Raw genomic sequence first — 115,343 nt, 5'->3', positions numbered from 1 at the left:
TGCAGGAGCTTGACCGGCAGGCCGATGGCCGAGGCGTGCTGCCGGTCGAAGGCGTGCACCAGGAGGTCCTTGCGGAAGAGGAGGATGAAGCCGGTCGAGGCGAAGGCGATTGCCGCCGTTTCCACGAGATCGGATAGGGCGATGCCGAGCATGTCGCCAAAGAGAATATGGTCGAGGTGGATGTCCGGCTGGATTTTCACATAGAGCACGATGCCGAGGGCGAACATGCCCGAAAACACGATGCCGAGGATCGTGTCTTCCTTCACCCGGCTGTTGTCCTTGAGGAAGCCGGCTGCAAGCGCGCAGAACAGACCAGCGACGAAAGCGCCGGCCGCGAACGGCAGGCCGACGACATAGGCGATGACGACGCCGGGTAGCACGGCATGCGAGACCGCGTCGCCCATCAGCGACCAGCCCTTCAGCACGAGGTAGCAGGAGAGCAGCGCCATCGGCACCGCGATCATCAGCGTCACCATGAAGGCGTTCTGCATGAAGGCGAGCTGGAAGGGCAAAAAGACGAATTCGAGTGTCTCGTTCATGGCCGGGTGCCTTCCATGCTCTGGAGCGCCAGCCGGCTCCGGCGGCGGGCGGCGATAAGGCCGTGCTTGGGTGCGAAGAGGAAGGCGAGAAGGAAGATCGCCGTTTGCAGCACGACGATGATGCCGCCCGTCGCGCCGTCGAGGAAGTAGGAGAGGTAAGCGCCGACAAGGCTGGTTCCCGCGCCGAGTGCGGCGGCGATGACGATCAGGCGCTGGAAGCGGTCGGTGAGAAGATAGGCGGTTGCGCCGGGCGTCACCACCATGGCGATGACGAGGAAGGCGCCGACCGTCTGCATGGCAGCGACCGTCGAGGCGCTGAGCAGGGTGAAGAACAGGATTTTCAGACCCGTCGGATTGAGGCCGATGGAGCGGGCATGGTTCTCGTCGAAGAAGGTGACCATCAGGTCCTTCCATTTGAACAGCAGGACGAGGAGCGTCACGGCGCCGATTATGGCGAGCTGGATCGTATCCTCCGGGGTGACGGCGAGGATGTTGCCGAGCACGATGGTCTGGATGTTCACCGGTGTCGGCGACAGCGAGACCATGAAGAGACCGAGACCGAAGAAGGAGGAGAAGATCATGCCGATGATGGCGTCTTCCTTCAGTTTGGTCTTGCGGTTGAGGAAGAGCATGGCGGCGGCGGCAAGCCCGCCGGAAAGAAATGCGCCGGCCGCAAAGGGCAGGCCCAGCATGTAGGCGCCGGCAACGCCCGGGACGATGGAGTGGGACAGCGCGTCGCCGATCAGAGACCAGCCCTTCAGCATGAGATAGGCGGAAAGAAAGCCGCAGATGCAGCCGACCAGCGCGCTTACCCACATGGCGTTGACCATGTAGCCATAGGTGAAGGGTTCGAGGAGCGTTTCGATCACGAGGTCTTCTCCGGATCGCTCTCGCTATAGATGACGAAGGGACGCTCGTCGTCGGTGATGACCTTGATGGAGCGCTTGTCCTCATCGTCGTGCAGGTCGTGGCCGCCAAGGATGAAATGGCGCAGCACGCCGCCGAAGGCGCGCTCCAGATTGGCCTCGGTGAAGGTTTCCCTGGTCGGGCCGGAGGCAATCACCGTGCCCTTCACGAAAACCGTGCGATCACAGAAATCCGGCACGCTGCCGAGATTGTGGGTGGAGACCAGCATGACGCGGCCTTCGTCGCGCAGCTTGCCGAGCAGTTCTATGATCTGTTCCTCGGTGTTGACGTCGACGCCGGTGAAGGGTTCGTCGAGCAGGATCACCTGGCCTTCCTGCGCCAGCGCCCGGGCGAGGAAGACGCGCTTCCTCTGGCCGCCGGACAACTCGCCGATCTGGCGTTTGCGGTAGGCGCTCATATTGACCCGCGACAGCGCCTTGTCGACCATTTCATGGTCGTGCCTTGTGGGAATGCGCAGCCAGTTCATGTGGCCGTAGCGGCCCATCATCACCACGTCCTCGACGAGCACCGGGAAGGTCCAGTCGACCTCTTCGGCCTGCGGCACATAGGCGACGAGGTTCTTCTTCAGCGCCTCGCGCACGGACAGGCCGAGGATCGTCACCTTGCCGGCTGCGACGGGCACGAAGCCCATGATCGCCTTGAAGAGCGTGGATTTGCCCGCGCCGTTGACGCCGACCAGCGCGGTGATCGTGCCTTTCGGCACGGAGAAGCTGGCATGGCGCAGCGCCGTCTGTCCGTTGCGATAGGTGACGGTCACGTCTTCGGCGACAATGCCGTCCACCTTTTTCGGCTTGCCGCCCATCATCATTGCGAAAGACCCTTCACGATGGTCTCGGAGGTCACGCGCAGGAGGTCGAGATAGGTGGGCACGGGGCCGTCCGCCTCGCTCAGCGAGTCGACGTAGAGTACGCCGCCATAGGCGGCGCCGGTCTCTGCGGCGACCTGCTCTGCCGGGGCGGCCGAGACGGTGCTCTCGCTGAAGACGACATGGATATTGTGCTCGCGCACCGCGTCGATCACTGCCTTGACCTGCTTGGGCGTGCCCTGCTGGTCGGCATTGATCGGCCAGAGGAACAATTCCTTCAGGCCGAAATCGCGGGTGAGGTAGCTGAAGGCGCCCTCGCTGGTGACGAGCCAGCGCTTTTCTTCCGGCAGCGCGCCGATCTTCGCCTTCATCTCTTCCCCGAGCGCCTTGATCTTCTCGCCATAGGCCTTGGCGTTGGCGTCGTAGGTCGCGGCGTTGGCCGGGTCGAGCGCGCCCAGCGCCTTGCGGATGTTCTCGACATAGATCAGCGCATTGTTCGGCGACATCCAGGCATGCGGGTTCGGCTTGCCCTCATAGGGGCCTTCCACGATGCCCATAGGCTCGATGCCTTCGCTGACCGTGACATTCGGCACGTCGCCGAGATTGACGAGGAATTTCTGGAACCAGAGTTCGAGATTGAGGCCGTTCCACAGCACGAGCTTCGCGTCCTGCGCCTTCAGGATGTCGCGCGGCGTCGGCTGGTAGTTGTGGATCTCCGCTCCCGGCTTGGTGATGGATTCGACGATGGCCGCATCGCCCGCCACGTTGGACGCGATGTCCGCGATGATCGTGAAGGTCGTTACGACTTTCGGCTTTTCCTGAGCGAGGGCCGGTGCGGCCATGAGAAGCGGAAGGCTTGCGAGAAGGGCATTGAGCGAACGACGGAGCATCTGGTTCCTGATCTGCTTTTGCGAATGAGTTGCAGTAGACTATAGGGCCCTTTTGCAACCTGTCAATGCTATTGCAAATCATTCGCAAGAACGTGCCGAAATCGGACGCCCGGGTTTAAAACTTCCGAAACGCCCGGCAGGTAGAGTGCGCCAAGTTCGCGCGCTCTCGGCGCGTCCGTGTTCTGCGTTCAAAGAGAAGTTCGTCGCCCGTGAAGTTTTTTCCGACCTCGTTCCGCTTGTCCCGGAAACTTCTGATCATCGTTGCCGGTATTTCCGTCCTGACGGGGACGTCGGGTGCGGCGGCGATTTTCGTCGGCCGCGACGTGCTGCTCGGACCCTCGGCGGAAAAGGTCTCGGGCGCCGCCTGCACCACGGTCACGACCGTCCGCCTCGACCGCAACGGTCAGCAATGGCTGCGCAAATATGTGCGCTCGGACGCCAAGGACGGCGAGGTGCGCGTGAAGACGGCGCTGCGCGTTGCCGGTGCGCTCTCCAACGCCGAAGAGGCGGATCTCTACCAGGTCATCCTGCTCGATGCCGCCGGTCCCGTGAACCGTGCGGACATGCGCGGGCGCGCCATCGGCGCCGAAGTGCTCTTCGCACGCGACCCCGCCGCCATTCCCGGCATGAGCATGCCCTTCGTTGCCCGCTACACGGCCGGCACGCCTGCCCAAAACGGCGAGTTCTACGGCCAGCGCAAGGAACTCTCGTTCGACGAGATCAAGACCATCGTGACGGCGATGAAGGTGCGGGAGGATTGCTTCGATCCGAACGCTACCGAGGCAACCGAGACGGCAAAGGCCGGCCCTGCCGCCGAAGGTGAGCATGCGGGCGCCGAAGCGGAAGAAGGCACCCGCGAGGTTGCTGCCAGCGCGCATTGACGGTTTTTCCGTGAGCCGGGCGGCATATTTGCCGTTGTACAGCACCGCCCAACTTTGCTAGCAGAGGCACACGATTTTTACCCCATACCGGCACGGTGTGCCGACCTTCTCCCATGCGGGGAGGGTGAGGAAAGTTGACATGCCCGATCTCCTGCTTGAACTCCGCTCCGAGGAAATTCCCGCCCGCATGCAGCGCAAGGCGGCGGGCGACCTCAAGAAACTCGTCACCGATGCGCTGGTGGAGGCGGGCCTGACCTATGAGGGCGCGCGCGAATACTGGACGCCGCGCCGCCTGACGCTCGACATCCGCGGCCTCAACGCCCGCTCGAGCGACGTGCGCGAGGATATCAAGGGACCGGCAACCTCGGCTCCCGAGCAGGCGATCCAGGGCTTTCTGCGCAAGGCCGGTCTGGCCTCTGTCGCCGAAGCCCACGTCCATTCAGATCCGAAGAAGGGCGATTTCTACGTCGCGCATCTCGTCAAGCCGGGCCGCCCGGCCGACGAGATCATCGCCGACGTGATGCCGGGCATCATTCGCAATTTCCCCTGGCCGAAGTCGATGCGCTCCGGCGCCGCCTCGGCAAAGCCCGGTGCGATGCGCTGGGTGCGCCCGCTGCAATCGATCGTCTGCACCTTCGGCTCGGAAACGGACGAGACGCGTGTCGTTCCCTTCGAGATCGACGGGCTGGTCGCCGGTAACATTACCTACGGCCACCGCTTCCATGCGCCGGAAGCCATCACCGTGCGCCGCTTCGAGGACTATGTCGCCAATCTGGAAAAGGCGAAGGTCGTGCTCGATGCAGAGCGCCGCAAGCAGATCATCGCGACGGATGCCAACAATATCGCCTTCGCCAACGGCCTGGAACTGGTCGAGGACGAGGGGCTTCTGGAAGAGGTCTGCGGCCTCGTCGAATGGCCGCAGGTGCTGATGGGCACGTTCGACGAGGAGTTCCTCTCGATTCCCTCGGAAATCATCCGCCTGACCATCAAGACGAACCAGAAGTGTTTCGTCACCCGCAAGCCGGGTGCCGATACGCTCTCCAACCACTTCATCCTGATCGCCAATATCGAGGCGAAGGATGGCGGCAAGGAGATCGTGCATGGCAACGGCAAGGTCGTGCGCGCCCGTCTCTCGGACGCCAAGCACTTCTGGCTGCGCGATCAGGGCGACCTGCCCGACCTGGAGACGCTGGCGGTGTCTGCCGAAAAGTTCGGCCTCGACCTCGCCAAACCGCTCGACCAGCGCATGGCCAAGCTCGACGCGCTGAACGTCACCTTCCATGCCAAGCTGGGCACGCAGGGCGAACGCGTTTCGCGCATCCGCACGCTTGCGGCGGAACTGGCGAAGGTGACGGGTGCCGATGCTGCGCTTGTCGACCGTGCCGTGGTGCTTGCGAAAGCGGACCTGCGCACCGAAGCCGTCGGCGAATTCCCTGAACTGCAGGGCATCATGGGCCGTAAATATGCGGCGCTGCAGGGCGAGGATGCCGCCGTCGCCGAGGCGATCGAGGATCATTACAAGCCGCAGGGGCCGTCAGACCGAGTGCCCGCCGACAAGGTCGGCCTCACCGTGGCGCTTGCCGACAAGCTCGACACGCTGATCGGCTTTTGGGCGATCGACGAGAAGCCGACCGGCTCGAAGGACCCCTATGCGCTGCGCCGTGCGGCGCTCGGCGTCATCCGCACGCTGCTTGAAAAGAACATCCGCCTGCCGCTCCTTTCGGTCGCGCCGGATCCGGACCTTCTCGCCTTCTTCCACGACCGCCTGAAGGTTTATCTTCGCGACATGGGCGCGCGCCACGACCTCATTGACGCCGTGCTGACGCCGGATGCCGACGATCTGCTGATGGTTGCCCGCCGCGTCGAGGCGCTGACGGCCTTCATCACGTCCGAAGAGGGCCAGAACCTGCTTGCCGGCACCAAGCGCGCCACGCAGCTTCTTGCGGCGGAAGAGAAGAAGGGCACGGTCGTCGAAGGCGCGGTCTCGGCCGATCTTCTGAAGCTCGACGCCGAAAAGGCGCTCCACGTTGCGGTGGAAGCTGCCGCCAAGGGGGCTGCCGCGGCCGTCGCGACGGAAGACTTCCGCTCGGCGATGGAAGCGCTCTCCGCACTTCGCGCACCGGTCGACCAGTTCTTCACCGACGTGCTCGTCAACGACGAAGACCCGGCCATCCGCGCCAACCGTCTCGCGCTGCTGTCCGCCATCCGTTCGGCAACGGGCACGGTCGCGGATTTCTCCAAGATCACGGGGTAGGGGACGGGCGCTGATGGCCGGCAAGATCCTCATCAGCGCCTGCCTTGCCGGCCTGCCGGTCCGCTACAACGGATCGGCCAAGCCGTTGCTGCATGCAGCGGTCGACCGCTGGAAGGCGGAGGGACGGCTTGTGACGCTCTGCCCGGAACTGGCGGGCGGATTCCAGGTGCCGCGTCCGCCGGCGGAGATCGAAAACGGGCTGAACGGCGATGACGTGCTCGACGGGCGCGCGCGGGTGATCGAAATTTCCGGCGGGGATGTCTCTGCAGCCTATATCGACGGTGCCCGCATTGCCCTCGAAGTGGCGCGCGAAAACGGCTGTCGGCACGCGCTGCTGATCGATGGCAGTCCGTCCTGCGGTTCCGGTTTCGTCTATGATGGCACGTTTTCCGGCGCCCGGCATGCCGGGCAGGGCGTGACGGCGGCGCTTTTGCGCCGGAGCGGGGTCACCGTCTATTCCGACCGCGAGGTCGACCGGCTCGTCAGCGATTTGGGGGAAGATGGCTGATACGCGTACGCCCCTGCTTGAGGTCAGGGGCGCAAACGTCCGCTTTCGCGGATTCCTGTCAGCCTGGAGGGACTGAGAGGCAGGGCCTCATCAATATGGGCTCAGTTGAGCCGAAGTTCAAACATTTCCGGATCAAACTCGCGTGAGGCTGCCATCGTGGCCGCCTCCGCCTGCTGTCCGGCGTCCGCGTTGACGGCGCTGGTCTGAGAAGCAGCATCGACCCCAACGGCATCGACCGGCTTGTCCGCGTCGGCCGCCACAACCCTCTCGGCGGGCGCCTTGCTGACGAAGAGCACGGGCGAACCGCCCATCCAGGCTTCCGTGCGGAAGATCCTGCGTTCGCCATCCTGTTCGCGGATCTCGATCTTCTGCGTGCCGGGGGCGATGGCATCGACATGGTAGGTCGCGGCCTTGATCTTCTGCTTGAGCGTCGGGCAGTCGGTGCAGCGGATCGTCGAGATGCTGTCTCCCGAGCTTGAGCCCGCGACCGGCTGGATCGAACCTGCCAGGGCAGGCGCGGCAAGAAGCATGACGGCAATGGTTGGCAGCAGGATACGCATCACGGTTCTCCTCATCGTTGAAGGGAGAATAGCGCCCGCCGGTTACGGTCCCGTCAGGAGAAATGGTAAACTTTGATCTACCAGCCGGTTTTTGCCGGAAGTGTCAGGCCTGTTCGCGGGCTACCGCGCGCCAGCCGATGTCGCGACGGCAGAAGCCGTTTTCCCATTCGACCCGGTCGAGTGCCTGATAGGCCGCCCTTTGCGCGTCGGCAACGGTCGGCGCGACGGCCGTGACGTTGAGCACGCGCCCGCCGGTCGCAACCAGCGTGCCGTCCTTCAGGGCTGTCCCGGCATGGAACACCTTCCTTCCGGCATCGTCGGCCGGCAAGGAACGGATCGGCGTGTTCTTCTCGTAGGCGGACGGATAGCCCTTGGCGGCCATGACGACGGTCAGCGCCGGCGCATCGCGCCATTCGGCGGAAACCTTGTCGAGCCGGCCGATTGCCGCCGCGTGCAGGATCGGCAACAGGTCGCTTTCAAGCCGCATCATCAGCACCTGGCATTCCGGATCGCCGAAACGCACATTGTATTCGATGAGTTCGGGACCCTTGGCGGTGATCATCAGGCCGGCGAAGAGCACGCCCTGGAAGGGATGGCCATCGGCCGCCATGCCGCGGATCGTCGGCTCGATGATTTCCTTCATCGTGCGCTCGACCATGTCCGGCGTCATCACCGGGGCGGGCGAATAGGCACCCATGCCGCCGGTATTCGGGCCGGTATCGCCATCGCCGACGCGCTTGTGGTCCTGTGCGGAGGCGAGCGCCAATGCGTTCACGCCGTCGCAAAGGCAGAAGAAGCTTGCCTCCTCGCCATCGAGGAAGGCTTCCACCACGACTTCCGCACCGGCTGCGCCGAAGGCACCGTCGAAGCAGTCGTCCACGGCAGCCAGCGCCTCGTCGAGCGTCATCGCGACGGTCACGCCCTTGCCCGCGGCAAGCCCGTCCGCCTTGATGACGATCGGCGCACCCTGAGCCTTCACATAGGCCCTGGCGGCTGCGGCATCGGTGAAGCGCTGGTAGGCGCCGGTCGGGATATCGTATTTGGCGCAGAGGTCCTTGGTGAAGCCCTTGGATCCCTCGAGCTGGGCGGCGGCGGCCGAGGGGCCGAAGACGTCGATACCGTCAGCCCGCAGCACATCGGCCAGACCCGCGACGAGGGGGGCTTCCGGGCCGACGACGACGAAGGTCACGCCATTTTCCGCGCAGAAGGCGGAGACGGCGGCGTGGTCGTCTGTATCGAGGGCAACGAGTGTCGCGCATTCGGCGATACCGGGATTGCCGGGAGCCGCATAGAGCGTGGTCAGGAGCGGCGACTGCGCCAGCTTCCAGGCAAGGGCGTGCTCGCGTCCGCCCGATCCGATCAACAGAACCTTCATGCCCGCACCCTCGATCCGTCCTAGAGCAATTGCGCCTTTGCGTTTGCAATCGCGTCAAAATGAAAGGCAGAGCGTCTGGCTGTTTCGGAAAAAAGCGCAAATGCCCTGCTGGCTGGCGGGTTAAGGCTGCCGGACTGAAAGGTCAAGAGTTACGGGGCGTCAGAGCGTCGCTGCGCCCTTTTCCTCGATGGTGCGGCCGAGCTTTTCCAGTGCCGTGTCGATCAGGTGAACGTCCTCGTACCAGCCGTCGTCTTCCACCATCGCGCTTTCGGTGGCGGCGCGCTGGAGGGCGCGCGCTTCGGTGCGTAGTTTCTCCAGCCTGGCGATCTTCTCTTTGCGGGAGAGGCCGGCATCGTCGTGAATTGCCTGAAGCTTCAGTTCCATCGTGCTGACTGTCATCGGGAAACTCCTTGTTTTGTCAGCCGGAAAACGCAAACTGGTCCGAATCGTTCCACGGCAACGGGCCGGCGATGGTTAGCGAAACGGTAATGAAACGGGGCTAATGTTCATGCAATCAAAGGTTTCGGCGGCCCGCGGCGGGTCGGCCGGCAAAGCGAGGATTGTGTATTGAGTATCCGTGCATCGACCGCAATGACTGCGGCCGCTCTCCTTCTTGCGCCTGTTTCCGCCCTTGCGGGCGAGGGCGGTCATTTCTGGTCCGGCGACTGGTATTTGAAAGTCGGCGCTGCCGGCTTTGCTGCGCCGCGCTATGAGGGCAGCAAGTCCTACCTGTTCCAGGTCACGCCGATGATTTCGCTCGGCAAGGCCGGCAGCACGGTCCGCTTCTCCTCGCGCAATGACAATCCGGCCTTCGCGCTCATCGACAACGGCGCCTTCCGCGCCGGCGCGACCGGCAAGCTGATCATGCCGCGTGACGAGGACGATTCGGACGACCTCAAGGGCCTGACGGAGATAAAGCTCGGCGGTGAACTCGGCGCCTTTGCGGAAGTCTATCCGACGGACTGGCTGCGCGTGCGCGGCGAAGTGCGCCACGGCATCCGCAGCCATCACGGCGTCGTGGCGGATATCGCGGCGGATGCCTTCGTCGATGTGCGGCCGGACGTGCGCATTTCGGCCGGTCCGCGCCTGACCCTTGCCTCGAAGGACTATATGAAGGCCTATTACGGGGTGAAGCCGAGCCAGGCTGCGGCCTCCGGTCTTGCCGCCTACGATCCGGATGGCGGCATTCATTCGGTGGGTGCGGGCGCGGCGATCACCTGGCAGGTCAACGAGAAGATCGAGACCAGCGCCTTCGCCGAATACAAACGTCTCGTCGGTTCGGCGGCGGATTCGAGCCTCGTCAAGACGCGCGGCGACCGCGACCAGTTCCTGATCGGCGTTTCGGCCACCTACCGCTTCGATTTCACGCTGCCCTGACGCACGCCGCGACGTCGTGCCGGCTTGACCGGCGACAAGCGGCTTGCGATCTAGGTGCATGATCAGTTCACCCTCCGATTCCGGTCGCGTCGCCGACGCGCCCTCCGACAACTGGGTCTACCGCGCCCTGCCGCGCGGTGCCTGGCCCTATGCGCAGCTTGCCCGCTGGGACCGACCGATCGGCTGGCAGCTGCTGATGTGGCCCTGCTTCTGGTCGGCGGCGTTGTCGGCCAATGTCGCGGCGGCGGCCGGCACGTTCGAATGGACGCGCTTCCTCGTCCATCTCTTCCTGTTTTTCCTTGGTTCCGTCGCCATGCGCGGCGCCGGCTGTACCTACAACGACCTCGTGGATCACGATATCGACCAGGCGGTGGCGCGCACCCGCTCGCGTCCGCTGCCGTCGGGCCGCGTCACGCGCCGGCAGGCGAAGATCTTCATGGCACTGCAGGCGCTTGTCGGCCTCGTCGTCCTCCTGCAGTTCAATATCTTCACCATCGGGCTTGGCGTCGCCTCGCTGCTGATCGTCGCGATCTATCCCTTCGCCAAGCGCTTTACCGACTGGCCGCAGTTCTTCCTCGGCATGGCCTTTTCCTGGGGCGCACTGATGGGCTGGGCGGCGGAATTCGGCAATCTCTCCATTGCTGCCGTCGCGCTCTACATTGCCGCGATTGCCTGGACGATCGGCTACGACACGATCTATGCCCATCAGGACAAGGAAGACGATGCGCTGATCGGCGTGCGCTCCACCGCGCGTCTCTTCGGCGAAAAGACACGTCAATGGCTCATCGGTCTTTACGGGCTCGCGGTGCTTCTCATCGCACTTGCCTTCTTCATGGCGGGTGTCGGCATTGTCGCCTGGCTCGGCCTTGCCGCCGCCGCCGCGATGCTCGCCTGGCAGATCAGGACGCTCGATATCGACGATCCGGTGCAGTGCCTGGCGCTGTTCAAGTTCAACCACATCGTCGGTTTTTCCATCTTCCTTGCGCTGGCCGTCGCCATCCCCTTCGCCTGAGCATTTCAGACGCAACACGAAAAAGCCGGCCGCAGGGAACGGCCGGCTTTCTGGAGGTCATGTCTTCATCGCAGGCTCAACGGCGGGCGATGATTTCCCGGCCGTCGATCTTCATCTGGACGCCGAGCTTGCCGGTCGTGCGGCGCACGAGGAAGCGGGGACGGCGGTCGGCAAAATAGGAATGGCGGCGACGCGGCTTGGCGGGGCTGCTGCCGACGCTCAGATGGTCGTCGAGCGGGCGGGCGATGCCGTCGGCTTCCACCATGAGCATGGGGATGCGGTAGGCGTCCGCCCAGCTGCGCCAGTCGGCGGCGATGTCGCAGAGATCGTGCGCCACCAGCAGCGGGATGCAGAGGTCCGGATCGTCGTGGTGCAGTTCCAGCGTCACGGTCACGTTGCCGTTGCCATGGTCGATGGCGCGTGCCGCGACGCCCTTGAAGGCGCGGGCGGGCAGGGCGATGGACAGCGGCAGGCCGCTCGACGGCAGGACCTTGCGCAGGACAGCGCCGCGCTCGTCGAGGGTAATGGTGGCGTCGGTTCCTTCCGCCTTGAGCTCGAATGTCATCTGCTGCGGGAAGCGCTTGGGATCGAGCCGGAGCGTGGTGCCGGCCCATGCCGGCTTGGAAACGGTATTCAGCATGTCTTTCGCCCTTGTTTTCCTTGAGAGCCGGTGTCCGGTCTTCTCATCGGGACTTTTCGTCCTCTGAGGGCGAGAATAGGCGCGCTCCCTTCCCTGCCGCTTAAAAATCGCGGTTAAGAAAACTTTGCAGTTCCTGATGGTTAGCAAAACCGCACGGGCTAGGGTTTAGGAGAGGTGAACGCCACCGGCGACATTCGAACCGTCGCGCCGACAGGCCGGGACAAGCCTCGCGCGCGAAAATGCCGCCGATCGGCCTGCCGATGACTGGAAGGAATGGTTCCCCGATGCTGTCGACCTATACGAGCTACAACCTCATCGCGAAGGACATGTTGACGTCGCTGAACCGGACAGCGACGGAAACGATCAACGCGCGCGAAGCGGCGTATTACAAGGAGACCATCGGCAAGGTCGCCTCGGTCGATGAATTCCTCGACGACTACCAGCTCTATTCCTTCGCCATGAAGGCGCATGGCCTCGAGGAAATGACCTATGCCAAGGCCTTCATGCGCAAGGTGCTGGAAAGCGATCTTGCGGACGCCAACAGCTTCGCCAACAAACTGACGGACCCGCGCTACCGCGATTTCGCCAGCGCCTTCAGCTTTACCGCCTCGACCGCCGTGGCCCAGACCGAGGCGCAGCTCGACGAGGTCATCGGTCTCTATTCCGCCACCGCCACCAATGCCGGCGCGGCGATCAAGGAGGAGACGCGCTATTACAATGCGGTCATCGACACGGTGACGAGCGCCGATCAACTCCTCAACAACGACCGCCTGCGCAGCTACATGTTCACGGCCTACGGGATCAACCCGGCCACCTATTCGCGGCAGGTCGTCCGCGAGGTGCTGAGCAGCGATCTCAGCGATCCGAGCAGCTATTTCAATACGCATTTCGGCGCCAGCGCGGTCGATGCCGCAGCGGCGATCGAGGCGGCGCAGGATGAACTTGCCGGCCTGGAATCCAACGCCGCCAACAAGCCGCGCATTGCGGAGCTCAAGGCGCTGATCACGCAGCAGACCGCCATTATCAACAATGCCGGGAAGTACCATGCGCTTGCGGCGGACTTCAATTTCGCCAGCGACGGAACGGCGACCGCCGGCACGGTGCAGGATGCGGCGCAGAAGGCGAAAACGAACGAGCGCTATACGCTTTCCAATCCGCGTGTGACCTCGGCCGCGGCTTTGCTCAACAAAGAGTATTTCGAAAGCCGCATGGGGAGCATCACCACCGCGCAGGAAATCGTCAACGATCCGCGTCTCGTCTCCTATCTCAAGGTCGCCTTCGGTCTCGACAAGCTTGCCGTCGGCAGCCTGACGATACGCAACATCATCACGAGCGATCCGAACCCGGACAATCCCACCAGCTACGTCAACCTGTTCGGTGGCGCCGACAAGGAGAAGTACGTCGCGCTGCGCGCCGCCTTCAATTTCCAGGAGGACGGCACGCTTTCCGGCGGCGAGCCGGCGCAGACGAGCGCGCAGACCGCCGCCGCCACCCGTGGATACATGATCCACTACAACGACAAGGACGACGAGGCGGACGAACTCGCCATCAAGCGCTTCAAGAGCCAGATCGGTTCGGTGAAGACCGTGCAGGAATTCCTGGGCGAGGCGACCGTCTACAGCTTCGCGTTGAAGGCCTTCGGCATCGATCCGGCAAAGGTCTCTGCCTTCACCATCAAGAATGTGCTGAAGAGTGATCTCAACGATCCCAAGAGCTATGTGTACGGGCTGAAGGACGAGCGCTTCCTCGAATTGGCCAAGGCGTTCAATTTCGGGTCGGACGGCAACATCACGGCGCCGAAGCTGGCGCAGTCGGAAGCCGAAATCCTCGTCATGTCGCGCGCCTATATGACGGAGAAATCCCGCTTCGGAACGGCTGACGAGAAGAAACTCGCCGAGGAGGAGGCGAAATATTACTCTTCCGCGATGCAGAAGATCGACTCCGTCAAGGAATTCCTGACGGATGCGCGTCTTGTCGCCTTCGTGCTGGAGGCAAACGGCATCGACCCGACAAGTGTCGACGCAGCGTTCATGGCGAAGATCTTCACCTCGGATCTCGACGATCCCAAGAGCTTCGTGAACCAGCAGGCGGATCGCTCGTATCGCAAGATCGTCGCCTCCTTCAATTTCAATGGCCAGGGCATGGTCGAGCGGCCGGACGAAGCGAAGATCCAGTCGCGCCGCGGCATCTACGAGACGATCGACAGCCATGTTCGCCAGAAGCTGGAGGAGGAGGCGGGCAACGACAATGCCGGCGTGCGCCTTGCCCTCTATTTTGAGCGCAAGGCCGGAACGATTTCCAACCCCTACGATATCCTCTCCGACGATGCGCTCTTCGAGGTCTTCAAGGTGCTCTACCAGCTGCCGGACGAGATCGGCAGCGCCGACATCGACGCGCAGGCGAAAATGATCGAGCGTCACCTGGAGCTGAAGGACCTGCAGGATCCGGAAAAGGTTTCGAAGATGATCGTGAAGTTCTCGGTACTCTACGATCTCGACAATCAGACGATGACCGATCCCGCCCTTTCGGTTCTGACCGGTGCCGGCTCGGGCGGCGTCAGCGCCGACCTGATGATGTCGCTGGCGCAGCTTCGCACCGGCGGCCGATAGTTTCAGGCGATGACCACCTTGCCGGGATTCATGATGCCGGCGGGGTCGAAGGATCGTTTTACCCGCCGCATCAGGTCCATCTCGATCGGCTCGCGCACGCTGGCCAGTTCGTCGCGCTTCAGCTGGCCGATGCCGTGCTCGGCGGAAATCGAGCCGTGGTATTTCAGCACGATACCGTGCACCAGGTGGTTCATCTCGCGCCAGCGGTCGAGGAATGCCTGCTTGTCCGCGCCGACGGGCTGCGAGATGTTGTAGTGGATGTTGCCGTCGCCCATATGGCCGAAGGAGCAGATGCGCGCGCCGGGAATTGCCGTCATCACCGCGGCGTCCGCCTCTGCCATGAAGTCCGGGACGGCAGAGACCGGCACGGAGACGTCGTGTTTGATCGAGCCACCCTCCGGCTTCTGCGCCGGCGACATGCTTTCGCGCATGTGCCAGAGCGCCTTGCGTTGTTCTTCGCTGGCAGCGATGACCGCGTCTTCGACCAGCCCCGTTTCGATGCCCTCGGCAAGCAGCGCTTCCATCATGCGCGCCGCCGTGTCGGCCGTGTCCGAGGTGGAGATGTCGATCAGCACGTACCAGTCGTGCCGGCTGGCTAGCGGGTCGCGCACGCCCGGTATGTGTCGCGTGGTGAAGTCGACGCCGAGGCGCGGCATCAGCTCGAAACCCGTCAGCGCCGTGCCGCAGCGGCTGGAGGCGCGCTCGAAGAGGGCCAGCGCATCCTTCACGGATTTGAGGCCGGCAAAGGCGACCTCGTGGCCGAGCGGTCGGGGGAAGAGCTTCAGGACCGCGCCGGTGATGACGCCGAGCGTGCCTTCCGCGCCGATGAAGAGATCGCGCAGGTCATAGCCGGTATTGTCCTTCTTCAGGCGGCGCAGACCGTTCCAGATCTCTCCCGTCGGCAGCACGACTTCTAGGCCGAGGCAGAGCTGGCGCATGTTGCCATAGGCGAGCACGGCGGTGCCGCCCGCATTGGTGGAAAGGTTGCCGCCGATCTGGCAGGAGCCCTCCGAGCCGAGTGACAGCGGAAACAGCCGGTCGACGTTCTCGGCGGCCTTCTGGATATCTGCCAGCACGCAGCCGCCATCCGCCACGATCACATTGCCCACCGGGTCGACATCGCGGATGCGGTTGAGGCGGGAAAGAGACAGGACGACGTCCGCTTCCCCCTCGCGCGGCACGCTGCCGCCGACATGGCCGGTATTGCCGCCCTGCGGCACGATGGCGGTGCGGGTCTCGGTGGCAAGCGCCAGAATGTCCGATACTTCCTGCACGGAGCCTGGCCGCAGCACCAGCGGCGAGGTGCCGTGGTAGAGCCCGCGGCTTTCGACGAGATAGGGCGCGATGTCCTTCCCGTCGGCCAGCGCATGGGCCGGTCCGGTGACCGCTGCGAAGCGGTCGATGAGATCGGGCGAAAGCTTTGGCTGGATCACGGTGTCTTCTTCCTCTTCAGCCGCGCGGCGCGGCGGCGCGCTGCAGGCGGTCGTTGATCGCCTCGCCGAGGCCGGTCGCAGGGATCGGCGAGAAGGCGATGGAGCGTGCCCCCGTGGCGTCGGCCTGTTTCATATAGCCGAAGAGATTGGTGGCGGCTTCCGCCAGATCGCCGCTCGGGCTGAGGTCCAGCACGAGCGCCGCGCTGTCCTCGCCGGCAAGCGCCTTGCCGCCGAAGCGGATCAGGACCTCGCCCGGCCGGACGTCGCTGGCGTCGAGCCGCACCGGCGCATCGGGCGCATAGTGCGAGGCCATCATGCCGGGCGCCTCGATCGTCGCGCCGGCCTTGTCGTTGCGCAGGACCGGGCGGCCGATGACCCGCTCGACATCGGCGGCATCGAGCCCGCCGGGCCGGAGCAGCCGGATCGTCTCGCCCTCGACCTTGAGGATGGTGGATTCGAGACCGACGGTCGCCGGTCCGCCGTCTAGCACCAGTTCCAGCTTGTCGCCGAAATCCTCGGCGACGTGGTGCGCGCTGGTGGGGCTGATGCGGCCCGACGTGTTGGCGCTCGGGGCGGCCAGAGGGTGGCCGAAAGTGGAAATCAGCCGGCTGGCGATGCCGCTCGGAACGCGGATGCCGACGGTGTCGAGCCCGGCGCGCACCAGCGGGTGGATCGCGCTTTCCGGGCGGATCGGCAGGATGAGCGTCAGCGGTCCCGGCCAGAAGGCTTCGGCGATCCGGCGCGACAGCGGGTCGAAGACGGCGTGCTTTTCCGCCATGGCAAGATCGGCCATGTGGCAGATCAGCGGATTGAAGCGCGGCCGGCCCTTCATTTCATAGATGCGGGTGATCGCCTGCGGATTGGTGGCGTCGGCAGCAAGGCCGTAGACTGTCTCGGTGGGAATGGCGACCGGTACGCCGCGGCCGAGGGTTTCTGCAGCGCGCGCCAGCGCGGCCTGCGCATCCGTCCGCGTATCCACGATATCAGCCATGTCGTCCTTCCGTCGCTTTCGGCTTCCTTTACAGCGCTTTTCCGGCAAATGCCAAGGGCTGCGCCGGGCAAGCGAACATTGCCTAAAATTTGAACGGCCGGGTTAGAGCAGCCGAAAGCGCCCACTGCTATGAGAGGTTGAACATCCCGCACACAGGTCCGTATTTTGATGGCTCACAAGAAATCCTCTTCGACCGATATTGCCCTGCGCATCGCAACGGCCATGAAGCAGATGGGCATCGATGGCCTGCCGCGCAATTACGAGCTGGTCTACGAGGCCTATGCCGGCGGCAACCCGGACCTCGTGCGCGACTTCATCGCGCTCGGCAAATACAAGACGCAGGCCGCCCTCGACGAGCTTGGCCGCAGATATCTGCCGCACCAGCACGAAGCGAGCGTCCTGCAGCGCTCTGTTGGCGCTGTCAGCAACGAGATGAGCAATTTCATGGACCTGCTCAGTCAGGAACGCTCTTCGCTCAATGACTATGGCCGCCTGATCGGCGAGGCTTCGCAGGTCATCCGCGACGCGGGCGGTGCGCTCGGCAGCTCGCTCGAAGCCCTGCAACGGGCGACGGAGCAGCGGGTCAGCCACACGGCGGAAATGGTGGAGAAGGTTGCCGCGCAATCGGCCACGATGGAGGGCATCCAGAAGGAGATGGCCGAATTCGAGGCGATGAAATTCGTGGATCCGCCGACGAAACTCGGCAACCGCCGCGCCTTCAACAAGGCGCTTGCGCGGGTGTATGCCAATCCCGGCCTGCCGATGTCGTGCGGTGTGGCCGTTGCCGAGATCGATGCGGAGCGCCGCTTCTCGCCCGGTCAGATCGAGGTGCTGTCGGATCACCTCGTGACCTTCTACGGCGGCCTCATCCGTCAGGCATTCCCTTCGAGCGAGCTTGCAGTGCGTTTCGATGGCTTGCGTTTCGGCTTCCTGTTCCGCACGTCGGACGAGAGCGAGGTGACACGGCTCATCGACCTCTTGCGCGCCGCCTTCCAGACGGTGGCCTTGCGCGATCCGCGCACCGGCCGCAATCTTGGCAATCTGACGCTATCGGCCGGTGTGTGTATGTCGGATCGCGCCGATAGTCCGCTCGACCTTGCAGCCGCCTGTGAACGGGCGCTTGCGGAGGCGAAAGGCAGCGGCGGGGACCAGATCGTCGTCTATGGCCGCGGCGACGAAGTGCCGGCCGGAAAGGAATGGATGCTCTACAGGGCGTAAGCGAAGCTCAGAGCGCCCGGATGGCCTTGCGCAGCGCCTCGTTGCGGGCGCCGAGCATCAGCACGTTTTTCATGGCGCGCTTCGGATCGTTCGTGCGGAAGATGACGCCGTTGTCGCGCACCGTGCGATCGATCTTCAGGCGGCCTTCCACTTCCGTCGGCGCGATGGCGACGGCGAAATACATGCGGCCCGGCTTTTTGGAAACATCGGCGAAAAACTGCTCCTCCTCGCCGATATCGGCGAGAAAATTCGCCATGTAGAAGGCCCATTGCACGTTCTCGAATTCCGCAAAGCGCGAATTGGCCACCGTGATGTGGCAGTAGCCAAGATGGGGCGCCCCGGCCAGCGTGCGATGGAAGATCAGCTTGGGGAACTGGATGGACCGGTGGAACCCGTTGATGCGGCCGTGGGTGATGCTGCCCGCCCGCTCCAGCTTGCGGCCGGTGCGTTCGGCGATTTCCTCATAGGCGAGATAGCGTTTTTCCGACGGGCTCCAGCTGCGCTGGCGGTCGATCCGGCCGGTGCGCAGGAATTCCGTATGGGTGGCGTATTTCGGCGGGTTCGCGCGCTTGTAGGCGACGGCGTCGTAATATCGGAAATTCATCTGCTGCACGCCTCGGCACTCCATCCTCGCGCCCGGATCGGAGCAAAGATTATGGAGACGTGGTTAAGCATTCGTTTCTGCGCCATGCCTCATTCCTGCAGGCGGTCTTTTTCGTCGCAATATGACAACAGCCTTCCTGTCGGGCCCGTCGTGGTGAAAGGGGAGGTAGGTGGCCGTCGAAGATGAATTATCTCGTTGATATATAATGTGTTTCTTAATGCTGAGACTGTTATCTCACTGTGGCCGACTGTCGTCAAATCATGACGGCGTGTCGTTTTCCGGCATGCTTCTGGCAAAGTCCTGAGCTTAGATATAGACACTCAAGGTGCCGCTCTCGAAGGTGAGTGGAGAATTGGGAAGCCGGTTTAAATCCGGCGCTGCCCCCGCAACGGTGTTGGAGCAAGGTGCAGCAGAAGCCACTGGGCGAAAAGCCTGGGAAGGCGCTGCACCGGTCCGAAAGGACACTCCTCAGCCCGGAAACCAGCCTTGAGGAACGATCGTGACTGGCTGCGGCGGGCGGCCCGGAAGCGTGCAGTCCGTGCGGTTTGTCGCCCGAGTGCCGTCTCCTTCCGTGCGCCTCATCCAAAAAAAAGCAATTCCGGGAATGTGTGAAGCGGTTTTCCGTCCGGAATTGCGTGGCAAACATGGATATCGAGGATCCGGCATGGACATTCGCAGCGACGTGCTCCGCAAGCTCAAGAACCGGCGCGATGGCTACAGCCTCGAGCAGGCCTTCTACATCGACCCCGATCACTACAAGCTCGACCTTGAGACGATCTGGTATCGCGACTGGCTGTTCATCGGCCATGACTGTGAAATCCCGAAGGCCGGCAACTATTTTACCGTGCAGGTCGGCGACTACCCGGTCGTCATCACCCGCGATCGTTCGGGCACCGTGCGGGCCCTGCACAATTCCTGCCGCCATCGCGGCTCGCGCGTCTGCACGCAGCACAAGGGCTCTTCGGCCAAGCTGGTTTGTCCCTACCACCAGTGGACCTACGAGCTTGACGGCTCTCTGCTCTTTGCCCGCCACATGGCGGAGGATTTCGACAAGAGCCAGCACGGCCTGAAACAGATCAACTGCGAAACCGTCGGCGGCTACATCTTCATCTGCCTGGCGGACGAGGCACCGGATTTCTCCGCGTTTCGCGCCCTGGTCGAACCCTATCTTGCCCGTCATCGGCTCGGCGAAACGAAGGTCGCCTTCGAAAGCACGATCGTAGAGAAGGGCAACTGGAAGCTTGTCTGGGAAAACAACCGCGAGTGCTACCACTGCGCCGCCAATCATCCAGAACTCTGCCGCACCTATCCGGAAGCGCCGAGCGCCACCGGCGTGCAGGGCGCCAAGGACGATCCCGTCATCGCCGCCCACTGGGAAAAGTGCGAGGCTTCGGGCCTGCTGAGCGAGTTCCTGATGTCGCCGACCGGCCAGTTCCGCGCCGCGCGCATGCCGCTCATTCAGGACGCCGAGAGCTACACCATGTCCGGCGCGCGCGCCGTCCAGCGCCCGCTGTCGAATGACGTGCTGGAAAACCATATTGGCACGCTGCTGCTCTTCCACTATCCGACGACGTGGAACCATGTGCTTGCCGACCATGCCGTGACCTTCCGCGTGCTGCCGCTCGGGCCGGAACTGACGCAGGTCACCACAAAATGGCTGGTCAACAAGGATGCGGTCGAGGGCATCGACTACCGCCTCGACGAACTCACCCATGTCTGGACCGAAACCAACGATCAGGATCGCCGGATCGTCGAGGAAAACGCCTTCGGCATCCGCTCGCCCGCCTACCAGCCCGGCCCCTATTCGCCGCAGGACGAGGGCGGCGTCATGCAGTTCGTCGAATGGTACGTGAACTTCATGATGAAGCGGCTCGACGGCGCCAAGCAGCCGCTTTCACGGGTGGCCTAGCATGACAGCCGCCAGCCATTTCCGCCATTTCGACGAACTCCAGCCGTGGAATGATCGCCAGCACCTGCTGGAATGCACAGCCGTCACCGTGGAAACGGCGGATGTGATGACCTTTGCGTTCCGTTCGGATCGCGACAACTGGTTCCGCTACCTGCCGGGCCAGTTCGTCACGCTGGAATTGCCGGTGTCGGACGACGAGCCGGTCATGCGCACCTATACGCTCTCCTCGACGCCGTCGCGGCCCTTCTCCGTCGCCGTGACGGTGAAGGCGCAGGCGACGAGCATCGGCACGCGCTGGATGTTCGATCATTTGCGACCCGGCATGAAGCTGAAGGCTTTTGGCCCGCTCGGCGACTTTTCCTTCGTGCGCCATCCGGGCGAGAAATACCTCTTCATTTCGGCGGGCTCCGGCATCACGCCGATGATGTCGATGACGCGCTGGATGGCGGACTGCGCCCCGCAATCGGACGTCGCCTTCGTTTCCTGCGCCCGCAAGCCGGAGGACCTGCTGTTCAAGGCGGAACTCGAATGTCTCGCTGCTCAGATGCCGAACCTGGCGCTCGGCTTCGTCGTCGAGAGCCACAATCCGCGGGACGGCTGGCATGGGCTGCGCGGCCGGATCGATGCCGCCCGGCTCTCGCTGCTCGCATCGGATTTCCGGGATCGAACCGTCTTCTGTTGCGGTCCGGAGCCCTTCATGCGCGGCGTGCGCGACATGCTGAAGGTCTGCGGCTTCAACATGGAGCGGTATCACGAGGAGAGCTTCCAGCCGGCCGCAGCGCCTGCACCGGAAGAGATTGCCGTTCGTGCCGGCCCGGGCGAGCCGGATGCCGATGCCGTCTCCACCATTACCTTTACCATGGCCGGCAAGGACGCCAAATGCCCGCCCGGCCAGACGATCCTGCAGACGGCGCGAGCGGCGGGCGTGCGCATCGGCGCGGCCTGCGAGGGCGGCCTTTGCGGCACCTGCCGGGTCATGAAGGTATCGGGGGAGGTCGACATGCAGCACAATGGCGGCATTCTCGATGACGAGATCCAGGAAGGCTATATCCTCGCCTGTTGCTCGCGGCCGGTCGGCGATGTCTCGATCGAGGCGTGAGGCAAAAGGAAAGCCCCCGCTACCCGAAAGGGGCGGGGGCTTTCGGTATCAGTCGTTCTTCGCGCGGCGGGCCGGGAAGAGGATGACGTCGCGGATCGACGGGGCGTTGGTCAGCAGCATGATCAGGCGGTCGACGCCGATGCCGAGACCGCCGGCGGGCGGCATGCCCTGGTCGATGGCGTCGAGGAACTCGTCGTCGAGCTGCTTGTCCTTCTCGCCGCGGGCCTGCGCCTGCTCAAGCTGCTCGACCATGCGGGCGCGCTGCTCTTCCGGGTCGTTCAGCTCGGAGAAGGCGTTGCCCAGTTCCCAGGTGTTGCAATAGGTCTCGAAACGCTCCACGAGGCGCGGCTCGCCCGGCACTTCCTTGGCGAAGGGCGAAATGTCCTTCGGGAAATGCGTGACGTGGCTCGGCTGGATCAGCGTGCCCTCGACTTTTTCCTCGAAGATGAAGGCAAGGCATTCGCCCCAGGTCCAGTCCTTCTCGACTGCAAAGCCGGCGGCCTTGGCGGCGGCGCGGGCTTCCTCGTCGGACTTGATGGCGAGGAAGTCGATGCCGGTCGCGTCCTTGACGGCCTCGGGCATCGGTACGCGCTTGAATGGGCCCTTGAAGGAGATTTCCTTGTCGCCATAGGCAAACTCGGTCGAGCCGTGGATCTTTACCGCCAGCTCGCTGAAGAGGCGCTCCACGAGGTCCATGATGTCCTCGTAGTCGGCATAGGCCCAGTAGCACTCCATCATCGTGAATTCGGGATTGTGCCGGGTCGACACGCCCTCATTGCGGAAGTTGCGGTTGATCTCGAACACCTTGTCGGTCAAGCCCGAGACCAGCGTGCGCTTCAGGAACAGTTCCGGCGCGATGCGCAGGTACATGTCGAGCTTCAGCGTGTTGTGGTGCGTCTTGAAGGGCTCTGCCGTTGCGCCGCCATAGACCGAATGCAGCATGGGCGTCTCGACTTCCATGAAGCCGTCGTTTTCCATGAAGCGGCGGATGCCGGAGACGATCTTCGAGCGCTGCTGGAAGCGCAGCTTGGATTCCTCGTTGGTCATGATGTCGAGGTGGCGCTTGCGGTAGCGGATTTCGATATCCGCCACGCCGTGCCACTTCTCGGGCATCGGCAGCAGGGTCTTCGTCAGCATGACGATATCCTGCGCGTTGATCGTCAGTTCCCCGCGCTTGGTGCGGCGCACGACACCGGTCACGCCGATGATGTCGCCGATGTCGATCATCGGCAGCAGCGCGCGGGCCTCTTCCGGCGTGGTGTCCTTGTGGGAGAAGATCTGGATCTTGCCGGAGGCGTCATGGATATCCATGAACATGCCGGAGTTGCGCGAGGAATAGACGCGGCCGGCCACGGTCACGACGTCGCCGCTCTCCGTATCCAGTTCAAGCGTCTCGTATTTCGCAGCCAGCTCCGCATTGGTCATCGTCCGGTGGAAATGCGCCGGATAGACGTCGCCGACCGTCTGACGAAGCTGGTCGAGCTTCTGGCGGCGGACTTCCGTCGGATCGGAGGAAAGGGCGGTTTCTGTCTTGTCGTTCATTGTCTTGTCCTTACTTTCCGCTTCCGGCCATCGAGGCAACGACCTGCGCCGCCACTTTCAGGCGCTGGCGCACCACGGAGCGGCCGAGGATCGCCATCGAATCGAACAACGGCAGCGAGCGCGACGAGCCGGAGACGGCGACGAAGAGCGGGGCCACCACGACCTTCAGCTTCTTGCCGAGCCTGTCGGCGCTGGCGCGCAGTTCCGCCTCGATGCTTTCGACCGTCCATTCCGGCATCTTTTCGAGATCCGGCTGCACCTGGTTCAGCACTTCGAGGATTTCCTCCGGCGTCGATTTTACCTTGGCGAAGGCTTCCGGCGTCAGGCCGAGATCCGACTTCAGGAGGAAGCCGGCGAGGTCCGGCAATTCGCCGAGCTTGGAAATGCGCGACTGCGAGAGCTTCAGGCCCTGGCGGACACGGTCGTTCTCCATGGCCCATTCAAGCACGCGCCGGGTGAACTCTTCCTCGGTGAGCTGCTCTCGCAGCCAGCGGCCGTTCAGCCAGTCGAGCTTCTGGATGTCGAAGATCGCGCCGGCCTTGGAGAGGTTCTCCGGGTCGAACTTTTCAGCGAGCTGTTCCATGGTCAGCAGCTCTTCGCCTTCGGCGATCTGAACGAAGAACAGGCCAAGGAAGTTCATCAGCGCTTCCGGCAGGTAGCCGAGCGCCGAATAGTAGGAGATCGAGGTCGGGTTCTTGCGCTTGGAGAGCTTCGATTTGTCGTGATTGCGCATCAGCGACAGGTGCATGAAGACCGGCGGCTCGAGGCCGAGATATTGATAGATGAGGATGTGCTTGGGCACCGAGGCGAGCCATTCCTCGCCGCGCGCCACATGCGTGATCTTCATCATATGGTCATCGACCACATTCGCCATGTGGTAGGTCGGCATGCCGTCTGCCTTCAGCAGGACCTGCATGTCGACGGCATCCCACGGAATTTCGACCGGGCCGTAGACGCCGTCGACGAACTTGCAGGAGCCCTCGGTCGGGATCTTCATGCGCACGACATGCGGCTCGCCCGCATCGACGCGCTTCGTCACCTCTTCGGCCGACAGATGCAGGCACAGGCCGTCATATTTCGGCGGCTTGCCGGCGGCGCGCTGGGCTTCGCGCATCTGCTCAAGCCGCTCGGGCGTGCAGAAACACTTGAAGCCGTGGCCATTGGCAACGATCTTGTCGACGTAGGGGCGATAGATGTCCTTGCGGTCGGACTGGCGATAGGGGCCATAGGGGCCGCCGATATCCGGGCCTTCCGACCATTCGAGGCCGCACCATTTCAGCGCGTCCAGCACCTTCTGCTCGAATTCCGGCGTCGAGCGCGTGGCGTCCGTATCCTCGATGCGCAGGATGAAGGTGCCGTTGTGCTTCTTCGCGAAGAGGTAGTTGAACAGCGCGATATAGGCAGTGCCGACATGCGGCTCGCCGGTCGGGGATGGTGCGATGCGTACGCGAACGCCGGATGCAGTTCCGGAAGTGCTCATGGTATGGCCCGTCTTGACATGGTTTATGCCCCGCACCGGAGATTTCCGGCGACGGAGGCGTCACATTTGGGAGGGAAAGCCCGATTTTGCGCCGGTTATAAGGCGATAAAAGGCTTTCCGTTGGGCTGGGTGAGACCATATTCAGCCCGGCGCGTCAAGAAAAAGTCCGCTCTTCCTACTGCATCGGCCAGACGATGAGCAAAGTCGGCACGCTGACGATGACGATGAGGAAGGAGAGAGGCAGACCGACACGCGGATAGTCGGCGAACTTGTAGCCGCCGGGGCCCATGACCAGCGTGTTGCACTGGTGGCCGACGGGCGTGAGGAAGTCGCAGCCCGCGCCGATCGCCACTGCCATCAGGAAGGCCTCGGGCTTGTAGCCGAGCGCGCTCGCGAAGCTTGCCGCGATCGGGGCCATGACGAGCACGGTGGCGGCATTGTTGAGGAAGGGTGTCACGGCCATGGCGGTGAGCAGGATGAGGGCGAGCGCGCCGAAGGGCGGCAGATGAATGGCGATATCGCCGAGCCAGCCCGCGATGAGCTCGCTGGCGCCCGTCGTGCGCAGACTGTCGGAAACGGGAATGAGGGCGGCGAGCATGACGAGGATTGGTCCGTCGAGCGCCCCGTAGGCTTCGCGCAGCGGGACGGCGCGAAACAGCACCATGGCGACGGCGGCGGCAAAGAAGCCGGTGGCGACCGGCACGAAGCCGAGCGCGGTCGAGGCCATTGCGGCAATCAGGATCAGCACGGGAATGATCGCCTTGCGCGGCGCGCCAAGCAGGATTTCGCGCTGGGCGAGGGGGAGCAGGCCGAGTTCCGGCAGGAGGGTGGGCAGCGTGCTGTTGTTGCCCTGCACCACGATGACGTCGCCGGGGCGCAGGCGCACCTCGGAGAGCTTCTCCCGCAGGCGCTCTCCCTGCCGGCTGACGGCAAGCAGGTTGATGCCATAGGAATGGAACAGCGCGATGTTGCGCGCCGAGATGTCGATGAGGCGGGAATTGTTGCCGACAACCGCCTCGGTGGCGCTGATCTCGCCCGCTTCACCACGCCCGGCGCGAATCGGCTGGCCGGAAAGCGTCAGGCCTGTGGCGGAAACCACCTTGTCGAGTGCGCCCGCCGTGCCTTCCATCAGGACCGTGTCGCCCGCCATCAGCCGTACGTCGGGTAGCGGCGCGATGTGGACATGGCCGCGGACGATGGCGGTGGCGATCACCTCGCCGTCGCCGTTTCGCAGCACTTCATTGAGCGACTTGCCGACGGTGGGCGAGCCTTCCTCCACCGTCGCGTCGGAAGAATAGGCGGCGGCTTCCAGCGATTCCTCGATGCTGGCGTTCTTGTTCGAGCGTTCCGGCACGATGCGGTTGAAGAACAGCATGAAAAGGATGCCGCAGACCGTCAGCGTGGCGCCGACCGGCGTGAAGTCGAACATGGTGAAGCTCTCGCCGGTGATCTCCTGGCGCAGCCGCGAGACCACGATATTGGGCGAGGTGCCGATCTGGGTCATCAGGCCGCCGAGAAGTGCGGCAAAGGCCATGGGCATCAGGAACTTCGAGGCGGGGGCGCCGGATTTTCGGGCGAACTGGAACGCCAGCGGCATCATGATGGCGAGCGCGCCGATATTCTTGATGAAGGCCGAGAGCACGGCGACCGAAACAAGCAGCAGCGCCAGCTGGCTGCGCTTTGAGGTGAGGTTCGGAAAAAAGCGTTTTACCGCCAGATTGACGATGCCGGACCTGGCGACCGCCGCGCTCACCATCAGCGCACTACCGACGATGATGACGATGTCGTCGGAAAAGCCGGAAAAGGCCTTTTCGAAGGGAACGATGCCGAGTGCGAGCGCAAGCAGGAGTGAACAGCACGCCACGAGATCGTACCGGAACCTTCCCCAGATGAAGGCCGCCATCATCAGGGCAATGACGATGAAGGCGAAGGACTGCTCTAGGGTCATATCGGGGTCCGTGCGGCGGGACGATGCTCGGCATGAATTCCCAGCACGCCCATCCGGTTCCGCCGCAAGCAACGCAACCGTTCAAAGCTTTCGCGGAACAATTCATCCACCGAGAGGTTTGCCAAGGGAAGGCAGGTCGTGTCAACCGGACATGACGGAGATGGAGAATGCGGGGCTTTTTCCGGTTTCCTCCCGCGGCCAACGAAACGGCAGACGAGCTCCCAACCCGTCCGGTCTGTCTTCCATCTGTTCCGAAATGAAAGCGGCGGGATTTTCACCCCGCCGCTTTTGCCTGTCAGTGCCCGCTGGCAGCCCTGCTTTTCTGCCGGGCGCGGCGGGAGAACATGTTCAGCACCTCCACGAGCGCCGAGAACGCCATGGCGGCGTAGACGTAGCCCTTCGGCACATGGAAGCCCATGCCTTCGGCAATCAGCGTCGTGCCGATCATCAGGAGGAAGGCGAGCGCCAGCATGACGATCGTGGGGTTCTTCTCGATGAAGTTGGCAAGCGGCGTTGCAGCCAGCAACATGACCGTGACGGCGACGAGGACGGCGACGACCATGATCGGCAGATGCGGCGTCATGCCGACGGCGGTGATGATGCTGTCGACCGAGAAAACGAGGTCGAGCAGCAGGATCTGGCCGATTGCGGCCGCGAAGGTCGACGACGCGGCGCCGCCGACCATGTCTTCCTTGTGATCGAGCGGGTCAACGTTGTGGTGGATTTCCTTCGTCGCCTTCCAGACGAGGAAGAGGCCGCCGGCGATCAGGATCATGTCCTTCCACGAGAAACCGTGGCCGAAGGCCTCGAAGACCGGAGTGGTAAGCTGGACGATCCAGGCAATGGTGCCGAGCAGGGCAAGACGCATGACGAGCGCCAGGCCGATACCGATACGCCGCGCCCGCTCCCGGTGTTCGGGAGGGAGCTTGTTCGTCAGGATCGATATGAAGATAAGGTTGTCGATACCGAGAACGACTTCCATCACGATAAGCGTGATGAGCGCGATCCAGGCGGCCGGGTCTTGCATGAGCGCAAGAATGCTGTCCATCCGGTCTTCCTCTCCAAAATACGGTTTGAGAATGGACTTCCGTATTTATGCAGAAATTGACCGCTGGCAAGCGGCTCGCCTGTTAGTAAATTGCATTTCACGAATTCGTCATCTGATCGGCGAGTGGAAGCCAGATTTCCACGCGGCCCAGCCCCGTCTCGGGATCGAAGTCCTCGCCGTAGAATTCGAGCACGTCGGGGAAGGCGCCGGCCTGGCGGCCGGCCGCCTTGCCGGGCTCGAAATCGGCGCCGAGGCCGGCGATGATGAAGGCATCGAGCGTTTCGATGCGGGGCGAGGGAAGGTTGCTCTTGTCGATGGTGGACATGCGGATGGGCTCCTGAAGGGTGAGGCCGGAGAGGTCGCGCCTTGCGCGCAGGGCTTCCGGCGTCAGGCCGAACTCCTCGCGGAAGGCGCGGGTGAATGCCTCATGGGAGCCGTAGCCAGCTTCGAGCGCCACCGTCAGGATGTTCTGCGCACCGCCGGCAAGCTGCCGGGCGGCCACCGAGAGACGGCGGGCGCGCAGGTAGCGGTTGAGGTTCTGGCCGGTCATCTCGCTGAAACGCCGGGACAGGTGGTGGCGCGACATGCCGGCCATCGCCGCGATTTCGGAAAGCGCGATGGCGCGGCCGAAATGGCTCTCGATGTACCAGATTGCCTTGGCAACGGGGTGCATGGCGTGGTCGCTCCTCATGGACAGCCATCTTATGGCTCCCTTCGAGGCCCGTCACTTGATCGCCGTTGCGCGTTCGGGGCGATCGCTGCAAAAACGCTAAGGCTTGGCGCCATAGGCCGCAAGGAAGACGCGGATCGCCGAGGTGACGTTCCTTTCGATGGCGGCCTTGGAGGGCACCTCCTCCATCGATCCGAAGATGCGCGGCTTGAAGAGGCCGACCGTGGTCAGTTCGATGAACTGTTTGGCCGCATGGGCCGTGTCGTCGCTGATGACGATCCCGGCCGCCACCTGACGGTCGAGATATTCCTGCAAGACAGAGACAGGGTTGATCGGTGTGGCGGAAAAGAAGCGGCTACAGAGTGTCGGCAGGCGATGGTTGGCGGCGATGACCATGCGCATGGCGCGGATCGTGTGGTCCGCCGTAATATGCGTGGCAAAGAGCATGCCGAATTCCTGCAGCGTCTCGCCGATCGGCTTGTGGCTGTCGAGAGCGTGCCGCACCGTCTCGGTGAGCCGTCGGCGCTCCCGTTCGATCATGTAACCGAACAGGTCTTCCTTGTTTTCGAAATAGACGTAGATCGTGCCCTTCGAGACGCCGGCGGCGCGCGTGATGTCGTTCATGCTGGCGGCTTCGAAGCCCTGCTCCATGAACACCCGCTTGGCCCCGTCGAGGATCTGCTCGCGCTTGGCGGGGTCTTCCCCGGCGGCGCGGCGACCCGTCTGCGGGGCGTCCGGCCTGTCTTCTGTCGTCTGCATCTCCGTTCCCGTTTCCGAAACTTGCATCAATTATTTCGAACCGAGCGGTTCGATTTCTACTTGATATGCGGGAGGAACGGGATTATGTCAAATCGAACCGAACGGTTCAGTTCGAGAATTTATCCCAGAAGTGGTGACAAAGCGCATGTCGACTTCCCATGGCGCCGGCACGGCGAAGGTTCGTCCTGTCGATGACGATTTCCAGGCTGAAACCGCCGAGGCGCAGCCGGTAGCGACCGAAGCGGTCCCTGCTGCCGCCGTCGTGCAGCCCGAACAGAAGAAGGGCGGTCGCCGGCTCATGTTGCCGGTCGTTGGCCTTGCGCTGCTCGTCGTCGGCGGCTGGTACGGCTATCAGTGGTGGACGCATGGCCGCTTCATGATCTCGACGGACGACGCCTATATCGAGGGCGACATCGCCTCGATTTCCCCGAAGGTCTCCGGTTATGTGGAGGCGGTTAACGTCGTCGCCAACCAGGTGGTCAAGGCGGGCGATCCGCTGGTCACGCTCGACAATGGCGACTATCGCCTCGCCAGCGAACAGGCTGAAGCCCAGATCGCCACGCAGAAGCTTGCGCTCGACCGGATCGACGCGCAGATCGACGGCGCCAGGGCAAGCCTTGCCCAGGCCGAAGCCCAGAAGATGGCCTATCAGGCCGCCCTCGGCGGCGCGGAAGTCGCCGAAAAGCGCGCCAAGGAACTCAACACCAAGGCGGTCGGCACCACGGCCTCGCTCGACAGCGCCACCGTGGCGCTCGATCAGGCCAAGGCCAATCTCGTCGGCGCGGATGCCAATATCGTCGCCGCCAGAGCGAGCGTTGCCGTTCTCCAGGCGCAGCGCGCCGAGTCCGAAAGCGGCATCCGCACGCTGGAGCTTGCCCGCGACAAGGCCGAGCGAGACCTCGGCTTCACCGTGCTGAAGGCGCCCTATGACGGTGTTGTCGGCAATGTCTCCGTGCAGGTCGGCGACCTCGTTTCGGCCGGCCAGCGCCTCGCCGCGCTCGTTCCGGTGACGGACCTCTATGTCGAGGCCAATTTCAAGGAAACGCAGATCGCCCATCTGGTGCCCGGCTCGAAGGTGCACCTGCATGTCGACGCCTATGAGAACGACGATATCCTCGGCACGGTCGAGTCCATCGCGCCGGCCTCCGGCTCGGTCTTCTCGCTGCTACCGGCGGAAAACGCCACGGGCAACTTCACCAAGGTCACGCAGCGCGTGCCGGTCCGCATCGCCCTTCCGAGAGAAGCGCTGGATACGGGCAAGCTGCGGGCCGGCCTCAGCGTCGTCGTCGACGTCGACAGCCGCACGGCGCCGACGGATACGGCGGTCGCCGCGAAGGCCGAATAAGCTTCCTCCAGTAAAGGAGCGCGGGCGATGGCCGCGACCGCTCACCCGACAGCCGCCGCCCTTTCGGCCGCGCCCGCGCAATCCGACAAGGTTCCTGTCCGCCGTGTCATCGCGTTCTTCGCGATGGTGTTCGGCATGTTCATGTCGATCCTCGATATCCAGATCGTTTCCGCCTCGCTGTCGGAAATCCAGGCCGGCCTTGGTGCCGGCGCGGACGAGATCGCCTGGGTGCAGACGTCCTACCTGATCGCCGAAGTCATCATGATCCCCCTGTCGGGAACGCTGGCGCGCATCGTTTCGACGCGCGTGCTCTTCGCCTTCTCGGCGGCCGGCTTCACCATGGCGAGTGCGCTGGCGGCAACGGCGACGAACATCGACCAGATGATCGTCTACCGCGCCATCCAGGGCTTCATTGGTGGCGGCATGATCCCCTCGGTCTTCGCGGCCGCCTTCACCATCTTCCCGCCGTCCAAGCGCAGTATCGTCTCGCCGATGATCGGCCTCGTCGCCACGCTCGCGCCGACCATCGGCCCGACGGTCGGCGGGTATCTGAGCCACGCTTTCTCCTGGCACTGGCTGTTCCTCGTCAACATCATTCCCGGCATCATCGTCACGGTTCTCACCTGGAACCTGATCGATTTCGACAAGCCGGAATTCAGCCTGATGAAGCGCTTCGACTGGTGGGGCCTTGCCTCCATGGCGGTCTTCCTCGGTTCGCTTGAATATGTGCTGGAAGAGGGCAATAACAAGGACTGGTTCAACGACGGCCATATCGTCATGGGCACTGTCGCCATTGTGATCGGCGCCGTGGTCTTCTTCTGGCGGGCCTTCAAGGTGCCGTTCCCCGTGGTGGATCTGCGCGCCTTCGCCAACCGGAACTTTGCCTTTGGCTCGATCTTCTCCTTCGTCATGGGCATCGGGCTATACGGCCTCACCTATCTTTACCCGCTCTATCTCGCGCGCATTCGCGGCTACGATTCGCTGATGATCGGCGAGACCATGTTCGTCTCGGGCCTTGCCATGTTCTGCACCGCGCCGATCGCCGGCATGATGTCGTCACGGCTCGATCCGCGTGTCATGATGATGATCGGCTTCGGCGGGTTCGCGCTCGGCACCTGGTCGATGACGCAGATGACGGCGGACTGGGATTTCTACGAGTTGCTGATGCCGCAGATCCTGCGTGGCGTTTCACTGATGATCTGCATGGTGCCGATCAACAACGTGGCGCTCGGCACGCTGCCGCCAGACCGTATCCGCAACGCCTCCGGCCTCTTCAACCTGACGCGCAACCTCGGCGGCGCGGTGGGGCTGGCGGTCATCAACACGCTCATCACCCAGCGTTCGCAGGAACATTACCTGCGCCTGTCCGAGCATGTGCAATGGGGCAATCCGGTGGCTGTCGAGCAGATGCGCAACATGGCGTCCAGTTTCAGCGCCCATGGCCTCGACGGGCCGACCATTGCGGTCAAGCAGATGGTCGGCCTCGTGCAGCAGCAGGCCTATATCCTCTCCTTCATCGACATCTTCCTGTTGCTGACCGTCCTCTTCGCCTCGCTCGTCGTCTGCGCCTTTGCAATCAGCAAGCCGCAATCGGGCGTCGGTGGCGGCGGCGGGCACTGACCCCGCCGGCAAAAGCCTCTTGCCGCGCCATCGGTCCTTCCGCCACAATGGCGCAAGCGATCGATGCCGGGAGGTTCCATGCCCTTCAAGCCTACGCGCCGTGATCTCCTGACCGCAGCCGGTGGGCTCGGCGTGTCGCTCGCCCTGCCGGGCCGTTCCGGCTTCGCGCAGGCGGGCCGGCCGGCAACCGACGCGACCTTTCTCTTTTCCTGCGACGTGCATGCCTGTCTTGTCTCGGCCGACGGCCTCAGTGCCCATTGTGCGGACGAGGGCAAGACCGATGCGGCGCTGCTGCGCCATGTCGCGGCGGTGAATGCCGTCGGCGGGCGTATCTGGCCAGACGAGATTGACGGCAGGCCGTCCGGCCTTGCGAGTGCCGGAACGCAGATCGCCGCACCGCTCGGCCTGGTGCTTGGCGGCGACATGACGGACGACGGCGGCGGGCAGGTGAAGGTGCCGGGCGAGGGGCGCCAGCTCCAGCAATTCTCCAGCCGCTACCAGCAGGGCGCCGGGCCGGACCGCGTGCACTATCCGGTCTATACCGGCCTCGGCAATCACGATCTCGATCAGGACGGCGTGTCGCCGCACCGCGACTGGTATCGGCGGGAACTGCGTGACTATGTCGAACTCAACCACCGCTCGACCGTGTTCTACAAGGCCCCGGTGCCGGTCACGAACTACGATATCGATTCGGACAACTATTCCTGGGACTGGGGCGGCCTGCACCTCATCCAGCTGCAACGCTTCGGCGGCGACGACACGAAGGGCGCGATCAGCGGCCTGCCCTGGCTGAAGGACGATCTTGCGACCTATGCAGCGGACGGAAGGCCGGTCGTGCTTTTCCAGCACTACGGCTGGGACCCGTTCTCGACCGAGCACTGGGATCCTGCGGCCAGGACCTTCGATCCCGGGGGCGCCGGTCCTGCGCACTGGTGGACCGATGCCGCGCGCGCTGGGCTTGTCGCCACGCTGAAGGGTTACAATGTCGTCGGTATCTTCCACGGCCACGAGCACCCGACGCCGATGATCTACAGCCGCGAAGGGTATGACATCTTCAAGCCGGTCGCGGCCTTCATGGGCGGCTTTGCACTGGTGCGCGTCACCGATCGGTTCCTGGATGTCGCGCTCGCCCGCGCCGGTGAAAAGCCGGGCGACATCGCCTTCACTCATGCCTTCGGAAAGCGCCTGCCGGCCTGAGAAAGCGGCCGAAACGCGTCGCCCGGAAATTTCTGATTTACGTACATCAAAAATTCCTCTAAGGGTCTCGCCCACGGAGGAGAAATGAGACCCACGGTTCACGATATTGCCGCCGAGGCGGGCGTCAGCCTGGCCACCGTCGACCGCGTTCTCAACGACCGGCCGGGCGTGCGCGGCGTCACGCGCGCCAAGGTCGAGGCGGCGATTTCCGCGCTGGGCTATGTGCGCGACGTGGCAGCGGCCAACCTTGCCAAGAGCCGGGTGTATCCGCTCGTCTTCATCCTGCCGGAAGGCGACAATCCCTTCATGCGCGGGCTGGAGGCCGAGGTGCGCCGGGCCGGCCTGCATTCGGCCACCGAGCGGACGCGCCTTTCGGTGGCCTGCATTCCGGCCTTCGATGCCGCGGCGCTGGTGCGGGCAATCGACGCTGCCATTGCCGAGGGTGTTTCGGGCATCGCGGCCGTCGCCATCGATGCGCCGGAGGTCTGCGAGGCCATCGCCCGGGCACAAGCGGCCGGCATTCCCTTCGTCACGCTGGTTTCCGACATTGTCGGCTCCGGCCGCGATCATTTCACCGGCGTCGACAACATGGCCGCCGGCCGCACCGCCGGCAGCCTGATGGGTCGCTTCCTCGGGGATCAACCCGGCCCCGTCGCGGTGCTTGCCGGCTCCATGCGCGTGCGCGACCATCGCGAACGTCTCGATGGCTTCCTTGCGGCCATGGCGGCCATGCCGGCGAACCGCACGGTGTTGCCGGTGCTGGAAGGGCAGGACGATCCGAAGGCGGCATTCGCGCTGATCTCGGGCTGCCTTGCTTCCACCCCCGGGCTTGCCGGTATCTACAGTCTCGGCGCGGGCAATCAGGGCCTCGTCAAGGCCCTGGCCGATCGTGGAAGTACAGATATCTGCGTCATCGCGCACGAACTGACCGCCGATACCCGCGCGGCGCTGGAAATCGGCCTGATCGACGCCGTGCTCAACCAGGACGCCGGCCACGAGGTGCGCAGCGCCATCCGCGTGCTGCGCGCCAAGGCGGACGGCCTGCCGGTCAATGCCGCGCAGGAGCGCATCCGTCTCGACATCTTCATCAAGGACAACCTCCCGGCCGGCCCGGACGAGGACGAACAGCCCGGCCCGGCCGGTAACTAGGAGGCAATCATGTATCTCGGGATCGATCTCGGCACATCGGGCGTCAAGGCCATGCTGATCGACGCAGGCCAGAAGGTCATCGGCTCGGCATCCGGCAAGGAGGTGGAGACATCGCGGCCTCATCCCGGCTGGTCGGAACAGGACCCGGCCGACTGGATCCGCGCGACGGAAGAGGCGATTGCCGCTCTCCGCGCCGGCCATCCCGCCGAATTTTCCGCCGTGCGCGGCATTGGCCTGTCCGGCCATATGCATGGCGCGACGCTTCTCGATGCCGACGACAAGGTGCTGCGTCCCTGCATCATGTGGAACGACACGCGAAGCCACCGCGAGGCCGCCGCGCTCGATGCCGATCCGCGCTTCCGCAAGGTCACCGGCAACATCGTCTTCCCCGGCTTTACCGCGCCGAAGCTTGCCTGGGTGAAGGGCAACGAGTCGGATACGTTCGCCAGGGTCCGTCGGGTGCTGCTGCCCAAGGACTATCTGCGGGTCTGGCTCGCCGGCGAGCACCTGTCCGACATGTCGGATTCGGCCGGCACCGCCTGGCTCGATACCGGCGCGCGCAAATGGTCGGCGGACCTACTGGCGGCCACCGGCCTTGAAGAACGCCAGATGCCCGGCCTGGTGGAGGGCACCGAGCCCGCCGGCATCCTGCGGCCGGAACTCGCTGCGAAATGGGGTCTGGGCGAGGGCGTCGTCATCGCGGGCGGGGCCGGCGACAATGCGGCCTCGGCCTGCGGCATGGGCACGGTGCGCGAGGGCACGGCCTTCGTTTCGCTCGGCACGTCGGGCGTGCTTTTTGCCGCCAATGCCAGCTACCTGCCGAACCCGCAAAGCGCGGTACACGCCTTCTGCCACGCACTGCCCGATACCTGGCACCAGATGGGCGTCATCCTGTCGGCCACCGATGCGCTGAACTGGCATTCGCGCGTTACCGGCACCTCCGCCGCCGATCTCACGATGGAACTCGGCGATACGCTGAAGGCCCCGTCGAGCGTCACCTTCCTGCCCTATCTTTCGGGCGAGCGCACGCCGCATAACGATGCGGCCATCCGCGGCGCGTTTCTCGGGCTTGGCCATGAGAGCGGCCGCGCGGTGCTGACGCAGGCCGTGCTGGAGGGCGTCTCGTTTGCCATCCGCGACAGCCTGGAAGCCCTGAAATCCGCCGGCACCTCCCTGTCGCGCGTCACCGCCATCGGCGGCGGGTCGCGCTCGCGCTACTGGCTGAAATCGATCGCGACCGCGCTGAACCTGCCCGTCGACCTGCCTGCGGACGGCGATTTCGGTGCTGCATTCGGCGCCGCGCGCCTCGGCCTCATCGCCGCGACCGGTGCCAATCCGACTGCGGTGCTGACAGCGCCCGCCACCGCCGCAACCATCGAACCGGAGCCGGCGCTCGCCGCCGCCTACGAGGACGCCTACCAGCGCTATCGCCGCCTCTACCCGGCGATCCGCGCCGCCGCCTGATCAACCGACACACGAAGAGGAAAACACCATGGCCACAGGCTTTTTCGGCGATATCGCCAAGATCAGATATGAAGGTCCCGAGAGCACCAATCCGCTCGCCTTCCGCCACTACAATCCCGACGAGATCGTCATGGGCAAGCGCATGGAAGATCACCTGCGCTTTGCCGTCGCCTACTGGCACACCTTTGTCTGGCCGGGCGGCGACCCCTTCGGCGGCCAGACCTTCGAGCGCCCGTGGTTCGAGGATACGATCAAGGCGGCGAAGCTGAAGGCCGACGTCGCCTTCGAATTCTTCCAGCTGCTCGGCGTGCCGTTCTACTGCTTCCACGACGCGGACGTGCGTCCGGAAGGCAAGGACTTCGTCGAGAACACGAAGAACCTCAACGAGATCGTCGACTATTTCGAGAAGAAGCAGGCCGAAACCGGCGTGAAGCTGCTCTGGGGCACGGCGAACCTGTTCTCCAACCGCCGCTACATGGGCGGTGCGGCAACCAATCCGGACCCGGATGTCTTCGCCTTCGCCGGCGCGACGGTTAAAACCTGCCTCGACGCGACGCACCGCCTCGGCGGCGACAACTATGTCCTGTGGGGCGGCCGTGAAGGCTACGAGACCCTGCTGAACACCAATCTCGGCCAGGAGCTGGACCAGCTCGGCCGCTTCGTCAACATGGTGGTCGAATACAAGCACAAGATCGGCTTCAAGGGTGCGATCCTCATCGAGCCGAAGCCGCAGGAGCCGACCAAACACCAGTACGACTACGACGTTGCGACGGTCTACGGCTTCCTTCGCAAGTACGGCCTCGAGAACGAAGTGAAGGTCAATATCGAGCAGGGCCATGCCATCCTTGCCGGGCACTCCTTCGAGCATGAGCTGGCGCTCGCCAATGCGCTCGGCATCTTCGGCTCGATCGACATGAACCGCAACGACTACCAGTCCGGCTGGGATACCGACCAGTTCCCGAACAACGTGCCGGAAATGGCGCTGGCCTTCTATCAGGTTCTCGCCGGCGGCGGTTTCACGACGGGCGGCACCAACTTCGACGCAAAGCTGCGTCGCCAGTCGATCGACCCGGCGGACCTTCTGATCGGTCATATCGGCGGCATGGATTGCTGCGCGCGTGGCGTGAAGGCGGCGGCGAAGATGCTGGAAGACAAGGCGCTTTCCGGCCCGCTCGCCGAGCGCTATGCCGGCTGGCAGACGCCGGATGCACAGAAGATCCTTGCCGGCGGTTCCTCGCTCGAGGCGCTGGAAGCCTATGTGCTGAACGGCAACGTCAATCCGCAGCCGCGCTCCGGCCGCCAGGAATTTCTGGAGAACGTGGTCAATCGCTACGTCTGAGCCGGCCGGACCTTGCTACCGGTCATCGGGGGGCGCCTTCGGGCGCCCTTTTTTTGAATGGGGCTTGCCGCTTTGCGCGCCAGGAGGGTTGCCGGGGCGCTATTGGCCGCACTATCCGACGCCGAAGCAATGCCGCTTCGGCTGGAAATAGCTAGCGCTTCAGGAAGCGTCGCGCGGGGCCGGTAACGGAATTGCGCACGATCAGGTCGGGCCGCAGCAGGATTTCTGTTTCCGCCGGCTCGTTGCCCGACAGGAGGTCGAGCAGCAATGCCATGGCGCTCTTGCCGATGGCGGTGCGCGGCTGGCGGATCGTGGTGAGCGCGGGGGTCATGAAGCTTGCCTGCGGCACGTCGTCGAAGCCGGTGACGGAAAAGTCGTTCGGAATATCGTAGCCGCGTGCGGCAAGCCCAATCATCACGCCGATTGCCGTCTGGTCGTTGACGCACATGAAGGCGCTCGGCAGTGTGTCGCGCATGAAGAGCTGTTCGAGCGCCAGACGTCCGCTTTCGATCGTCCCGTCGCCCTCCAGCACGATGCGTTCGCCGACAGGCACGCCGGCCGCATCCAGCCCCTCGTCATAGCCCTGCCGGCGACGGCTATAGGCAAGGCGCGTGCGCGAGTCGCCGATGAAGGCGATCTTGCGGTGACCTTCGGCAATCAGCAGGTCGACCATCTTGCGCGCGCCCTCGATGTCGTCGACGCCGACATAGGCGATGCCGCCATTGTAGACCGGCTCGAAGACGCCGACGCTTGGCGGCAGGCGGGCCGTCATGGTCTGGTGGCCGAAGGGCAGGATGCCGGTGAACAGGATCAGTCCCGCCGCCTGGTTGGAGTTGAGGAATTTCAGGTATTCGAGCCCGCGTTGCGGGTCATTGTGCGTATGGCCGATCAGAATGCCATAGCCGTGCGAGCGCGCCTCGTTTTCCAGGCCCACAAGAATGTTGGAAAAGTTCGGATCGCCGATATCGGGCGCGACGACGAGAATCATGTTCGACCGGCCAAGGCGCAGGCTTCGCGCCATGGCGTTGGTCGTATACCCGGTGATCGCGATCGCCTGGTTGACCTTCAACCTTGTCGAGTTCGCCACTTTCTCCGGCGTGTGGATCGCCCGCGACACGGTCGCGATCGAGACCTGCGCGATCCGCGCTACATCTTCGATCGTGGCAGGGCTGGACGTCGACACTCTGGCTCTCACTCGGCGGTGGCAATTCCAGCAAATCGAAGCGGTTTGCGGGTGGAATTGCGGACAACAACGGAATTGCGGGGGACACTACACAGACTTGTCTGAGGGTCAAACGGCGCTTGTTGAAAATTCCCGATATCCAACGATGTAAACCTTTACATGCCCAGTGTAAAGGTTTACATCACCTTTCAGTCGGTCGAGGAGCCGCAGGGAGGAAATCATGAATCCGGACGCTGCCGACGGGGCTCCCGTCGTTCTTGCCGCACGCCGTATCAGTAAGTCTTTCAATGGCGTACAGGTGCTGTTCAGCGTCAATTTCGAGCTGCGCGCCGGCGAGATCCATGCGCTCATGGGGGAGAACGGCGCGGGCAAATCGACCCTCGTCAAGATCCTCTCCGGTTTCGAGCAGCCGACCTCCGGCGAGATCCTTTTCGACGGCCAGTCGGTCAAGCTGCCGCCGAACGGCCAGGCCGAGGCGCTCGGCATTGTCATCATCCACCAGGAATTCAATCTCGCCGAACATCTGACCGTTACCGAGAGCCTGTTTCTCGGGCGCGAGGTCACGCGCTTCGGGGTGCTCGACCGCAGGTTCATGCGCGCCGAGACGCGCCGCGTGCTCGACCAGCTCGGTTCGCATGTCGATGAGAATGCGCTGATCAGTTCGCTTTCCATCGCCGACAAGCAGATGGTCGAGATCGCCAAGGCGATCAGCCGCGATGCGCGCATCATCTTCATGGACGAGCCGACCGCAGTTCTTTCCCGCGAGGAGACCAACTATCTCTTCCGCCAGGTGCGCAAGCTGCGCGAGCAGGGCACGTCCTTCGTCTTCGTCTCGCACAAGCTCGACGAGGTGATGGAGCTGACCGACCGCGTCACCGTGCTGCGCGACGGGCAATGGGTAAAGACAGCGCCGACCAATATTCTCGATGGCGAATCCATCGCCCAGCTCATGGTGGGTCGCGAACTCTCCAGCCTCTATCCCGCCAAGCAGGAGCCGAGCGTCGACGAAGAGGTGACGCTCGCCGTGACGGGTCTTTCGACCCACTATGTCAAGGATGCGAGCTTCGACGTAAAGAAGGGCGAGATCCTCGGATTTTCCGGGCTGATCGGCTCCGGCCGCTCGGAGCTGATGGAGGCGGTTGCCGGTCTCTGTCCGCGTCTTTCGGGTGAAGTCTCCGTGCGCGGCGAAAGCGTGCCGGGCGGAGACGTCCATGCCGCCAATCGCGTGGGCATCGCCTACATGACCAAGGATCGCAAGCACAAGGGGCTTCTGCTCAACTCTCGCATGACGGCGAACCTCACGCTGCAATCGCTGGAGCAGCATGGAAAATACGGTTATCTCAGCCCGAAGAGCGAGGCGAACGCGCTGGAGCGGGCGCGCCGCCGTTTCGATATCCGCGTGCGTGACGGACGCGTCGTCGCCGGCCGCATGTCGGGTGGCAACCAGCAGAAATTGCTGCTCGCCAAGGTCATGGAGACCGAGCCGGACATCGTCATCGTCGACGAGCCGACGCGCGGCATCGACGTCGGCACCAAGCAGCAGATCTACCACTTCATTTCGGCGCTCGCCCGCGACGGCAAGTCTGTCATCGTCGTCTCCTCGGAGATGCCGGAGATCATCGGCCTGTGCACGCGCGTCGCCGTCATGCGGGAAGGGCGGATCGTCGGGATTCTCGAGGGCGAGGAAATCTCCGAACAGGAGATCATGCGCTATTCGGCAGGCTTGAAGAAAAAGGCCGCAGCCTGAGCGACATGCCGGGCGGCATCAAAACAACGAATTCACGTCGGGGACGAAAATGACGGCAAGCGAAGACGCGGGCGAAGCGAAGACAAGGGGCCGGAACTGGCGGGATGTCGACCTGAGGGCGGTCGCGCCCTTTGCGGCGCTCATCCTGCTGCTGATCATCGGGGCGCTGGTCAATCCTAACTTCATCGGCCTGACCAACCTGGCGAATGTGGCGACGCGCAGCGCCTTCATCGCGATTATAGCGGTCGGCGCGACCTTCGTCATTTCCTCGGGCGATCTCGACCTTTCAGTCGGCTCCATGGTGGCGTTCGTCGCGTCGCTCATGATCCTGTTCATGAATTCCGGCGCGATTGCCGATCCGTCGCTGATGCTGGCGGCCGCCGTCGTGCTCACCGTCTTCATCGGCGCGGCCTGCGGTCTTGCCAACGGCCTCATCACCACGGTCGGCAAGATCGAGCCCTTCATCGCCACGCTCGGCACGATGGGCATCTATCGCGGCCTCACCACCTGGCTGTCGCAGGGCGGCGCCATCACGCTGCGCGAGCCGGAATTGCAGACGCTCTACCGGCCGGTCTATTTCGGCACCATTCTCGGCGTGCCCGTTCCGATCGTCGTCATCTTCGTCGTCACGGCCATTGCCGCTTTCGTGCTCTACCGCATGCGCTATGGCCGCCATGTCGTCGCCGTCGGCTCGAACAGGGACGTTGCGCGCTATTCCGGCATCCCGGTCAATCGCGTGCGCACCATCGCCTTCGTCATCCAGGGGCTCTGCGTCGCCATCGCGGTGCTGCTCTACGTGCCGCGCCTCGGCTCTACCTCCGCCACGACAGGCATTCTGTGGGAATTGCAGGCGATCACCGCCGTCGTCGTCGGGGGCACGGCACTGAAGGGCGGCGCGGGCCGCGTCTGGGGCACGATCTGCGGCGCCTTCATTCTTGAGCTGGTCGGCAACATCATGCTGCTCTCCAACTTCATCAGCGAATATCTGATCGGGGCCATCCAGGGTGCGATCATCATCATTGCGATGCTCGTCCAGCGCTCGCTGGTGCGGAAGTCGTAACACCAAGCAAATCCGGCAACGGAAGTGCGCGGAGAATAGCCGGGTTCACGGGTCGCCCGGCCACGAAGGAAGACCTGCTTTTGGGAGGAAACTCATGCGCAAGAAACTACTGGGCCTGACGGTTGCGGCGCTCGCCGTGTTCGCCGGTGTCGCCCACGCACAGGAAGAAAAGAAGGTCACGATCGGCGTCTCGATCCCGGCCGCCAGCCACGGCTGGACCGCGGGCGTGATCTACCATGCCGAGCGCGTCGCCAAGCAGCTCATGGCAAGCCATCCGGGCCTGAACGTCGTCGTCAAGACGTCGCCGGATCCGGCAAGCCAGGCAAATGCCGTGCAGGATCTTGCAACGCAGGGCATCGATGCGCTCGTCATCCTGCCGACCGATCCGGATCCGCTGGTCAACGCCGTGAAGGAAATCAAGGACAAGGGCACCTTCGTCGCGCTCGTTGACCGCGCGCCGAGCGTCAACGACAATTCCGTGCGTGACCTCTACGTGGCCGGCAACAACTTTGCACTTGGCCAGACGGCAGGCGAATACATCAAGACCACGACGCCGGAAGCTGAAGTCGTCGTGATCCGCGGCATGCCGATCCCGATCGACCAGGAGCGCCAGAACGGCTTCGACAAGGGCGTCGAAGGCTCCAGCGTCAAGATTCTCGACCGCCAGTATGGCAACTGGAACCGCGACGACGCCTTCAAGGTCATGCAGGACTATCTGACCAAGTACCCGAAGATCGACGTCGTATGGTGCCAGGACGACGACATGGCTGTCGGCGTACTCCAGGCCATCGAGCAGTCCGGTCGCACGGACATCCAGTATGTCGTCGCCGGGGCCGGTTCGAAGGACATGATCAAGAAGGTCATGGACGGCGACAAGATGATCCCGGTCGACGTGCTCTATCCGCCGGCAATGGTCGGCACCGCGCTCGAAATGACCGCCGCCAACTTCTACGGCCAGGTCCCGGTTCGCGGCGTTTACACGATCGACGCGACGCTGATCACGAAGGACAACGCGAAGGACTTCTACTTCCCGGATTCCCCGTTCTGATCTGACACAACCAGAGCCGCCCGGGACAATGATGGCCCGGGCGGTTTTTCATGGCCGAGACCGGCATTTAACATTGCCCGAGCCGTCAAAGGCCGATAGCTTTCCACGCACTGCGGTACGTACCGCAAAAATATTCGAGACTGGCCGGGAGAGAGGTTGGTCCATGGGAGGAAGCCACCGATGAAGACGATCAAGGGCCCCGGCCTGTTTCTTGCACAGTTCGCGGGCGATGCCGCACCGTTCAATTCCTGGGACTCCATCACCAAATGGGCCGCCGACATCGGCTACAAGGGCGTGCAGGTTCCAACCTGGGATTCGCGCCTGATCGACCTGAGGAAGGCCGCCGAATCCAAGACCTATTGCGACGAGTTCGCCGGCAAGGCGCGTGAGAACGGCGTCGAGGTCACCGAGCTTTCCACGCATCTTCAAGGCCAGCTCGTTGCCGTGCATCCCGCCTATGATGAGGCCTTCGACGGTTTTGCAGCGCCGGAAGTGCGCGGCAATCCAAAGGCACGGCAGGCCTGGGCCGTGGAGCAGGTGAAGATGGCGCTGACCGCCTCGCGCAACCTCGGCCTCGATGCCATGGCGAGCTTTTCCGGTGCGCTCGCCTGGCCCTTCGTCTATCCGTGGCCGCAGCGGCCCGCCGGTCTCGTCGAGACCGCCTTCGACGAGCTTGCCAGGCGCTGGAAGCCCCTCCTCGACCATGCCGAGGAGAACGGCGTGGATGTCTGCTACGAGATCCATCCGGGTGAGGACCTGCATGACGGCATCACCTATGAGATGTTCCTGGAGCGCACCGGCAACCATGCCCGCGCCTGCATGCTCTACGACCCATCGCACTACGTTCTGCAGTGCCTCGACTATCTCGACAATATCGACATCTACAAGGACCGCATCCGCATGTTCCATGTGAAGGATGCCGAGTTCAACCCGACAGGCCGTCAGGGCGTCTATGGCGGTTATCAGGGCTGGGTGAACCGTGCCGGCCGCTTCCGCTCGCTTGGCGACGGCCAGGTGGATTTCGGTGCCGTCTTCTCCAAGATGGCCGCCAACGATTTTGCCGGCTGGGCCGTGGTCGAATGGGAATGCGCGCTGAAGCACCCGGAAGACGGGGCCCGCGAGGGTGCGGATTTCGTCAACGCGCACATCATCCGCGTGACGGAAAAAGCCTTCGACGACTTCGCCGATGCCGGCACGGATCAGGCCGCAAACCGGCGCATGCTTGGACTTTAAGGAGGATCACAGGATGGCAATCGAAGGAAGCGCAAGCGAAACGCGGGAGCGCCGCATCCGGCTCGGCATGGTCGGCGGCGGCTCCGGCGCCTTCATCGGCGCAGTACACCGCATCGCCGCCCGGCTCGACGATCACTATGAACTGGTTGCCGGCGCGCTCTCGTCCTCGCCGGAAAAGGCCGAGCAGTCGGCGCGCGAACTCGGTCTCGATCCGTCGCGCAGCTATGGCAGCTTCAAGGAAATGGCGATCCGCGAGGCCAAGCTGAAGAACGGTATCGAGGCAGTGGCGATCGTCACGCCGAACCACGTGCACTACGAAGCGGCGAAAGAGTTTCTCAAGCGCGGCATCCATGTCATCTGCGACAAGCCGCTGACCTCGACGATGGGCGACGCACGCAAGCTGAAGAAGCTGACGGAGGAGAGCGACGCGCTTTTCGTGCTCACCCACAACTACACCGGCTATCCCATGGTCCGGCAGGCCCGCGAGATGATCGCCAATGGCGAGCTTGGCGCCATCCGCCTCGTGCAGATGGAATATCCGCAGGACTGGCTGACGGAAGATATCGAGAGTAGCGGCCAGAAGCAGGCCGCCTGGCGCACGGACCCGACCAAATCGGGCGCCGGCGGCTCGATCGGCGATATCGGCACCCATGCCTACAATCTCGGCTGCTTCGTATCCGGCCTCGAACTTGCGGAACTGGCCGCCGATCTCGACAGTTTCGTGCCGGGCCGTCGCCTCGATGACAACGCCCACGTCATGATGCGCTTCGAGGAAAAGGACGGCGTTGCCGCCAAGGGCACGCTCTGGTGCAGCCAGGTCGCCCCCGGCCACGAGAACGGCCTCAAGGTGCGCGTCTACGGCACGAAGGGCGGGCTTGAATGGGTGCAGGCCGATCCGAACTACCTCTGGTACACGCCCTTCGGTGAGCCGAAGCGCCTGATTACCCGCAACGGCGCGGGGGCTGGCGCAGCTGCCGCACGCATGAGCCGCGTGCCGTCCGGCCATCCAGAAGGCTATCTCGAAGGCTTTGCCAACATCTATTCGGAAGCCGCGCGCGCCATCTATGCTAGGCGCAACGGCGCCAAGGTCGATCCTGCCGTCACCTATCCGACGGTCGATGACGGTCTCAAGGGCATGATCTTCGTCGATGCCTGCGTGCAGTCCTCGAAGAGGAACGGCGCCTGGGTGAAGGTCTGACAAACAGCTCCGGCCGTCGCCACCATGCGGCGGCCGGGCCCTCTGCTCACGAGAATATGCTGCCCAGCCGGATGACCAGCTTTTTGTCGAACAGGTGCCCGCGGTCGAACATCCAGTTCAATGCATCCCGGTTGCTCCACGGCCGCTTGTAGGGGCGGGTGCTCGTCAGCGCCTCGAAGACGTCGCAGACGGTGGAGAGGCGTATTTCCTGGCTGATCTGTTCCGCCTTGAGACCATGCGGATAGCCGCTGCCATCCAGCATTTCATGGTGATGCCGACAGACGTCGAGGATCAGCTCCGACATGCTCTCCTGATCCTTCAGCAGGTGATAGCCGACCTCGGGGTGATTGCGCACCACGCGTTTTTCGTCTTCCTCCAGCCGGCCTTTCTTGTTCAGGATTGCGTCCGGCACCATGAGCTTGCCGACATCGTGCAGCAGGCCGGCGACACCGAGTTCGCGCGCCTTCTCATCCCCATAGCCGATAGACCGCGCAAGCCGCATCATCAGCGCGCTCACCGACAGAGAATGCACATAGGTTCCCTCGTCCTTCGTCTTCAGGCGCGTTACCTTCAGGAAGAGGTCCGGTGAGGCATCGATCCGGTCGGAAATCTCGTCCGCAACGGGGTTCAGCGTATCGACCTGCAATTGACCGAAGCGGACGGCCTGGAAGCTGCTGCGCAGGGTGCTTGCCGCCTGCGATACGGACGTGAGCGTGCGCTTGCGCTCGTCTGCCTGTGTGGCCACCGCATCGGCCTCGCTCGTGCCCTTCATCGGATTGATCAGTGCATAGACTGCGGATGTGGCGAGGATGGCGCGCAGGGTCTCGTCGGACTGGAGGAGAAAGCGGCGGTCGGAAAACTCCGTATCCGGGCATTCCACCGCTTCGATGAACATGCCTTTCCTGAGAAGATGTTTTTGAATGCGTCGTACCACGTGTGTCTCCGTCCAAGTACACGGATACATTATGTGGCGAAACCCTAAGTCTTCTCTAAGGCGCCCATTTCGCGGCCAGGGTGCATAGAGCAGGCAATCCCCTTGGGCACAAGACTATTGAGACCCGGAAGCGTGTTGTCCGCGCTACCGGGCCTCGTGCGATCATGGGTGGGGCCCCACAATCGTTTTGTCGTAACGCGGTACTTCGGAAATAGTTCCACCGCATGCTTGCCAAAATGTCTGGCAGGAAAGCCGGCCTTACTGAAGCTGCCCGAGCCGGGCGCTACCATTTCTGGCGCGATTGACTTTTTACAAAACGACGCTACTGCAACGTTACAGGTTCCAGAAATGCCGCAGCAATCGCAATTGGAAGAGTGACGATGATCGACCCCAAGACCCTTGCCGACCGCTTTCCCGGCGACTTCGTGTTCGGCGTGGCGACCGCCGCGTTCCAGATCGAGGGGGCGGCGAAGATGGATGGGCGAAAGCCGTCGATCTGGGATGCCTTTTCCAACATGCCGGGCCGGGTTCATGGCCGCCACAATGGCGATGTCGCCTGCGATCACTATAACCGGCTCGAGGAAGACCTCGATCTCATCCAGTCGCTCGGCGTGGAGGCCTACCGCTTTTCCGTCGCCTGGCCACGGATCGTGCCGGAAGGCACCGGGCCGGTGAACGAAAAGGGGCTGGATTTCTACGACCGGCTTGTCGATGGCCTGAAGGCACGCGGCATCAAGGCTTTCGCCACGCTCTACCATTGGGACCTGCCGCTGATGCTGGCAGGCGAAGGCGGCTGGACGGCAAGGCAGACGGCCTATGCCTTCCAGCGCTATGCAAAAATCGTCACTGCCCGGCTCGGCGACCGGCTGGATGCGGTGGCGACCTTCAACGAGCCCTGGTGCTCCGTCTGGCTCAGCCACCTCTACGGTGTCCACGCGCCGGGCGAGCGCAACATGGATGCGGCGCTGCATGCGCTACATGTCACCAATCTGGCGCATGGGCTCGGCGTTTCGGCCATCCGCTCCGAGCGGCCGGGCCTGCCTGTCGGCCTCGTTCTGAACGCCCATTCCATCTATCCGGGCAGCGACAGCCCGCCCGACCGGGCGGCGGCGGCCCGCGCCTTCGATTTTCACAATGGCGTCTTCTTCGGTCCGGTCTTCAAGGGGGAATATCCCGAAAGCTTCCTGTCCGCCCTCGGTCACCGCATGCCGGACATCGAACCCGGCGACATGGAGACGATTTCCCAGCCGCTCGACTGGTGGGGCCTCAACTACTACACGCCGATGCGCGTTTCGAACGATCCGGCCGCGAGTGCCGAATTTCCGGCGACCGTGGCCGTCCCGCCTGTCGTCGACGTGAAGACCGATATCGGCTGGGAGGTCTATGCGCCGGCGCTCGGCGACCTTGTCCGCCAGCTCAATGCCGAATATCGGCTCCCCGACTGCTACATCACGGAAAACGGCGCCTGCTACAATATGGGTGTGGAAAATGGCGAAGTGGACGACCAGCCGCGCCTCGACTACATCGCCGACCATCTCGGCGTCACGGCCGATCTCATCGGAGAGGGTTACCCGATGCGCGGCTATTTCGCCTGGAGCCTGATGGACAATTTCGAATGGGCGGAAGGCTACCGGATGCGCTTCGGCATCGTGCATGTCGACTATGAGACGCAGGTTCGCACGGTGAAGAAGAGCGGCCAGTGGTACGCCACGCTTGCCGGTCAATTCCCGAAGGGAAACCACCGGGCCGCCTGAGCGGCCCGCCGTAGTTCCTGCCCCGAAAGCCGCTTATTTGCCGAGGTGGCGTTCGCCGCGCTTCCTGGCGAGGTCCATCTGCTTTTGCCGCTGGCGGAAGCGCATGCGATCCTCCTCGCTACGTGCTTCGTGGCAATGCGGACAGGAGACGCCGGCCTCGTAGAGCGGCGAGGTGATCTCCTCGGCCGTCAGCGGATGGCGGCAGGCGCGGCAGAGTTTGTGCTCGCCTTCCTCCAGGCCATGGGTGACGGAGACGCGCTCGTCGAAGACGAAACAGGCGCCTTCCCACAGGCTTTCTTCCGCCGGCACTTCCTCGAGATATTTCAGGATGCCGCCCTTGAGGTGGTAGACCTCGTCGAAACCCTGCTCCTTCATGAAGGCGGTCGCCTTCTCGCAGCGGATGCCGCCGGTGCAATACATGGCGATCTTCGGCTTGTTGTGCAGGCCGGTATTCTGGCGCACCCAGTCGGGGAACTCGCGGAACGTCTTGGTGTTCGGATCGACCGCACCCTTGAAGATGCCGATCGCCGTCTCATAGTCGTTGCGCGTGTCGATGAGGATCGTGTCCGGGTCGGAGATCAGCGCGTTCCAGTCCGCGGGCGCCACATAGGTGCCGACGGAGCGGTTGGGGTCGATGTCCTCGACGCCCATCGTGACGATTTCCTTCTTGAGCCGCACCTTCATGCGCAGGAAGGGCATGTCGGCGGCGTGGCTTTCCTTGTGTTCCAGCCCCGCAAATTCCGGCTGGCCGCGCAGGAAGGCGAGCACGGTGCGGATGCCGGCATGCGGCCCGGCGATCGTGCCGTTGATGCCCTCATGGGCGAGCAGCAACGTGCCGCGCACGCCATTTTCCTCGCAAAGCGCCTGCAAGGGCGCACGCAGGTCCGCAAAGCGCGGAACCGAGACGAAATGGTAGAGCGCGGCAACGAGGAAGCCGGTTTCCTGTGCGGAGGAAGAGATCGTGTTTGTCATGGTCGCCACATACAGCTTTGCTGCATTTCAGGCAATGCGGCGCGGTGTAACGCCTCAGGCGAGCCGTTGCAGGCTGGCCCCGTTGCTGGTGCCGAGCGCCATGGACTGGTTGGAATACTGGCTTTCGCCGGTCACCTCCCGGCCCACCCAGTTTGGCATTTCAGGTTCGTCATGGATCGAGGACAGTTCGACCTCGGCAATGACGAGGCCACGGTGGGAGCCGTCATAGACGTCGACTTCCCAGACATGGCCTTCATGCGGTACCCGGTAGCGCACCTTCTCGATCACGTTGCCGATGGCATGGCGCAGCATGTCTTCGGCTTCGTCGCGATCGATATCGAATTCGTATTCGTCGCGCACGAGGGCGGTGTGGCCGACTTTCAGGGTGATGCGCGCACGTCCGTCGCCATAGAGGCGAACCCGCAGCGATCGGTCGTCCTGGGCTACGACATAGGCCTGCCGTATGGCGGTCCCTTCGTCTGCGAAGGTGCGCCACCGCTGGCCCGATACCAGGAACTTCCGCTCGATCTCTTTAGCCATTGGCTCGCTTTCGCTGTTGGAGATGGGCTTGGGCGAGGGGGAGATTTGCACGATAAGTCTGTCATGACAAGGCAGGGCGTTTTGCTTTAGGCTCGACAGAACGTCGCAGACGCGATATTCCGGGTTAAATTCAATCGTTTTAAAAGGTCATGCCATGCGTGAGAAAAACGCCAAGCTCCTTTCCGTCCTGAAGCTCCAGCCTGTGGTGCCGGTGCTGGTCATTGACGACGTCAAGACTGCGGTTCCGCTGGCGCGCGCGCTGGTCGCCGGCGGGCTCAAGGCCATCGAGATCACGCTGCGCACGACCGCTGCGCTGGAAGCGATCCGCGCGGTTGCCAACGAGGTCGAGGGCGCCGTCGCCGGTGCCGGCACGGTTCTCAACGCCGCGCAGTACGAGGCCGCGGTCGAGGCCGGTTCGCAGTTCATCGTCAGCCCGGGCACGACGCAGGAACTGATCGACGCGGCCGCCGATTCCGAAATTCCGCTTCTGCCGGGTGCGGCCACCGCGAGCGAGGTCATGGGCCTTCGCGAGGAGGGCTACGAGGTGCTGAAGTTCTTCCCGGCCGAGCAGGCGGGCGGAGCGGCCTACCTCAAGTCGCTCTCCTCGCCGCTTGCCGGCACGCTGTTCTGCCCGACGGGCGGCATTTCGCTGTCGAATGCTCGCGACTATCTCTCGCTGCCGAACGTGGTGTGCGTCGGCGGCTCGTGGGTCGCGCCGAAGGAGCTTGTGGCCAAGGGTGACTGGGCAGGCATCGAAAAGCTCGCTGCGGAAGCTGCTGCCCTCAAGGGCTGAGCGAGGTTCAGCAAAATTGCAGGCGGGCGGCCCTTGGTCGCCCGTTATGCGTTTGAAATCGAGGGCCTGCATTCCTATCTTGCCTCTCAGTCGGCAGGAGAAATGGAGACACCCCCTATGTTTGACGCCAAGAAGTTGCTTGACCAGTTCCTCGGTTCGCAGGTGCCCGGCGCCGGTGGCTCCGTGCGCGACCGCGCCGGCCAGGTCACCCAGCTTGCCAAGGACAATCCGCTTGCCTCGATCGCCATTGCCGGCGTTCTTCTTGGCACGGGCGGGGGGCGCAAGGTCGCGGGCTCCGCGCTGAAGCTCGGCAGTCTCGCCGCCATCGCCGGCCTCGGCTACCAGGCCTACAAGAATTACAAGGCTGGCCAGAACCCGGTCGAGACCGCTCAGGGCGGGACGCCCGAACTCCTGCCGCCGCCGACCGATTCCGGCTTCCATCCCGAGGCGGTCAGCACCGACTTCGCCCTCGTTCTGGTGCGCGCCATGATCGCCGCGTCGCGCGCCGATGGCCATATCGACGAGGCAGAGCGCGCCCGCATCATGGACAAGCTGAAGGTCTCCGGCCTTGGCGCCGATGCCACGCAGTTCCTTGAGGACGAGCTTGCCAATCCGGTCGATCTCGACGCGATCATCGCGGCCGCCGCGACGGAGGAGCAGCGCGTCGAACTCTACACCGCCTCGCGCCTTGCCATCGAGCCGAAATCGCGCGCCGAACGCGGCTATCTCGACCTGCTCGCCGGCCGCCTCAACCTGCCGGATGCGCTGGTCGACCATATCGAGGCGACGGTTTCCGCCGCCACGGTCTGATTTACCGGGGGGCGGCCGAACGCCGCTCCCCGCTTTCCCGATTGCCTCGGCCCTCTCGCTACTCTATCCCTTCGGCAAGGTCGAAGGAGGAATTTCATGCGCGATCTCAAGGATTGGAAGGGTTGCCCGCTGCCGGCGCCCGTGACGCTCGAAGGCCGCACCGTGCGCATCGAGCCCTATGATCGTGCAAGACATCTGCAGGCGTTGTGGGATGCCTTCGGCGGCATGGAGATCAATCCGCTGCTGCGTTATTTTACGCAGGCCGATTTCGGCAGGATCGAGGATTTCGACGCCTGGTCGGAGGCAATGATCAAGTCCGGCTGGGTGCGCGAGGTCATCATCGACAGGGCGAACGGCAAGGCCGTCGGCATGGCGCATTACATGCGGCCCGATGCGGCCAACGGCGTCGTCGAGATCGGCGGCATCGCCCATGGCGCGAACATGTCGCGCTCGCCACTCTCCACCGAGGCGCAGTACCTGCTCGCCAGGCACGTCTTCGAGGATCTCGGTTACCGTCGCTACGAGTGGAAGTGCCACAACGACAACGCTCCCAGCAAGCGCACCGCGAGCCGTCTAGGCTTCACCTTCGAGGGCGTCTTCCGCCAGCACATGCTCTCCAAGGGCGAGAACCGCGATACTGCCTGGTTCTCGATCATCGACAGCGAGTGGCCGGATATCGCCAAGGGCTTCGATGCCTGGCTCTCGCCCGACAACTTCGATGCCGAGGGGCGGCAGAAGCGCAGGCTGGAAGATATTCGCGCGGAGATTTCCAAGGCAGGTGCAGCATGAGCGAGGAACGCAAGGGAAAATCGCCGGTGCTCGCGGCGCTCTTCATTCTGCTCGGCACGGGCGTGGTCTTCTACTTCCTGCCGCGCGTCATGATCGCCCTCGGCGGCGTCTCGCCCTGGCTGGCGGGCCTTGTCGGCACGCTGCTGGTGCTCTGCTTCTTCCTGCTCTTCTGGCTGCGCGCGCGCTACCAGCGCAACCACGACAACTAGACAGAAGGCCCGATCCGGGAATTCGGGCTCTCTTTCGATGGCGCCCCAGCGATTGAAAGCTCGATCTAGGTTTTTCGTGGACGATGGCCGCGGGACTTGCTAGACATCCGCGGCGTGCTTTCAGAGCTGCGGCTGGGACGACCCAGCCGCCATACCGATGTCGGGGACGACCCCTCTATGGGTAATGTAGGATGTCGTCTGTCTCCATTCCGAAGAAAGCAATCTTCAAGATAATCATCGCCTGGCTCGTCGTCGTCGTGTTCATGATCGGCGGCCGGGACTGGCTGTCGCCGACAATGAGCGTCCTCGTGGCGGGGACATGTTTCGCGGCGTTGTTTGCAACGATCCTCATGGCCGCCTTCGGGGTGGTGGGAGAGGCCGACGAGCTTGCCCACAGCCTGGGTGAGCCCTATGGAACGCTTATTCTCACCCTGTCGATTGTTTCCATCGAGGTCATCCTCATCGCTGCGGTGATGATGGGGCCAAGCGAAGCGCCGACCATTGGCCGTGACTCGATTTTCGCCGTCATGATGATCATCCTGAACCTCGTGACAGGTATCTGCTTGATTGTCGGCGGTCTTCGCTACGGCGAACAGGAATATAACGCGCAGGGTGCGGTTGCATTCATTTCCATGACCGTTGTGCTTGTGGGCACGGCGCTGCTTTTGCCAAACACCCTCAGCACCGGCAATGGTACTTTCTGGCCATCGCAGGCCATCGCGTTGTCGATTTTCACGATACTCCTCTACGGCGCCTTCCTTGTGCTGCAGATGGGACGTTACCGCCGCTACTTCGTCCAGCCCGAGAAGGGAGAGCTCTCGATCCGGCTGTCGCAGCCGGTGGGGGAGACGGAAGACGGTGGTGAAGGCAAATCCGGACGCGCCCAGAATATCGTCCATGCCGTGCTGCTCGTCGCACTCATGGTGCCGATAGTCCTGCTGGCGCACGATCTTGCCATCGTCATAGACTATGGCGTTGCAAAGGTCGGGGCTCCCGTCGCCGTCGGTGGCGTCTTGATCGCAATCATCGTCTTCACGCCGGAATCGATCACGGCGGTGAAGGCAGCGCTCAACAACGAGACGCAAAGGGCGATCAACCTCTGCCTCGGCGCGTTCGTTTCGACGGTCGGCCTGACGGTTCCGGCTGTCCTGATGGTCGGGCTTATGGCGAGCAAGACCGTCATACTCGGGATTTCATCCACGGAAACGATTTTGCTTGCCCTGACGCTCGCTCTCACGCTGACGACCTATCTCGGCCAGCGGGCGTCCGCGATCCAGGGCTTCATGCACCTGACGCTGTTCGGCGTCTTCACATTGCTGCTTTTCACGAACTGAACCCCATTCGGGCAGAGGCCGAGAGGAAGTTTCGGCCTCCCTCACATCTGTGAAAAGCATGGCGCCAAGGGTTTCATCGCGCAAGCGATCGCGGTCTTCAGAGCTGGAGGGCGGCTCCCAGCAGCAGCAATCCGAGGATCATCACCAGAGCCGCGCCGCCGATTTCGATGGCCGTGCCGATGCGAGCTGCTGCAGAGCCGTTGCCGGCAAAGCGCAGGGCCGCGCTCTTGGCGGTGACGGCAAGCGTGGCGAGGATCGAGACCGTGATGGCGGTGCCGATCGACATGGCGAGCACGGCAAGCATGCCGCCGAGATAGAGCCCGTTCAGCAGCGCGAAGCTCAGCACGATGAGCGCGCCCGAGCAGGGGCGAAGCCCCACCGCGACGATCGCCGACCAGGCTTCGCGCAGCGCGAAACGATCGCCCTTCAAAAGCGATGGGTCCGGTGCATGGGCATGGCCGCAGGTCGAGCAGACTTCACCGGCATGGTGGTGGTGGTGGTGGGTGTGATCATGGACCTCGACGGCCTCAACGCCGAGCGCGGAGGCGCGGGGCGCCGGGCGAAGCTTGCGGAAGAGCAGCCACGCCCCGAAGAGGGCTATCAGCGCATAGCTGCCGATTTCAAGCGCGCGGGTGGCATCGGTCATCGAAACGGTGGTGCCACGCAGGAACAGGTAGGCCGCACCGACGAGCAGGATGGCGACGATGCCCTGCAGGATCGAGGAGAGGAAGGAAAGCAGCACGCCGCGCTTCAGTTCCAGTTCGTTCGCCAGCATGTAGGAAGAGATGACCGCCTTGCCGTGTCCGGGGCCGGCGGCATGGAAGACGCCGTAGGCGAAGGAGAGGCCAACGAGCGAGGAGGCCGCCCACGGGTTCTCGCGCATATCCTTCAGCGCGCCGGTCATCATCCGGTAGAAACCCTGCTGCTGTGCGTTGATCCAGGCGAAAAGCCCGCCGAAGGTGCCGGTCGTGTTGAAGCCTGGCTCGGCCGATCCGATGCCGAGCGGCGACTGGGCGTGGGCGAGACTGGCGACGGCGGCAAGGGCGAGCGTCAGGGTGATGATGGTGAAGGCACGGCTGCGGGTCAGCATGTCAGCTCCAGGCGGGTGGCGAAGAGTTTGGACATGTCGGTGCCCGCCGGATCGTTGAAGAAGGCGTCCGTCAGGCTGTCCTGGTTCTGGGCCAGCACCTCGTCCGGGTCGGGCCGGACGACGGCGCGCTTGCAGGCTCCGAAATTGTCGCCGACGGTGATGAGATCGTCGTCGGAGGCGAAATCCATCGCGGCATACATGGTGGGGTCGTAGACGCCGAAGGTGAGCTTGCCCTTGAGCGGCATGACTTCGCCCGGCTTGACGGTGAAGAACATCAGGAGCTGCCCGTCCTTGTAGTCGACATTGATCGCGTCGGGTTTGGCGACCTTTACGGCTTTCCCGTCCTCGGTGATCGTCGTGTAGTAGCTGAATTCCTCCAGCGATTCGAGCACGGTCCTGCCGACTTCCGCAAGCTCGTCCGGATCGAGTTCGGCATTGCTGTTCTTGTCGAAATCCATGACGACGCTGGCGGAGAACATCTCGTCGAAACGCCACACATTGCGCAGTTCGCTGACGGTGCCGTCCGCGTTCGCCACCACTTCGAGGCGGGCCTCGGCAAAGATATGCGGATGGGCAAAGGCGGTGGCCGGGGCGAGAGAAGCTGCAGCCGCAACGAGAAGGGGGAGGAATCGCATGGGTTTCAAGCCTCTCGGAGCGGCATGTCGCACGACAGAATCACTTGCTGGGATGTAACGGAAATGGGTCGGAATTGGGACCTCTACGCCTCGATGCCGGGGTTTCGGCGGAACCAGGCGTGCAGGAAGTCGACAAAGGTGCGGACCTTGGCCGGCAGGTAGCGGCGGTGCGGATAGATCGCGTATATGCCGCGGTCGGTCGGAAGATAGTCTTCGAGGACCGAGATCACCCGGCCGGAAGCAAGACAGGGACGGGCGATGAAGGCCGGCACCTGCGCGACGCCGAGGCTGCTTGCCGCCGCCCGCACCGCCGCCGTCGGGCTGTTGACCTCGATATGGCCGCTGACAGGTACGCTGAAGCCGCCGCCCTTCTCGTCGACGAAGCGCCAGTTGCTGTGCGACTTGCCGTTGGTATCGATGATGCAGGGCAGGCGTGCGAGATCGCTTGGATGGTTGATAGGGCCGGCGCGCTCGAGGAATTCCTCGGTCACGCAGATCTTCAGGAAGAAATCGCCCAGCTTGCGCGCGATGAGGGCGGAATCCTCCAGCCGCGTGATTCGGAGCGCGACGTCGAAACCTTCTTCCACCAGGTCGACGAACCGGTCGTCCGCGACGACTTCCAGCGAAAGCTCGGGATGCTCCCGGCCGAAATCGATGAGCGACTGGCCGATATCGGCATCCACGAAGGTGCGCGGCGCGGAGACCTTCAGTTTACCGCGCAGGTCCGTGTTCTTCTCGCGGACCAGATCGGCGAGGTTGTCGATTTCCTTCAGGATGTCCGAGGCAGGGCGATAGTAGGTATGGCCGGCCTCGGTTATCGAGAACTGGCGGGTCGTGCGGTTAAGCAGCAGTGTGCCCAGCTCGTCTTCCAGTTCGCGCACATATTTGGAAAGCAGCGCCTTGGATCGGCCTGTCTTGCGCGAAGCGGCAGAAAAGCCTTCGGCATCGACGACGTCGATGAAGGCCCGGATTCGGGTCAATGTATCCATGTGTCCCCACTTGGCTGACCATTGCTTCGCCTCGTTGATGCTGCTGCGAAGGAATGGCGGGTCGCCCGGCCGCAATGCGGTGGCCAGCGCGTTATAAACGACTTTTGAAAACCATTGCGGCGAATGTCGTGACTGTCACAATATTTTCAATAGCAGCCTGCAAAAATCTCTTGATTACGACAGCGATTCTTCTTATCTCCCCTCTGCCCAAAGTCGCACGTGCCTGTGGGTGTCCGCCGACCCTCGAATTGGTGAGGAAATCGGTAAGGTACCTGGAACTAACCCCTCCAGTCGTTTCTCCGGCCAACCGGAAGAGCGAGGACATCTTGAAGCAACGACGGTGCGGGCCTTTCTGGTGTCTGCCGGCTTTCCATCAGCCGGGGTTACTGAAGAGGCACACCTTCATTGCCGGAAGTGCGGTCGGGTTTCCCACCAATCCATGGCAGACAAAGCCGAATTGAAGCCTAGGCGGGCTTCGGTTCACCGTTCGCGCACGATGCGCATGCTTGGTTCCGGGGTCTCCACCGGCTGGTTCCAGAGCGTGACCGTATCTGCCCTTTGTCCTCCGGGTTCTGCCCGGAGCAGTCTGGATATGGGGACTACCGAGATGGCTACTGCACGTATTATCGACTTCCTGAACACCCGACGTCCCGATGGCCCGTGCCTTGTGGTCGACCTCGATGTCGTCAGCGACAACTTCAAGGCCTTCCGTCATGCGCTGCCGGACAGCGCGATCTATTACGCCGTCAAGGCAAACCCGGCGCCTGAAGTCCTGCGTCTGCTTGCCAGCATGGGCTCCAGCTTCGATTGCGCGTCCGTCGCCGAAATCGAAATGGCGCTCGAAGCCGGCGCGACCGCATCGCGCATCTCCTTCGGCAACACGATCAAGAAGGAACGCGACGTCGCCAAGGCGCATGCGCTTGGCGTTTCGCTCTTCGCCGTCGACAGCCATGAGGAAGTCGAGAAGATCGCCCGCGCCGCTCCCGGCGCCCGCGTGTTCTGCCGCGTCCTGACCGATGGCGAAGGCGCCGAATGGCCGCTGTCGCGCAAATTCGGCTGCGTGCCGCAGATGGCCGTCGACGTGCTCGTCTATGCCCACCAGCTCGGTCTTGTCTCCTACGGCGTGTCGTTCCACGTTGGCTCGCAGATGACGAAGCTCGATGCCTGGGATTCGGCGCTCGCCGATGCCAAGCGCGTCTTCGTGCAGCTTGCCAAGCAGGGCATCGAGCTGAAGATGGTCAACATGGGCGGCGGCTTCCCGACGAAGTACCTGCGCGACGTGCCGTCGGCAGAGGCCTATGGCAAGGCGATCTTCGGTGCGCTGAAGAAGCACTTCGGCAACCAGATCCCGGAAACCATCATCGAGCCGGGCCGCGGCATGGTCGGCAATGCGGGTGTGATCAAGGCGGAAGTCGTTCTCGTCGCGAAGAAGTCCGACAATGACAACCACCGCTGGGTCTTCCTCGACATCGGCAAGTTCGGCGGTCTCGCCGAAACCATGGACGAGGCGATCCGCTACCCGATCCGCACGGCGCGTGACGCGGACGAAATGGAGCCCTGCGTGCTCGCCGGCCCGACCTGCGATTCCGCGGACGTGCTCTACGAGAAGAACATGTATCCGCTGCCGATCACCCTTTCGATCGGCGACGAGGTTCTGATCGAAGGCACCGGCGCCTATACGACGACCTATTCGGCGGTCGCTTTCAACGGCTTTGAGCCTCTCAAAGCCTACGTGATCTGACTGCCGCGGCGCTCCCGTCCCTGCGGGGGCGCCGCTCTCACAATTCATTCCGGAAACCGTTTGAAACGGCTTTGAGTGCGGGAGGCCCAGAGATGGCCGCTGTTCTTGATTCTGTCCGCGCATTTTTCGCGCATGCCGCCTTCTCCATCGACCGGGAGAACGCTGGCGACGTTGTCGCGCGTGAGCGTCTGCTTGATCGCGTCATGGGCGAGGGGCGTTTTCGCAAGTCCTCCGAAAAGGTTCGCAGGGGCCGGTTGCCGGCGGAGGGCCTTGCGCTCGTTGCGCGCGATGCGGACAATCACGTCATCGGCTCCGTGCGCCTGTGGAACGTCGAGGCGGGTGTCGATTCGGATGGCAACGCCGTTCCTGCGCTGCTGCTTGGTCCGCTCGCCGTCGACTGCGCGCATGAGGGCAAGGGCATCGGTGGCGCGCTGATGCGCGCGGCGATCACCGAGGCGCGGGATCGTGGCCACGGTGCGGTGCTGCTCGTCGGCGATCCTGAATATTACGAGCGCTTCGGCTTCTTCACTGAGCCGGCGCAGCATCTCGTCATGCCCGGCCCCTTCGAGCGCCGCCGTTTCCTGGCGCTGGAACTCGTGGAAGGCTGGCTCGACGGCGCGGCCGGCATGGTCGTTGCAAGCGGCCGCCGGCTGGCGGTGGAGATGCGCAAGGCGGCCTGACGGTCCGCCGGTTTGACTGCAAGGCGTGATTGCGCTATCGGAACGGCATGGGTGAGAGCCCCTGCCGTCCGCGAGCGCAAGCTTTGGTGAAGTCTCTCAATCAGACAATCGGTCTTCCAGCATCATGCATGCGAACCGGTGGCAATGCGGGCTCCCTCCGAAATGACGCATGCGACGACTGGAGATCAGACATGCGTCCGACATCGACGCCACTTCCATCCCTTGATACCCTGAAAGACCAAGCAAAGCGGCTGCGCGCGCGCTTTGCCGACGACGGGCAGGCCGTTTCCCATTCCCGGGCGCTGGAACTCGTCGCCGCACAATACGGCTTTCGCGACTGGAACACGCTGCATGCGGCGGTCGGCAACCGTCCGCCGTTCAATCCCTGGATGCTCGGTTCGCGCGTGCGCGGCCATTATCTCGGCCAGCCCTTCGATGCCGAGATTCTTGGCGTGCAGGCGCTGACGAGCCATCCTGGGCACTATCGCATGACGCTGCACTTCGACGAGCCGGTGGACGTGGTGACGTTCGACAGTTTCTCCGCCTTGCGCCAGCGCGTGAACTGCACCGTCGACGAGACGGGGCGGACGGCCGCGAAGACCTCGAACGGCCGCCCGCATCTGGAGCTTGAATGGTAAATCTCAGAACGAGCCTGAAAACCGGGCAGCGAGCCCGTCGACCCTGAAATCGGCGGTCTCGTCCGTTTCACGGCGCAGGAGGCGGCTGTATTCCAGTGCGACCGCCGCCCCCTTGTCTAGCGTATAGCTCAGCGTTGCGCTCGTTGCCGTCGTGCGCGTGCGGTAGTCGTATGTGAGCCAGTCGCTATAGGCCTGCTCGTAGGCGAGGCCGAGTTTCAGCTTTTCCGTCAGCGCCTTTTCCAGCGACAGACCGACCGTGCGCACATCCTCGCCGAGCGGGTCGTCGATATCGGCAAGTTGAATGTCGCGCGAGAGCGTAGCCTTGAGCAGGCTGTCGCCTGGAAGCCGCCACGCGAGTTCTGCCTTCAGGAAGGGACGGGTCGGATCGACCGTCTTGCCGAGGTCGGGACTGGCGACGCGGACAATGCCGGCCTCCGCCATCAGCGTGATGTCGTCGCCGAACGCGCGACCATAAGCCAGCGAACCGCGCAGCGTGCGGGCAGGGAAGCGCTCGAATTGCTCCTGGTCTTCGGAGGGGATGCGGTTCGTGCGATATTGCAGCGTCGCGCCCACCTCGCCGTCGAAGAGGGGGCGGATATGTCCGGCGGTCAGGTCGAGCAGCCGGTTGCCGGCCTCGAGCTGAAGCCGCGGCAGGCCCTTCAGGGTGAAGTCGACCTTGCCCCGATTGAGATCGGACAGGGCTGCTGTGAGGTGGCTCTTGCCGCCCCAATGCTCCATCGTGAGGCCGGCGCTTGCCACGGCCGACACATCGGCCTTGCGGTAGCCGATCAACAGGCCGGGAAAAGCGAGAAAGATATCGCCGTCCCGCTGTTGCTCGATACCGCCCTTGAGGGTGAGCTTGACGGCCTCGCCCAGGTCGCGGGTGAGGCCGAGTTCGACGCCGATCTTCCGCTCGTCGGCGAAACGATAGCGGGGAACGCGCCGCCCGCTTGCCGTCAGCCGATAGGCGAAATGGGATTCCTCGATGGCAAGAGTGCCGCGCAGGACGATCCTCGCCTCGTCGAAGGAGGCCCGGAGTGAGGTTGGATCCTTGAAAACATTCGATGTCCAGCCGCTACCAAAGCTGTAATCAATGGTTGAATTCGCATTTTCCGGGTTGCAGCTCGCCAGCGCAAAAGCCCCGTAAAGCAAAGCTTGAAGAGAACGCATCGCAAACTGCCCCTGTCCGTTTCTGAAACGGAATCCTAGGGTTGTATGGTTAAAAAATCCCTCAATGGTTGCGCTGATTTGGTTTTGCGTAAGCTGCACAATCTGGGATTGCTAAAAATAGGGATTCGTTAAACTTGTCTCTGTTATGGTTAACTCTTTGCTATGATTGGCAAATGCGGTTGAGTAAATCAATGCTTATATTACCTTTGATTGTGTACCGAAGAGGTGCGCAACCAAAGGAGAGAGACATGAACAAGACCCGCATCATCGCTATCGCAACTGTCATGGCACTCGCCGGCGCTGGTCAGGCTTCGGCCGGCGGCCTGCTCGGTGGCCTTGGTATCCTCAATGGCAACAAGACCAAGACCGGCGGCATCGTGATCGCCCCCAGCGTTGGCCTCGGCGTCGGCAACATCCTCAGCGACAACGACGGCAACAAGGTGCTGAACGGCGTGCTCAACAACAACCTCAACGGGACCCTGTCGGGCATCCTCAACGGTGCGACCCTCGGGATCCTGAGCGGCAGCGGCGGCAGCGACTGCGGCTGCAAGAAGCGCAAACACTGACCGCGTTACCCCCACCCGTCCACGTGGTCAGTGTGGCCCGGGAGAGCTTCGCTCTCCCGGGCTCCATTGTTTTATTTGGGTGTCTCAGCCGGCGAGGTCGATGACGCCGCAATCGCCTGCTTCGCTGCCGAAGGCGAGGAGCTTGCCGTTGCGGCTCCAGGCCATCGAGGTGATGGCGCCCTTGCCGGGGCGGCGCAGCAGCACTTCGCGGCTGTCGGCAAAGCGGGCCGCGAGCACCATGCCGTCGGAATAGCCGATGGCGACCACGTCCTCGCCCGGATGGCAGGCGACGGCCGTGACCATGACGTCGGCGCGGGTGCCGAGTTCGAGCGGCGGCTTGCCCATCGGGCCGTCCTTGGCGGAAAAGGGCCAGACGATGGCGGCCGGCGCGCCGGAGGAGGCGAGCCACTTGCCCTTGGCGGACCAGGACAGCGATTTCACCTTGGCCGGATAACCGGTCATGCGCATGTGACGGGTCTCTGCGCCGGGCTTGCTATCGAGTTTCCAGCCGTGCAGCGCGTTTTCCTGCATGCTGGTGACGACGAAGCGGCCATCGGGCGAGAAGGTGATGCCGTTATGGGCGCCCTTCCATTCCAGATCGACCGGCTGGGCAGCCATCGCCACCCAATGCAGCGAGGCGCCATTGTAGCGCGCCGCGCCGAGACGAAGGCCCTTCGGTGCGAAGGCGATGCCCTCGATCGAGCGCGCCTCGGTGAACTCCTTGATCGTGCCGTCCGCCAGCCGGACGCGCGCCGTGCGGCCTTCGGCAAAACCCACCGCACCCTGCGGGCCGGCGGCGACGACGGAAATCCACTTGCGCGGCACTTCCGCGACGACAGTGACAGTGCCATCGGCGGAAATCCGCAGCACCTTGCCGTCCTCGCCGCCTGAAATCAGCGTATCGTTCGCGTCGTCGCGGATGCAGGCGAGCAGCCCGTCATGCGCCTCGGTGACCTTCTGGCCATGATCGAGGCGATGGATGGTGCCGGTGGCGGAGGCGAAGAACGGTACGTCGCCGAGGAAGGCAGCCGTAACGACGTGGCCGTCGAGATCAAGAGGCGCAACGGTCGGCATTAATTTCCATCTTTCTGGCGCATGACGTTATCCGAAAACCGTTTCACACTTTCCGGCTTCATGCTTTGGCTGCCTCGCAGGCCTTGAAGGTGCGCTCGATCTTCTCGCGGTCAAGGTCACGGCCGATGAAGACGAGGCGGCTTTCGCGCTTTTCGCCATCCTTCCAGGCGCGCTGGTGGTCGCCCTCGACGATCATGTGCACGCCCTGAACGACATAACGCTCCTCGTCGCCGGCAAAGGCGATGATGCCCTTGAGGCGCAGGATGTTCGGGCCGTCCGTCTGGGTGATCTTCTGGATCCAGGGGAAGAAGCGGTCCGGGTTCATCTCGCCGCCACGCAGCGAGATCGACTGCACCGTCACGTCATGGATCGGCGAAGCGCCATGGTCGTGATGATGGTGGTCATGATCGTGGTTGTGATGGCCGTGATCGTGATCATGGTGGTGATGATCGTGATCATGATGATGGTCATGGCCGCAATCCGGGCCGCAGACATGGTCCTCGTGATCGTGGTCGAGGAAGTGCGGATCGTTTTCCAGCGCCCGTTCCAGGTTGAAAGCGCCCTGGTCGAGAACCTTGGTGAGGTCGATTTCCGAGCGCGTCGTGCGGTGAATGCGGGCGGACGGGTTGATCGCGCGCACGGTCGCCTCGATCGTCGCCAGCTCTTCCGGGCTGACAAGGTCGGTCTTGTTGATCAGCACGACATCGGCGAACGCGATCTGGTCCTCGGCTTCGCGGCTGTCCTTGAGGCGCAGCGGCAGGTGCTTGGCGTCAACGAGGGCGACGACCGCATCGAGTTCAGTCTTCTGGCGCACATCGTCGTCCATGAAGAAGGTCTGGGCGACCGGCACCGGATCGGCAAGGCCGGTGGTCTCGACGATGATCGCGTCGAAGCGGCCGGGGCGGCGCATCAGGCCTTCCACCACGCGGATCAGGTCGCCGCGCACGGTGCAGCAGATGCAGCCGTTGTTCATTTCGTAGATTTCCTCGTCCGACTCGACGATCAGGTCGTTGTCGATGCCGATCTCGCCGAACTCGTTGACGATGACGGCGTATTTCTTGCCGTGATTGCCGGTGAGGATGCGGTTGAGCAGCGTCGTCTTGCCGGCGCCGAGATAGCCGGTGAGCACGGTGACGGGAATGGGCTTGGGAAGGGCTGTTTCGGTCATGGGAACCTCGAGCAATGGCTGGGACGGCGGAGACGTCCGGTTGGCGACTGATATAGGAGATCGAACGGGCCAGCGCAAATGCCGGATGGCGAAGTTTCGACGCTAAAGGAGCGTCTCCACGTCGAAGGCGGCGACGTCTTCGAGGAGGGCAACAAGGCCGCGCACGGCATGGGCGATCAGCTGCTCGCCCCTTTCAGCCGTCGCAGCGCTGGCGTCGCCCGCCACGCCCTTCGCATTGAGGTCGGACATCTTCCAGCCGAAGGCGTGCGGGCCATAGGCGCGCAGATGCGCGAAGCGGGCGGCGAACTCTGCCTGCCGCGAGCCGAAGCGTTCCGCCTTGTCCATCTCGACGAGATCGGGATGAAGGGCAAGCATGACGGAAGTCTCGATATCGCCGCCATGGATGTCGATCGCCTTGTCCTGCGGCGTGATCCAGCCCTCCGGCTGGCCGAAACGGGTCCAGGCGGTGGCAACGACGAGCATGTCGAGGCGAACGCGCGCCTCGGTGGCGACGATGGTCATCAGGGGCGAATTGCCGCCATGGGCGTTGAGCAGGAGGAGCTTGCGGATGCCCAGGCGGTGGAGGTCTTCGGCAATGCGCAGCCAGCGCTCGATCGCCTCCGCATAGGCAAGCGAGCGCGTGCCGGGCACGTCGAGATGTTCCGGCGAATAGCCGATGGGTTCGGCGGGCAGGAAGGTGACCGGCAGATGCGCCGGCAGAGCGACCGCGAGCCGTTCGGCGAAGCCCTCGGCGATCAGCGTGTCGGTCGCCAGCGGCAGGTGCGGTCCATGCCCTTCATGGGCGCCGAGCGGCAGGACGGCGATCCAGTTCGCGCGGTCTTCCGGCGTCAGCATCGGGTCGTTTTCGGACCATCGCATCTTGGGATGCGCCATGACGTCTCTCCGATCCTCACTTGCCGCCTGCCTTGATCCTGAGTCATACAAGGCCGTGCCCGTGATGCAAGGGTGCTGCAGGAGGCGATGGATGGGCAAGAAGCACAAGGACGGCAAGGACGGCAAGAAGGCCAAGAAAAAGAAATCGCACGAGGATGTCTCCGGCGCGGGCCTTGCCGCGGCCGTCGTCAATGCCGCCCGCTCCATGCGCACGGTGCTGTCCCGAAACCTGCTTGCCACCGGCCTTTATGCCGGACAGGACGGCGTGATCCTGGCGCTCTCGGAAGAGGGCGGTCTGACGGCCGGCGCGCTCGCCGCCCGGCTCGGCGTCAAGGCGCCGACCATGACGCGAACGATCGGCAGGCTGGAGGCGCAGGGCTTCGTCGAGCGGCGGCCGGACGAGACGGACGGGCGCCTCACCGTCGTGCATCTCACCGAAGCCGGCCATGCCTCCATCGAGCAGATCACGCAAGCCGGCCGGATCAGTGAGGAACAGGCCGCCGATGGCCTTAGCGAGAAGGACGTGCGCAACCTGCTCAAGCTCCTGCGCGCCATGGACGAGAACCTGCATGCCACCCTGCCGGATGTGCCCCGCAACGGCGAAAAGACAGTTGCCGACGACATTTAAACTGTTTAAATAAACGGTTTTAAAGCCGCGTTTCTGCGCGTTCGCCAGGGAGGGGTCGTGGCCCAAAAAATCAAGCTTTCCACCATCGCGGACACGCTCGGCGTTTCCACGGCGACGGTGTCGCTTGCACTCCGGGACAGTCCGCTCGTCGCAGCAGCGACCCGCGACCGGATCAAGGAACAGGCGCGCGCCCTCGGCTATATCTACAACCGTCGTGCGGCGAGCCTGCGCACCTCGCGCTCCGGCATCATCGGCGTCGTCGTGCACGACATCATGAACCCGTTCTACGCGGAAATCCTGAAAGCCATCGAAAGCGAACTCGACCGCGACCGGCAGACGTTCATCCTGTCCAATCACTACGATTCGGTCGAAAAGCAGCGCAATTTCATCGAGACGCTGCTCCAGCTCGGCGGCGACGGGGTGATCATGTCGCCGGCCATCGGAACGCCGCCGGAGGACATACAGCTTGCCGAGGACAATGGCATGCCGGCGATCCTGATCGCCCGCTCTATCGACGGACTGGACGTGCCGATCTTCCGCGGCGATGACAGCTACGGCATATCGCTGGCCACCAACCACCTGATCGGCCTCGGCCACCGGACGATCGCCATGGTGGGCGGCACGGACCAGACGTCGACCGGCCGCGACCGCTACCAGGGCTATGTCAACGCGCTGCGCAAGGCGAATATCGAGGTCGATCCCAGCCTGCGCATTCCGGGCCCCCGCACCAAGCAGGGCGGCTTCGAGGCGGCGGTGCATTTCCTCTCGCTGCCCCAGAAGCCGACCGCAGCGGTCTGTTGGAACGACCTTGTGGCGATCGGACTGATGAACGGCATTGCCCGCGCCGGCCTCGTGCCCGGCCGCGATGTTTCCGTCACGGGCTATGACGACCTTGAAGAGGCTGCGATCGCGACGCCTGCGCTCACCACAGTCTGGAACGGCCAGTCCGAAGTCGGGCGCAACGCCGCCCGTGCGCTGCTCGACAAGCTCTCGGGCAGCCATGAGCCGGACGGCATCCACCTGATCAAGCCAGAAATGCGCATCCGGCAGTCCACCGGACCGCTGAAGCCGCATCCGGAAGGCTGAGGCGTTTCAGGCCAAGGAGATTTTCGCCATGACGGCCAAGACACGCATTCTCGTGCCCGGCAAGATCCGCGAACGGGTTCTCGATCGTCTCAAGGATGCGTTCGACGTCGTGCGCATCGACAAGGCCGATCCTTCGCTTCTTGCCCGTTCCGAGGCCGCGAGCATTACCGGCGTTGCCGTTTCGGGCGCCTTCGGTGCGGCGATGATCGAGCACCTTCCGGCGCTGGAAGTGATCGCAAGTTTCGGCGTCGGCTATGACGGCGTCGACGTCGCCGCGGCGGCGGCGCGCGGCATCGCGGTCACCAATACGCCGGATGTGCTGAACGACGAGGTGGCGGACACCGCCATCGGCCTGTTGCTCAACACCGTACGCCGCTTCCCGCAGGCGGAAAGCTGGCTGCGCGAGGGGCGCTGGAAACGCGAGGGCGCGTTCCCGCTGACGCCGCTCAGCCTGCGCGGCCGCAGGGCCGGCATCTATGGCCTCGGGCGTATCGGCCTTGCCATCGCCGAGCGGCTGAAGGGCTTCGGGCTCGATATCGCCTATCATACGCGCCACCCCCGCGAGGGCGTGCCCTATGCCTATTATCCTTCGCTGACGGCGTTGGCCGAGGCGGTCGATATCCTGATCGCCATCGTGCCGAAGACGGCGCAGACGCACAAGACCGTCGATGCGGCGGTGCTGCGCGCGCTGGGGCCGAACGGCGTGCTGATCAATGTAGGGCGCGGCTGGACGGTTGACGAGGATGCGCTTGCTGTCGCGCTGAGGGACGGCGTGATTGCTGCCGCCGGCCTCGACGTCTTCTATGACGAGCCGAATGTTCCGCAGGCGCTGCTCGATCTGCCGAACGTGTCGCTGTTGCCGCATGTGGCGTCCGCTTCGGTCGCAACGCGCGATGCGATGGCCGATCTCGTGGCGGACAATCTCTTCGCCTGGTTCGGGCAGGGCGCGGCGCTGACGCCGGTGCCGGAGACGCCCTTCGCGCGAAAGCCCGCCTAGAGCGTTTCCAGTCGGAGCGGCATCGCTTCGGCGTCGGATAGTGCGGCAAAAACAACCCCCTGGAGTAATCGCGGTGATTCGGCTTTCACCGGAATTGCTCCAGGCGCTTTAAAGCCTTCATTAACCTTTCGGCAAGTTTGCGGGCTCATGCTTTCATCATCGAATCGCTGATGAAGGAGAGCCCCATGAAGACGCTGACGATCGCCGCTCTGGCCGGTGCCGTGTCGCTGGGGGTATGGGCCTTTATCGGGCTGGACGCGCCCGGCGTGGATCCGATGATTTCGAATTCCATTCCCGCGCCGGCGGCCGGTCACAGCTACACAGTGTCCAATGTGGTGGCGAATACGGCCTGCCTTGGTGAGCGGGGCACCCCGATCTCCAGCCGAAGCGCGCGCTTTACGGCGGGCGCGGACTGCGATGCCGTATGGCCGGGCCTCTCGAAGGCGCGCACATGGACCAACAATGGCGACGGCACGGTCGTCGTTGCCGATGCGCAGGGCGAGGCGATCCTTACGGTCACCGAGGGAGACGGTCTTGCCTATGAGGCGGTAGAACCCGCCGAGGCCATGGTCACGATGATTTCCGCCGACTGACGGGGGCCTATTCGGCCGCCGTCCGGTGCTGCACGCCTTCTTTGGCGGCCGCATAGTCGCGCACGGCCGCGCCGAAAGCGGCGAAGAGCTTGTTGGAAGGTTGGTCGGAGCCCACCCAGTATTCGGGGTGCCACTGCACGCCAACCGCAAAGGCCTTCGCGCCGATGACGGAGACGGCCTCGACGGTGCCGTCATCGGCGACGGCTTCCACGGCAAGCCGAGGTGCCAGTTCCGAGATCGCCTGCCGGTGCAGCGAGTTCACTTGCACGTCGCCCGCGCCGATCACCGAAGCGAGGCAGCTTCCTTCCTTGACCGTAACCTTCTGGCGGATGCCGTAGGCGACGTCGAGTACGGGCGTATCCGGCTTGCGGTGATCCCACATGCCGGGCTGTTCCTGGATTTCGTTGGCGAGGGTGCCGCCGAGCACGACATTGAGTTCCTGGATGCCGCGGCAGATGGCGAGCAGCGGGATGCCGCGCTCAAGCGCCCGCTTGATGAGCGGCAGACTGGTTGCGTCGCGTGCCGTATCGTAGGGGCCTTCCGCCGCAGTTGCTTCCTTGCCGTAGAGCGAGGGGTGCACGTTCGTGCGCGAGCCGCTGACGAGAAGCCCGTCGACCCTGTCGAGAATGCCGTCGAAATCGTTGTCGGCCTCAAGCGCCGGAACGAGGAAAACCGTGACATCCGCCCCCTTGACGGCGGCGCGCACATACTGGTTCGGGGTGGCCTGCCAGACGTTGCCTTCGATTTCCCTTATATCGGCGGGAATGGCGACGACGGGTTTCGACATGATGCGCTCCGAAGAAAAGAAATACCAAATAGGGATTTGATATCAAATCCAGCGTCAGTCAATTCCCCCTTTCTGGCGAAATGACGACAAATGCCAGGTTTTGGCGGTATGATTGCACGCCGCGGCAAGGCTCGAATTGCAAGTTTTTGCCGTCTGCTGGAGGTGAGCCGTTAACCACAGCGCTACAAACGAGGATTGCGCGGCAAGTTTTCCGTGCGCGCCGGCTGCGCAATACTCTGTCGCCTGCGAGTCAGGAAATTACGTATCTGGCCTATGAATGGTTGAGTTAGTCTCTCCTAAAGTGCCTCGTTCGCAATATCTGGTTGAATGTATCCCTTTCTGGTTGAGCATGCGTGCAGTGCTGCCTGAACATACCCCAACTTATTGGGTAATTTCCCGAAATCATTCATTAAATTTTGCCCGGTAACCCTCAAACGCCATAGGGAGTGCCGAGTCCATGAAGGATAAGGGTCAAGACACGCTGCCTGCTGATGTGTACCTGTCATTCGTCAGCTCGCTGTACGGGAACCGCCAGACCCTTTTCGTGGGCATGATCTCGCATGTCATCACGTTCTCCTTCGTCTACGCCAAGACCGCCGATCCCTTTTTTCTCGTCTGGAGCGCGCTCGTCGTGCTCATCTGGATGCTGCGCGCGCAGGGCATGCGCCGTTTCGACCGTGCGGACAAGGATGTCCGCGACACGGCCGGCACCCGCTATTGGGAGAACTGGTACAATCTTGGCGCCGTCGGGACGACGCTCGCGCTGGGTACCGCCTGCTGCTACAGCCTGATCGTCTCCCGCGACTCCTTCGCCGAGATCGCCTGCATTTCGGTGACGCTCGCCACCATGGTTTCCGTCGTCGGGCGCAACTACGGCTCGCCGCGGGCTGTCAACTACATGGTCTTCTCCGCTTGCTTCCCGATCGTGGTGGGCTTTCTGGGGCTGGGGGACTTCTATCATGCCGTGCTCGCCTCGCTCGTCCTGCCGTTTGCGATGACGACGCGGAGCATGGCGAACGGCGTGCGGACCTTCCTCTATGAAAATGTGTTGGCAGCGCGGGAACTGGCGACGATTGCCGACCGGTTCGACACGGCGCTCAACAACATGCCGCACGGCCTGTTCATGCTGGATGCGGACAATCGTATCCTCGTCGCCAACCGGCGAGCCTGCGAACTCCTGCATCTGGGCAGCCAGGACCGGCTCAAGGATTGCCACCTCGACGTGGTCCTGCGCTTCGGTGTCCGCAACACCTTTCTCAATGCCGAGCAGAGCAAGACGATCCTGCGGCAGCTTGACGAGCTTCTGAAGGGCGAACGCTCGCGCGCGCTCTTGCAGGTGACGGACGGGCTTTATCTGGAATTTACCGCCGCGCCCCGTGAAAACGGCGGCGCGGTCCTCATTTTTGAGGACGTGACGGCGCGGGTTCGGGCGGAAAAGAAGATCCTGCACATGGTGCGCTACGACAGCCTTACGGGCCTGCCGAACCGCACCTATTTCGCCGATCTGGTGCAGGAAGCGCTGGCGGAGCGCAAGAAGCCGGGCACGGTCGGCTTCATGGTGCTCGACGTCGACGACTTCAAACACGTCAATGACATGAAGGGGCACGTTACCGGCGATCGGCTGCTCTGCGCCATTGCCGAGCGGCTGCGCCGGCTTGCCGGTGAACGGGTGCTTGCCGGCCATCTGATGGGCGACGAGTTCATCCTGTTCTTTCCGAACGAAACGAACCGGCGCGATCTCGAAACGCGCATGCGACGGTGTCACGAGCAACTGCGCGGCAACTACGAATTCGAGGGCATCAATCTCTTCGTTTCGTTCAGTGCGGGCTGCGTGACCGTCGCGAGTGATGATTTCCGGCTGGAAGAAATGCAGATCCGTGCCGATCTGGCGCTGTTTGAAACCAAGTCGCGCGCCAAGGGCAGCTTCACCGTCTTCGAGCAGGAGATGGATGCACGCTACATGGATCGGCAGAAACTGAAGGAAGACCTGCGCCAGGCGCTCGCCAACGACGCGCTTTCGGTCGCCTACCAGCCGATGTTCGTGCCCGATGGCTCGCGCATTGAATGCTGTGAGGCGCTGTCGCGCTGGACGCATCCCGAGCGCGGTCCTGTGGCGCCGACCGCCTTCATCCAGATCGCCGAGGAGATGGGCGTCGTCTCCGAGATCACGCGTTTCATGATCAACCGGGCCTGCGCCGACTGCGCGACCTGGCCGGCGGATATGAGCGTATCCGTCAATCTTTCGGTGCAGGACCTGCGCGGCACCGGGATCATCGAAGTGGTTTCCGAAGCGCTGGAGACAGCAGGCCTTGCGCCCGGCCGGCTTCATCTCGAGGTCACCGAAAGCTGCCTGATGGAGGAGCCGCTGAAGGTGCAGGCGATCCTGCAGGAGCTTCGTGCGCGGGGCATCACCATCGCCATCGACGATTTCGGCACGGGTTATTCGAGCCTCAGCTATCTCGACCAGCTTCCGCTCGACGTCATCAAGATCGACCGGTCCTTCGTGCGCAATATCGGCGAGGACCCGCGTCGCTTCAAGCTTCTGCGCGGCACGGTCAACCTGTCGCGCGAGCTTGGCCTGCGTATCGTCATCGAAGGCGTGGAGACCGAGGAGCAGCTCGCCCTCATCAACACGTATCGCTGCGCCGATCTGGTCCAAGGCTACGTCTTCGCAGCGCCGATGTCGCTCGATGCGCTGCGTGACCTTTACGAAAGCCTCGGCGGCAAGCCGGTCGAACCGCGTCGTCGCGGCCGCCGCGTCGCCTGACGCGCCTTCCTTTCCCTGAAAACGTCCCGATCATCCATATATAAGCTTATCCAAAATTAGCGTTAACCATATGTTAAGGTTAATGAATGGTATTTTACACAAATTGTCTTATATCGAGGATCATGAAGTCGGCCACAGTGGGCCGGCTTTTTGATCAGAGGGATGAGCAATGGCCATTGTGGAAACGGCGAACAATCGCTTTTCCGAAAAGCTTCTTGGGCTGCTCGACAGGGTGGAATATCGCCGGGTCGAGACGAGTGAGGACATGGAGGATATCGCCCGCATCCGCTACAAGGCCTACAAGGCCGGCAGCGTGATGCATCTGGCCGAAGACGCGGCGCTTCTCATCGATGAGGCCGACTTCGACAGTCACGCTTATGTCTTCGGCGTCTACCACGAGGAGCGGCTGATCTCGACGGTGCGCCTGCACCATGTGACGCCGGAGCATCGGGTCACCTCGTCCGGCAAGGTGTTTCCCGACGAGATCAAGGCTTTCCTCGATGCGGGCATGTCGCTGATCGATCCGGTCCGGCTCGCCGCCGACCCGGATGTCTGGCGCGAGATGCCGGCGATCCCCTATCTCACGCTGCGTCTTGCGACGATGGCGGCGGACTATTTCGATGCCGATCGCGTCCTCCAGATGGTCAAGCCGGCGCACTCGGCCTTCTACAGGCGTGTTTTCGACGGTGATTTCGTCGCCTCGCCGAAGAGCAAGCAGGGCAAGTTCATCATCGACCTGATGCTGATGGCGACACGCTGCAAGGACATACGCTCGTCGCTCTATGCGCGTTTCCCGTTCTTCCAGTCGGAAGCCTTCGAGCGGCGCATGCTGTTTGCCCGCGGAGAGGAAATGCCGTTCAGCCCGCTGACCGTGCGCCCCACGGCACGCCTTGCCCATGCCCAGAACCGCATACAGCTTTCCAGCGGCGCCTTCGCCGGCTGAGGTTTGCGATTTGACTGTACCAGACAGGCCGGTTTCGCAAGAAACCGGCCTGTTCTGTTTCGGAAACGATACAGGCGGAAAAGCACAGCCCGGCTTGCCGTTGCGCTTTGCCGATCCATTGTGTATGGCCAGAACGGTGCGCGCTTTCGCGCTTGAGGGAATCGCCGGACCGTCCAGGTGCCGGCCTGTTTTAGACGCTCATCGGGTGGAGCTTTCCGGCTGGCGGGTGCGGCTGCTTAGGAGAAGGTGACTATGGCTGAACATCATAACGGACCGGTCGAAATGGGCGCTCCGATGGACTATCCCGAGCACGAGAAGACCTACAACTTCTTCATCAACGTCACCAAGTTCGTCACGCTGTTCTGCGTGGCGCTGATGATCGCCATGGCCGCTGCATTCTTCACCAGCGCCGGCTTCTTCAGCGGTTTCCTGCTGTTCATCATCCTCAACGTCGCCGGCTACTACCTGCTTCGTTGATTCCATAGAACCGCACCTGCGGTTCGCCGCGGCGCCATCCGGCGTCGCGCTTCAACACGGCCAGTCTCGGGGGGAGGACCACGGTTTGAGTCAGTGTATTTTTGTGTCAAGGGAAAGCGATTCGGCAGAAGGCCGCGTCGCAGGTTCCATAGAAACGATCAAGAAAATAAAGAGCCTGGGGCTCGACGTGCTGGTGGAAGCCGGCGCCGGTCTCAGATCGCGCATCCTCGATGCCGACTATGAGGCTGCCGGCGCTCGCATCGTCGGGCCGGAAGAGGCGAAGTCGGCTGATGTGATCCTGAAGGTGCGCCGGCCGACCACGGCCGAGATTGCCACCTACAAGTCAGGCGCCATCGTCATCGCCACGATGGACCCCTACGGCAACGAGGCTGCCATTGCCGAGATGGGCAGGGCAGGACTCACCGCTTTCGCCATGGAGCTGATGCCGCGCATCACGCGCGCCCAGTCGATGGACATCCTGTCCTCGCAGGCGAACCTTGCCGGTTATCAGGCGGTCATCGATGCCGCTCATGAATTCGACCGCGCCATGCCGATGATGATGACTGCCGCCGGAACCGTTCCGGCCGCCAAGGTCTTCGTCATGGGCGCCGGTGTCGCCGGCCTCCAGGCCATCGCCACCGCTCGCCGCCTCGGCGCTGCCGTCTCCGCGACGGACGTGCGTCCGGCTGCCAAGGAGCAGGTCGCCTCGCTCGGCGCGAAGTTCATCGCCGTCGAGGACGACGAGTTCAAGGCCGCCGAAACCGCCGGTGGCTACGCCAAGGAAATGTCCAGGGAATATCAGGCAAAGCAGGCCGCGCTCGTGGCCGAGCACATCGCCAAGCAGGACATCGTCATTACCACCGCGCTCATTCCCGGCCGCCCTGCGCCGCGTCTCGTCACGCGCCAGATGCTCGCCGCCATGCGCAACGGTTCGGTCGTCGTCGATCTCGCCGTCGAACGCGGCGGCAATATCGAGGGCGCAGAGGCCGGCAGGGTCGCTGAGGTCGAAGGCGTGAAGGTCATCGGCTACCTCAACGTGCCGGGCCGCATCGCGGCCTCGGCGTCGGCGCTCTATGCCAAGAACCTTCTCACTTTCCTCGAGACCATGGTCGACAAGGAAAACAAGTCGGTCTCGGTCAATAGCGAGGACGAACTGGTCAAGGCGACGATGCTGACTCATGGCGGGGCCGTGGTGCATCCGAACTTTGGCGGCGCCGCCGTGCAGCAAGGGGAGGGCAAGTGATGGCGAACGAACTTCTGGACAAGGCGATCACCGATCTCGAACGGGCCGTGGAGGCTGTTCGCACCGCTTCCGAATATGTGCCGGATGCTGCCGCTGCCGTGGCGCATGGCGTTTCCGGGGGGGCGATCGACCCATTCGTCTTCCGCCTCGCTATCTTCGTGCTGTCGATCTTCGTCGGCTACTATGTCGTGTGGTCGGTGACGCCCGCGCTGCACACGCCGCTGATGGCCGTCACCAATGCGATTTCCTCGGTCATCGTCGTCGGCGCGCTGCTTGCCGTCGGCATCTCGCTTTCGGGTATCGCGACCGGCTTCGGCTTCGTCGCGCTGATCCTTGCCTCCGTCAACATTTTCGGCGGCTTCCTCGTCACCCAGCGCATGCTGGCGATGTACAAGAAAAAAGAGAAGTGAGGCCGGCCCGATGAACGCTAACTTCGCAGCCTTCCTCTACCTCGTTTCCGGGGTTCTCTTCATCATGGCCCTGCGCGGCCTGTCGCATCCCACGACCAGCCGCCGCGGCAACATGCTCGGCATGATCGGCATGGGCATCGCCATCGGCACGACGCTGCTGCTGGCGACGCCATCCTTCGGCGGTCTCGTGCTCATCGTGCTCGGTCTTGCCATCGGCGGCGGTGCCGGCGCGTATATCGCCCGCTCCATTCCGATGACCTCGATGCCGCAGCTCGTTGCCGGCTTCCACTCGCTCGTCGGTCTTGCCGCGGTGCTGGTGGCGGCGGCGGCGCTCTATTCGCCGGTCTCCTTCGGTCTCGGCCAGGTGGGCGAAATCCACGGCCAGGCGCTGGTCGAAATGGCGCTCGGCGCTGCCATCGGTGCGATCACCTTCACCGGGTCGATCATCGCCTTCCTGAAGCTCGACGGGCGCATGTCGGGCAAGCCGATCATGCTGCCCTACCGGCATGTCATCAACATCGTGCTGCTTGCGGCGATCGTCTTCTTCGTCGTCGGCCTGACGCTGTCGGAAAGCCATTTTGATTTCTGGCTGATCGTCGTCCTGGCGCTGGTGCTCGGCGTGCTGCTGATCGTTCCGATCGGTGGGGCGGACATGCCCGTCGTCGTCTCGATGCTCAACTCCTATTCGGGGTGGGCGGCGGCCGGCATCGGCTTCACGCTCGGCAACCTCGCCCTGATCATCACCGGCGCGCTGGTCGGCTCCTCGGGTGCGATCCTGTCCTACATCATGTGCAAGGGCATGAACCGCTCGTTCATCTCCGTCATCCTCGGCGGCTTCGGCGGCGATAGCGGGGCGGCGGCAAGCGACGACGGCGTGCAGCGGACGGTCAAGCAGGGCTCGGCCGACGACGCAGCCTTCCTGATGTCGAATGCCTCCAAGGTCATCATCGTGCCGGGCTACGGCATGGCGGTGGCACAGGCGCAGCACGCGGTGCGCGAACTGGCGGACGCGCTCAAGAAGAACGGCGTCGAGGTCAAGTATGCCATTCATCCGGTTGCCGGCCGTATGCCGGGCCACATGAACGTGCTGCTCGCCGAGGCGAACGTGCCCTATGACGAAGTGTTCGAGCTGGAAGACATCAACTCGGAATTCGCCCAGGCGGACGTCGCCTATGTCATCGGCGCCAACGACGTGACGAACCCCGCCGCGCGTGACGACAAGTCGTCGCCGATCTACGGCATGCCGATCCTCGACGTCGACAAGGCGAAAACCTGCCTCTTCGTCAAGCGCTCGCTCGGCTCCGGCTATGCCGGCATCGACAACACGCTGTTCTACAAGGACGGCACGATGATGCTGCTCGGCGATGCCAAGAAGATGACGGACGATATCGTCAAGGCGATGAACCACTAAGGGTTCCAGCCGAACGAAACGAAAAAAGCCCCGCGGCCGGAAGGTCGCGGGGCTTTTGTTTGAACGATGGTCTGGCCGGTCAGGCGGGCTTTGCGCCGCCTCGGGTCCGGGCGAGGCCGGTCTTTGCCGGTGCATAGTTCGGATCGAGGCGCAGCGCCTGGGAATAGGACTTGGTCGCACGGGCCGTATCGCCGCGGCGCTCATAGATCAGCGCCTGGTTCGCCCAGGATTCGGCAAGCTTGCCGTCGAGGTTGATCGCCGTGTTGAAATCCTGGAACGCATTGTCGTCGTCGCCCATCGCCGCGAAGGAAATGCCACGACCGTTGTAGGGCTCGGCCGAATTCGGCGAGAGTGAGATGGCCTTCGAGAAATCCTCGATCGCCTTCTCGTGCTGGCGGCGCGCCTGGTAGATCAGGCCGCGATTGTGGAAGGCGCGCGGATCCGTCGTATCGAGCTGGATGGCGCGGTTGAAGTCGCGGAACGCGTCGTCGAGGCGGCCGGACTGGCGGTAGAGGTTGCCGCGGCCGATATAGGCGACGTCATAGTTCGGGCTGAGCTGCAGGGCCGTGTTGTAGTCGGCTGCCGCCTGTGCCTGGTCGCCGAGGCTGCGCTGCACGAGCGCGCGGTTGGCATAGGCCTGATAGAAACGCGGATTGAGCTCTATGGCGCGGTTGAAGTCCTCGAGCGCCCGGCGATGTTCGCCCGCGCGGCCATAGGCCGAGCCGCGCACGTTGTAGCCTTCCGGATCCTGCGGGTTGGCGGCGATCACGGCGGAGAGCGAAGCGATGTTCTGCTGGGAGCCCTGCGCGCGCTCGACCTTCAGGACGTCCGTCGAGGTGGTCGACTGGCAGCCTGCAAGCATGAGGGCCAGCGACGTGGCGGCGACGGCGGCCATCAGAGGGCGGCGAATGCGGATGGACGAGGAAGAAAGACGATCGGTCGGGAACCTGGTAGATGCAGCCATGTCCAAGTGCGAATCCTCAAAGTGGGTTTCTTCCACGCCTCATGCGCGAAGAGGTTGCTACGGCACTTTCACAGTGCCGCGCGCCGTCTGTGACGCGCGAAGGACGCTGTGATCCTTTATTGCCTGATCGGCGGCAACTCCGGCAAGATGCGTAGCGGTTGCCCCGGAATTGCACAGGAAGCGTTTCACAAGCGTAAAAATCTTCCGGTCACGTCAAAAAAGGCGGTGGCGATTTGTTCGCCCCCGCCCGGTCTTGCATCCGAAAACGTCGAAATGACGGCCGATTAGCGGGTGCTGGGACGCGCGCTGATGAGGCCTTCGCGCTGGGCGCGCTTGCGAGCCAGCTTGCGAACACGACGAACGGCTTCAGCCTTTTCACGCGCACGCTTCTGCGACGGCTTTTCGTAGTAGTCGCGCATCTTCATTTCACGGAAAATACCTTCGCGCTGCATCTTCTTCTTGAGAGCGCGGAGAGCCTGATCAACGTTGTTGTCGCGGACAAGTACCTGCACGAGAATCCCGTTCCTTTGTTCGTTGTTAACCCGGCGATTCCTTGAGGTCGTCAGGCAATAAGTGACGTTCGTGCAACCTGGCAGGCTGACGATTGGCGCGTCGGATAACAGAACATGTGGCGGGAGTCCAGTCTTGCGGGCCGGGCCGTGCGGGATTTTTGCAGGCAAGGCGCGCAAAACCGTTGCAAAACCTCGATCGAGGCCATGTCGCATGTGGTACAAGGTGCGCCTGAATGCGTCGCAAAGGATACGGCGCGCGGCGTCAGGATTTGCTTTCTATCGGAACGGAAACAGCTGGCGAGGCCGGCGAGACATCGAGGACCTGGGTAATGCGCAAATATTCGGCTTTCGCCGTCGCCCGAGAGGCGATGCGCGGCCACAAGGGATGGGAGGCGCAGTGGGCCTCGCCCGAGCCGCGCAAGGAATACGACGTGATCATCGTCGGCGGTGGCGGCCACGGCCTCGGCGCGGCCTACTATCTTGCCAAGGAGCACGGCATCACCAATGTCGCCGTGATCGAGAAGGGCTGGCTCGGCGGCGGCAATACCGGCCGCAACACGACGATCATCCGCTCGAACTATCTCTATGACGAGAGCATGGATATCTACGAGCACTCGCTGAAGCTCTGGGAAGGGCTCAGCCAGGATCTCAACTACAACGTCATGTACTCGCCGCGCGGCGTCATGATGCTGTCGCACAATGTGCATGACAAGCAATCCTTCCAGCGGCACATCCATGCCAACCGTCTGCACGGCATCGACAACGAATGGCTGTCGCCGCAGCAGGCGAAGGAATATTGCCCGCCGCTCGATATTGCCGCCACCGCCCGCTACCCGATCAACGGTGCGGCCCTGCAGCGCCGCGGCGGTACCGCCCGCCATGATGCGGTCGCTTGGGGCTATGCCCGCGCGGCGTCGGATCGCGGCGTGCACATCATCCAGAACTGCGAGGTCAAGGGCATCCGCCGCGGACCGGACGGTGCGGTGACGGGCGTCGAGACGTCGAAGGGCTTCATCGGCGCGAAGAAGATCGCGGTGTCGGCTTCCGGCCACAACTCGGTCATCCTGTCGATGGCCGATGTCAGGCTGCCGTTGCAGTCCTCGCCGCTTCAGGCACTGGTTTCCGAACCGATGAAGCCGATCTTCCCCTGCGTGGTCATGTCCAACTCGGTGCATGCCTATATCTCGCAGTCGGACAAGGGCGAGCTTGTCATCGGCGCGGGCACGGACCAGTACAATTCCTACTCCCAGACGGGCAGCCTGCAGATCATCACGCATACCTTGGACGCTATCTGCGAACTCTTCCCGATGTTCCGCCGCGTCAAGATGATGCGCCAATGGGGCGGGATCACCGACAACACGCCGGATCGCTCGGCGATCCAGGGCGTGACGCCGGTTCCGAACCTCTTCGTCAATTGCGGCTGGGGCACCGGCGGCTTCAAGGCGACGCCGGGTTCGGCCCACCTCCTTGCGCATCTGATCGCCAGGGGAGAGCCGCACAAGCTGGCGGCCGGCCTGACGCTGGACCGCTTCCGCACCGGCCGCCTCATCGATGAGGCGGCGGCGGCGGCCGTGGCCCACTGATGAATGGCGCGCTGCTTGCTGGATTGCTGATGACGGCCGGCGTCGTGCCGGCGGGTTCGATCATGCCGGAGCCCGATGATTTCCGTTTTCAGACAATCAGCAAGGCGGCGGGCGAGAAGAACTGGCCCTTCGTCGCCGAGAGCGGGATGTTGGGATGCGCGGAAATGCTCGGCGAGCGGGTGGTCTACTTCATTCCCGGCGACGACATGGAACGCGCCTACCACATCGACATCAACCTCTTGGCGATGAGCGTGGCCAATATTGGAATAACGGACGTGCTGGCCCCCTACGACGATAGCGCGCAACTGCTCTATCGGCTTGTGCCCTTCGTCACCATGGGCCAGCGACTTTGCGATCAGGAACCGGGCACGCTCGTGACGGAACCGGAGCTTTAAACAGGTAGGATAAAATGCTGCTGATCTACTGCCCCTACTGCGAGGAAGAGCGCTCGGAGCTCGAATTCCGCAACGGCGGCGATGCGCACATCGCCCGGCCGACGAACATGGCCGATATCACGGACGAGGAGTTCCAGGAATTCTTCTTCATGCGCGACAACCCGAAGGGTCTGATCTTCGAGCGCTGGCGCCATATCCACGGCTGCGGGCGCTTCTTCAACGCGGCGCGCGACACCGTGAGCGACAAGTTCGTCATGAGCTACAAGGCCGGAGAGCCCAAACCGGACCTTTCCGCGGCGGCTCCCGCCACCGAAAAGCCCCTCGCCGAAAAGACGGGCGAAACCCATGAAGCCACGGAAGGAACCGCGAAATGAGCGGTGCTAATCGCATTGCCGGCCAGGGCCGCCTGACGCCCGCCAGAACGGCGCGTTTCACGTTCGATGGAAAGACCTATGAGGCGCTGGAGGGCGACACGGTTGCCTCGGCGCTGCTTGCCAATGGCGTGCATCTCGTCGGCCGGTCGTTCAAGTATCACCGCCCGCGCGGCATCCTTTCCGCCGGTCCCGAAGAGCCGAACGCGCTGATCGACGTGTCGCGCGATGCCGCCCGCCGCCAGCCGAACGTGCGTGCGCCGGTGCAGGAAGTCTTCGACGGCATGAAGGTGGAATCGCAGAACCGCTGGCCGTCGCTCGCCTTCGATATCGGCGGCGTCAACAACCTGATGTCTCCGTTCTTCGCGGCCGGCTTCTACTACAAGACCTTCATGTGGCCGAAGGCGGCCTGGGAAAAGCTCTACGAGCCCTTCATCCGCCGCGCTGCCGGCCTCGGCGTCGCGCCGACGGAAGAGGACCCCGATCACTACGCCAGCCGCTACGCCTATTGCGACGTGCTGGTCGCCGGTGCCGGCGTTGCCGGCCTGTCCGCGGCGCTTGCCGCTGCAGAAGCCGGTGCGCGCGTCATCCTCGTCGACGAGCAGCCGGAAGTGGGCGGTGCGCTGCACTACGACAACTCCGTCACCATCGACGGCAAGAACGGCTATGACTGGGCGCAGGCGACGGCTGCGAAGCTGAAGGCGATGGAGAATGTCACCGTTCTGACCCGTACGACGGCCTTCGGTTACTACAACCACAACTTCGTGGCCCTCGTCGAACGCGTGACCGATCACCTCGCGCGTCCCGACAGGAAGCTGCCGCGCGAGCGTCTGTGGCAAGTCCGCGCCAAGCGCGTCGTCCTTGCCACCGGCTCCATCGAGCGGCACATGGTGTTTGCCAACAACGACCGTCCGGGCATCATGCTGGCGTCTGCGGCGCGCACCTATCTCAACCATTTCGGTGTTGCCGTCGGCCGCAAGATCGGCGTCTACACGGCGAGCGACTCGGCCTATGAGGCGGCGTTCGACCTGAAGCGTGCCGGCGTCACCATCGCTGCCATCGTCGACAATCGCGAAAAGCCGGGCGAAGCCGTTCTTGCCGAAGCCCGCAAGCTCGGCATCGAAGTGCTCGCCGGCCATTCGGTCGTCGACACGAAGGGCAAGCTGCGCGTCTCCGCCATGTCGGTCGCCCGCAATGGCGGCGGCTCGGCGCGTGCCATCCCGGTCGATGCGCTCCTGATGTCCGCCGGTTGGACGCCCTCCGTCCACCTGTTCTCGCAGTCGCGCGGCAAGGTCGTCTATGACGCCGCTTCCGGCCGCTTCCTGCCGGGCACCTATGCGCAGGATTGCCTCTCGGTCGGCTCGTGCAATGGCACGGACGGCCTTCAGGCGGCCATCGAGGAATCGCTGGCTGCGGGCGAACTGATGGCCCGCGCCACCGGCAACGAGGGCGGCGGCAAGGTCGAGCTGCGCGGCGAAAATGCCTTCGAATGGACCGGCGGCATGGCCGGCAGCGGCGAGGGAGCCGGCGTCGATACGACGGTCAAGGCCTTCGTCGACTTCCAGAACGACGTCTGCGCCAAGGATATCCGCCTTGCGGTGCGTGAGGGGATGCATTCGATCGAGCATATCAAGCGCTTCACCACCAACGGTATGGCGACGGACCAGGGCAAGCTGTCCAACATCCATGGCCTCGCCATCGCCTCGGAAGTGCTCAACCGCGAGATTCCGAAGATCGGCCTCACCACCTTCCGCGCGCCCTATACGCCGGTGACCTTCGGTACGCTGATCAGCCATTCGCGCGGCGACCTGTTCGACCCGGCGCGCAAGACGCCGATGCATGCCTGGGAAGAGGCGCATGGCGCGCTGTTCGAGGATGTCGGCAACTGGAAGCGCGCCTGGTACTATCCGCGCGCGGGCGAAACGATGCACGATGCGGTCAACCGCGAGTGCCGCACGGTGCGCAACGCCGCCGGCATCTTCGACGCTTCGACGCTCGGCAAGATCGAGGTCGTCGGCCCGGATGCGGCCGAATTCCTCAATCTCATGTACACGAATGCCTGGGATACGCTGAAGCCCGGCCGCTGCCGCTACGGCATCATGCTGCGCGAGGACGGCTTCGTTTATGATGATGGCGTCGTCGGGCGTCTGGCGGAAGACCGGTTCCATGTGACGACCACGACGGGCGGTGCGCCGCGCGTCATGAACCATATGGAAGACTATCTCCAGACGGAGTTCCCGCATCTCAAGGTCTGGCTCACCTCCACCACCGAACAGTGGGCGGTTATCGCCGTGCAGGGCCCGAAGGCGCGCGAAATCATCGAACCGCTGATCGAAGGCATCGATATTTCCAACGACGCCTTCCCGCATATGAGCGTGCGCGAAGGCAAGATCTGCGGCGTGCCGACCCGGCTCTTCCGCATGTCCTTCACCGGGGAAGCGGGCTTCGAAGTCAACGTGCCGGCCGACTACGGCCAGGCCGTCTGGGAGGCCATATGGGCCCGGGCCGAACCGCTCGGCGCTTGCGCCTACGGTACGGAGACCATGCACGTCCTTCGCGCCGAAAAGGGCTACATCATCGTCGGACAGGATACGGACGGCACGGTCACGCCGCATGATGCGAGCCTCAGCTGGGCCGTCTCCAAGAAGAAGACGGACTTCGTCGGTATTCGTGGTCTGAAGCGGCCGGACCTCGTCAAGGAGGGCCGCAAGCAGCTTGTCGGCCTTCTGACGAAGGATCCAAAGGTGGTTCTGGAGGAAGGCGCGCAGATCGTCGCCGATCCGAACGAGCCAAAGCCGATGAAAATGCTCGGTCACGTGACCTCGTCCTACTGGTCGGAGAATTGCGGCCGGTCGATCGCCATGGCGCTTGTCGCCGGTGGTCAGGCCCGTTTGGGCCAGACGCTCTACGTGCCGATGCCCGACCGCACCATCGCGGTCGAGGTCAGCGACATGGTCTTCATCGACAAGGAAGGAGGACGCCTCAATGGCTGATCAAGCTCTTCGCAAGGCGCCGCTCGCCGGCAGCCATGGCGGCTCCGCCGGCGCGCGCGTCACGCCCGCCGCTCCCGCAACCCGCCTATCGCTGCGTGCCGGTGCCGATGCACTCGGTGCGCTCTCGGCGGCCTTCGGCCTTCCGTTGCCGACGCGCCCGAAGACCTCGTCCAGCGCGAACGGTCGCCATGCGCTCTGGCTCGGCCCGGACGAGTGGCTGCTGATCGACGAGAACGGTGCGGATCTCATGGCTGCTGCCAATGGCTCCGGCGTGCTGCATTCGGCGACGGATGTTTCCCACCGCAACACGGCGGTCCTGGTTTCCGGCCCGAATGCGGCCGGCGCGATTGCCAGCGCATGCCCGCTCGACCTCGGCAATGCGATCTTCCCGGTCGGCGCGGCGGCGCGCACGGTGCTTGGCAAGATCGAGATCGTATTGCTGCGCACCGGCAAGGAGGATTACCGCGTCGAATGCTGGCGCTCGTTCTCGCCCTATGCCTTCGGACTTCTGTCGGAAGGGGCGGAAGACGCCGGTCTCTGAAAACAATCCCGCCTTCGAGGCGGGATTTTTATACGTCCTCCGGCCGATCCTTCGGATCGAACTGGATGATGGTAATCCAGTCGGCGGTCAAAGCCGGCTTGCGCTCGTTCTCGATATCGACTGTCACGTCGTAGCGGATGGTGACCATGCCGGCGCCGCGGAAACGGGCTTCGGCCAGGGTGAAGCGGCCGCGAACACGCGCGCCGCTTTTCACCGGGGTCATGAAGCGGACTTTGTCAAAGCCGTAGTTGATACCCATCGTCTGCTCGATGATGCGCGGCAGGCAATCGTAGTTCATCGCCGAGAGCAGCGAGAGGGTCAGGAAGCCGTGGGCGATCGTGCCGCCGAACGGCGTCTCGGCCGCAGCCCGGATCGGATCGGTATGGATGAACTGATGGTCCTCCGTCGCGTCGGCAAAACGGTCGATCATCGTCTGGTCGACGGTGAACCAGCGCGAGACGCCGATTTCCGATCCGACGAGAGGGGAAATATCTTTCAAATGGATATTGGCTGGCATCTGGCCTTCTCGCCGCTTCAATCAGGTCCCTTCTAGAGGGACGGTTCGCACGGGCAATGAAAATCAGTACTTTTCGACAAAAATCTCGACGGAACGTGGATGAAGCATGCCGGCCGCGGGGTGATTGACGGACAGCAGGCTCGCCCAGTTTCGCCTATCCCGCAGGGGCAAGGCAAGCGCCTGTTCAGCATGGGTGCGGTTGATGGCGATCGCAAGATGCACGATGCGCCGCTGCTCGAGATCCGGCGTCTTCAACACCACCAGCAGGGTGCCGGCGAAAGGGGCTTCCCAGTCCGCGACCGTCATCGGGCTGCCGGCAAGCGTCAGCCATTCGACATCGCCCGCGCCCGTAAAAAAGGCCGTCTCGCCGAGCGCGGGAAAGCGCTTGCGGATCGCCGACAGCATGGCGCTGTGCTCGATCAGGCCTTCGTCCAGCCTGTCCCAGTGCAGCCAGGTGATGGCATTGTCCTGGCAATAGGCATTGTTATTGCCCCGCTGGCTCCGCCCGCCCTCGTCGCCCGCTGACAGCATCACCGTGCCGCGTGAGAGGAAGAGGCTGGAAAGCAGCGCCTTCACATCCGCGCGGCGGGCCAGGAGCACCGCGCCGTCCGTGGTGGCGCCCTCCGCGCCATTGTTCCAGGAATGGTTCTCGTTGTGGCCGTCGCGGTTGTCCTCGCCGTTCGCCTCGTTGTGCTTGGCCTTGTGCGAAACGAGGTCCATCAGCGTGAAGCCGTCATGGGCGGCGAGGAAGTTGACCGAGCGCGTGCGTTCGTCGCTGTCGCGGGAGAAGATGTCGACGGAACCGGCGAAGGCGGTGATGAAAGCGCCCAGCATGTGGCTGTCGCCGCGCCAGAACATGCGGCTGTCGTCGCGGAAACGGTCGTTCCATTCGAGGAAGGGCGCGGGGAAATTGCCGAGCTGGTAGCCGCCGGGGCCGATATCCCAGGGCTCGGCGATGAGCACGCGGTCCTTCAGCAACGGGTCGGCGCAGATTTCGGACAGCAGGACCGCGCGGGCGGAAAAGCCGTTCTCCTCGCGGCCGAGAATGGTGGCAAGGTCGAAGCGGAAGCCGTCGACGCCGGCATGGCGCACGAAATGGCGCAGGCTGTCGAGCACGAGCTGACGCACGACCGGATGTTCGCCGGCAATGGTGTTGCCGCAGCCGGTATCGTTGATCAGCTCGCCCGGCCGGTCCGGCACGCGGCGATAATAAGTGAGATTGTCGAGGCCGCGCATGGAGAGCGTCGCGCCGTGGCGGTCGCTCTCGCCGGAATGGTTGAAAACGAGGTCGAGAATGACACCGATGCCTTCCGCCCGCAGCGCCGCGACCGTATCGGCGAGTTCCTTCATGCCGCCGGGCACGAGGCGCGGATCGAGCGCCATCAAGGCGATCGGGTTATAGCCCCAGCTGTTGGAAAGGCCGAGCGGCGGCAGGTGGCGCTCGTCGATCCAGGCGGTGATCGGCATCAGTTCCACCGCATCGACGCCGAGGTGCTTGAGGTGGGCAAGCACGGCGGGATGGGCGAGCGCCCTGACGGTGCCGCGCATTGCCTCCGGCACATCGGGATGCAGCATGGTGAAGGCGCGCACAGCGATTTCGTAAATGAAGCCGCCTGCACGAAAGAGCGGTGGCCTGACGGTCACCGGCCGGTCTTGGGTGACGATCGCCTTCGGCACGATATCCGCCGTTTCGACACCGAAGACCGCCAGCCGGCCGTCATGCACGAAGCGGCGGTCGAGTTCCCTGGCATAGGGGTCGACCAGCAGCTTTGCCGGATCGAACCAGAGGCCGTGCTCCGGCGAATAGACGCCGTCCGCGCGAAAACCGTAGCGCGTGCCGGCCGCCGCGCCCTCGACGAAGACACGGTGGAAGCCGCTCTCGTCCCGCCCCATGGTGAGGCGGGCGAGTTCCCTGTCGCCGACGCCGTCGAACAGGCAAAGTTCGACGCGGGCGGCGTCGTGCGAATAGACCGAGAACTCCACCCCGTCCCCAGAAAGCGTGGCGCCCGGCGCGAAGGAGGGGGCGGTGATGCTCATCTCAGGTGATCACGCTCGGCGCGGTGCGGCCGGTCCGGCTCTTGATGCCGGCGATTTCGTCGGCGACCGCGATGAGGTCGGCAAGCGCTTCCTGCGTGTCGAGGTCGTGGCGGGCGGCGTCCGGTTCGAAGCGCTCGATATAGACACGCAGCGTCGCGCCTGACGTGCCGGTGCCGGAGAGGCGGAAGACGACGCGCGAGCCGCCTTCGAAGAGAATGCGCACGCCCTGGTTCTTGCTGACCGAGTGATCGACCGGGTCGCTATAGGCAAAATCGTCGGCGGTTTCGACCTTGAGGGCGCCGAAGCTCTTGCCGGGCAGGGTGGGCAGCTGAGCGCGCAGGTTCGCGATCAGGCCGTTCGCCGCGTCGGTATCGACTTCCTCGTAGTCGTGGCGGGAATAGTAGTTGCGCCCGTAGGTCGCCCAATGCTGGCGGACGATGTCGAGCACGCCTTCCTTGCGAACGGCGAGGATGTTGAGCCAGAGCAGCACCGCCCAGAGGCCGTCCTTCTCGCGCACATGGTCGGAGCCGGTGCCGGCGCTTTCCTCGCCGCAAATCGTGGCGAGGCCGGCGTCGAGCAGGTTGCCGAAGAATTTCCAGCCGGTCGGCGTTTCATAGATGCCGATACCGAGCTTTTCGGCGACCCGGTCGGCCGCCCCGCTTGTCGGCATGGAGCGGGCGATGCCGGCAAGGCCTGCGGCATAGCCGGGGGCGAGATGGGCGTTTGCGGCCAGCAGCGCGAGGCTGTCGGAGGGCGTCACGAAGATGCCCTTGCCGATGATGAGGTTGCGGTCGCCGTCGCCGTCCGAGGCCGCGCCGAGGTCCGGGGCGTCGTCGGCCATCATCGTTTCGTACAGCGCGCGGGCATGCACGAGGTTGGGGTCGGGATGATGGCCGCCGAAATCGGGCAGCGGCATGAAGTTTAGCACGGAACCCTTGGTGGCGCCGAGGCGGTTTTCCAGGATTTCCTTGGCATAGGGGCCGGTGACGGCGCTCATCGCGTCGAAGACGACGCGGAAACCGCCTGCAAGCAGCCTGCGGATGGCGGCGAAGTCGAAGAGCTGTTCCATCAGCTCGGCATAGTCGGAGACCGGGTCGATGACGGTGACCGTCATGCCTTCGATCTCCTGCGTGCCCTCGTGGTCGAGGTTCACATCCCCGACCTCGGCGATCTTGTAGCTGTCGATCGATGTGGTGCGGGCGAAGATGGCGTCGGTGATCTTTTCCGGCGCAGGGCCGCCATTGCCGATATTGTACTTGATACCGAAGTCTTCCGTCGGCCCGCCGGGATTGTGGCTGGCCGAAAGCACGATGCCGCCGAAGGCCTTGTGTTTGCGGATGACGTTGGAGGCGGCGGGCGTCGAGAGAATGCCGCCGCGGCCGACGAGCACGCGGCCGAAGCCGTTGGCGGCGGCCATCTTGACGGCGAGCTGGATGACGTCGCGGTTGTAGTACCGGCCGTCGCCGCCGATCACCAGCGTCTGGCCCTCAAACCCTTCGAGGGAATCGAAGATCGCCTGGATGAAGTTCTCCGCATAGTTCTTCTGCTGGAAGACGGGGACCTTCTTGCGCAGGCCCGAAGTGCCCGGCTTCTGGTCGGTATAAGGCGTGGTCGTTACGGTCTTGATGGTCATCGGCGTCATACTCGCGAAATTAGGCTGGAATAGAGGTCGGCGTAGCGTGCGGCGCTGTTTTCCCAGGAAACGTCGGACTTCATGCCCTGGTTCTGCAGGCGTGCCCATATTTTTGGCTCGCGCCAGGCCTTGAAGACCCGGCGCAGCGCCAGGCGCAGGCCCTCGGTATTGATCGGCGTGAACTGGAAGCCCGTAGCGACGCGGGCGGCAAGGGCGGCCTCGTTTGCGTCGATCACGGTATCGGCAAGGCCGCCGGTACGCGCGACGACCGGCACGCAGCCATAGCGCAGGCCATAGAGCTGTGTGAGGCCGCAGGGCTCGAAGCGCGAGGGAATGAGGATGGCGTCGGCGCCGGCCTGCATGAGATGCGACAACGGTTCGTTGTACCCGATCACGATGCCGATGCGGCCGCGATGGCGCGAGGAGGCGGCAAGCAAGGCGCCCTCCAGCCCCTGATCGCCGGAGCCGAGCACGGCAAGCTTGCCGCCTTCCGCAACGATCCAGTCGGCGACCTCGGTGATGATGTCGATGCCCTTCTGCCAGGTGAGGCGGCTGATGACGCAGAAGATCGGCCCGTCGTCGTCAACCAGGCCAAACCGCTCGGCAACGGCGCGCCGGTTGACCGCGCGCTGCCTGAGCGAGCCGGCGGCGTATGGGCGGGCGATATGGGTGTCGGTCTCGGGGTTCCAGACGTCCGTGTCGATGCCGTTGACGATGCCGGCAAGATCGGAGGCACGGTCGATGATGAGGCCTTCAAGGCCCATGCCGTATTCCGGCGTCATGATCTCGTGCGCATAGGTGGGGCTGACCGTGGTGATCGACCAGGCCGTGCGCAGGCCTCCCTTGAGGAAGCCGACATCGCCGTAATATTCGAGCCCGTCGACGGAATAGGCTGCCGGCGGCAGGCCAAGCTCGGGGAAGATGTCTGCGCCGAACTGGCCCTGGAAGGCAAGGTTATGCACCGTGACGACGGTGGGAATGTGCTGGAGGCCGGTATAGCGCATGTAGACCGCAGTCATCGCCGCCTGCCAGTCATGGGCGTGCACGATGTCCGGCTGCCAGTCGGGCAGGAGGCCGCGGGCGATTTCGGCCCCCGCCAGCGAGAGAGCTGCAAAACGCCGCCAGTTGTCGACGAAATCCTTGCCGGTGGCGTCCGTATAGGGCCCGCCGGAACGGTCGAAAAAGCCGGGCGCATCGAGCACGAGGATATCGAGACCCTCGTGCATCGTTGCGAGGATGCGGGCCGGCTCGCCGAGCAGGTCCTCGAAAGTGGCGACCACTTCGCCCTTGGCCAGCCGCTGCATGACCGCCGGATAACCGGGCATGAGCGTGCGCATGTGCATCCCATGCCCGGCGAGCGCAATCGGCAATGCGCCGGCGACGTCGGCGAGGCCTCCCGTCTTGATGAGCGGGAATACTTCGGATGCCACCGAAAGGATTTTCATGTCTTGGCTAGAGCTCCAGCTTGTCGATCATCGGTTGAGTAATGAGGCAGACGCCGTTCTCCGAGCGGCGGAAGCGCTTGGCGTCGAGTTCCGGGTCCTCGCCGACGATAAGGCCCTCTGGAATGATGACGCCGCGATCGATGACGACGTTCCTGAGATTGGCATGACGGCCGATCATCACATTAGGCAGGATGACGGCGCCTTCGAGGCGGGAATAGGAATTGGCGCGAACGCCGGTGAAAAGCAGGCTGCGGTTCAGCGAGGCGCCGGAAATGATGCAGTCGCCTGAAACGAGCGAGGAGGTGGCCGAGCCGCGGCGATTGTCGTCGTCGTGCACGAACTTGGCCGGCGGCTTGATCTCGGCGAAGGTCCAGATCGGCCAGGAGCTGTCGTAGATGTCGAGTTCGGGCGTGATATGCGTCAGGTCGATATTGGCCTGCCAGTAGGCATCGACCGTTCCGACGTCCCGCCAGTAGGCTTCGCGCTCGAAGTCGGAGCGGATGCAGGAGGCGGTGAAGCGGTGGGCGACGGCTTTGCCGTGCTCGACGATATAGGGGATGATGTCCTTGCCGAAGTCGCGGCTGGAGGTCGGGTCGGCGGCGTCGCGGCGCAGCAGGTCCATCAGGAACTTCGTGTGGAAGACATAGATGCCCATGGAGGCGAGCGCCATGTCCGGATTGCCCGGAATGGCCGGCGGGTCGTCGGGCTTTTCCACGAAGGCGATGATCTGGTCCTTCTCGTCCACATGCATGACGCCGAAACCGGTCGCCTCCATGCGCGGGACTTCAAGGCAGCCGATGGTGACCTGCGCGCCGGAATCCACGTGCTGCTGGAGCATCAGCTCGTAGTCCATCTTGTAGATATGGTCGCCGGCGAGGATGACCATGTATTCGACGCCGTAGTCCTCGATGATGTCGATGTTCTGGTAGACCGCGTCGGCGGTGCCTTCATACCACTGCGTCTCGGACACGCGCTGGCTGGCTGGCAGGATGTCGAAGCTCTCGTTCCGTTCCGGGCGGAAGAAGTTCCAGCCGCGCTGCAGGTGGCGGATCAGCGAGTGCGCCTTGTACTGGGTGGCGACGCCGATGCGGCGGATACCGGAATTCAGCGCATTGGAAAGGGCAAAGTCGATGATGCGCGCCTTGCCGCCGAAATAGACCGCGGGCTTGGCGCGCCGGTCGGTCAGTTCCTTGAGGCGACTGCCGCGTCCGCCCGCCAGAACATAAGCCATCGCGTCACGGGCGAGGGGTTGATTGCGCTTCTGCTCCATGGTGTCTCCTCCCGACTTGTCGATTATGCGTCCAGCTCGAGCATCAGTGTCGCCAGCGGCGGCAGGGTGATGTTGGCCGTGATTCTGCCGTTTGCCTGTTTCTTAGCCTGTACGGTGCCGCCGTTCCCCTTGCCGCTACCGCCGTAAATTTCCGCATCGCTGTTGAGGATTTCCCGCCACCGGCCCTCCACCGGCAGCGGTACCCCGTAGTTTTCCCGGTAGACGGGGGTGAAATTGCTGACGACGGCGATCGGCTTTTCTCCCGGCGCCTTGCGCAGCCACGCGAAGACCGAGTTCTCGCGGTCGTCGGCGATGAGCCACTCGAAGCCGTCCCCCTCGCAGTCGCGGGCGTGCAGCGCGGCCTTGCGGCGATAGGTGCCGTTGAGGTCGCGCACGAGCCGGCGCATGCCCTCGTGCAGCGGATATTCGAGCAGGTTCCAGTCGAGCGAACGGGCCTCGCTCCATTCCTGCCACTGGGCGAATTCCTGGCCCATGAAGAGTAGCTTCTTGCCGGGATAGCCCCACATGAAGCCGTAGTAGGCCCTGAGATTTGCGAATTTCTGCCAGTCGTCGCCGGTCATCTTGGCGATCAGCGATCCCTTGCCGTGCACGACCTCGTCATGCGACAGCGGCAGCACGAAGTTCTCCGTGAACGCATAGATCAGGCCGAAGGTCATGTCGTTGTGGTGGAACTTGCGATGCACCGGCTCGCGCGACAGATATTGCAGCGTGTCGTGCATGAAGCCCATGTTCCACTTGAAGCCGAAGCCGAGCCCGCCTTCGTGGACAGGGTGCGAAACCTTCGGCCAGGAGGTGGATTCCTCGGCGATCGTCAGGATGCCGGGATGGGCGGCATAGACATGGCTGTTCATCGATTGCAGGAAACGCACGGCTTCCAGGTTCTCGTTGCCGCCATATTCGTTCGGGATCCACTCGCCATGCTCGCGCGAATAATCGAGGTAGAGCATAGAGGCGACAGCATCGACGCGCAGGCCGTCGAGATGGAACTTCTCCGCCCAGTAGAGCGCGTTGTTGACGAGATAGGCGAGAACCTCGGCGCGGCCGAAATTGTAGATCGCCGTGTTCCAGTCCGGGTGGAACCCTTTGCGCGGGTCTTCGTGCTCGTAGAGCGCGGTTCCATCGAAGTGGCGCAGGCCATGCGCATCGGTGGGGAAATGCGCCGGCACCCAGTCGAGGATGACGCCGATGCCGACCTTGTGGCAGCCGTTGACGAAGCGGGCGAAGCCTTCCGGCTCGCCGAAGCGGGCGGTCGGCGAATAGAGGCCGGTCGTCTGGTAGCCCCAGGAGGGGTCGTAAGGAAATTCCGAGATCGGCAGGAACTCGATATGGGTGAAGCCCATGTCGACGCAGTAGGGGATGAGCCGGTCGGCAAGCTCGTCCCAGTTCAGGAAGGCGCCATCCCCGTGCTTTTGCCAGGAGCCGGCATGGACCTCGTAGATCGAGATCGGCTGGCGGCGCGCATCGACGGAGCCCCAATGGGCAAGATGCGCCGCGTCTTCCCATTCCTGCGCAATCGGCCCCGTCGTGATCGATGCATTGTCAGGGCGCAGTTCCGAACGGCGGGCGAAGGGGTCTGCCTTCAGCGGCAGCACCTCGTCGTCGATGCCGACGATCTCGTATTTGTAGATGCGGCCCTCGGTGATGCCGGGCAGGAAGATTTCCCAGATGCCGGTGTCGCGGCGCAGCCGCATCGGGTTGCGCCGGCCGTCCCATTCGTTGAAGTCGCCGACGATGGAGACGCGCTTGGCATTCGGAGCCCAGACCGCGAAGTGGAAGCCGTCGATGCCGTCGAGCGTCATCGGATGGGCGCCCAGCTTGTCGAAGAGGCGCAGGTGCGAGCCTTCCCGGATATAGTAGTCGTCCATCGGGCCGAGCACCGGACCGAAGCTGTAGGGATCGAAGACAATCCACTCGCCGCCCTCGTTGCGGGCGCGGTAGCGGATCGGCTGAAGCTTCCGGACGGAGACCTCTCCGGCAAAAATGCCGGCCGGATCGAGTTGCGTCAGCGCGCCGATCTCCTTGCCGGTCAATGTTTCCGCCGTGACCTCGGCCGCGCCGGGCAGGAAGCAGCGGGCGACATATTTGTCACCAGCCGCCTGGAGGCCGAGCACCGAGAAGGGGTCCGGGTGCCGGCTTTCCAAAATCGCGTCGATGTCCGCCCTCGCCAGAAGCTCTGACGGTTGATCCGTCGTGCCTTTTTTTGGCGGTGCGGTCATCAGGCCCTCCAGATTTCCTTGGCGTATTGGCGAATGGTGCGGTCGGAGGAGAACCAGCCCATGCGGGCGGTATTCCGGATCGTCTTGGAGTACCAGGACGGCTTGTCGTTCCAGATGGCATCGACATCGCGCTGGGCTCGCGAATAGGCGTCGAAGTCGGCCGCCACCATAAACCAGTCGTGATTGTAGATGCCGTCGACAAGGCCGGCGAAGCGGTTGCGGTCATCCGGGGAGAAGACGCCGGAAGAAATGGCGGCAAGCGCCTGCGACAGTTCCCGTGACTGCTCGATGATGGCGCGCGGATTGTGCCCGTCGGCGCGGACCTTTGCCACCTCTTCGGCGGTCATGCCGAAAATCACGATGTTCTCTTCGCCGACATGGTCGCGCATCTCGACATTGGCCCCGTCGAGAGTGCCGATCGTCAGCGCGCCGTTCAGCGCGAATTTCATGTTGCCGGTTCCCGAAGCCTCCATGCCGGCCGTCGAAATCTGCTCGGATAGGTCGGCGGCGGGCACCATGATCTCGGCGAGCGAGACGTTGTAGTTCGGCACGAAGACGATCTTCAGCAGGCCCCGCACGGCCGGGTCGTTGTTGATCACCCGTGCCACGTCATTGGCAAGTTTGATGATCAGCTTGGCATTGTGGTAGCTCGGCGCCGCCTTGCCCGCGAAGATTTTTACGCGCGGCACCCAGTCGAGCTCGGGGTGCGAGCGGATCTGGTCGTAGAGCGCCACGGCCTCGATGATGTTGAGGAGCTGGCGCTTGTATTCGTGGATACGCTTGATGTGGATGTCGAACATCGCCGTCGGGTCGATGCGCACGCCCATGCGACTGCCGATGAGGTTGGCGAGACGGTTCTTGTTCGCCCGCTTGATGGCGGCAAAGCGTTCCTGGAAATCCGTGTTGTCGGCAAAGGCGTCGAGCGCCTTCAGCGCCTCGGCATCGTCGACGAAGGCATCGCCGATCGCTTCGCGGATCAGCTCGAACAGGCCCGGATTGCATTGCATCAGCCAGCGGCGCGGCGTGATGCCGTTCGTCTTGTTGTTGATGCGGTCGGGATAGAGGGTGTGCAGGTCGGCGAAGACCGTTTCCTTCATCAGTTCGGTGTGCAGCGCCGACACGCCGTTGATCGAATGCGAGCCGACGAAGGCGAGGTTTCCCATGCGCACCCGCCGCTCGCCCGATTCCTCGATCAGCGAGATGTTGCGGATACGCTGGTCCTCGAAGCCCTTTTCCTTGCGCGCCTCGATGAGGATTTTCGCATTGATCGCGTAGACGATCTGCATGTGACGGGGCAGCAGGCGCTCGAACAGCGGCACCGGCCAGCTTTCCAGCGCTTCCGGCAGGAGCGTGTGGTTGGTGTAGGCGAAGGTGCGGCGCGCAATGTCCCAGGCGCTGTCGAAATCAAGGCCGTGCAGATCGGTGAGGAGGCGCACAAGCTCGGCGACGGAAACCGCCGGGTGGGTATCGTTGAGCTGGATCGCGACCGCATCCGGCAGGGAGGTGAAGTCGGGATATTGCTGGAGATGGCGGCGCAGGATGTCCTGCAGCGAGGCGGAGCAGAAGAAGAATTCCTGGCGCAGCCGCAGTTCCTGGCCAGCGGAGGTCGCATCAGCCGGGTAGAGGACGCGCGTCAGGCTCTCGGCCTTGTTGCTTTCCTTCAGCGCGCCGATGTGGTCGCCGGCATTGAAGGCTTCGAGCAGAATCGGATCGATCGGATTGGCGGCCCACAGGCGCAGCGTGTTGACGCGCTTTGCCCGCCAGCCGACGGCCGGCGTATCGTAGGCGGTCGCGATGACCCGTTCGGCCGGTTTCCAGACGAAACGCTGCTTGTCTTCGCCGATATTGATCGTCTCGACCGCGCCGCCGAAGCCGACCTCGTAGGAGCTTTCCCGGCGCTCGAATTCCCAGGGATTGCCATGCGCCAGCCAGGTTTCCGGCAGTTCGACCTGCCAGCCGTCGGCCATCTGCTGGCGGAAGAGGCCGTGTACGTAGCGGATGCCGTAGCCATAGGCCGGCACGTCCACCGTCGCCATGCTCTCCATGAAACAGGCGGCCAGGCGGCCCAGGCCGCCATTGCCGAGCGCCGCATCCGGCTCCAGTTCGGCGATGACGTCGAGATCGACGCCGAGCGAGGCCAGCGCATGGCGCATCTCTTCGAGGATACCGATATTCGTCATGGCATCGCGCATCAGGCGGCCGATGAGGAATTCGAGAGAGAGATAGTAGACGCGCTTTGCGCCGGTGGCATAGGTGCGGCGCGTGGAGTCCATCCACTTGTCGGTGACGCGGTCGCGCGCAACCAGGATGGCGGCCGTCAGCCAGTCATGCGGCTTGGCGACTTTCGGATCCTTGCCGATGCGGTATTTCAGGCGTTCCAGCAACTCGGTTGCAAGCTGTTCTCGGTCCGATGACCGGGGGGCGGGCGCGAGGTCGTTGTTGGTTACCCGGTTCATCATCGGTGAACTTATGCCTCTTGCATTGCCTGTGTTCGCTCTGGCGAAATAGCGTTTAAATCAATTTATGCATCTATCCGAAGCGCTTGCAATACGCCTTTTCAAGAAAGGGTCCATGCATTTTCGGCATGCCTGAAATACACTGAAGGCGATAAAAAACCCGCCGCGCGAGGCGCAGCGGGTTCAAAATTTGTCCTGCTTTCAGATGTCAGCGGGTCACGCGCGCCACTATGGCAGACGCTCTGTCGCCGATGGCCTTGAAGGCATCGACGAGTTCGCTCATCTTTTCGGCGGCGAAGTAGTTTTCCGGCGAGGAAACGCACGCCTTGAGCAGCTTCTGGCCGCGCGCCGGCGCCATGAAGGCGACGCCGTATACCTCCATTTTCGCATCCTTCGCGTTTTTGCAGATCGTCTCGGTCGCGCCGTCGTCCGACGTGTTGTTGTTATTACCGTCCGTCATCAGGATGATGTATTTGGTAGGAACCTGGCCGTTCTTCAGCTTGTGTTCGTTCTGCTCAGTGTCGGCGCTCAACTTGGTATAGGCCGCGTTCATGGCACCCGTCGAACTGGTGCCGCCGCCGCCCTTAAGCGCATCCACCTGTTTCTGGGCGGCGGTGGTGCCCCAGGCCAGTTCGTAGGACTTGACCAGGCTGCTGTTATAGGAAGCGGTTGCCGTGCGCACGAATTTGGTGTTCGGGTCCGCTTTGTTCAACTGATTGAAGAGGCTGGTGGCGGCGATTTGAAGCGCTTCGATCTTCTTGATGTAGCAGGGCGACTTTTTTCCGATGCTTGTGCCGCTCTCGTTGAACTGTTCGCATCTGCCGGTGACGGCGGTGTTCAACTCGTTGGTGTTGGCCAGCATCGAGCCGGATTGGTCGAGTGCAAGGTACATCGACAGCGCGTTCTTGGATTCCGTCGCGCTCTCGGTGGAGCTGCTGGCGTTAAGGGTTGTGGAGTTGAAACCCATCAGTTTTGTGAGCGGCGTGAATTCAAGACTTCCTGATGTAACGACCGCCACCTTGAAGGTCTTTCCAACCCCGGCCGTCGTCTCTTGCGTGATCTCGATTGACGGGGTTGGAATGCCGTCCTTGCCCCAGGTGAATACCCTGCTGCCAGAGAGCTGTGTTTTCATGAAGGCGGCCGCGATGACCCTGGCTTCGTCTATGCTTTTGCCATCGCTTGCGAGGGCAGACGCTGCAGCGATGGCAGCGCTGTCCGCGGCGTCCTGAAGTTCGGCCTTGGCGAGCACCATGTTGGTGAGATCCATGGCAAAACCGCCGGCGCCGAGGATGATCGGCACGGCGATGGCCGCCATCATTGCGAAATTGCCGCGGCGGTCCTTCCGGAGCCGGGACAGCAAAGCATTTTTTTCCGCCATCGTCTTCATGAGACCTCACCCACCATCGTCATAATGTGGGTGGAAGCTACCAGCGAAGTGTTATTCAACGGTTCGGGCGCGTGGTATAGTTTTCGTAAAACTGCACCGATCCCGGTGTCCCGGGGCCTGCGCTGTTTCCAAACGGGAACCTACTGTGCTTGCTGGACGGGGATGACGTCGACGGCCTGGGTCGTCTTGTGCTGGCCGTAGCCCTTGAGCACGCCGATGACCGGCGCCACGTCGGCATAGTCGCGGCCGTAGGCGACGACGATATGGTCGGTGCCGGCGGGAATGTCGTTGGTCGGGTCGAGTTCCATCCAGCCGTTCACCCGGCCGCCCCAGTAGCGCACCCAGGCATGCATGGCGTCCGCGCCTTCCAGCCGCTCCTTGCCCGGCGGCGGAATGGTGCGCAGGAATCCGCTGACATAGCCGGCCGGAATGCCGAGGCTGCGAAGCGCCACGATCATCACATGGGCAAAATCCTGGCAGACGCCGCGCTTCAGCTTGAAGGCCTCGCGCGGGGTCGTGTCGACGCTGGTCGCCTTCGGGTCGTAGGTGAAATCCTTGTGGATGCGGGCGCAGATGGCTGTCGCGATGGCGCGGACCGTCATGTCGGGCTTTGCGATTGCGCGGGCATAGTCGGCAATGTCGGGGCATTCCACCAGCCGCGGGCTCGGCCCGGTATAGTGATGCGGCGAGCCGGCATCGAGCGACCAGTAGCCGGCGATGTCTGCCGGCAGGTCGCCAGCGCGCGGCGAGAAATCGGCGGCTTGCTCCGGCATGTCGACATGGACGCGCGCCTGCATGCGGATATCCAGCTGCTCGTGCGCATTGCGGAACAGGACGGCGCTCATCGGGTTTTCGAAGAAGTCGTGGTGATCGACCCGCTCGCTCGGACCGGGGGTCAGGCCGACAGTGCCGGCAACGAGCCGCTGGCGCCCGCCAATGGAGAGCGGCAGCACGCGCACGATATGCCGACCGCCGGAAACCGGCGTGTCGTAGAGATAGCTGATATGGAGGTTGACGTCGTAGAGCATGGTCGCAGCACCTCCCTTTCGTTCAGCTGAGATAGGTCTTGGCGAGAATGTCGGACAGCTTTTCGAGTTCCGCCTCGAAATGCCCGTAGACCGCATCCGTCATGGTTTCGGGCGTCATTACCGCCAGCCCCGCATGCAGCCGCATGGCCTCGCGGTAGAAGGGTGACATCTGGCCGTTGGCATAGGCGTTCGGCAATTGCTCTACCTCGTTCTTGATCTCGTTGAGCTGGTAGAGGATCGAGCGCGGATTGAGCGCATCGAGGGCCAGAAGGTCGGTGACGGTGAGGCGCGCCGTCGCCACGTTGTAGCGGCGGCGGTGGGTCATCACGCTGTCGCCGATCTCCAGCAGCATGTCGAGCGCACCGTCCGGAGCGTCTTCGCCGGACATGTGGCCGAGCAGGCGGGTCATGTGCAGGCCGCGTTCCAGATAGCGCCCGATCGACAGGAAGCGCCAGCCGGTGAAGCGGTACATGTTCTCATGCACGAGGCCGGCGAAACCGGCGAGCTTGCGCAGCAGCACCGTCATGGCGCGCGTCGCGTCGTCGCCCGCCTGGATGCTGGTGTGGAAGCGGCGGGCGGTCTTCGACAGGTCGTTCAGCGCCAACCAGCCGTCTGGCGAGAAGCGATCGCGAATGTTGCTGGCGGAAAAGACGGCGCTGTCAATGTTGCGGATGAGGCTCGTCGGCACCGCTTCCGACGTGTCGATGTCGAGCGCGTCGAGATAGCTGCTGACATCCTTCAGCAGCGGCTGTTCCGGATCGGCATATTCGGCATAGCGGCCGTGCCAGGCGCGCAGGATACGCAGCGCCCCTTCCGCCCGCTCGATATAGCGGCCGAGCCAGAAGAGATTGTCGGCGGCGCGGCTCGGCAGGCTGCCCGGCAGGTTGCGGGTGAAGACCGCTTCGGCCGGAAGCAGCGAGGTGCGTTCGACCGGCTTGCGAGAGACGATCCAGACGTCGGCGGCCGAGCCGCCCTCCTGCATGGCGATGGCCGCGACGTTGTCGCCTGCGCCGATACGGGCAAAGCCGCCCGGCATGATCTGCCAGCCGTCGCGGGTGCGGGCGGCGAAGACGCGCAGGCTCATCGGTCGCGGCACGAGCTTGCCGTCGATGAAGGCGGGCGTGGTGGAGAGCGTCACCGCCTCCTGACCGACCAGCCTGGCGCCATCCGAATCGAGCCACTCGGTGATCGACTGTTTTGCCGTGTCGCGCAGCGTTGAGCCCAGCACTGATTGTTCGTTGTCGTCGAAGAAGGGGCGGGTGGAATAGGCCGGGCCGATGACCATGTGCTCGATATTGGCCGCGACATGGTGGCGCTCGCTCTGCTGGCCGCACCACCAGGTGGCGACCGACGGCAGCAGCTGGTCCTCGCCGAGAAGCTGGCGGCAGATATTCGGCAGGAAGGCGAGCATGGCGCGCGTTTCGACGATGCCCGCGCCCAGCGCATTGACGAAGGTGACGGAGCCGGAGCGCAGGGCCTCGACCATGCCGGGCGTGCCGATATGGGAGTTCTGGTTCAGCTCGAGCGGATCGGCGAAGGATGCGTCGAGGCGTCGCCAGAGCACGCCGACCGGCTTCAGGCCGGCGACCGTGCGCACCATGACCTTGCCGCCGACCACCGTCAGGTCCTCGCCTTCGAGCAGCATGAAACCGAGATAGCGGGCGATATAGGCGTGCTCGAAATAGGTCTCGTTGGCAAGGCCCGGCGTCAGGACGGCGATGCGGTCATCGGCGGCCTTGCCCGCCTGCAGCGTGCTGCGGAAGGCGCCGAAGAAGCCGGCTAGGCGGTGGACGTGGGTTTCGGCATAGACGTCGGAAAAGGCGCGGGTCGTCGCCACGCGGTTTTCCAGCGCGAAGCCGGCGCCGGAGGGCGCCTGCGTGCGGTCGGAAAGCACCCACCAGTTGCCGTCCGGTCCGCGCCCGATCTCGAAGGAGATGAAATGCAGAAAATGCTGTTCGGCCGGCCGCACGCCGACGAGCGGGCGCAGGAATTCGCTGTTGGAGGCGACGAAGGCGGGCGGCAGGAGGCCGTTCGCCACCAGTTCGTTCTTGCCGTAGATATCGGCAACGACTGCTTCCAGCAGTTCGGCGCGCTGGACGAGGCCGCGCGACAGGGTTTCCCATTCCGCCTCGTCGATCAGCACGGGAATGTGGGAGAGCGGCCAGGCGCGGTCGGTGCTGGCCTCCTTGCCATAGGCGCGGAAAATGACGCCGGCATCGCGCAGATACCGGTCGGCGCGGGCGAAGCGACCGGCAAGATCGGTCTCGTCCATCCGGTCGAGCGCCTTGAGGAAATGCCGCCAGACGGGACGCACCTCACCATGCGTATCGACCATTTCGTCGGCGACGCCCGGAAGGGGCGCATAGCCGCGCGACGGCGTTTGCGCCGTGCCCGCCTCGATCGGCCCCGCCTCCACAGTCGTGGTCTTCAATCCGTATACTCCTGCCGGCGGCTAGATTCCGGGCGGCCTGCGCAAATCCAGCGTCAGCGGGAAATCCGCCGACGGCGTTTCCGGCCGCAGCGTATAGCCGCCCGTCCGGTGCCCCCACGGCTCGAACCGCGCCAGCCGGCGCGCCTCGGCCTCGTTGCCGTTGACCGGGAAGCTGTCATAGTTGCGCCCGCCGGGATGGGCAACGTGATAAATGCAGCCGCCGATCGCCCGCTGTGACCATGTATCATAAATGTCAAATGTAAGCGGTGTGTTGACGGGAAGCACCGGATGCAGGCCCGAGGCCGGTTGCCACGCCTTGTAGCGCACGCCGGCGACCGAGACGCCCTTCCTGCCGGTGGATTTCAGCGGCACGGGCCGGCCGTTGCAGGCGATGGCATAGCGTTCCGGGTTGGCCGTCTCCAGTTTCACCTGAAGCCGCTCGACGGAGGAATCGACATAGCGCACCGTGCCGCCGATCGCGCCCTGCTCGCCCATGACGTGCCAGGGCTCCAGCGCCTGCCGCACTTCCAGGTTAGCGCCTTCGTATTCCACTTCGCCGCAGAACGGGAAGCGGAATTCGAGCTGGGCGGCGAACCATTCGGGCCGCAGGTCGAAGCCGTTCGCCCGTAGATCCGCCAATACGTCGAGAAAGTCCTGCCAGACATAGTGCGGCAGCATGAAACGGTCGTGCAGCGTGGTGCCCCAACGCACGAGGCTTCCCGATGTCGGGTTCAGCCAGAAGCGGGCGATGAGCGCGCGGATGAGAAGCTGCTGGGCAAGGCTCATGCGGGCATTCGGCGGCATCTCGAAGCCACGGAATTCGACAAGGCCAAGCCGGCCGGTCGGGCCGTCGGGCGAAAACAGCTTGTCGATGCAGATTTCCGCGCGATGCGTATTGCCGGTGACGTCGGTCAGCAGGTTGCGGAAGAGCCGGTCGACGAGCCAGGGCAGGGGCGGCGCGCCTTCTGTGGGTGCGGGCACCTGCGCAAGGGCAATCTCCAGCTCGTAGAGCGTATCGTGCCGGGCCTCGTCGATGCGCGGCGCTTGGCTCGTCGGGCCGATGAACAGGCCGGAGAAGAGATAGGAGAGCGAGGGATGGCGCTGCCAGTGCAGCACGAGGCTTTTGAGCAGGTCCGGGCGGCGCAGGAACGGGCTGTCGTTGGGGCTTTTGCCGCCGACGACCACATGGTTGCCGCCGCCGGTGCCGGTATGGCGGCCATCGATCATGAACTTGTCGGCGCCGAGGCGGCAGAGCCGCGCCTCCTCATAGACGGCGCCGGTGATGTCGACGCAGTCCTGCCAGTTGGCGGCGGGGTGGATGTTCACCTCGATGACACCGGGATCGGGCGCGACGCGGATGACGTTGAGCCGCTCGTCCTGCGGCGGCGCATAGCCTTCGATATGGACGGGGAGGCCGAGCCGGTCGGCCGCCCGCTCGGCGGCAGTGACCAGTTCCAGATAGTCTTCGACCCGCTCGACGGGCGGCATGAAAATGCAGAGCCGGCCGTCGCGGGCCTCCACGCTCATGGCCGTGCGCACCGCGCCGACGATGTCGCTGCGGACCTGCTCGATGCGCTCCTGCCCGGCTTCGCTCGGCTGGAACGAGGCTTCGGCCATCGTGCGGCCGGTCTCGGCAAAGTCCCGCAGCGGCGGCTTGTTCTCGGAAGGGTCTGACGGATTGATGTAGGGATAGCTGGAAGGCGGAAGATGGGGCAGGGCGCCGAGCGGCAGGCGGTAGCCGACGGGGCTGTCGCCGGGAACGAGAAAGATCTTGCCGCGGCGTGTTTGCCATTTTTCACTGATCCAGCGCTGGTCGCTCGCGCGGGCGTTCCAGGCCTGGATCGGCAGGATATGGCCGGTCGGCGCGGTCAGACCGCGCGCGAAGACACGGGCGATGCGGCTACGCTCCTCGGGGTCTTCCAGCATGGAATTGGAAGGATCGACATTGTCGGGAAGGTTGCCTTCCTTGACGATCCATTCGGCAGGGTCCTCATAGGCGGGCAGCACCATGTCGGCGGCAACGCCGAGTTCCTCCGCAATGCCGGTGAGAACCGCCTTGGCCTCGGCTTCTCCGACGCCCGTATCGCTGCCCTCCTCGGCGATCAGCTCCGGGTTCTGCCAGATCGGCTTGCCGTCGCGCCGCCAGTAGAGCGAGAAGGTCCAGCGCGGCAGGCTTTCGCCGGGATACCATTTGCCCTGGCCGTAGTGCAGGAAGCCGCCGGGGGCGAAGCGCTGCCGTAGCCGGCGGATCAGCTGGTCGGCTTTTTCGCGCTTGGTCGGGCCGACGGCGGCGGTGTTCCATTCCTCGGCTTCGAAGTCGTCGATGGAAACGAAGGTCGGCTCGCCGCCCATGGTGAGGCGCACATCGTTGCCGGCAAGCACGGTGTCGACATCGCGGCCGAGCGCGTTCAGCGCCTCCCAGCTCTCGTCGGAAAAGGGTTTGGTGATGCGCGGATGCTCGGCGACGCGCGTCACGGTCATGGCGAAGTCGAATTGCGTGTTCGCCTCGCCGAAATAGCCGCCGCTGATCGGGGCGGCGTTGCGGTAGTGCGGGGTGGCGGCGAGCGGAATGTGGCTTTCGCCGGTCAGAAGGCCGGAGGTTGGATCGAGGCCGATCCAGCCGGCGCCCGGGATATAGACCTCGCACCAGGCATGAAGGTCGGTAAAGTCGACCTCGGTGCCGGAGGGGCCGTCAAGCGCCTTGAGGTCGGGTGTCAGCTGGATGAGATAGCCCGAGACGAAGCGGGCGGCAAAGCCGAGATTGCGCAGGATCTGGACGAGAAGCCAGCTGGAATCGCGGCAGGAGCCCCTTGCGGTCGTCAGCGTTTGTTCCGGCAACTGTACGCCGGGCTCCATGCGGATGACGTAGCCGATTTCCTGCTGGAGGCGTGCGTTGAGGCCGACGACCATGTCCACCGTGCGCTGGTGCGGCGCGCGATCGACCGTCTTCATGAAGGCGTCGAGCGCCGGGCCCATCGGCTCGGGCGTGCGGTAGATCATGAGGTCTTCCCGCAGATCCTCAGGATAGTCGAAGGGCCAGTGCTCGGCCTGTTCCTCCACGAAGAAGTCGAACGGGTTGTAGACCGTCATGTCCGCGACGAGGTCGACCTCGATCTTCAATTCCGTGACCAGATCGGGAAAGACGTAGCGCGCAAGATAGTTGCCGTAGGGGTCCTGCTGGAGGTTCACGAAATGATTGTCCGGCGAAACCTTCAGCGAATGGCTGATGACCTTGGTCTTGGAATGCGCCGCCGGCTTCAGCCGGATGATCTGGGGTCCGAGACGGACCGGCTTGTCGTATTTGTAGTGGGTGAGGTGGTAGATACCGGCCTTGATCGACATGCGCGCTCTGTTCCCCCGTGACGGTCTTGGCCATCATCGAACGGAGTTTGTGCAATGCGAAGAAAGATTGCAAGCGCGATCGCAGGGGCCATTCGGCATCACGCGACGCGGCGGGCCTCCGGCATTGCTGCAGGCTCGGGCCGGGCAATCTCGAACTGGCCGACGAGACGGGCGAGTGTCGCTGATTCACCCGACAGCCGGTGGGTGACGGCGCTGCTTTCCTCGACCATTGCCGCATTCTGCTGCGTGACCGCGTCGAGCTGGCGGATCGTCGTGTTGATTTCGTGAATGCCGGCGGACTGGTCGCGGGCGGCGCGGGCGATCTCCTTGATCTCCGCATCGATGGCGTGGACCTTGCCGGCGATGTCGCGCAGCACGGTGCCGGTCTCTCGCACGAGGCCCGCGCCGCGGGCAACCTCGCCGGCGGACTTGGTGATCAGCGCCTTCACCTCGCGAGCAGCGCCAGCGGTGCGTTGCGCCAGTTCCCGCACCTCCTGCGCAACGACGGCAAATCCCTTGCCGGCCTCACCGGCCCGGGCCGCCTCGACCCCGGCATTGAGGGCGAGCAGGTTGGTCTGGAAGGCGATGTCGTCGATGACGCCGATGATGTTCTCGATCTGGCGGGAGGAGGTCTCGATCTCGCCAATGGCGCCGACGACATTGTCGACCACCCGTTCGGATGCGGCGGAACTCTTCTTCGTGTCGGCGGCGAGGCGTTCGGCGACCGTCGTGCGCTCGGCGGCGGATTGTACGGCCTGCGTCATTTCGGCGAGGGCTGTCGCGGCCTCGCCGAGCGAGGCGGCCTGCCGCTCGGTGCGGCCGGAGAGCTGGACGAGGGCCTCCTGCATCTCGCTGGCGTCGTCGCGGATGCGGTGCGTGTTGACCCGGACCGTGATCATCGCCTCGGCGAGCCGTTCGACGGAGACGTTGTAGTCCGTGCGGATGCGGTCGAGCGCCGCGATGAAGGGTGCCTCCATGCGCTGCGTGAGGTTGCCATGGGCGAGGTGCTGCAGGGCCTGGGCAAGGTGAAGGACCGCTTCCTCCGTCGCGGCGTCCTCCTGCCGCTTGGCGGCCTCGCGTGCCGTGCGTTCGTTTTCGGCCTCCTCGCGGATCGTCGTGGTTTCCTGCTGCAGGCGTTCCTTCTCGATGGCGGCATTGCGGAAGATGAGTACGGAACGGGCCATGTCGCCGATCTCGTCGCGCCTGTCCTGCCCATCGCAGTCGATGGTCGTGTCGCCGGCGGCAAGGCGATTCATATCGGAAACGAGAGCTGTGATCGGGCGCGAGAGGCGGCCGGAGAAGAGGAGGCCGACGGCGGCGGTCACGGCAAGCACGCAGAGCGAAATGAACAACGTCCAGCGGATGAGGCGCATGAGCCCGGCAAAGACCTCGCTCGAGGCCATGACGGCGGCGACGGTCCAGTTCTGGCCGAGGAAATCGAAGGGGGCGGCTGCGAGTCTTGCTTCGCGGCTGCGATGGTCGGACAGGGTGGCGGTGGCCATTGTCGCGCCCTCTGCCGGGGCGAGAAGTGCCGGGGCGATGCGCATGGACAGGATGTCGGCTTCATCGCCATGGGTGGGACGGGTGAGGAAATAGCCCTCGGCGTTCAGCAGCACGGCCTCGCCGCTCTCGCCGAGGCCGACCGGATTGTTGAGCCTTTCTGCAATGCGTTCGCCTGGAAGCGCCACGACAAGCACGCCGATCTTGCCGGCAACGGAAGAGACGGGGGCGGCGAGAAAGGCCGTGGCGCGGCCCGCCGGCGCATAGGCCTGGAAGCCGCCGAAGGAGACGAGCGCGGTATCCGTGCCCGGCGCGGCCTCGCTGAAGACCTTGGCGAGGCTGGTGTCGCTGAGCGTGGCATCGGTCGTGACGTTCCGGGCGAAATCGTCATGCTTGCGCAGCGAATAGACGACATCGCCGCTGAGATTGACCAGCAGCATGTCTTCAAAACCCTGCGCTTCGGCGTTGCGCTGGAAGAAGCCTTGGTAGCGGGCGTGCAACCGGTCGAATGTATCGATTTCAGCGGATTTGCGATCGGCCTTGCCGCCGTAGCGGCGCTGAAGTTCGGCCCTCCGGTCGCCCTCGATCGCACCGAAGGCGCCGGACAGGTCGTCGAGCGCCTTGGCGACGACCTTCTGGCCGGCAAGATCGCGCGTTTCCTTGACGATCGATTGCAGATACTGCGACAGCTCGTTGCGCCGGCCGTCCGCCAGCGTCTCAAGCTTTGTCACGGCGGCGGCCGTCGACTGGCTGGCGCTGAGATAGAGACTTGCGACGCTGGTCGCGGAGATGGCGATGACGGCCAGCAGCAGCGCTGCAAGCGAGAGCTTGATGGAAAGGCGCATGGAATGATTTCTGAAACGATACGCAGCTACAGATCATGCCGGTGCCGGCTGCCAGAAACGCATCCTGCGGCCGGAGGAAAGCCCGGCTCTGACGGCCGCCACTATCGCCTCTCGCGATGACGACTCAGTGACAGTTTTATGAAAGCTGTATTCCGGCGGAACGAAAGGCCCCGCCGGTGCAAACAGTCTTGAATATTTCCGCTGGAATTGCTTCAGCGCGTCATTGCGACCAGCGAGAAATAGGCTCCCTGCGGGTCGACGCAGTTGAGGATCCAGGCGCCGCCGGGAACCTCCATCGGCCCCATGATGATGCTGCCGCCGCCGTCCGTGACGCGTTTTCCGGCCGCATCGAGGCCTTCGACCACGAAATAGTAGCCCCAGTAGGGCGGCGCGGGGGAGCCTGGCGGGTTGGTCATCATGCCGCCGACCGCGTCGCCGCCACGCACAGCGAAGGTCTGGTAGACGCCCATGCCGCCGTCCGACATGTCGACGGCCACGTCCTTCGTCCAGCCGAAGGTTTTCGAATAGAAGTCCCAGGCGCTGGTGAGGTCGCCGGCCATCAGTTCGTTCCAGCCGATATGGCCGGGTGTCATCATGCCGGGCTGGGCCGGGCCTTCATCCTCGGTGGTGAAGAGCGAGAAGACCGCCCCGTGCGGATCGGCGACGACGGCGAAACGGCCGATGCCGGGAATGTCCTGCGGCTCCCGGTAGATCCGGCCGCCATTGGCGGAGATGTCCTTCACCGTCGCCTCTATGGTGTCGGTAAAGATGTAGCCGATCCAGGAGGGCGGCATGTCTTGCGCGTCCGCGGGAAGCGCCATGAGGCCGGCGACCTGGCTGTCGCCCGCATAGGCGAGGGTGTAGTTCATGCCCTCCATGCCGGAATCGCGCGTTTCCCAGCCGACGACCGAGGAATAGAACCGCTCGGCGGCGGCAACGTCGGTCGTCATCAGTTCGTACCAGCAGAATTTGCCATAGTCCTTGTGCATCTGGTCTTCCCTTCCTGTCTTCGGGGTTTTCGCTTCAATCACAGCAGGAAGACGCCTTGGGAGCGTCGGCATATTCGTCCTTGCGCTTGACGAAGCTGAGCGTGCCGGTCTCGTTGCGGCCCATCGGCGCGCGGTCGAGGATCATCAGCGTGCCGATCGCCTCTTCACCGCCGCGGGCATAGTCCGAATAGGTATGGTAGATATTGCCGTCCTCGTCCTTGAAGAAGGCGCTGAGGCCGGGAAGTTCGTCATGCGCCTGGGCGGCGTCGGTCTCACGGTAGTTGTAGTCGACCTTGCCGCTGGCCAGTTCCTCCTTCGTGAAGGAGACATGATAGTCGAAGTTGAAGTCGCTGCCAAAGGAGGAAAGCCAGGGGAATTTCCAGCCCATGCGCTTGCGATAGGCCTCGAGCTTTTCCAGCGGCGCGCGGGCAACCGCGACCATCGTCACGTCGTGATTGTTGAGGTGCGGCAGCATGCCGTCGATATGGTCCGCCATGAAGGAGCAACCGGGGCAGCCGGCCTCCCAGTCGGGGCCGTACATGAAATGGTAGACGATGAGCTGGCTGCGGCCGTCGAACAGCTCCGCCAGCGTCTTTCGGCCCTGGGGCGTGTCGAAGCTATAGGCCTTCTCGACCTTGACCCAGGGTAGGGTAAGCCGTTCGGCGCGCACCTTGTCGCGCAGCTTCGTCTCCTCCTTTTCCAGTGTCAGCAGAGCTTTTCGGGCGGTAAGCCAGTCTTCCCTGGATACGATCTCGTGGTTCGGTCTCATGCTCGGAACTCCTCTTTCGCGGGCTTTCGACAAAATGAGTTGGTATCAACATTTATAGCTCGTGTCAAAACCAGGCCGTGGCCCGGGCCTCGGGCACGGATCGGCTTTCGCCCTAAACGCGGCGATGGGGGTTTCGGTTGCCTTGAAGATTTTGGAGAGCTGGCGGGCTGCCGTCCGGTATTGGATGGATGCGGCCATGCCGGGGTACAGGCGGGCCGGGAGGCGCCACTGCTGTAGAAGCCGCCGGGCGCGAAAATCTCTCGCGCCCGGCTGGATTGCTTATTCCGGCAGGATGCGGACGGCACCCTTGTCGGCGCTGGCGGCGAAGGCGGCATAGGCCTTCAGCGCCGTCGTGACATTGCGCTTGCGCGGTGCGGCCGGCTTCCAGCCGAGCTTGTCCTGCTCGGCGCGGCGGCTCGCCAGTTCGTCCTCGGAAACCGCAAGGTTGATGGTGCGGTTCGGGATGTCGATCTCGATGATGTCACCCTGGCGCACGAGGCCGATGGCGCCGCCCTGCGCCGCTTCCGGCGAGGCATGGCCGATCGAAAGACCGGACGTGCCACCGGAGAAGCGGCCGTCGGTGATGAGCGCGCAGGCCTTTCCAAGGCCCTTCGACTTCAGGTAGCTCGTCGGATAGAGCATTTCCTGCATGCCCGGGCCGCCCTTCGGGCCTTCGTAGCGGATGACGACGACGTCGCCGGCCTTCACCTCGTTGCCGAGAATGCCCTTTACGGCCGCATCCTGGCTTTCGAAGACGACGGCCGGACCGGAGAACTTCAGGATCGATTCATCGACGCCGGCTGTCTTCACGATGCAGCCGTCGAGCGCGATGTTGCCCGAAAGCACGGCAAGGCCGCCGTCCTTGGAGAAAGGATGCTCGACGGAACGGATGACGCCGTTTTCGCCGTCCGTATCCAGTTCGTGCCAGCGTGCTTCCTGGCTGAAGGCGACCTGCGTCGGGATGCCGCCGGGAGCTGCGCGGAAGAAGGTGCGGACGGTCTCGCTGCTGGTGCGGGTGATGTCCCAGCGGTCGATGGCGTGGCCGAGCGTTTCGGCATGCACGGTCGGCGTGTCGCGGTGGAGCAGGCCGCCGCGGTCGAGTTCGCCGAGGATGCGCATGATGCCGCCGGCGCGGTGGACGTCTTCCATGTGGACGTCGGCCTTGGCAGGGGCGACCTTGGAAAGGCACGGCACCCGGCGCGACAGGGCGTCGATATCATCCAGGTTGAAATCGATGCCGCCTTCATAGGCGGCGGCAAGGATGTGCAGCACGGTGTTGGTCGAGCCACCCATCGCGATGTCCAGCGCCATGGCGTTCTCGAAGGCCCGCTTGTTGGCGACCGAGCGCGGCAGGATGCTCTCGTCGTCCTGTTCGTAGTAGCGACGGGCGAGGTCGACGATGAGGTGGCCGGCCTCGACGAAGAGGCGCCTGCGGTCGGCATGGGTCGCCAGCGTCGAGCCGTTGCCCGGCAGCGACAGGCCGAGGGCTTCGGTCAGACAGTTCATCGAGTTTGCAGTGAACATGCCCGAGCAGGAGCCGCAGGTCGGGCAGGCGGAGCGCTCGATGATATTGACGTCTTCGTCGGAAATGCTGTCGTCGGCGGCGGCGACCATGGCGTCGACGAGGTCGAGCGCCTGCGTCTTGCCATGCAGCACCGCCTTGCCGGCTTCCATCGGGCCACCGGAAACGAAGACGGCGGGGATGTTGAGGCGCATGGCGGCATTCAGCATGCCGGGCGTGATCTTGTCGCAGTTCGAGATGCAGACCATGGCGTCGGCGCAATGCGCATTGACCATATACTCGACCGAGTCGGCGATGATCTCGCGCGACGGCAGCGAGTAGAGCATGCCGTCATGGCCCATGGCGATGCCGTCGTCGACGGCGATCGTGTTGAATTCCTTGGCGACGCCGCCGGCAGCCTCGATCTCGCGCGCGACGAGCTGGCCGAGATCCTTCAGATGCACGTGGCCGGGCACGAACTGGGTAAAGGAGTTCACCACCGCGATAATCGGCTTGCCGAAATCCGAATCCTTCATGCCGGTCGCGCGCCAGAGGCCGCGGGCACCGGCCATGTTGCGGCCGTGGGTGGTGGTTCGGGAGCGATATGCAGGCATGGGTTTCTTCCTTACAACGGGCGTGGTCCGCATATGGCCCCTTGATGGCCGGATTGCGAGCCTTTGCAGGGTTCCCTAGCGCAAATCGCCTCGAAGGTCACGAAAGGAATGACGAATTTTTGCCGGTGTGACGCAATTTCCTTGCTGGCTGCCGGGGCCGGGCATGACCGTTGTCGGCACAAGGCATTCATGCCATGGTCCGCGCCATGAACGACAAGGGCCACGGATCGGCGGAAGCGGACGCGCAGGGCGTCGAAAAGGCACAGGACAAGAGCCCGCTCTATCTGCGCATCCGCGACGTGCTGGCTGACGCCATATCCGCCGGCCGCCTGCAGAGGGGCGCGCTGCTTCTCGAAGGTCCGGTGGCGACCCTTTTCTCCGCCACGCGCACGCCCGTGCGCCAGGCCTTCGCGCTGCTGGAGGCCGCAGGGCTGATCCGGCGCTTCGATGGTCGCGGCTTTCTGGTGGGGCAGGGACGCAGCGGGCCGAAGCGCGTGGCGCTGACGGCCGAGATGCTCGGCCTTGACGAGGAGACGCCGGGCCTTCGCAAGGCGCCGGCATGGGAGGCGATCTACGACAGCCTGGAGCGGGAGATGGTGCATCTATCCGTCTTCGGCCGCCACCGGATCAACGAGGTGGAGCTGGCCCGCGCCCGCGGCGTCGGCCGGCAGGTGGCGCGCGATGCGCTGACCCGGCTCGAAGCGCTCGGCATCGTGGAAAAGGACGAGCGCATGCGCTGGACGCTCGTGCCGCTCGACGAGCAGCGCATGCGCGACCTGCACGATATCCGCATCGCGCTGGAGCCCGTGGCGCTCACCCTTGCCGCCCCCTTCATTCCGCCTGCCGAGCGCCGCGCGATGACGGAACGGCTGGAGGAGGCGCTGGCGGTCTATCCCGACCTTTCTGTCGAGGCGATGGACGATCTGGAAACCGATCTGCACATCACCTGCCTCGGCTACTGCCCCAACCGGGAGCTACTGATCGCGCTGCGACGCGCCCGTTTCATGCTGAATGTCAGCAAGCACATCATCGGTGTCTCGCACCGCATGCCTGCCGACGAGCCATTCATCGCCGAGCACCTGGCGGTGTTCCGCGCGCTCGACGTGGACGACGGCGCGCGGGCGGCCGAGACGCTGCGCCATCACATCGCCGTCTCGCTGCCCAAGGTCATCGGCCGCGTCGGGGAATTGCGTGAAGCGCACCGGCCGGAAGTGCCGGCCTATGCGACGCCCGTTGCGCGCTGATCAGGTAATGGCGCCAACCTGCCAGGGCACGAATTCGTTGTCGCCATAGTCGAAGGCCTCGCTCGCGGTCTTGCGGCCGGAGGCGGTGTCGATGACGAAGTCGAAGATGCGGCGGCCGGCCTGTTCGATGGTCTCGGTGCCATCGACGATCGTGCCGCAATTGATGTCCATGTCTTCCCTGATGTGCTCGTACATCGGCGTGTTGGTGGCGATCTTGATGCAGGGCGCGGGCTTGTAGCCGGAAACCGAGCCGCGGCCGGTGGTGAAGGCGACGAGGTTGCAGCCGCCGGCGATCTGGCCGGTCACGGCGGCGGGGTCGTAGCCGGGCGTATCCATGAAGACGAAGCCCGCCTCCGTCACTTCCTCGGCATATTCATAGACGGCATTGAGCGGCATGGAGCCGCCCTTGGCAACGGCGCCGAGCGACTTTTCGAGAATGGTCGTAAGTCCGCCCGCCTTGTTGCCGTGCGAGGGGTTGTTGTTGAGTTCGGCGTCGTTCCGGGCGGTATAATCTCGCCACCAGTCGATGCGCGCGAGCAGCTTTTCGGCGACCTCCGGCCGGGCTGCGCGGCGGGTCAGCAGATGTTCGGCGCCATAGATTTCCGGCGTCTCGGACAGCACGGTCGTCGCGCCCTCCCTGACCAGGAGATCGGAGGCCACGCCGAGCGCCGGATTGGCGGAAATGCCGGAATAGCCGTCCGAGCCGCCGCATTCGAGCGCCAGCTTGATGCCGGAAAGCGGCTGCGGCGTGCGGCGGATGCGGCCGACATCCGGCAGCATGTCGTCGATCATCTCGCAGGCCGCTTCGATCGTCTTGCGCGTGCCGCCGTGGTTCTGGATCATCATGGTGCGGAAGGTCTTTCCCTCCTCCAGCCCGGCCTCCTCGACGAGCGGGCCGTATTGAAAGGTCTCGCAGCCGAGGCCGATCATCAGGATGCCGCCGAAATTCGGATTGCGCGCATAGCCCTTGAAGGTGCGCGTGAGGATGCGCCCGCCCTCGGACTTGAGGTTCAGCGCGCAGCCGCCGCCATAGGTGAGCGCAACCACGCCGTCTATATTGTCGTGGCCGGTCTCGCGGAACCTGCGGGCATAGTGCTCGGCCACATAGCGAGAGACCGTGGCGGAACAGTTCACCGTCGAGAGGATGCCGATATAGTTGCGCGTGCCGATGCGGCCATTGCCGCGGTCGTAGCCCTCGAAGGTGCGGCGCTCGGCCTCCGGCACCATGACTGGCGGGGCGTTGTCGGCGCAGAAATCGTGCGTCAGCTCGACGTCGAGGATCGCAAGGTTGTGCAGGTGCACATGCTCGCCGGGGCGGATCGCCCGCGTCGCATAGCCGATGATCTGGCCGTATTTCAGCAACCGCGCGCCCTCTGCAACCGGCGCGATCGCGACCTTGTGGCCGCGGGGAATGCGCTCGACGGCAGCGATGCCACCAGCCAGCGTCCGGCCTGCATCCATATTGGCGGTAACGACGCCGACATTGTCTTTCGGGTTGAGAACAAGCACGGCGGGCAGGTCGGTGAGCATGGCGGCTCCTGGGTTGCGCTGGGCGCATTATGCACTTTGTCAGCAAAAGTCAATATCTTGGTTTTTCTGCATCTCGACCCGCAAGGCCGTGGCGTTGGCCATCAATTTGTCATATAAATATAGGCTCTTTGTATGATGATTTAGTCCTTCGGCGAGGATAGTGTGGCGGACAAGGCAAAGAGACAGGTTCAGCGACCGCTGTCGCGCCGCCCGCGCGTGCGCCACAACGTGACGGCGGCGATTGGCGCGGATATCTGTGGCGGACGTTTTCCGCCCGGCTCGGTCCTGCCGCGCGAGAGCGATCTGTGCGAGACCTACAGCGTCAGCCGCACGGTCATCCGCGAATCCCTGAAAGTGCTCGAGACCAAGGGGCTCGTGCTGGGCAAGCCACGCGTCGGCACGCTCGTTTGCGACCGCTCGGCCTGGAACGTGCTCGACGCGCAGATCCTCGAATGGATGGGTCCGGACGTGCTTTCGTCCGAACTGCTGGGCTCGATCCTCGAAGCGCGCCGGACTGTGGAGCCAGCTGCCGCCTTCCTTGCCGCCTCGCGGGCGACGACGCAGGAAATTGCCGATCTTGAGCGGGCCTGCGACGAGATGGGCGATGCAGGCGGCGATCTGGAAGCCTTCACCGCTGCTGATGCCCGTTTCCACGAGACCCTTTTGAAGGCGAGCCACAATCAGGTCTTTCACCAGCTCTCGTCCATCATTCACGCCGCGCTTTTCCATGCGCTGCATGCATCCAACCGCGCGGCGGCCGGATATGACGAGGCACTGGACGTGCATCGGGCGCTGGTCGACGCGCTGCGCCTTCGCGATGGGGCGCGGGCCGAGGCCTGTTCGCACAAGATTCTCGCTCTCGCCGCTCGCGATCTTTCCGGCCTGATGGGCGGGAGCGAGAAACTATGAAGAATTCCACGGGTGCGTCCCGCGGCTGCAATTTGAACTGACGAGAGATGGGTATTCCATGAAGATCACGAAGCTGACCACCTATATCGTGCCGCCGCGCTGGCTGTTCCTGAAGATCGAGACCGACGAGGGCATCGTCGGCTGGGGTGAGCCGGTGGTGGAAGGCCGCGCGCTGACGGTGGAAGCGGCCGTGCAGGAAATGTCGGACTACCTTATCGGCAAGGACCCGCTGCTGATCGAGGACCACTGGCAGGTCATGTATCGCGGCGGTTTTTATCGCGGTGGGGCGGTGCACATGTCGGCGCTCGCCGGCATCGATCAGGCGCTCTGGGATATCAAGGGTAAGGCCTATGGCCAGCCGGTCCATGCGCTGCTCGGCGGCCAGGTGCGCGACAAGATCAAGGTCTATTCCTGGATCGGCGGCGACCGCCCGGCGGATGTCGCCAACAATGCCCGCGAGGTCGTCGCCCGCGGCTTCAAGGCCATCAAGCTCAACGGTTGCGAGGAAATGCAGATCGTCGACACCTGGGACAAGGTGGAGAAGGCGGTGGAGACCATCGCGACGATCCGCGAGGCGATCGGTCCCTATATCGGCATCGGCGTCGATTTCCACGGCCGCGTGCACCGGCCGATGGCCAAGGTGCTGGCCAAGGAACTGGAGCAGTTCAAGCTTCTCTTCATTGAGGAGCCGGTGCTTTCGGAAAACCGCGAGGCGCTGAAGGAAATCGCCAACCATTGCTCGACGCCGATTGCGCTCGGTGAACGGCTCTATTCGCGCTGGGACTTCAAGTCGGTCCTGTCTGATGGCTATGTCGATATCCTGCAGCCGGACCTGTCCCATGCCGGCGGCATCACGGAATGCCGAAAGATCGCAGTGATGGCGGAGGCCTATGATGTGGCGTTGGCGCCCCATTGCCCGCTGGGGCCGATCGCGCTGGCCGCCTGCCTCCAGGTGGATGCGGTTTCCCACAATGCCTTCATCCAGGAGCAGAGCCTCGGTATCCACTATAACAAGGGCAACGACATCCTCGATTACATCGCGAACAAGGAAGTCTTCGAGTATGCGGACGGCTTCGTGTCGATCCCGCAGGGGCCGGGCCTCGGCATCGAGGTGGACGAGCAGTATGTCATCGAGCGGGCCAAGGAAGGCCATCGCTGGCGCAATCCCGTCTGGCGCCATGAAGACGGCAGCGTCGCCGAGTGGTAGGCGTACCTCTTCCATGATCCATAGAGCCCGGCATTTGCCGGGCTTTTCCATTGCGGTCTGCGTAGACGGGGCCGGGGCAAGCGCCTATGTCATACGGGCAAATCACAAAGGAGAGGATCATGCGTCCCATTTCCGGTCTTATCGTCGCGGCGCTGGCGGTTCTGACGCTTGCCGGCTGCAACACGACGTCGGGCGACAACACGACCTATGCCCGCCCGCAGGTTTCCGACGGCGGCGTCCGGGTTCCGCTGAACTGATCGACTGCATTTGCTGAAAAGAAAAGCCGGCCCGTGACGAACGGGCCGGCTTTCTGTTTTTACCGCATTATCCGACGCCGAAGCGATGCCGCTTCGGCTGGAAATGCTCTCGTCAGTGGCTGTCGGCCATCCGTGCGGCGTCGATCGCCGCGGACTGCTCGAAGCGCACGCCGTTGAAGAAGGCGTTGAGGACCACGGCAGCGATCGAGGCGAGCACGATGCCCGATTCGATGATCGGATGGATCGAATGGGGCAACCACATCAGATAATTCGGCGCCAGCAACGGAATGAGGCCGAAGCCGACCGCAACGGCAACGACGAAGAGGTTGTTGCGTGAGGTCTTGAAGTCCACCGTGGAGAGGATTCGCACGCCCGTTGCCGCGACCATGCCGAACATGACGAGGCCCGCGCCGCCGAGCACGAAGGTCGGCACGGCTTCCACCAGCGCACCCATCTTCGGGACGAGACCGAGCAGGATCATGATGACGCCGCCGGCAACGCAGACATAGCGGCTCTTGATGCCGGTGACGCCGACGAGGCCGACATTCTGCGAGAAGCTCGTATAGGGGAACGTGTTGAAGATGCCGCCGATCATCGTGCCGATGCCGTCGACGCGCAGGCCTGCGGTGAGTTGCTGCTGGGCGATCGGCTTGCCGGTGATTTCGCCGAGCGCGAGAAACATGCCGGTCGATTCGATCATCACGACGATCATCACGAGCGTCATGGTGGCGATGAGGACCGGATCGAAGATCGGCATGCCGAAACGGAACGGTGTGACGACGGCGAACCAGCCGGCATCGGCCACGCGGTCGAAGTGCATCATGCCGAGGATCGATGCGGCGACGCAGCCGATGACGACGCCGCTCAGGACGGCAATGTTGCTGATCAGGCCGCGGCCGAAGCGGGCGATGAGCAGGATGGAGATGAGAACCAGCGCCGAAAGGGCGATGTGGCTCGGTTCGGCATAGATCGGGTTGGATACGGTCGGTGCGATGGCAAAGCCGTCAGGCACGGCCGGGCCGCCGGTTTCGGCGAGTGTCTTCATCTGCGTCAGCCATTCCGCGTGGGCAGGGTTGACCAGCTTGGGTGCCGTCGGACCAAACGGGTTGCCGAAGGTCCAGTTGATGCCGACGCGCATCAGCGACACGCCGATGACGAGGATGATGGTGCCGGTCACGACGGGCGGGAAGAAGCGCAGAAGCCGCCCCATGATCGGTGCGAGCAGCAGGGCGATGAAACCGGCGCCGATGATGGCGCCGAAAATCAGCCGGGCACCCTCCTGTCCGGGCACCAGCGTGGCCATGGAGACCATCGGGCCGACGGCGGCGAATGTAACACCCATCATGACGGGCAGTCGGATGCCGACATGGCGGCCGAAGCCGAGTGACTGGATGATGGTGACCAGACCGCAGACGAAGAGGTCGGCCGAAATCAGGAACGCGACGTCCTCGGGGCTGAGCTGCAATGCGCGGCCGACGATGAGCGGCACCGCGACGGCGCCGCCATACATTACGAGAACATGCTGAATGCCCAGCGTCGCAAGTCTGCCGGTCGGCAGCTTTTCGTCCACCGGGTGTATGCTGGTTGTGTCGCTCATGGTTTCTCCTCCCATCACGTCGACCGCCCAAATACCCGTCCTCCAACGGGTCAGTCATCTTTGGTAACGGAATGGAAGGCCGCAAGTATAGTTTGGCGATAAACACTTTACGGTTTAGCGGGGTAATCGTGTGAAGGTGTTTTGCGCGGCGTCCCGCCCGTTTCCGGGAATTCGGTGGTATTCCACCTGTTTTTCGTCAGTCTACAGGGCTATGCGCGACTTGAGCCAACCGTTATTTGATCGAACTATCCCGGTGTCGTCAACTATTTCCTGCGCGGAACATGTGTATTTCCGCGCCGCTGCTCCTGGCGATGCCGGATGCTGGCAAGGTGTTGATTTGCACTGAGAGCTGACCCGGGATTGCGGGAAATTATCACTGAGATTTGACCCATGTTTCAATCATCCCTCGCGAGGTTTCAGCGGGGGCTCTGGAGTGATCGACATGGCGTTACTGAG

The 115,343-nt window shown here is 63.7% G+C and carries 97 protein-coding genes and 1 riboswitch (1 of these 98 running past the window's edge); of the genes, 49 read left to right on the top strand and 48 right to left on the bottom strand.

Annotated features, from left to right (window positions below; genetic code table 11):
- The 4 genes in view from WA950_RS21890 to WA950_RS21875 are tightly spaced (each overlapping or abutting the next) and all read right to left on the bottom strand, a layout consistent with a single transcriptional unit that may run on beyond the window.
- Positions 1 to 539, bottom strand: partial view of a metal ABC transporter permease gene (locus WA950_RS21890; protein WP_424553854.1) — the 5' portion only. Its footprint begins 310 nt before the window's first position; only the first 539 of its 849 coding nucleotides appear in the window; it begins with the start codon at positions 537 to 539; its stop codon lies beyond the left edge, outside the window.
- Positions 536 to 1,408, bottom strand: coding sequence for a metal ABC transporter permease (locus WA950_RS21885; protein ID WP_424553853.1), 873 nt, complete (start codon positions 1,406 to 1,408; stop codon positions 536 to 538). Before WA950_RS21885 ends, WA950_RS21890 begins: the two co-directional genes overlap by 4 nt.
- Positions 1,405 to 2,274, bottom strand: coding sequence for a manganese/iron ABC transporter ATP-binding protein (locus WA950_RS21880; protein WP_424553852.1), 870 nt, complete (start codon positions 2,272 to 2,274; stop codon positions 1,405 to 1,407). Before WA950_RS21880 ends, WA950_RS21885 begins: the two co-directional genes overlap by 4 nt.
- Positions 2,271 to 3,161 (bottom strand): metal ABC transporter substrate-binding protein, encoded by an 891-nt coding sequence (locus WA950_RS21875; RefSeq protein ID WP_424553851.1) that lies wholly within the window; start codon positions 3,159 to 3,161, stop codon positions 2,271 to 2,273. The genes WA950_RS21880 and WA950_RS21875 overlap by 4 nt, the downstream gene beginning before the upstream one ends.
- 209 nt (positions 3,162 to 3,370) lie before the next feature.
- On the opposite strand from WA950_RS21875, the gene WA950_RS21870 reads away from it, so the two are divergent.
- From WA950_RS21870 to WA950_RS21860, 3 genes are all read left to right on the top strand, one after another.
- Positions 3,371 to 4,042 (top strand): hypothetical protein, encoded by a 672-nt coding sequence (locus WA950_RS21870; RefSeq protein ID WP_424553850.1) that lies wholly within the window; start codon positions 3,371 to 3,373, stop codon positions 4,040 to 4,042.
- A gap of 139 nt (positions 4,043 to 4,181) precedes the next feature.
- Entirely contained in the window at positions 4,182 to 6,296 is a 2,115-nt protein-coding gene (glyS, locus tag WA950_RS21865) for a glycine--tRNA ligase subunit beta (RefSeq protein ID WP_424553849.1), read from the top strand.
- Between the two features lie 13 nt (positions 6,297 to 6,309).
- Positions 6,310 to 6,804, top strand: a complete 495-nt coding sequence (locus WA950_RS21860) for a DUF523 domain-containing protein (protein WP_424553848.1) — start codon at positions 6,310 to 6,312, stop codon at positions 6,802 to 6,804.
- A 101-nt stretch (positions 6,805 to 6,905) separates the two neighbouring features.
- Here the strand turns inward: WA950_RS21860 and WA950_RS21855 are convergent, their stop codons facing one another.
- The 3 genes from WA950_RS21855 to WA950_RS21845 form a co-directional block, all read right to left on the bottom strand.
- A complete protein-coding gene (locus tag WA950_RS21855; RefSeq protein ID WP_424553847.1) occupies positions 6,906 to 7,364 on the bottom strand; it encodes a plant virulence effector HPE1-like domain-containing protein in 459 nt (152 codons plus the stop codon).
- A gap of 103 nt (positions 7,365 to 7,467) precedes the next feature.
- On the bottom strand, positions 7,468 to 8,739 hold the full coding sequence (gene purD, locus WA950_RS21850) for a phosphoribosylamine--glycine ligase (RefSeq protein ID WP_424553846.1): 1,272 nt from the start codon (positions 8,737 to 8,739) through the stop codon (positions 7,468 to 7,470).
- A 159-nt stretch (positions 8,740 to 8,898) separates the two neighbouring features.
- The gene (locus WA950_RS21845; protein ID WP_424553845.1) at positions 8,899 to 9,138 is read right to left on the bottom strand and encodes a hypothetical protein; all 240 of its coding nucleotides are present in this window, start codon (positions 9,136 to 9,138) and stop codon (positions 8,899 to 8,901) included.
- Positions 9,139 to 9,330: 192 nt separating this feature from the next.
- Here WA950_RS21845 and WA950_RS21840 point away from each other — a divergent pair, with 192 nt between their 5' ends.
- Both WA950_RS21840 and ubiA read left to right on the top strand, forming a co-directional pair.
- Positions 9,331 to 10,116, top strand: a complete 786-nt coding sequence (locus WA950_RS21840; protein WP_424553951.1) for a MipA/OmpV family protein — start codon at positions 9,331 to 9,333, stop codon at positions 10,114 to 10,116.
- 58 nt (positions 10,117 to 10,174) lie between these two features.
- The gene (gene ubiA, locus WA950_RS21835; RefSeq protein ID WP_424553844.1) at positions 10,175 to 11,128 is read left to right on the top strand and encodes a 4-hydroxybenzoate octaprenyltransferase; all 954 of its coding nucleotides are present in this window, start codon (positions 10,175 to 10,177) and stop codon (positions 11,126 to 11,128) included.
- A 76-nt stretch (positions 11,129 to 11,204) separates the two neighbouring features.
- On the opposite strand, the gene WA950_RS21830 is transcribed toward ubiA, so the two are convergent.
- Entirely contained in the window at positions 11,205 to 11,768 is a 564-nt protein-coding gene (locus tag WA950_RS21830) for a DUF6101 family protein (protein ID WP_424553843.1), read from the bottom strand.
- A gap of 284 nt (positions 11,769 to 12,052) precedes the next feature.
- Here WA950_RS21830 and WA950_RS21825 point away from each other — a divergent pair, with 284 nt between their 5' ends.
- Positions 12,053 to 14,377, top strand: a complete 2,325-nt coding sequence (locus WA950_RS21825) for a DUF1217 domain-containing protein (RefSeq protein WP_424553842.1) — start codon at positions 12,053 to 12,055, stop codon at positions 14,375 to 14,377.
- 2 nt (positions 14,378 to 14,379) lie between these two features.
- Here the strand turns inward: WA950_RS21825 and WA950_RS21820 are convergent, their stop codons facing one another.
- Complete coding sequence (locus tag WA950_RS21820) at positions 14,380 to 15,810, bottom strand: FAD-binding oxidoreductase (protein ID WP_424553841.1); 1,431 nt, start codon at positions 15,808 to 15,810, stop codon at positions 14,380 to 14,382.
- Between the two features lie 16 nt (positions 15,811 to 15,826).
- Positions 15,827 to 16,801: an L-threonylcarbamoyladenylate synthase gene (locus tag WA950_RS21815; protein ID WP_424553840.1), complete on the bottom strand. Its 975-nt coding sequence runs from the start codon at positions 16,799 to 16,801 to the stop codon at positions 15,827 to 15,829.
- Between the two features lie 168 nt (positions 16,802 to 16,969).
- On the opposite strand from WA950_RS21815, the gene WA950_RS21810 reads away from it, so the two are divergent.
- Positions 16,970 to 18,019, top strand: coding sequence for a GGDEF domain-containing protein (locus tag WA950_RS21810; RefSeq protein WP_424553839.1), 1,050 nt, complete (start codon positions 16,970 to 16,972; stop codon positions 18,017 to 18,019).
- Positions 18,020 to 18,026: 7 nt separating this feature from the next.
- On the opposite strand, the gene WA950_RS21805 is transcribed toward WA950_RS21810, so the two are convergent.
- Entirely contained in the window at positions 18,027 to 18,623 is a 597-nt protein-coding gene (locus tag WA950_RS21805; protein ID WP_424553838.1) for a DUF6656 family protein, read from the bottom strand.
- Between the two features lie 306 nt (positions 18,624 to 18,929).
- Positions 18,930 to 19,126: riboswitch (cobalamin riboswitch) on the top strand.
- A 161-nt stretch (positions 19,127 to 19,287) separates the two neighbouring features.
- Between WA950_RS21805 and WA950_RS21800 the strand changes: the two genes are divergently transcribed.
- Together WA950_RS21800 and WA950_RS21795 are read left to right on the top strand one after the other, a co-directional pair.
- On the top strand, positions 19,288 to 20,532 hold the full coding sequence (locus WA950_RS21800) for an aromatic ring-hydroxylating oxygenase subunit alpha (protein ID WP_424553837.1): 1,245 nt from the start codon (positions 19,288 to 19,290) through the stop codon (positions 20,530 to 20,532).
- A gap of 1 nt (position 20,533) precedes the next feature.
- Positions 20,534 to 21,631, top strand: a complete 1,098-nt coding sequence (locus tag WA950_RS21795) for a 2Fe-2S iron-sulfur cluster-binding protein (RefSeq protein WP_424553836.1) — start codon at positions 20,534 to 20,536, stop codon at positions 21,629 to 21,631.
- 48 nt (positions 21,632 to 21,679) lie between these two features.
- Here WA950_RS21795 and lysS read toward each other — a convergent pair whose 3' ends face one another.
- The 6 genes from lysS to WA950_RS21765 all read right to left on the bottom strand — a co-directional run bounded on the left by lysS (position 21,680) and on the right by WA950_RS21765 (position 29,105).
- A complete protein-coding gene (gene lysS, locus WA950_RS21790; RefSeq protein WP_424553835.1) occupies positions 21,680 to 23,173 on the bottom strand; it encodes a lysine--tRNA ligase in 1,494 nt (497 codons plus the stop codon).
- Between the two features lie 10 nt (positions 23,174 to 23,183).
- A complete protein-coding gene (gltX, locus tag WA950_RS21785; protein WP_424553834.1) occupies positions 23,184 to 24,653 on the bottom strand; it encodes a glutamate--tRNA ligase in 1,470 nt (489 codons plus the stop codon).
- Positions 24,654 to 24,828: 175 nt separating this feature from the next.
- Positions 24,829 to 26,601, bottom strand: a complete 1,773-nt coding sequence (locus tag WA950_RS21780) for an SLC13 family permease (RefSeq protein WP_424553833.1) — start codon at positions 26,599 to 26,601, stop codon at positions 24,829 to 24,831.
- Positions 26,602 to 26,896: 295 nt separating this feature from the next.
- The gene (locus tag WA950_RS21775) at positions 26,897 to 27,649 is read right to left on the bottom strand and encodes a TerC family protein (RefSeq protein WP_424553832.1); all 753 of its coding nucleotides are present in this window, start codon (positions 27,647 to 27,649) and stop codon (positions 26,897 to 26,899) included.
- Between the two features lie 97 nt (positions 27,650 to 27,746).
- On the bottom strand, positions 27,747 to 28,340 hold the full coding sequence (locus tag WA950_RS21770; RefSeq protein ID WP_424553831.1) for a helix-turn-helix transcriptional regulator: 594 nt from the start codon (positions 28,338 to 28,340) through the stop codon (positions 27,747 to 27,749).
- A 78-nt stretch (positions 28,341 to 28,418) separates the two neighbouring features.
- Positions 28,419 to 29,105 carry a TetR/AcrR family transcriptional regulator C-terminal domain-containing protein gene (locus tag WA950_RS21765; protein WP_424553830.1) on the bottom strand — a complete coding sequence of 229 codons (687 nt, stop codon included), beginning with the start codon at positions 29,103 to 29,105 and terminating at the stop codon, positions 28,419 to 28,421.
- Positions 29,106 to 29,223: 118 nt separating this feature from the next.
- Here WA950_RS21765 and WA950_RS21760 point away from each other — a divergent pair, with 118 nt between their 5' ends.
- The 6 genes from WA950_RS21760 (at position 29,224) to xylA (ending at position 37,192) form a co-directional block, all read left to right on the top strand.
- A complete protein-coding gene (locus tag WA950_RS21760; RefSeq protein WP_424553829.1) occupies positions 29,224 to 30,423 on the top strand; it encodes an HlyD family secretion protein in 1,200 nt (399 codons plus the stop codon).
- 27 nt (positions 30,424 to 30,450) lie between these two features.
- On the top strand, positions 30,451 to 32,043 hold the full coding sequence (locus tag WA950_RS21755; protein ID WP_424553828.1) for a DHA2 family efflux MFS transporter permease subunit: 1,593 nt from the start codon (positions 30,451 to 30,453) through the stop codon (positions 32,041 to 32,043).
- Between the two features lie 108 nt (positions 32,044 to 32,151).
- Complete coding sequence (locus WA950_RS21750) at positions 32,152 to 33,240, top strand: metallophosphoesterase (protein WP_424553950.1); 1,089 nt, start codon at positions 32,152 to 32,154, stop codon at positions 33,238 to 33,240.
- 84 nt (positions 33,241 to 33,324) lie between these two features.
- Positions 33,325 to 34,389 (top strand): LacI family DNA-binding transcriptional regulator, encoded by a 1,065-nt coding sequence (locus WA950_RS21745; RefSeq protein ID WP_424553827.1) that lies wholly within the window; start codon positions 33,325 to 33,327, stop codon positions 34,387 to 34,389.
- 9 nt (positions 34,390 to 34,398) lie between these two features.
- Entirely contained in the window at positions 34,399 to 35,853 is a 1,455-nt protein-coding gene (gene xylB / locus WA950_RS21740) for a xylulokinase (RefSeq protein ID WP_424553826.1), read from the top strand.
- A gap of 28 nt (positions 35,854 to 35,881) precedes the next feature.
- Positions 35,882 to 37,192, top strand: coding sequence for a xylose isomerase (gene xylA, locus WA950_RS21735; protein ID WP_424553825.1), 1,311 nt, complete (start codon positions 35,882 to 35,884; stop codon positions 37,190 to 37,192).
- A 151-nt stretch (positions 37,193 to 37,343) separates the two neighbouring features.
- On the opposite strand, the gene WA950_RS21730 is transcribed toward xylA, so the two are convergent.
- Positions 37,344 to 38,375 carry a LacI family DNA-binding transcriptional regulator gene (locus tag WA950_RS21730; protein WP_424553824.1) on the bottom strand — a complete coding sequence of 344 codons (1,032 nt, stop codon included), beginning with the start codon at positions 38,373 to 38,375 and terminating at the stop codon, positions 37,344 to 37,346.
- A 220-nt stretch (positions 38,376 to 38,595) separates the two neighbouring features.
- Here WA950_RS21730 and WA950_RS21725 point away from each other — a divergent pair, with 220 nt between their 5' ends.
- The 5 genes from WA950_RS21725 to WA950_RS21705 all read left to right on the top strand — a co-directional run bounded on the left by WA950_RS21725 (position 38,596) and on the right by WA950_RS21705 (position 44,661).
- Positions 38,596 to 40,122 (top strand): sugar ABC transporter ATP-binding protein, encoded by a 1,527-nt coding sequence (locus WA950_RS21725; RefSeq protein ID WP_424553823.1) that lies wholly within the window; start codon positions 38,596 to 38,598, stop codon positions 40,120 to 40,122.
- Between the two features lie 49 nt (positions 40,123 to 40,171).
- Positions 40,172 to 41,182: an ABC transporter permease gene (locus tag WA950_RS21720; protein WP_424553822.1), complete on the top strand. Its 1,011-nt coding sequence runs from the start codon at positions 40,172 to 40,174 to the stop codon at positions 41,180 to 41,182.
- A 94-nt stretch (positions 41,183 to 41,276) separates the two neighbouring features.
- Positions 41,277 to 42,230 (top strand): substrate-binding domain-containing protein, encoded by a 954-nt coding sequence (locus tag WA950_RS21715; RefSeq protein ID WP_424553821.1) that lies wholly within the window; start codon positions 41,277 to 41,279, stop codon positions 42,228 to 42,230.
- Between the two features lie 180 nt (positions 42,231 to 42,410).
- A complete protein-coding gene (locus tag WA950_RS21710) occupies positions 42,411 to 43,463 on the top strand; it encodes a sugar phosphate isomerase/epimerase family protein (RefSeq protein WP_424553820.1) in 1,053 nt (350 codons plus the stop codon).
- A gap of 13 nt (positions 43,464 to 43,476) precedes the next feature.
- Positions 43,477 to 44,661, top strand: a complete 1,185-nt coding sequence (locus WA950_RS21705) for a Gfo/Idh/MocA family protein (protein WP_424553819.1) — start codon at positions 43,477 to 43,479, stop codon at positions 44,659 to 44,661.
- 46 nt (positions 44,662 to 44,707) lie between these two features.
- On the opposite strand, the gene WA950_RS21700 is transcribed toward WA950_RS21705, so the two are convergent.
- Entirely contained in the window at positions 44,708 to 45,556 is an 849-nt protein-coding gene (locus WA950_RS21700; RefSeq protein ID WP_424553818.1) for an HD-GYP domain-containing protein, read from the bottom strand.
- Between the two features lie 419 nt (positions 45,557 to 45,975).
- On the opposite strand from WA950_RS21700, the gene WA950_RS21695 reads away from it, so the two are divergent.
- The gene (locus WA950_RS21695) at positions 45,976 to 47,349 is read left to right on the top strand and encodes a GH1 family beta-glucosidase (protein WP_424553817.1); all 1,374 of its coding nucleotides are present in this window, start codon (positions 45,976 to 45,978) and stop codon (positions 47,347 to 47,349) included.
- Between the two features lie 33 nt (positions 47,350 to 47,382).
- Here the strand turns inward: WA950_RS21695 and WA950_RS21690 are convergent, their stop codons facing one another.
- Positions 47,383 to 48,321 (bottom strand): rhodanese-related sulfurtransferase, encoded by a 939-nt coding sequence (locus WA950_RS21690; RefSeq protein WP_424553816.1) that lies wholly within the window; start codon positions 48,319 to 48,321, stop codon positions 47,383 to 47,385.
- Positions 48,322 to 48,375: 54 nt separating this feature from the next.
- The gene (locus WA950_RS21685) at positions 48,376 to 48,861 is read right to left on the bottom strand and encodes a CYTH domain-containing protein (RefSeq protein ID WP_424553815.1); all 486 of its coding nucleotides are present in this window, start codon (positions 48,859 to 48,861) and stop codon (positions 48,376 to 48,378) included.
- A gap of 154 nt (positions 48,862 to 49,015) precedes the next feature.
- On the opposite strand from WA950_RS21685, the gene WA950_RS21680 reads away from it, so the two are divergent.
- The 5 genes from WA950_RS21680 to WA950_RS21660 all read left to right on the top strand — a co-directional run bounded on the left by WA950_RS21680 (position 49,016) and on the right by WA950_RS21660 (position 52,796).
- Entirely contained in the window at positions 49,016 to 49,654 is a 639-nt protein-coding gene (locus tag WA950_RS21680) for a 2-dehydro-3-deoxy-phosphogluconate aldolase (RefSeq protein ID WP_424553814.1), read from the top strand.
- 117 nt (positions 49,655 to 49,771) lie between these two features.
- Positions 49,772 to 50,464: a tellurite resistance TerB family protein gene (locus WA950_RS21675; protein WP_424553813.1), complete on the top strand. Its 693-nt coding sequence runs from the start codon at positions 49,772 to 49,774 to the stop codon at positions 50,462 to 50,464.
- A gap of 96 nt (positions 50,465 to 50,560) precedes the next feature.
- Positions 50,561 to 51,253, top strand: coding sequence for a GNAT family N-acetyltransferase (locus tag WA950_RS21670; RefSeq protein ID WP_424553812.1), 693 nt, complete (start codon positions 50,561 to 50,563; stop codon positions 51,251 to 51,253).
- On the top strand, positions 51,250 to 51,462 hold the full coding sequence (locus WA950_RS21665; RefSeq protein ID WP_424553811.1) for a hypothetical protein: 213 nt from the start codon (positions 51,250 to 51,252) through the stop codon (positions 51,460 to 51,462). The genes WA950_RS21670 and WA950_RS21665 overlap by 4 nt, the downstream gene beginning before the upstream one ends.
- Before the next feature lie 191 nt (positions 51,463 to 51,653).
- Entirely contained in the window at positions 51,654 to 52,796 is a 1,143-nt protein-coding gene (locus WA950_RS21660; RefSeq protein ID WP_424553810.1) for a calcium:proton antiporter, read from the top strand.
- Between the two features lie 97 nt (positions 52,797 to 52,893).
- Here the strand turns inward: WA950_RS21660 and WA950_RS21655 are convergent, their stop codons facing one another.
- From WA950_RS21655 to WA950_RS21645, 3 genes are all read right to left on the bottom strand, one after another.
- Entirely contained in the window at positions 52,894 to 53,886 is a 993-nt protein-coding gene (locus WA950_RS21655) for a nickel/cobalt transporter (protein WP_424553809.1), read from the bottom strand.
- Positions 53,880 to 54,521, bottom strand: coding sequence for a DUF1007 family protein (locus tag WA950_RS21650; protein WP_424553808.1), 642 nt, complete (start codon positions 54,519 to 54,521; stop codon positions 53,880 to 53,882). The genes WA950_RS21655 and WA950_RS21650 overlap by 7 nt, the downstream gene beginning before the upstream one ends.
- An 83-nt stretch (positions 54,522 to 54,604) precedes the next feature.
- Positions 54,605 to 55,510: a LysR family transcriptional regulator gene (locus WA950_RS21645; protein ID WP_424553807.1), complete on the bottom strand. Its 906-nt coding sequence runs from the start codon at positions 55,508 to 55,510 to the stop codon at positions 54,605 to 54,607.
- Positions 55,511 to 56,117: 607 nt separating this feature from the next.
- Between WA950_RS21645 and odc2 the strand changes: the two genes are divergently transcribed.
- The 3 genes from odc2 to WA950_RS21630 all read left to right on the top strand — a co-directional run bounded on the left by odc2 (position 56,118) and on the right by WA950_RS21630 (position 58,569).
- A complete protein-coding gene (gene odc2 / locus WA950_RS21640; RefSeq protein WP_424553806.1) occupies positions 56,118 to 57,251 on the top strand; it encodes an ornithine/lysine decarboxylase in 1,134 nt (377 codons plus the stop codon).
- A 92-nt stretch (positions 57,252 to 57,343) separates the two neighbouring features.
- Positions 57,344 to 57,931 (top strand): GNAT family N-acetyltransferase, encoded by a 588-nt coding sequence (locus tag WA950_RS21635; RefSeq protein ID WP_424553805.1) that lies wholly within the window; start codon positions 57,344 to 57,346, stop codon positions 57,929 to 57,931.
- A 191-nt stretch (positions 57,932 to 58,122) separates the two neighbouring features.
- Entirely contained in the window at positions 58,123 to 58,569 is a 447-nt protein-coding gene (locus WA950_RS21630; protein WP_424553949.1) for a glyoxalase superfamily protein, read from the top strand.
- Positions 58,570 to 58,572: 3 nt separating this feature from the next.
- On the opposite strand, the gene WA950_RS21625 is transcribed toward WA950_RS21630, so the two are convergent.
- Positions 58,573 to 59,739 (bottom strand): hypothetical protein, encoded by a 1,167-nt coding sequence (locus WA950_RS21625; RefSeq protein ID WP_424553804.1) that lies wholly within the window; start codon positions 59,737 to 59,739, stop codon positions 58,573 to 58,575.
- A gap of 248 nt (positions 59,740 to 59,987) precedes the next feature.
- Between WA950_RS21625 and WA950_RS21620 the strand changes: the two genes are divergently transcribed.
- Positions 59,988 to 60,305 carry a hypothetical protein gene (locus tag WA950_RS21620; RefSeq protein WP_424553803.1) on the top strand — a complete coding sequence of 106 codons (318 nt, stop codon included), beginning with the start codon at positions 59,988 to 59,990 and terminating at the stop codon, positions 60,303 to 60,305.
- Positions 60,306 to 60,389: 84 nt separating this feature from the next.
- On the opposite strand, the gene WA950_RS21615 is transcribed toward WA950_RS21620, so the two are convergent.
- The 3 genes from WA950_RS21615 to WA950_RS21605 all read right to left on the bottom strand — a co-directional run bounded on the left by WA950_RS21615 (position 60,390) and on the right by WA950_RS21605 (position 63,441).
- Positions 60,390 to 61,379, bottom strand: a complete 990-nt coding sequence (locus WA950_RS21615) for a WD40 repeat domain-containing protein (protein ID WP_424553802.1) — start codon at positions 61,377 to 61,379, stop codon at positions 60,390 to 60,392.
- 58 nt (positions 61,380 to 61,437) lie between these two features.
- Positions 61,438 to 62,547: a CobW family GTP-binding protein gene (locus WA950_RS21610; protein WP_424553801.1), complete on the bottom strand. Its 1,110-nt coding sequence runs from the start codon at positions 62,545 to 62,547 to the stop codon at positions 61,438 to 61,440.
- Between the two features lie 102 nt (positions 62,548 to 62,649).
- The gene (locus WA950_RS21605) at positions 62,650 to 63,441 is read right to left on the bottom strand and encodes a creatininase family protein (RefSeq protein ID WP_424553800.1); all 792 of its coding nucleotides are present in this window, start codon (positions 63,439 to 63,441) and stop codon (positions 62,650 to 62,652) included.
- Between the two features lie 91 nt (positions 63,442 to 63,532).
- On the opposite strand from WA950_RS21605, the gene WA950_RS21600 reads away from it, so the two are divergent.
- The 4 genes from WA950_RS21600 (at position 63,533) to WA950_RS21585 (ending at position 66,745) form a co-directional block, all read left to right on the top strand.
- Complete coding sequence (locus WA950_RS21600) at positions 63,533 to 64,069, top strand: MarR family winged helix-turn-helix transcriptional regulator (protein WP_424553799.1); 537 nt, start codon at positions 63,533 to 63,535, stop codon at positions 64,067 to 64,069.
- A gap of 57 nt (positions 64,070 to 64,126) precedes the next feature.
- Positions 64,127 to 65,155, top strand: coding sequence for a LacI family DNA-binding transcriptional regulator (locus tag WA950_RS21595; RefSeq protein ID WP_424553798.1), 1,029 nt, complete (start codon positions 64,127 to 64,129; stop codon positions 65,153 to 65,155).
- Positions 65,156 to 65,183: 28 nt separating this feature from the next.
- On the top strand, positions 65,184 to 66,152 hold the full coding sequence (locus WA950_RS21590) for a 2-hydroxyacid dehydrogenase (protein WP_424553797.1): 969 nt from the start codon (positions 65,184 to 65,186) through the stop codon (positions 66,150 to 66,152).
- Between the two features lie 185 nt (positions 66,153 to 66,337).
- Positions 66,338 to 66,745, top strand: coding sequence for a hypothetical protein (locus WA950_RS21585; protein ID WP_424553796.1), 408 nt, complete (start codon positions 66,338 to 66,340; stop codon positions 66,743 to 66,745).
- 7 nt (positions 66,746 to 66,752) lie between these two features.
- Here the strand turns inward: WA950_RS21585 and WA950_RS21580 are convergent, their stop codons facing one another.
- A complete protein-coding gene (locus WA950_RS21580) occupies positions 66,753 to 67,532 on the bottom strand; it encodes a gamma-glutamyl-gamma-aminobutyrate hydrolase family protein (protein WP_424553795.1) in 780 nt (259 codons plus the stop codon).
- Between the two features lie 457 nt (positions 67,533 to 67,989).
- Here WA950_RS21580 and WA950_RS21575 point away from each other — a divergent pair, with 457 nt between their 5' ends.
- The 6 genes from WA950_RS21575 (at position 67,990) to WA950_RS21550 (ending at position 74,783) form a co-directional block, all read left to right on the top strand.
- A complete protein-coding gene (locus WA950_RS21575; RefSeq protein ID WP_424553794.1) occupies positions 67,990 to 70,299 on the top strand; it encodes a putative bifunctional diguanylate cyclase/phosphodiesterase in 2,310 nt (769 codons plus the stop codon).
- Positions 70,300 to 70,468: 169 nt separating this feature from the next.
- Positions 70,469 to 71,242: an N-acyl amino acid synthase FeeM domain-containing protein gene (locus tag WA950_RS21570; protein WP_424553793.1), complete on the top strand. Its 774-nt coding sequence runs from the start codon at positions 70,469 to 70,471 to the stop codon at positions 71,240 to 71,242.
- 252 nt (positions 71,243 to 71,494) lie between these two features.
- The gene (locus tag WA950_RS21565; protein WP_424553792.1) at positions 71,495 to 71,719 is read left to right on the top strand and encodes an aa3-type cytochrome c oxidase subunit IV; all 225 of its coding nucleotides are present in this window, start codon (positions 71,495 to 71,497) and stop codon (positions 71,717 to 71,719) included.
- Between the two features lie 85 nt (positions 71,720 to 71,804).
- The gene (locus WA950_RS21560; protein WP_424553791.1) at positions 71,805 to 72,962 is read left to right on the top strand and encodes a Re/Si-specific NAD(P)(+) transhydrogenase subunit alpha; all 1,158 of its coding nucleotides are present in this window, start codon (positions 71,805 to 71,807) and stop codon (positions 72,960 to 72,962) included.
- Positions 72,962 to 73,372 carry a proton-translocating transhydrogenase family protein gene (locus WA950_RS21555; protein WP_424553790.1) on the top strand — a complete coding sequence of 137 codons (411 nt, stop codon included), beginning with the start codon at positions 72,962 to 72,964 and terminating at the stop codon, positions 73,370 to 73,372. The genes WA950_RS21560 and WA950_RS21555 overlap by 1 nt, the downstream gene beginning before the upstream one ends.
- A gap of 10 nt (positions 73,373 to 73,382) precedes the next feature.
- Complete coding sequence (locus WA950_RS21550) at positions 73,383 to 74,783, top strand: NAD(P)(+) transhydrogenase (Re/Si-specific) subunit beta (protein ID WP_424553789.1); 1,401 nt, start codon at positions 73,383 to 73,385, stop codon at positions 74,781 to 74,783.
- 79 nt (positions 74,784 to 74,862) lie between these two features.
- Here WA950_RS21550 and WA950_RS21545 read toward each other — a convergent pair whose 3' ends face one another.
- Positions 74,863 to 75,747: a tetratricopeptide repeat protein gene (locus WA950_RS21545; protein WP_424553788.1), complete on the bottom strand. Its 885-nt coding sequence runs from the start codon at positions 75,745 to 75,747 to the stop codon at positions 74,863 to 74,865.
- A gap of 284 nt (positions 75,748 to 76,031) precedes the next feature.
- Positions 76,032 to 76,259, bottom strand: a complete 228-nt coding sequence (gene rpsU, locus WA950_RS21540) for a 30S ribosomal protein S21 (protein ID WP_424553948.1) — start codon at positions 76,257 to 76,259, stop codon at positions 76,032 to 76,034.
- Between the two features lie 329 nt (positions 76,260 to 76,588).
- Between rpsU and WA950_RS21535 the strand changes: the two genes are divergently transcribed.
- The 5 genes from WA950_RS21535 to WA950_RS21515 are packed head-to-tail and all read left to right on the top strand — an operon-like array spanning position 76,589 to position 82,142.
- A complete protein-coding gene (locus WA950_RS21535; RefSeq protein ID WP_424553787.1) occupies positions 76,589 to 77,842 on the top strand; it encodes a sarcosine oxidase subunit beta family protein in 1,254 nt (417 codons plus the stop codon).
- 29 nt (positions 77,843 to 77,871) lie between these two features.
- On the top strand, positions 77,872 to 78,237 hold the full coding sequence (locus tag WA950_RS21530) for a hypothetical protein (RefSeq protein WP_424553786.1): 366 nt from the start codon (positions 77,872 to 77,874) through the stop codon (positions 78,235 to 78,237).
- A gap of 14 nt (positions 78,238 to 78,251) precedes the next feature.
- A complete protein-coding gene (locus WA950_RS21525; protein ID WP_424553785.1) occupies positions 78,252 to 78,611 on the top strand; it encodes a sarcosine oxidase subunit delta in 360 nt (119 codons plus the stop codon).
- Entirely contained in the window at positions 78,608 to 81,601 is a 2,994-nt protein-coding gene (locus WA950_RS21520) for a sarcosine oxidase subunit alpha (protein ID WP_424553784.1), read from the top strand. Before WA950_RS21525 ends, WA950_RS21520 begins: the two co-directional genes overlap by 4 nt.
- Positions 81,594 to 82,142: a sarcosine oxidase subunit gamma gene (locus WA950_RS21515; RefSeq protein WP_424553783.1), complete on the top strand. Its 549-nt coding sequence runs from the start codon at positions 81,594 to 81,596 to the stop codon at positions 82,140 to 82,142. The genes WA950_RS21520 and WA950_RS21515 overlap by 8 nt, the downstream gene beginning before the upstream one ends.
- Before the next feature lie 28 nt (positions 82,143 to 82,170).
- On the opposite strand, the gene WA950_RS21510 is transcribed toward WA950_RS21515, so the two are convergent.
- The 15 genes from WA950_RS21510 to ilvD all read right to left on the bottom strand — a co-directional run bounded on the left by WA950_RS21510 (position 82,171) and on the right by ilvD (position 108,143).
- A complete protein-coding gene (locus WA950_RS21510) occupies positions 82,171 to 82,659 on the bottom strand; it encodes a MaoC family dehydratase (RefSeq protein WP_424553782.1) in 489 nt (162 codons plus the stop codon).
- Between the two features lie 63 nt (positions 82,660 to 82,722).
- Positions 82,723 to 84,696, bottom strand: coding sequence for a glycogen debranching protein GlgX (gene glgX / locus WA950_RS21505; RefSeq protein WP_424553781.1), 1,974 nt, complete (start codon positions 84,694 to 84,696; stop codon positions 82,723 to 82,725).
- A gap of 1 nt (position 84,697) precedes the next feature.
- Positions 84,698 to 86,329, bottom strand: a complete 1,632-nt coding sequence (locus WA950_RS21500; RefSeq protein WP_424553780.1) for an alpha-D-glucose phosphate-specific phosphoglucomutase — start codon at positions 86,327 to 86,329, stop codon at positions 84,698 to 84,700.
- Between the two features lie 5 nt (positions 86,330 to 86,334).
- Entirely contained in the window at positions 86,335 to 87,774 is a 1,440-nt protein-coding gene (glgA, locus tag WA950_RS21495; RefSeq protein WP_424553779.1) for a glycogen synthase GlgA, read from the bottom strand.
- A gap of 7 nt (positions 87,775 to 87,781) precedes the next feature.
- A complete protein-coding gene (gene glgC / locus WA950_RS21490) occupies positions 87,782 to 89,044 on the bottom strand; it encodes a glucose-1-phosphate adenylyltransferase (protein WP_424553778.1) in 1,263 nt (420 codons plus the stop codon).
- 23 nt (positions 89,045 to 89,067) lie between these two features.
- On the bottom strand, positions 89,068 to 91,281 hold the full coding sequence (gene glgB / locus WA950_RS21485; protein WP_424553777.1) for a 1,4-alpha-glucan branching protein GlgB: 2,214 nt from the start codon (positions 91,279 to 91,281) through the stop codon (positions 89,068 to 89,070).
- Positions 91,281 to 93,740 carry a glycogen/starch/alpha-glucan phosphorylase gene (locus WA950_RS21480; RefSeq protein ID WP_424553776.1) on the bottom strand — a complete coding sequence of 820 codons (2,460 nt, stop codon included), beginning with the start codon at positions 93,738 to 93,740 and terminating at the stop codon, positions 91,281 to 91,283. The genes glgB and WA950_RS21480 overlap by 1 nt, the downstream gene beginning before the upstream one ends.
- A gap of 205 nt (positions 93,741 to 93,945) precedes the next feature.
- Positions 93,946 to 95,124 (bottom strand): pilus assembly protein TadG-related protein, encoded by a 1,179-nt coding sequence (locus tag WA950_RS21475; protein WP_424553775.1) that lies wholly within the window; start codon positions 95,122 to 95,124, stop codon positions 93,946 to 93,948.
- A gap of 140 nt (positions 95,125 to 95,264) precedes the next feature.
- Positions 95,265 to 96,152: a transglutaminase family protein gene (locus WA950_RS21470; protein ID WP_424553774.1), complete on the bottom strand. Its 888-nt coding sequence runs from the start codon at positions 96,150 to 96,152 to the stop codon at positions 95,265 to 95,267.
- Positions 96,153 to 96,174: 22 nt separating this feature from the next.
- The gene (locus WA950_RS21465) at positions 96,175 to 98,568 is read right to left on the bottom strand and encodes a circularly permuted type 2 ATP-grasp protein (protein WP_424553947.1); all 2,394 of its coding nucleotides are present in this window, start codon (positions 98,566 to 98,568) and stop codon (positions 96,175 to 96,177) included.
- A gap of 36 nt (positions 98,569 to 98,604) precedes the next feature.
- The gene (locus WA950_RS21460) at positions 98,605 to 101,925 is read right to left on the bottom strand and encodes a DUF2126 domain-containing protein (RefSeq protein ID WP_424553773.1); all 3,321 of its coding nucleotides are present in this window, start codon (positions 101,923 to 101,925) and stop codon (positions 98,605 to 98,607) included.
- A 98-nt stretch (positions 101,926 to 102,023) separates the two neighbouring features.
- Positions 102,024 to 104,270: a methyl-accepting chemotaxis protein gene (locus WA950_RS21455; RefSeq protein ID WP_424553772.1), complete on the bottom strand. Its 2,247-nt coding sequence runs from the start codon at positions 104,268 to 104,270 to the stop codon at positions 102,024 to 102,026.
- A 212-nt stretch (positions 104,271 to 104,482) separates the two neighbouring features.
- Entirely contained in the window at positions 104,483 to 105,259 is a 777-nt protein-coding gene (locus WA950_RS21450) for a VOC family protein (RefSeq protein WP_424553771.1), read from the bottom strand.
- A 34-nt stretch (positions 105,260 to 105,293) separates the two neighbouring features.
- A complete protein-coding gene (locus WA950_RS21445) occupies positions 105,294 to 106,028 on the bottom strand; it encodes a DUF899 domain-containing protein (RefSeq protein ID WP_424553770.1) in 735 nt (244 codons plus the stop codon).
- A gap of 279 nt (positions 106,029 to 106,307) precedes the next feature.
- On the bottom strand, positions 106,308 to 108,143 hold the full coding sequence (ilvD, locus tag WA950_RS21440) for a dihydroxy-acid dehydratase (RefSeq protein WP_424553769.1): 1,836 nt from the start codon (positions 108,141 to 108,143) through the stop codon (positions 106,308 to 106,310).
- Between the two features lie 206 nt (positions 108,144 to 108,349).
- Here ilvD and WA950_RS21435 point away from each other — a divergent pair, with 206 nt between their 5' ends.
- Positions 108,350 to 109,387: a GntR family transcriptional regulator gene (locus WA950_RS21435; protein ID WP_424553768.1), complete on the top strand. Its 1,038-nt coding sequence runs from the start codon at positions 108,350 to 108,352 to the stop codon at positions 109,385 to 109,387.
- On the opposite strand, the gene WA950_RS21430 is transcribed toward WA950_RS21435, so the two are convergent.
- Positions 109,388 to 110,917: a UxaA family hydrolase gene (locus WA950_RS21430; RefSeq protein WP_424553767.1), complete on the bottom strand. Its 1,530-nt coding sequence runs from the start codon at positions 110,915 to 110,917 to the stop codon at positions 109,388 to 109,390.
- A 162-nt stretch (positions 110,918 to 111,079) separates the two neighbouring features.
- Here WA950_RS21430 and WA950_RS21425 point away from each other — a divergent pair, with 162 nt between their 5' ends.
- The 3 genes from WA950_RS21425 to WA950_RS21415 all read left to right on the top strand — a co-directional run bounded on the left by WA950_RS21425 (position 111,080) and on the right by WA950_RS21415 (position 113,290).
- Positions 111,080 to 111,826, top strand: a complete 747-nt coding sequence (locus tag WA950_RS21425; RefSeq protein WP_424553766.1) for a FadR/GntR family transcriptional regulator — start codon at positions 111,080 to 111,082, stop codon at positions 111,824 to 111,826.
- A gap of 58 nt (positions 111,827 to 111,884) precedes the next feature.
- Complete coding sequence (gene dgoD / locus WA950_RS21420; RefSeq protein WP_424553765.1) at positions 111,885 to 113,033, top strand: galactonate dehydratase; 1,149 nt, start codon at positions 111,885 to 111,887, stop codon at positions 113,031 to 113,033.
- Between the two features lie 119 nt (positions 113,034 to 113,152).
- Positions 113,153 to 113,290 (top strand): hypothetical protein, encoded by a 138-nt coding sequence (locus tag WA950_RS21415; protein WP_424553764.1) that lies wholly within the window; start codon positions 113,153 to 113,155, stop codon positions 113,288 to 113,290.
- A 112-nt stretch (positions 113,291 to 113,402) separates the two neighbouring features.
- Here the strand turns inward: WA950_RS21415 and WA950_RS21410 are convergent, their stop codons facing one another.
- Positions 113,403 to 114,887, bottom strand: a complete 1,485-nt coding sequence (locus tag WA950_RS21410; RefSeq protein WP_424553763.1) for a nucleobase:cation symporter-2 family protein — start codon at positions 114,885 to 114,887, stop codon at positions 113,403 to 113,405.
- Positions 114,888 to 115,343: the final 456 nt, after the last annotated feature.

The organism is Shinella sp., assembly GCF_049651085.1.
GTDB lineage: Bacteria > Pseudomonadota > Alphaproteobacteria > Rhizobiales > Rhizobiaceae > Shinella.
The sequence above is the reverse complement of the archived record's forward strand: the minus strand, read 5'-3'. Positions and strand labels throughout refer to the sequence as shown.

Coding starts and splice junctions, on each gene's coding strand:
- WA950_RS21615 (WP_424553802.1), bottom strand. CDS start 61,379: ATGCCGACCGTTGCGCCTCTTGATCTCGACGGCCACGTCGTTACGGCT.
- WA950_RS21525 (WP_424553785.1), top strand. CDS start 78,252: ATGCTGCTGATCTACTGCCCCTACTGCGAGGAAGAGCGCTCGGAGCTC.
- WA950_RS21510 (WP_424553782.1), bottom strand. CDS start 82,659: ATGCCAGCCAATATCCATTTGAAAGATATTTCCCCTCTCGTCGGATCG.
- gltX (WP_424553834.1), bottom strand. CDS start 24,653: ATGAGCACTTCCGGAACTGCATCCGGCGTTCGCGTACGCATCGCACCA.
- WA950_RS21585 (WP_424553796.1), top strand. CDS start 66,338: ATGAAGACGCTGACGATCGCCGCTCTGGCCGGTGCCGTGTCGCTGGGG.
- WA950_RS21830 (WP_424553843.1), bottom strand. CDS start 11,768: ATGCTGAATACCGTTTCCAAGCCGGCATGGGCCGGCACCACGCTCCGG.
- ilvD (WP_424553769.1), bottom strand. CDS start 108,143: ATGCCTGCATATCGCTCCCGAACCACCACCCACGGCCGCAACATGGCC.
- WA950_RS21520 (WP_424553784.1), top strand. CDS start 78,608: ATGAGCGGTGCTAATCGCATTGCCGGCCAGGGCCGCCTGACGCCCGCC.
- glgX (WP_424553781.1), bottom strand. CDS start 84,696: ATGAGCATCACCGCCCCCTCCTTCGCGCCGGGCGCCACGCTTTCTGGG.
- WA950_RS21530 (WP_424553786.1), top strand. CDS start 77,872: ATGACGGCCGGCGTCGTGCCGGCGGGTTCGATCATGCCGGAGCCCGAT.
- WA950_RS21765 (WP_424553830.1), bottom strand. CDS start 29,105: ATGCAAGTTTCGGAAACGGGAACGGAGATGCAGACGACAGAAGACAGG.
- WA950_RS21575 (WP_424553794.1), top strand. CDS start 67,990: ATGAAGGATAAGGGTCAAGACACGCTGCCTGCTGATGTGTACCTGTCA.
- WA950_RS21685 (WP_424553815.1), bottom strand. CDS start 48,861: ATGGCTAAAGAGATCGAGCGGAAGTTCCTGGTATCGGGCCAGCGGTGG.
- WA950_RS21720 (WP_424553822.1), top strand. CDS start 40,172: ATGACGGCAAGCGAAGACGCGGGCGAAGCGAAGACAAGGGGCCGGAAC.
- WA950_RS21780 (WP_424553833.1), bottom strand. CDS start 26,601: ATGACCCTAGAGCAGTCCTTCGCCTTCATCGTCATTGCCCTGATGATG.
- WA950_RS21805 (WP_424553838.1), bottom strand. CDS start 18,623: ATGAATTTCCGATATTACGACGCCGTCGCCTACAAGCGCGCGAACCCG.
- WA950_RS21665 (WP_424553811.1), top strand. CDS start 51,250: ATGAGCGAGGAACGCAAGGGAAAATCGCCGGTGCTCGCGGCGCTCTTC.
- WA950_RS21670 (WP_424553812.1), top strand. CDS start 50,561: ATGCGCGATCTCAAGGATTGGAAGGGTTGCCCGCTGCCGGCGCCCGTG.
- WA950_RS21475 (WP_424553775.1), bottom strand. CDS start 95,124: ATGAAGACGATGGCGGAAAAAAATGCTTTGCTGTCCCGGCTCCGGAAG.
- WA950_RS21515 (WP_424553783.1), top strand. CDS start 81,594: ATGGCTGATCAAGCTCTTCGCAAGGCGCCGCTCGCCGGCAGCCATGGC.
- ubiA (WP_424553844.1), top strand. CDS start 10,175: ATGATCAGTTCACCCTCCGATTCCGGTCGCGTCGCCGACGCGCCCTCC.
- WA950_RS21610 (WP_424553801.1), bottom strand. CDS start 62,547: ATGACCGAAACAGCCCTTCCCAAGCCCATTCCCGTCACCGTGCTCACC.
- WA950_RS21470 (WP_424553774.1), bottom strand. CDS start 96,152: ATGCTCTACGACGTCAACCTCCATATCAGCTATCTCTACGACACGCCG.
- WA950_RS21795 (WP_424553836.1), top strand. CDS start 20,534: ATGACAGCCGCCAGCCATTTCCGCCATTTCGACGAACTCCAGCCGTGG.
- WA950_RS21675 (WP_424553813.1), top strand. CDS start 49,772: ATGTTTGACGCCAAGAAGTTGCTTGACCAGTTCCTCGGTTCGCAGGTG.
- WA950_RS21655 (WP_424553809.1), bottom strand. CDS start 53,886: ATGCTGACCCGCAGCCGTGCCTTCACCATCATCACCCTGACGCTCGCC.
- WA950_RS21860 (WP_424553848.1), top strand. CDS start 6,310: ATGGCCGGCAAGATCCTCATCAGCGCCTGCCTTGCCGGCCTGCCGGTC.
- WA950_RS21430 (WP_424553767.1), bottom strand. CDS start 110,917: ATGCTCACCGACCTGCCCGCCGTGCTTGTTCTCAACCCGAAAGACAAT.
- WA950_RS21650 (WP_424553808.1), bottom strand. CDS start 54,521: ATGCGATTCCTCCCCCTTCTCGTTGCGGCTGCAGCTTCTCTCGCCCCG.
- WA950_RS21635 (WP_424553805.1), top strand. CDS start 57,344: ATGGCCGCTGTTCTTGATTCTGTCCGCGCATTTTTCGCGCATGCCGCC.
- WA950_RS21690 (WP_424553816.1), bottom strand. CDS start 48,321: ATGACAAACACGATCTCTTCCTCCGCACAGGAAACCGGCTTCCTCGTT.
- glgA (WP_424553779.1), bottom strand. CDS start 87,774: ATGAAAATCCTTTCGGTGGCATCCGAAGTATTCCCGCTCATCAAGACG.
- WA950_RS21755 (WP_424553828.1), top strand. CDS start 30,451: ATGGCCGCGACCGCTCACCCGACAGCCGCCGCCCTTTCGGCCGCGCCC.
- WA950_RS21800 (WP_424553837.1), top strand. CDS start 19,288: ATGGACATTCGCAGCGACGTGCTCCGCAAGCTCAAGAACCGGCGCGAT.
- WA950_RS21645 (WP_424553807.1), bottom strand. CDS start 55,510: ATGGATACATTGACCCGAATCCGGGCCTTCATCGACGTCGTCGATGCC.
- WA950_RS21555 (WP_424553790.1), top strand. CDS start 72,962: ATGGCGAACGAACTTCTGGACAAGGCGATCACCGATCTCGAACGGGCC.
- WA950_RS21770 (WP_424553831.1), bottom strand. CDS start 28,340: ATGAGGAGCGACCACGCCATGCACCCCGTTGCCAAGGCAATCTGGTAC.
- WA950_RS21880 (WP_424553852.1), bottom strand. CDS start 2,274: ATGATGATGGGCGGCAAGCCGAAAAAGGTGGACGGCATTGTCGCCGAA.
- WA950_RS21605 (WP_424553800.1), bottom strand. CDS start 63,441: ATGGCGCATCCCAAGATGCGATGGTCCGAAAACGACCCGATGCTGACG.
- odc2 (WP_424553806.1), top strand. CDS start 56,118: ATGGCTACTGCACGTATTATCGACTTCCTGAACACCCGACGTCCCGAT.
- WA950_RS21460 (WP_424553773.1), bottom strand. CDS start 101,925: ATGTCGATCAAGGCCGGTATCTACCACCTCACCCACTACAAATACGAC.
- WA950_RS21500 (WP_424553780.1), bottom strand. CDS start 86,329: ATGACCATCAAGACCGTAACGACCACGCCTTATACCGACCAGAAGCCG.
- WA950_RS21620 (WP_424553803.1), top strand. CDS start 59,988: ATGAACAAGACCCGCATCATCGCTATCGCAACTGTCATGGCACTCGCC.
- WA950_RS21630 (WP_424553949.1), top strand. CDS start 58,123: ATGCGTCCGACATCGACGCCACTTCCATCCCTTGATACCCTGAAAGAC.
- WA950_RS21455 (WP_424553772.1), bottom strand. CDS start 104,270: ATGCGCCTTTCCATCAAGCTCTCGCTTGCAGCGCTGCTGCTGGCCGTC.
- WA950_RS21600 (WP_424553799.1), top strand. CDS start 63,533: ATGGGCAAGAAGCACAAGGACGGCAAGGACGGCAAGAAGGCCAAGAAA.
- WA950_RS21710 (WP_424553820.1), top strand. CDS start 42,411: ATGAAGACGATCAAGGGCCCCGGCCTGTTTCTTGCACAGTTCGCGGGC.
- WA950_RS21565 (WP_424553792.1), top strand. CDS start 71,495: ATGGCTGAACATCATAACGGACCGGTCGAAATGGGCGCTCCGATGGAC.
- WA950_RS21715 (WP_424553821.1), top strand. CDS start 41,277: ATGCGCAAGAAACTACTGGGCCTGACGGTTGCGGCGCTCGCCGTGTTC.
- WA950_RS21695 (WP_424553817.1), top strand. CDS start 45,976: ATGATCGACCCCAAGACCCTTGCCGACCGCTTTCCCGGCGACTTCGTG.
- WA950_RS21705 (WP_424553819.1), top strand. CDS start 43,477: ATGGCAATCGAAGGAAGCGCAAGCGAAACGCGGGAGCGCCGCATCCGG.
- glgC (WP_424553778.1), bottom strand. CDS start 89,044: ATGGAGCAGAAGCGCAATCAACCCCTCGCCCGTGACGCGATGGCTTAT.
- WA950_RS21435 (WP_424553768.1), top strand. CDS start 108,350: ATGAACGACAAGGGCCACGGATCGGCGGAAGCGGACGCGCAGGGCGTC.
- WA950_RS21775 (WP_424553832.1), bottom strand. CDS start 27,649: ATGGACAGCATTCTTGCGCTCATGCAAGACCCGGCCGCCTGGATCGCG.
- glgB (WP_424553777.1), bottom strand. CDS start 91,281: ATGACCGCACCGCCAAAAAAAGGCACGACGGATCAACCGTCAGAGCTT.
- WA950_RS21745 (WP_424553827.1), top strand. CDS start 33,325: ATGAGACCCACGGTTCACGATATTGCCGCCGAGGCGGGCGTCAGCCTG.
- WA950_RS21480 (WP_424553776.1), bottom strand. CDS start 93,740: ATGATGAACCGGGTAACCAACAACGACCTCGCGCCCGCCCCCCGGTCA.
- WA950_RS21825 (WP_424553842.1), top strand. CDS start 12,053: ATGCTGTCGACCTATACGAGCTACAACCTCATCGCGAAGGACATGTTG.
- xylA (WP_424553825.1), top strand. CDS start 35,882: ATGGCCACAGGCTTTTTCGGCGATATCGCCAAGATCAGATATGAAGGT.
- WA950_RS21810 (WP_424553839.1), top strand. CDS start 16,970: ATGGCTCACAAGAAATCCTCTTCGACCGATATTGCCCTGCGCATCGCA.
- WA950_RS21450 (WP_424553771.1), bottom strand. CDS start 105,259: ATGCACAAGGACTATGGCAAATTCTGCTGGTACGAACTGATGACGACC.
- WA950_RS21660 (WP_424553810.1), top strand. CDS start 51,654: ATGTCGTCTGTCTCCATTCCGAAGAAAGCAATCTTCAAGATAATCATC.
- lysS (WP_424553835.1), bottom strand. CDS start 23,173: ATGAACGACAAGACAGAAACCGCCCTTTCCTCCGATCCGACGGAAGTC.
- dgoD (WP_424553765.1), top strand. CDS start 111,885: ATGAAGATCACGAAGCTGACCACCTATATCGTGCCGCCGCGCTGGCTG.
- WA950_RS21845 (WP_424553845.1), bottom strand. CDS start 9,138: ATGACAGTCAGCACGATGGAACTGAAGCTTCAGGCAATTCACGACGAT.
- WA950_RS21760 (WP_424553829.1), top strand. CDS start 29,224: ATGTCGACTTCCCATGGCGCCGGCACGGCGAAGGTTCGTCCTGTCGAT.
- WA950_RS21680 (WP_424553814.1), top strand. CDS start 49,016: ATGCGTGAGAAAAACGCCAAGCTCCTTTCCGTCCTGAAGCTCCAGCCT.
- xylB (WP_424553826.1), top strand. CDS start 34,399: ATGTATCTCGGGATCGATCTCGGCACATCGGGCGTCAAGGCCATGCTG.
- WA950_RS21855 (WP_424553847.1), bottom strand. CDS start 7,364: ATGCGTATCCTGCTGCCAACCATTGCCGTCATGCTTCTTGCCGCGCCT.
- WA950_RS21700 (WP_424553818.1), bottom strand. CDS start 45,556: ATGTTCATCGAAGCGGTGGAATGCCCGGATACGGAGTTTTCCGACCGC.
- WA950_RS21815 (WP_424553840.1), bottom strand. CDS start 16,801: ATGGCTGATATCGTGGATACGCGGACGGATGCGCAGGCCGCGCTGGCG.
- WA950_RS21410 (WP_424553763.1), bottom strand. CDS start 114,887: ATGAGCGACACAACCAGCATACACCCGGTGGACGAAAAGCTGCCGACC.
- purD (WP_424553846.1), bottom strand. CDS start 8,739: ATGAAGGTTCTGTTGATCGGATCGGGCGGACGCGAGCACGCCCTTGCC.
- glyS (WP_424553849.1), top strand. CDS start 4,182: ATGCCCGATCTCCTGCTTGAACTCCGCTCCGAGGAAATTCCCGCCCGC.
- WA950_RS21570 (WP_424553793.1), top strand. CDS start 70,469: ATGGCCATTGTGGAAACGGCGAACAATCGCTTTTCCGAAAAGCTTCTT.
- WA950_RS21445 (WP_424553770.1), bottom strand. CDS start 106,028: ATGAGACCGAACCACGAGATCGTATCCAGGGAAGACTGGCTTACCGCC.
- WA950_RS21625 (WP_424553804.1), bottom strand. CDS start 59,739: ATGCGTTCTCTTCAAGCTTTGCTTTACGGGGCTTTTGCGCTGGCGAGC.
- WA950_RS21545 (WP_424553788.1), bottom strand. CDS start 75,747: ATGGCTGCATCTACCAGGTTCCCGACCGATCGTCTTTCTTCCTCGTCC.
- WA950_RS21590 (WP_424553797.1), top strand. CDS start 65,184: ATGACGGCCAAGACACGCATTCTCGTGCCCGGCAAGATCCGCGAACGG.
- WA950_RS21840 (WP_424553951.1), top strand. CDS start 9,331: ATGACTGCGGCCGCTCTCCTTCTTGCGCCTGTTTCCGCCCTTGCGGGC.
- WA950_RS21535 (WP_424553787.1), top strand. CDS start 76,589: ATGCGCAAATATTCGGCTTTCGCCGTCGCCCGAGAGGCGATGCGCGGC.
- WA950_RS21415 (WP_424553764.1), top strand. CDS start 113,153: ATGCGTCCCATTTCCGGTCTTATCGTCGCGGCGCTGGCGGTTCTGACG.
- WA950_RS21550 (WP_424553789.1), top strand. CDS start 73,383: ATGAACGCTAACTTCGCAGCCTTCCTCTACCTCGTTTCCGGGGTTCTC.
- WA950_RS21875 (WP_424553851.1), bottom strand. CDS start 3,161: ATGCTCCGTCGTTCGCTCAATGCCCTTCTCGCAAGCCTTCCGCTTCTC.
- WA950_RS21725 (WP_424553823.1), top strand. CDS start 38,596: ATGAATCCGGACGCTGCCGACGGGGCTCCCGTCGTTCTTGCCGCACGC.
- WA950_RS21580 (WP_424553795.1), bottom strand. CDS start 67,532: ATGTCGAAACCCGTCGTCGCCATTCCCGCCGATATAAGGGAAATCGAA.